Below are 113819 nucleotides of genomic sequence, written 5' to 3' on the forward strand. Positions count from 1 at the left end.
GTGCGCCTCCCGCGCTTCGCGCTCTTCTACCGAGGCGCGGTGCCGGCGCGCCCGGAGCTCGGCGACCGCCAGCGCCAGCGCGCCGCACGTCAGGACGGCCGCGCAGCTGAGCGCGACGGTCAGCGCGACCGGGTAGGCCGAGCCCGTGCCCACGACCGCGCCGAACACCGAAGCGAGCACCGCGGTGCCGATCGCGGTGCCGATCCGCTGCCCGGTCTGCAGCGCGCCACCCGCGACGCCGGCCATCCGGACCGGCACGCATTCGAGCGTCAACGTCGTGTTCGGCGAGATCACCATCCCGCCGCCCACGCCGGCGAACAGCAGCGGCAGCGCGAACGCCCAGCCGGACGACGCGGGCGGGACCAGCTCGGCGAGCAGCGCGACGAGGAGCAGGCCGAGGGCGACCATGCCCAGCCCGGTGACGGTGAGCCGCCTGCCGAAGCGGGGCACCAGCCGCCCGGCGACGGCCGCCGACACCGCCGAGCCGAGCGCGAACGGCGTCACCGAAAGCCCGGACTGCAGGGGCGAGTAGCCGAGGCCTTGCTGGAAGAACATGGCGAAGACCAGCCAGATCCCGGCGAACCCGCAGAAGTAGAGCGCGCCGACCGCCGCGCCGGTCGCGTAGCCGGGGGTGCCGGTGAACAGCCGTGTGTCCAGCAGCGGCGTCCGGCCGCGCCGGGACACCGAGTGCTCCCAGCGGATGAAGGCGACGCCGAAGACCAGGGCGATCGGGAACAGCCACCACAGGCGCGCCAGGCCGTCGTCGTCCGATTCGACGACCGGCAGCAGCACGCCGAGCACCGCGACCGCGAGCAGCACGATGCCCGCGAAATCGATCTCCGACCGGATCTTGAGCTGTTTCTTCTCACTGCGCGGCAGCAGCCGCAGGGCCAGCGCGAACGCGAGCACGCCGATCGGGACGTTGACGTAGAACACCCAGCGCCAGCCGTCCTCGGCGCCGAAGACGGCGATGATGGCGCCGCCGAGGATCGGGCCGACCGCCGTGGAGATCCCGACGACGGCGCCGAACATCCCGAACGCCCGGCCGCGCTCGGCGCCGCGGAAGAGATCCTGGATCAGGCCGGTGTTCTGCGGGGTCAGCATGCCCGCCGCGATGCCCTGGGCGAGGCGGGCGAGCACGAGCGTCGTCTCGTTCGGGGCCGCGCCGGCCAGCGCGCTCGTGACGACGAAGGCGGCGAGGGCGCCGAGGAACATGTTCCGGCGGCCGAACGCGTCCCCGAGCCGGCCGCCGGTGACCAGGACCAGCCCGAACGCCAGCGCGTACCCGGACACGACCCAGCGGATCCCGCCGCTGCTCGCGTGCAGCCCGGACTGCATCGACGGGAGGGCGACGTTGACGATGCTGACGTCGAGCAGCCCCATGAACCCGGCCGTCAGCGAGACGGCGAGCGCTTTCCAGCGGCGGGGGTCGGGTTCGTGGGTCATCCCGTCCAGCAAACACGAAGGGCGGGGTCCGCGCGCGTTGTGCCCGCGAACCCCGCCCTCCGGGGGCTCACGTCGACGCGGTGATGCCGCGGATGCCCTTCAGCTCGCCGATCAGCATGGAGCTGACCTTCACCGGGTAGTCGTGGAGCGCGAACACCGTCTGGTTCCGGCCCACCAGCTTGAGGTGGACCATCGTTTCGCCCTTGTGGGCGAGCAGCGTGGACCTCAGCTCGCTCACCACCGACTGGTCGATCTTCTCCGCCGCGGCCAGCAGGACCAGCGGCGGCTCGTCGTCGCCGTTGCCGGTGCCGACCTCGGACAGGTCGAGCGTCGCGAGGCCGCCGCCGAAGATCGACATCTTGTCCTCGCGCCAGTTGACCCGGCCCTTGACCAGCACCGCGTTGTCCTCGATCAGCTCACTCGAGAACAGCGCGTACGACTTCGGGAAGAACAGCACTTCGAGCGAGGCGTCCATGTCCTCGACCGTGCAGATCGCCCAGGGCTCGCCCTTCTTGTTGACCCGCCGCTCCAGCGACGTGATCAGCCCGGAGATGACGATCTCGCCTTCGCGCGGCGGATCGGCGAGGATCCCGGCGATCGGCTTCGGGGCGTGCTTGCGCAGGATCCGCTCGGCGCCGTCCAGCGGGTGCGCCGAGACGTACAGGCCCAGCATCTCGCGTTCGTAGGCGAGCAGCTGCTTTCGCGGGTACTCCTCCTCGCCGAACTTCAGGTGCGCGAGCGGCGAGGAGGAGGGCGCCGCTTCGCCGTCGTCCCCGCCGAAGCCGAACAGGTCGAACTGGCCCATCGCCTCCTGGCGCTTGAGCGGGACGACGGCTTCGACCGCGTCTTCGTGGACCTGGATCATCGACAGCCGCGTGTGGCCGAGCGAGTCGAACCCGCCCGCCTTGATCAGCGATTCGATGACCCGCTTGTTGCAGGCCACGAGCTCGGACTTGTCGAGGAAGTCGGTGAAGGAGGCGTACTTCCCCTTCTCCTCGCGGGTCTTGATGATCGACTCGACAACGTTCGCGCCGACGTTGCGGACGGCACCCATGCCGAAGCGGATGTCGTCCCCGACGGCCGCGAACCGCAGGGCCGACTCGTTGACGTCCGGCGGCAGCACCTTGATGCCGAGCCGGCGGCACTCGGACAGGTAGACCGCCGACTTGTCCTTGTTGTCGCCGACCGACGTCAGCAGCGCGGCCATGTACTCCGGCGTGAAGTTCGCCTTGAGGTACGCCGTCCAGTAGGAGACCAGGCCGTACGCGGCCGCGTGGCTCTTGTTGAACGCGTAGCCGGCGAACGGGAGGATCGTGTCCCAGAGCGCCTTGACGGCCTCGGCGGAGAACCCGCCCGGGACCAGCTCGCTCGCCTTCATCCCGGCTTCGAAGCCCTCGTACTCGAGGTCGAGGACTTCCTTCTTCTTCTTGCCCATCGCGCGGCGGAGCACGTCCGCGCGCCCCATCGTGTACCCGGCCACCTTCTGGCCGATGTGCATGATCTGCTCTTGGTACACGATCAGGCCGTAGGTGTCGGCCAGGATTTCCCGCAGCGGCTCGTCGAGCTCCGGGTGGATCGGCTTGACCTTCTGCCGGTTGTTCTTCCGGTCGGCGTAGTCGTTGTGCGCGTTCATGCCCATCGGGCCGGGGCGGTACAGCGCGCCGACCGCGACGATGTCGTCGAACACCGTGGGCTCCATGCGGCGGAGCAGGTCCCGCATGGGCCCGCCGTCCAGCTGGAACACGCCGAGCGTGTCGCCGCGGGCGAGCAGCTTGTAGGTCTCCGGGTCCTCGACGCCCAGGGTGTCGAGGTCGATGTCGATCCCGCGGTTGGCCTTGATGTTGTCGATCGCGTCGCCGATGACCGTCAGGTTCCGCAGGCCCAGGAAGTCCATCTTCAGCAGGCCGATGGCCTCGCACGACGGGTAGTCCCAGCCGGTGATGATCGAGCCGTCGTCGCGCTGCCAGAGCGGGATGGCGTCGGTCAGCGGGTCGCACGACATGATGACCGCGCAGGCGTGCACACCCGCGTTGCGGATCAGGCCCTCGAGGCCGCGGGCGGTCTCGAAGATCGTCTTGCACTCTTCGTCGGTCTCGACCAGCGCGCGGACCTCGGCGGCCTCGCCGTAGCGCTCGTGCTTCGAGTCGACGATGCCCGAGAGCGGGATGTCCTTCGCCATGATCGGCGGCGGCAGCGCCTTGGAGATCTTGTCCGCGATCGCGTAGCCCGGCTGCCCGAAGTGGACGCGCGCGGAGTCCTTGATCGCCGCCTTGGTCTTAATGGTGCCGAAGGTGATGACCTGGGCGACCTTGTCCGCGCCGTACTTCTCGGTGGCGTACCGGATCATCTCGCCGCGCCGGCGGTCGTCGAAGTCGATGTCGATGTCGGGCATCGAGACGCGCTCGGGGTTCAGGAACCGCTCGAACAGCAGCTTCTGCGGGATCGGGTCCAGGTTGGTGATGCCGAGGACGTACGCGACGAGCGAGCCGGCGGCCGAACCTCGGCCCGGGCCGACCCGGATGCCGACGCGGCGGGCGTAGCTGATGAGGTCGGCGACGATGAGGAAGTAGGCCGGGAAGCCCTTCCCGATGATGACGTCGAGCTCGATCTCGATCCGCTGGTTGTAGTACTCGTCCGGCACGCCGTCCGGGAAGCGCCACTTGAGGCCGCGCTGGACCTCTTCGCGCAGCCAGCCGCCCTGGTCGTAGCCCTCCGGCACCTCGAAGAACGGCAGCCGGTCCTTGTGCGCGTAGACGTCGTCGTAGGACTCGACGCGCTCGGCGATCAGCAGCGTGTTGTCGGCCGCGCCGGGCACCTCCTTGTCCCAGTACTCGCGCATCTCGGCGGCGGCCTTGAGGTAGTAGCCGTCGCCGTCGAACTTGAAGCGGGTCGGGTCGTTGAGGGTCTTGCCCGCCTGGACGCACAGCAGCGCCGAGTGCGTGTCGGCCTGGTCCTTCGTGACGTAGTGCGAGTCGTTGGTGGCGATCGGCTTGAGGTCGAGCAGGCGGCCGACCTCGAGCAGGCCCTCGCGGACCGACCGCTCGATCGGCAGGCCGTGGTCCATCAGCTCGAGGAAGAAGTTGTCCGCGCCGAAGATGTCCTTGTAGTCGGACGCGGCCTGGATCGCCGCTTCCTTCTGCCCCAGCCGCAGCCGGGTCTGCACCTCACCGGACGGGCAGCCGGTGGTGGCGATGATGCCGGCGTGGTTTTCGGCGATCAGCTCGCGGTCCATCCGCGGCTTGCGGTAGTAGCCCTGCATGCTGGCCAGCGAGGACAGCTTGAAGAGGTTCCGCAGCCCGGTGGCGTTCTGCGCGAGCATCGTCATGTGGGTGTAGGCACCGGCGCCCGAGACGTCGCCGCCCTCGCCCAGCTCGTCGGAGCCGCGCTGGTTCGACTGCCCCCAGAAGACCGGCTTCTTGTGGAAGCGGCTCTCCGGCGCGATGTAGGCCTCGATGCCGATGATCGGCTTGAGGCCGTGCTTCTTCGACTGCTGGTAGAACTCGTCGCCGCCGTACATGTTGCCGTGGTCGGTCATGCCGACCGCGGGCATGCCGAGGCGCGCCGCCTCCGCGAAGAGAGGGGCGATCTTCGCCGCACCGTCGAGCATCGAGTACTCGGTGTGGACGTGCAGGTGGACGAAAGAATCGTTCGACACCAGCGAAAACCTCCCCTGTCTGGATGGGACCGGCGCGCCCGGGTCCCCCAGCCTATCCCGCACTCGCCGGGCTCGATTGTGCGCCTCTGGGGGCCGGGAGCGGAGGCACGACTCGCCCTCATTTCGGGCGGTGATGATCACGGCACGCGGTGCGGCCGGGCGATCACGCGGAGCGGCCGGGCGGGTAGCCAGGACGACCGCCGCGGGTATGGCGGTTCGGGCGGCCGCGGCGGGGACCTTCGGCGGCCGCCGGCGCCGGGGCCGGCGACTGCCGGGAGGTCCTGGATGAGTCATTCAAGACCCGCCCGGGGTGGGCGGTGATGATCACGGCACGTGGAGCGGCCGAGGGCACGGTAGTCACGGGGCGGCGCGTGGCTGGGCTGTGGCGGCCACGGGCGGCTGGCCAGTGGTCGCGACCTCCCCGCCGGACCGAGCGCAAGCGCCGAGCCGCGCGTGGCGGGCCCGGTGGAGCTGCCGGTGAGGTGAGCCACAGCCGCGGCCGCTCGCGTTGACACCCAGGGGTGCGGGACCGAGCATTCCCCGCATGAACCTGTCTGACAGCCAGACAGCCGGACAAGGTGGTCCTCGCCGGGTGAGTGCCATGGAAGCCGTGCTGGCGCACCTTCGGCAGCTGATCGGACGCGGGGACTACCCCGTCGGCGCCAAGCTGCCTTCCGAAGCGTCCCTGAGCAGGGAGTTCGAGGTCAGCCGGTCGGTCATCCGGGAAGCGCTGCGCGGTCTGCAGGCCCTCGGGATGACCGAGTCCAAGACCGGCAAGGGCACCTTCGTCACCGCGACCGGGCCCGCCGAGAACCCCACCTTCGGGCCCTACTCCGCCCGGGACCTCATCGAGGTGCGCCGGCACGTCGAGATCCCCGTCGCCGGGTACGCCGCCCTCAGGCGCGACCAGGACCACCTCGACCTGCTCGGCCACCTCCTGGACCGGATGGACGCCGAGACCGACAACACCGCGTGGGTCGCGCTCGACTCGCTCTTCCACATCACCATCGCCCAGGCCTCGGGCAACCCCGTGTTCGGGAAGGTGATCGAGGAGATCCGGGACGCGCTGGCCCGCCAGTCCGCCTTCCTCAACCAGCTCGGCGACCGGCGCGCGCGGTCCGACGCCGAACACCGCGAGATCGTCACGGCCATCGCGAGCGGCTCCGAAGCGGACGCCGTCGCCGCCATGACCGCGCACCTCGAGCACGTCGAGGCCACCCTGACCAGCATCGTGAACGGGGACCAGTGACCGAACAGACCCTCACGCCGTCAGCCGACGCGGGCGACGCCGGCTACCGGAAGGCGCTCAAGCCCCGGCACGTGAACATGATCGCCATCGGTGGGGCCATCGGCACCGGCCTCTTCCTCGGGGCCGGCGGCCGGCTCGCCCAGGCCGGCCCGGCGCTCGCGATCGTCTACGCCGTGTGCGGGCTCTTCGCCTTCTTCGTCGTCCGCGCGCTCGGCGAGCTCATCCTGTACCGGCCCTCCAGCGGTGCCTTCGTCTCCTACGCCCGCGAATTCATGGGCGAGAAGGGCGCGTACGTCGCCGGCTGGATGCACTTCCTCAACTGGTCGACCACCGGCATCGCCGACATCACGGCGATCGCGCTCTACGCGCACTTCTGGTCGTTCTTCTCGCCGATCCCGCAGTGGGTGCTCGCGCTGATCGCGCTCGCCGTGGTCCTGACGCTCAACCTCGTCTCGGTGAAGCTGTTCGGCGAGATGGAGTTCTGGTTCGCCATCGTCAAGGTCGCCGCGCTCGTGCTGTTCATGGCGATCGGGATCTTCCTGCTGGTGACGCGGACGCCGATCGACGGCAGCGTGCCGGGCCCGCAGCTGATCACCGAGCACGGCGGGATCTTCCCCACCGGTCTCCTGCCGATGGTGCTGATCGTGCAGGGCGTGGTGTTCGCCTACGCCTCGGTCGAGCTGGTCGGCGTCGCCGCCGGCGAGACCGAGAACCCGGAGAAGATCATGCCGAAGGCGATCAACTCCATCATGTGGCGGATCGCGGTGTTCTACGTCGGTTCGGTCGTGCTGCTCGCGATGCTGCTGCCGTGGAGCTCCTACACGAAGGACCAGAGCCCGTTCGTCACCGTGCTCTCCCACCTCGGCGTGCCCGCCGCGGACAGCGTGATGAACCTGGTCGTGCTCACCGCCGCGCTGTCCAGCCTGAACTCCGGCCTCTACTCGACCGGCCGCATCCTGCGGTCGATGGCGACGGCGGGCTCGGCGCCGAAGTTCACCGGCGTGATGAACCGCAACCACGTGCCCTACGGCGGGATCCTGCTCACCGCGGCCGTCTGCGTGCTGGGGGTCGGGCTCAACTACGTCGTGCCGAAGGACGCCTTCGACATCGTCCTGAACTTCGCCGCGATCGGCATCCTCGCCACCTGGGCCATCATCGTGCTCTGCCACCTGCTGTTCGTCCGCAAGGCCGAGCGCGAAGGCTTCGAGCGGCCGTCGTTCCGGCTGCCGTTCTCGCCCTGCACCGAGATCGCGACGCTGGTGTTCCTCGCCGCCGTCGTCGTCCTGATGGGCTTCGACGAGACCGGCCGGATCACCCTCCTGGCGCTGCCCGTGATCCTCGTCGCGCTGGTCGTGGGCTGGTTCGCCGTGCGCAAGCGGATCGACATGCGCGCGTTCGACGAGGAGGGCGTGTGAGCCACGAACCCCTGGTCGAGCTGGTCCGCGGTGGCCTGGTCGAGGGCGTGCACCACGGCTCCCTGGTCGTGCTCGCCCCGGACGGCACGACGCTGTTCGCCGCGGGCGACCCGGACGTCCCGATGTACCCGCGCTCGACGGCGAAACCGTTGCAGGCCACGGCGATGGCGCGGCTCGGGCTGCGCCTGTCCCCCGCCGGCTTCGCGATCGCGGCGGCCAGCCACTCCGGCGAGCGGATGCACCTCGACGCCGTCGCGGACGTGCTCGGCGGCCGCTCCCCCGACGCGCTCGGCAACCCGGCCGACTTGCCCTACGACCCGGTCGAGCGCGACGACTGGCTCGCGGCCGGCCGCACCCCGAGCCGCGTGGCGCACAACTGCTCCGGCAAGCACGCCGCGATGCTCGCGACGTGCGACCTGAACGGCTGGGACACCGGCGGCTACCTCGATCCGGCGCACCCGCTGCAGCGCGCGATCGCCGCCACCGTCGAGGACCTGACCGGGCACGGCATCGAGCGCGTCGCCGTCGACGGCTGCGGCGCGCCGCTGTTCGCGACGACGTTGCGCGGGCTCGCCACCGCCGTTTCGAAGATCGCCACGGCCGCGCCGGGGACGCCGGAGCACCTGGTCGCCGACGGCGTCCGGCGGCACCCCGAGCTGGTCGGTGGCAGCCGCCGCGACGTCACCGCCGTCATGCGCGCGGTGCCGGGGCTGCTCGCGAAGGACGGCTTCGAGGCCGTCCAGGTCGCCGCGCTGCCGGACGGCACGGCGATCGCCGTCAAGATCGCCGACGGCGGCGACCGGGCGCGCTACCCGGTGCTGGCCGCGGCGCTGAAGCTCGTCGGCGTCGAGGTGCCGCCCGGCCCGGAAAACCTGCGTTTCGTCGGAAACCTGCCCGTGGGGAGCCTGCGATGACCACCCGCCGCGAACACGACCTGCTCGGCGACAAGGACGTCCCCGCCGACGCGTACTGGGGCGTGCACACCGCCCGCGCCCGCGAGAACTTCCCCATCACCGGCACGACGATCGCCGCGTACCCGCACCTGGTCGAAGCGCTCGCGTCGGTGAAGGAGGCCGCGGCGCGCGCCAACGCCGAACTCGGTCTCCTCCGGCCCGAGATCGCCGACGCCATCACCGCGGCCTGCCGGGAGATCCGCGAAGGCGCGCTGCACGGCGAGTTCGTCGTCGACGTCATCCAGGGCGGCGCCGGGACGTCGACCAACATGAACGCCAACGAGGTGATCGCGAACCGCGCGCTCGAGCTGCTCGGGCACGCCAAGGGCGACTACCACGTCGTGCACCCCAACGAGCACGTCAACCTCGGGCAGTCCACGAACGACGCCTACCCGACCGCGGTCAACGTCGCGACGATCATCGCCGTGCGCGAGCTGGCCGGGTCGATGGTCGTGCTCGAAAAGGCGTTCGCGGCCAAGGCCGTCGAGTTCCACGACGTGCTGAAGATGGGCCGCACGCAGCTGCAGGACGCGGTCCCGATGACGCTCGGCCAGGAGTTCGGCACCTACGCGGTGATGCTCGGCGAGGACCGGTTGCGGCTGAACGAAGCCGTCGCCCTGCTGCACGAGATCAACCTCGGCGCGACCGCCATCGGCACCGGCCTCAACGCCGCGCCGGGGTACGCCGAAGCCGCGTGCCGGCACCTGCGCGAGATCACCGGGCTGCCGGTGGAAACGGCAGCGGACCTCGTCGAAGCCACTCAGGACTGCGGCGCGTTCGTGCACCTTTCGGGGGTGCTCAAGCGGATCGCCGTCAAGCTCTCGAAGAGCTGCAACGACCTGCGCCTGCTGTCCTCGGGCCCGCGCGCCGGCCTGAACGAGATCAACCTGCCGCCGGTGCAGGCGGGGTCGTCGATCATGCCCGGCAAGATCAACCCGGTGATCCCCGAAGTGGTGAACCAGGTCGCGTTCGAGGTGATCGGCAACGACGTCACCGTGACGATGGCCGCCGAGGCCGGGCAGCTGCAGCTCAACGCGTTCGAGCCGATCATCCTGCACGCGCTGTCGGAGAGCATCACGCACCTGGGCGCGGCCTGCCGTACTTTGGCCGAGAAGTGCGTTTCGGGGATCACGGCCAACGTCGACGTCCTGCGCTCCTACGTCGAGAACTCCATCGGGCTGGTGACGGCGCTGAACCCGGCCATCGGCTACGCGGCCGCGACGGAAATCGCCAAGGAGGCGCTGGCCACCGGCCGGGGCGTGGCCGAACTCGTGGTCGAAAAGGGCCTGATCCCGGCCGAAGAGCTGGCCAGGCTGCTGCGTCCCGAGACGCTCGCCCGCGCGAACTGAGGTACGGTCGGATCCGGAAGGATCGACTCCGCTTCGGCTGACAGGGGACCCCGTGCTGGACCGACTTGTCGACAAGCTGCTCGGGCTCCCGCGTGCCGAAGGGCCGAAGCCGGTCGTGACGCGCGACCTCGAAACGAGGATGCCCGACGGCGTCACGCTGCTGGCCGACCGGTACGCCCCCGAGGGGACCACGCCGGCGCCGGTGGTGCTGATCCGCACGCCGTACGGGCGCACGGGCCTGCTGTCCAAGCTCTTCGGCGACACGTTCGCCCGGCACGGGCTGCAGACGGTCATCCAGAGCACGCGCGGCTCCTTCGGCTCCGGCGGCGAGTTCCGGCCGTTCCACCTCGAGCGCGAGGACGGCGTGGCGACCGCGGAATGGCTGCGGGAGCAGCCGTGGTGCGACGGCCGGGTCGCCATGGCCGGCGCCAGCTACCTCGGGCACACGCAGTGGGCGGTCGGCCCGTACCTCGAACCTCCCCTCGAGGCGATGTGCCTCGGCGTGACCGCGTCGGAGTTCGTCTCGACGTTCTACCCGGGCGGCGTGCTCGCGGCGGACAACATGGTGTCCTGGTCGGCGATGATCGGCCGCCAGGAAGAGCGGTTCGCCGCGCTGCCCAACCCGATCCAGAAGCGCAAGACCCGCCGCGCGATGGCGCACCTCCCGCTCAGCGGCGCCGACGTCGCCGCGATCGGGAAGCCGGTGCGGTTCCTGCAGGACATCACCGCCCACTTCGTGCCGGACGACGACTACTGGGTGATGTCCGACCACAGCGCCGAAGTCGCGAAGCTCGGCGTCCCGGTGTCCATGGTCACCGGGTGGTACGACCTGTTCATCCGCGGGCAGCTGCGCGACTTCCGGATCCTCGCCGAAGCGGGCAAGAAGCCTCGGATCACCATCGGGCCGTGGGCGCACGGCGAGCCGGCGAGCATGGGCCCGATGATCCGCGACCAGCTCGGGTTCCTCCGCGCGCACCTGCTCGGCGACCGCGCCCAGCTGCAGCGCTCGCCGGTCCGGCTGTTCCTGCAGGGCGCGAACTCCTGGCTGGACTTCGAATCGTGGCCGCCTCCGTCGACGGCGACCGCGTCGCACCTGCGACCGGTCGGCGGGCTCGGCGAGGTGGCCGAGCAGGCGCTGCCGGCGACGTTCACCTACGACCCGGCCGACCCGACCCCGGCGGTCGGCGGTCCCCTGCTCACCGGCGACACGAAGCAGCGCGACAACCAGGAGGTCGAGGCCCGCCCGGACGTGCTCGTCTTCACCGGCGAGCCGCTGCCCGCGGACCTCGACGTCATCGGCGACGTGGCCGCGACCGTGCACGTGCGCACCGAGCTCGGCCACGCCGACGTCTACGTCCGCCTCTGCGACGTCGACCCGGACGGCGTGTCCCGCAACGTGACCGACGGGATCCTGCGGTTGCGCCCGGGTTTCCCGGCCGCGGACCCCGACGGCGTGGTGACGGCGGAGATCGACCTCGACCCGACGGCGTACCGCTTCCGCCGCGGCCACCGCCTGCGCGTCCAGGTGGCGGGCGGCGGTTTCCCCCGCTTCGCGCGCAACCACGGCACCGGCGAACCGATCACGTCGGCGGTGGACGGCAAACCGAACCGCTTCGAGATCTTCCACGACGCGGCCCGGCCGTCCCGGATCACGCTGCCGGTGTTCAGCCGCTGACGACCCGGTGGTGGCTGGTCACCCGGCCGTCGTCGTGCAGGACGTGCAGCAGCAGGGACGGCGGCCGCTCGTGGTCCAGCGGGCCGCCGTCGGCCCAGCCGCGGTCCGCGCCCGGCTCGACCGGCAGCAGCGACTGCGAGACGACGCCCGGCGCGATGCGCAGCGGCACCCCGGCGAACACCGTCGAGGCGCCGGTGTGCACGTGCCCGGCCAGCAGCGCCTTCACACGGGGATGCCGGGCCAGGACAGCCGCCAGCCGCTCTTCGCCGCTCTGGCGGATCGCGTCCACCAGCGGGACGCCGACCTCGACCGGCGGGTGGTGGAAGGCGACGATCGCCGGGCCGTCCCCGCCGGAAAGCACGCCGTCGAGCCAGTCCAAGGTCGAGTCGGCGAGGAAACCCGCACCCGCGCCGGGGATCGTCGAATCGCACAGGGCGAACAGCACGCCGCCGACCTCACGGGCGAAGTCGATCGGCTCGTCCGACGGCGCCGCGCCGAGCAGCCCGGCCCGGAATTCCGCGCGGACGTCGTGGTTGCCCGGGCAGACCAGCACCGGCGCCGGGTGCTCGAGGAGCTCGGCGGCACGCGCGTACTCGGCGGCCGCGCCGTGGTCGGCGATGTCTCCGGTGACGACGACGGCGTCGACCGGCCGCGCCAGCCCGCCCAGGTAGGCCATCACGGCGGCGACGCGTTCTTCGGCCCGCGGCTCGCCGTCGAGGTGGAGATCGCTCAGGTGCGCGATGATCATCGGTCGTCCTTCCCCAGGTAGGCCAGGGCTTTCACCCAGTTCCGGACGAGCACCGCGGACGCGGCGGGCAAGTCGCCTTCGCGCAGGGCCGCGGCGATCCGGCGGTGCTCGCCGATGCTCTCCGCGGCCCGGCCCGCCCCGCCGAAGTAGCACGATTCGTACCGCTTGAGCAGCGGCTTGGTCTGCCCGAGCAGCCGCAGCAGGTGCGGGTTCGGGCAGCGGGACAACAGCAGCGCGTGCCACCGGTCGTCCACATCGGACAGATCGCCGCCGTCGGCCAGCACGGCGTCCATTTCTTCGGCGACGGCGTCGAGCGCGTCCGGCAGCCCGGCCAGCTCCAGCGGCGACGTCCAGCGCAGCGCGAGGGCTTCGAGCTCGGCGACCAGCGGGTAAAGCCGGCGGGCCTCGTCCGGGTCGAACGGCGGCACGAGGAAACCGCGGCCGGGCGCGGAGACGAGCAGGCCGCGGTCGGCGAGCCCGATCAGCGCCTCCCGCAGCGGCGTCCGGCTGACGCCCAGCTCACGGGCCAGGTGCACCTCGTTGATGCGGCTGCCGGCGGCGAGCCGTCCATCGAGCACGCGGGCGGTGATCCGCTCGATGAGGTCGCTGCGCAGCGGGGTCCGGGCCATGGCCGGAAGTATTGCATACAGTACCTATCTACTGTATTCAGTTGGTATGGCCTTCGACGTCGAGCGCGCACGCCGTGAGACCCCCGGCTGCGCCGAAGTTGTCCACCTGAACAACGCGGGCTCCGCGCTCCCGCCGGCCGTCGTGACCGACACGGTCGTCGACTACCTGCGCCACGAGGCGCTGACCGGCGGCTACGAAGCGATCGCCGAGGCGTCGGACCGCTTCGAGGCCGTGTACGCGTCCGCGGCGCGGCTGGTCGGCGCCGGACCCGACGACATCGCCCTCACCGACAACGCGACGCGCTCGTGGCAGGCGGTGTTCTACGCGCTGCCGTTCGGTCCCGGCGACCGGATCCTCACCTCCCGCGCGGAGTACGCGAGCAACGCCATCGCGTTCCTGCAGGTCGCGAAGCGCACGGGCGCGGTCGTCGAGGTGATCGGCGACGACGAGTCCGGGCAGCTGGACGTCGAGGAGCTGCGCCGGCGCGTGGGCGGCGACGTCAAGCTGATCGCCGTCAGCCACGTGCCCACCCAGGGCGGCCTGGTGAACCCGGCCGAGGAGATCGGCGCGATCGCCGAGGCCGCCGGCATCCCGTTCCTGCTCGACGCCTGCCAGTCGGCGGGCCAGCTCGACCTCGACGTCTCCCGCTTGAAGTGCGACGCGCTGTCGGTGACCGGCCGCAAGTACCTGCGCGGCCCGCGCGGCACCGGCTTCCTCTACGCGCACCCCCGGCTGCGGGAGCGGCTGGAGCCGGCGATGCTCGACCTGCACTCCGCGAGCTGGACGTCGCCGGCGGAGTACGTCGTCGACCCGACCGCCAAGCGCTTCGAGGTGTGGGAGAAGGACTTCGCCGCCGTCCTCGGCCTGGGCGCCGCCATCGACTACGCGCTCGAGTGGGGCCTGCCTGCCATCGAAACGCGCGTCACTTCGCTGGCCGCCACGCTGCGCGAACGGCTGACCGAAGCCGGCGCCCGCGTGCGCGACATCGGTGCCCGCCAGTGCGGCATCGTCACCTTCACCGTGGAGGGCACGCCGGCCAAGGAGATCAAGGCCCGGCTGGCCGAAGCGGGCATCAACACGTCGGTGTCGTCACGGCCGTCGGCCCAGTACGACTTCACCGCGCGCGGCCTGCCGGACCTGCTCCGCGCTTCGGTGCACTACTACAACACCGAGGACGAGATCGACCTGCTCGTGCGGCAGATCGAGAAGCTCTAGAAGGCGTTGACGCCGGTGAGCTCGGCCGACACCGTCCACAGGCGCTCGGCCAGGGCGGGGTCGATCGCGTAGTCCTTGACGCCCGTGCGCGTGCCGTCGGCCGGGGCGGGCTCGGCGACGTCGCAGTCTTCGAGGTAAACGCCACCGAGGCCGTCGAGCTGCGGGGACGTCGCCGCCCAGACCTGCGTCGCGGCGCCCTGCTCCGGAGTCTTGGCACCGCCGGTCACCCGGCCGTCGGCGTCCACCATCCCGGCGTCGACCAGCTCCTGCCGGTCGAGGTGGCGCACGAGGTCGGTCAGGATCCGGCCCGGGTGCAAGGAAAACGCGCTGACGCGGTCCCGGGCGAGCTTGTCGAGCCGGACCGCGAAAAGCACGTTCGCCGTCTTGGCCTGGCCGTAGGCGAGCCACTTGTCGTAGCCCCGCCGGAATTCGAGGTCGTCGAAGCGCACCGGGCCGTAGTGGTGGCCGCGCGAAGACACCGAGACGACGCGGGCGCCGTCGGTGAACGCAGGCCAGAGCCGGTTCACCAGGGCGAAGTGGCCGAGGTGGTTGGTCGCGAACTGCGCCTCCCAGCCCGGTCCGACGCGGGTCTCCGGCGACGCCATGATCCCGGCGCTGCCGATGAAGACGTCGATCCCCCGGCCCGAAGCGAGGAACCGCTCGGCGAAGGCGCGGACGCTGTCGAGGTCGGCCAGGTCCAGCTCGGCGACCTCGACGTTTCCGAGGCCCCGCAACGCTTCTTCGGCGGTGGCCCGCCGCCGGGCCGGGACGACGACGTGCGCGCCCGCCGCGGTCAGCGCCCTGGTGGTTTCCAGGCCGAGGCCGGAGTAGCCGCCGGTGACGATCGCCAGCTCGCCGGTCAGGTCGATCCCCGCGACGACCTCGGCCGCGGTGCTTTCGGCCCCGAACCCGGAGCCGATCTTGTGCTGTGGGGTGCTCATGCTCCCGACAGTAAGAGCTGGAGCGGACTCCAGCGCAAGTTCAGTCCTCGAGCAGCTGGCGCGCGATCACGAGCTTCTGGATCTCGCTGGTGCCCTCGTAGATGCGGAACAGGCGCGCGTCCCGGTAGATCCGCTCGACCGTCACCCCGCGGACGTACCCCATGCCGCCGTGCACCTGGACCGCGCGGTCGGCGACCCGGCCGAGCATCTCCGTGCAGAACAGCTTCGCCGACGACGGCCCGAGCTTGCGGTCCTCGCCCGAGTCGTACTTGGCGGCGGCTTCGTGCACCATCGCGCGACCGGCCGCCAGCTCCGCGTGCGACTCCGCGAGCAGCGCCTGGACCAGCTGGTACTCCCCGATCACGCGGCCGCCCTGTCGTGCGGTCCGCGCGTATTCGACGGCTTCGGCGAGCGCGCGTTCGGCCATGCCGACGCACAGCGCGGCGATGTGCAACCGGCCGCGGGCGAGCGAGGCCATCGCGATGCCGAAGCCCTTGCCCTCCTCGCCGACCAGCGCGTCCACCGGCAGCTCGACGTCGTCGAAGACCACCTCCGACGTCCACGCGCCGGCCTGGCCCATCTTGGCGTCGTGCGGGCCGGCGGTGACCCCTTCCGCGCCGGCGGGGACCAGGAACGCCGAGATGCCGCGGCTACCGGTGCTTTCGAGGTCGGTGCGCGCGAAGGCGACGAAGACCTCGGCCAGCGGCGCGTTCGTGATGAACCGCTTGGTGCCCGAGAGCCGGTAGCGGTCGCCGTCGCGGACCGCGCGGCTGGTCAGCCCGCCCGGGTCCGAGCCCGCCTCGGCCTCGGTGAGCGCGAAGGAGGCGATCGCCTGCCCGGCGGCCAGCCGCGGCAGCCAGCGGGTGCGCTGATCGGGCGTCCCGTAGTGCACGATCGCCTGGCCGGCGATGCCGTTGTTGGTGCCGAAGAGGGACCGGAACGCGGGCGTCGTCCAGCCGAGCTCGATCGCCAGCCGGACGTCCTCGGCCATGGCGAGGCCGAGGCCGCCGTACTCCTCCGGCAGCGCCCAGCCGAACAACCCGAGCTCGGCGGCCTTCTCCCGGATTTCCGCCGGGATCTCGTCGTGCTCGTCGATCTCCGCCTCGCGCGGCACGACCTCCTTGCGCACGAACTCCCGCACCGCGCCGAGGACCTGCCCGAAAACGTCCGCGTCCATGCGTCGCGCGGTACCCGGTAGCGTGCGGTGCGTGAGCACCTTCTTCGACGTCGCCGAGCAGCACCCGGGCAGGCTCGCGGTGCTCGCGCCCGACGGAACCGCCGCGACCTTCGGCGAGCTGGCGGCGCGGGCGAACCGGCTGACGCACGCGCTGCACCGGCTCGGGCTCGGGCCGGGCGACGGCGTCGTCGCGATCGTCCACAACGGACTCCCCTACTTCGAGCTGCTGTTCGCGACCCTGCAGGCCGGGATGTACTTCACCCCGGTCAACTACCGGTCTTCTCCTGCCGAAATCGCCTACGTGGTGGCGAACAGCGGCGCCCGGGTCGTCGTCGCGGAGGCGGCCATCGCGCGGGAGTGCAACCTCGACGTGCCGCGGTTCTCGATCGGTGCGGCCGGGGGCTGGGGCGACTACGCGACCTGGGGCGAGGACGAGCCGTCGACGCCGCCCGAGCCGCGGACCGCGGGCCAGACGATGCTCTACACGTCGGGGACCACCGGGCGGCCCAAGGGCGTCCGGCGCGCGTTGAGCGGGAACCCGCCCGCGCTGCACCCGATCCACCGCGACCTGCTGGCCGCGTTCGGCGTTCTCCCGGGGCCGGGGGTGCACCTGGTGGCGTGCCCGCTCTACCACGCGGCGCCCGGTTCGTTCGCCGTCAACGCGATGCACCTCGGGCACAGCGCGGTGCTGATGGACCGCTTCGACGCCGAAGGGACGTTGCGGCTCATCGAACGGCACCACGTCACCAGCACCCATCTCGTGCCGACCATGTTCCACCGGATGCTGCGGCTGCCCGAAGACGTCCGCGCGCGGTACGGCACGTCGAGCCTGGTGAGCGTGATCCACGGCGCGGCGCCCTGCCCGCGTGAGGTCAAGGAGCGGATGATCGCCTGGCTCGGCCCGGTGGTGCACGAGTACTACGGCGCTTCGGAAGGGCTGATCTGCGGCGTCACGGCAGCCGGGTGGCTGGCCGCGCCGGGCACCGTGGGCCGGCCCTTGACCGGCGTGCGGCTGAAGATCCTCGACGACGACGGCACCGAGGTCCCGGACGGCGAGCCCGGCACGATCTGGTTCAGCTCGGCCCACACCGCGATCGACTACCTCGGCGACCCGGAGAAGACCGCGGCGAACCGGTCCGGCGAGTTCATCACCGTCGGCGACTTCGGGCACCGCGACGCCGAAGGCCGCGTCTTCCTGCTCGACCGCCGGACCGACCTGATCCTCTCCGGCGGCGTCAACATCTACCCGGCCGAGGTCGAGGCGCGGCTGCTCTCGCACCCCGACGTCGCCGACGCGGCCGTGATCGGCGAGCCGGACGACGAATGGGGACAGCGCGTGATCGCCGTCGTCGAGCCGGTGCCCGGCGTTCTCCCGGGCGACGACCTGGCCGCGCGGCTGGCCGAGCACTGCCGGGCCGAGCTGGCGGGGTTCAAGACGCCGAAGCGGTTCGACTTCACCGATCGCCTGCCGCGCACCGAATCGGGCAAGATGATGCGGCGCACCCTGCGCCCGTCCTGAGGAGTACCGCCCGATGCGCGACCTCGTCACGATCCTCGCCACGACCGCCCTGGCCGTCACGCTGGGCTCCGGGACCGCGTCCGCGACGCCCGGCAGCGGCGTCGCCGGCACCGTCCTGGCTCAGAAGACCATCGGCAAAACCGACTACACACTGCGGGAAATCACCATCCAGCCCGGCGGTTACACCGGCTGGCACTTCCACGACGGCACGCTCTACGCGTACGTGAAGGCCGGGACGCTGACGCACAACCTGGCCGACTGCAGCCTCGACGGCGTCTTCGGCACCGGGCGCGCGTTCACCGAGAAGCCCGACCAGGTGCACATCGGCCGCAACCTCGGGTCGACGCCGCTGGTGCTGGAGGTCCTGTACGTGCTGCCGTCGGGCAGCCCGCTGTCGGAGGACGCGCCGGACCCGGGCTGCGGGTACTAGCTCGTGAACCAGCCCGCGGCGTCCAGCCGGTAGGCCGCGGGCCCGACGACCTTGCGCAGGTCGGCTTCGAGCGCGCCGACGCGCTCCGCGCCGACCGCGCGCGCCCACTCCGCGCGCAGGTCGTCGAAGATTTCCGCCGACTTCGTGAGCGCGTCGACGCCGTGCGCGCTGAGCCGCACGATCTTGCGGCGCGCGTCGGCGGGGTCGTCGGCGCGTTCGGCGTACCCGAGCGCTTCCAGCCGTTCGACGGTCTTGCCCGCGGCCTGCTTGGACACGCCGAGGCGGCGGCCGATCTCCGACGCCGTCGCGCCCTGGGCGCCGATGGCCTGCATGGCGAAGCCGTACGACGGCCGGACGTCCGGGTGGCCGCGGCGCGCGAGCTCGGCGTGCAGGCGGTCGATGAGCGTGCGGAAGCCGCCGAAGAGGAGGAAGGGCAGCTCGTAGCCCGGCGGTTCGGTCATCGCCACTTGCCCTTTTCGACAACCAGGTTTACGGTTTCGACAACCACATTGTCGATCCTACCTCTGGAGACGTCTTGTTCCCCGATCACACCCCGGAGTCTGCACCCCCGGCCGCGCGCCCGACGATGGCGGCCACCGCGAAGAAGTTCGGCCACGTCCCGGCCGCCGTCGCCCGGATGGCGACGTCCCCGGAACTGCTGAACGGCTTCCTCAAGCTGAACGCGATCTTCGAAGCCACGACGCTGCCGGCGCTCGAGCGCGAGGTCGTGATCATGACGGTGGCCGCGCGCAACGGCTGCCACGTCTGCGTCGCGATGCACACCGCTTCGCTGGAAGGGCTGTCGGCGGCGCCGGAGCTGGTGACGGCGTTGCGGGCGCAGGCTCCCCTGCCGTCCGCGCGGCTGGAAGCGCTGCGGCGGTTCGCGTCGACCGTGATGGACACGACCGGCGATGTCCCGCCCGCGTCGCTGGCCGCTTTCGTCGAGGCCGGCTTCACCCCGCGCAACGCGCTGGAGGTGGTGCTGGGGATCGGGACGTACACGGTTTCGACGTACGCGAACCGGTTGATCCAGGCGCCGCTGGACGAAGCTTTCGCTGCTCACGCTTGGGATCCCGAAACTGTCGGTGCCTCGCGGTAGCTTCTTTCCACCGGCGGCGAGGGGCCGCCCGAGAAGGGGGATCCACCATGGAGTTCCGGCGAAGAGCGGCTGTTCTGGGGGCCGTGGCCGCGGTGCTGACGGGGGTGCTGGCCGGCCCGGCCGCGGCGGCGGCGGCGGACATCGGGGAGCTGGAGGGCCTGGTCTGGTTCGACCGCAACGGCAACTTCCGCCACGACCCGGGCGACCCCGGCCGCGCGGGTGCCAAGGTGACGCTGCACCTGGTCGCGCCACCCACGGACTACGTCACGTTCACCGACGCCCAAGGCGGTTACGCGTTCACCGGCCTGCCACTGGGCGACTACCGGATCCACGCGGTCGACGACGGCTACCGGTCGATCAGCTCGAACACCCACGACCGGACGCTGACGGCGCAGTACTGGTCCGGGTACGACGAATTCGCCCAGATCGGCGCCCGCATCCACGGCCGCGCCTGGGACGACACGAACGGCGACGGCATCCGCCAGAGCACGGAGCCCCTGCGCGAAACGCAGATCTCGCTGGTGGGGCCGAGCGCGTACGAGGGTTTGCTGAACCGCACGGTGACCACGGCCGGCGGCGAGGTCTACTACTTCGAAGACGTCCCGCAAGGTACGTACAAGCTGCGGACGACGCCCCCACCGGGCCTGACGGCGACGAAGTTCCACGCGGCGACGGAGTGGTACCTCGACTCGGACTTCCACGGTGGACTGGGAAGCACGCTGTCGACCGACCCGATGCCGGTGTGGCCGGACCAGTACAAGGCCAACAACGACGTGGGCTTCGTGCCCCGCTGAGCCGGGCTACCGGGGAACGACGGTGGTGCCGGTGGCGCCCCCTTCGACGAGGCCGCGGTAGGCCTCGGCGACGGCCGCCACCGGCGTCCCGCCGGCGCCGTCTTCCCCCATCGCCTCAAGGGTTTCGCTGATCCAGCCCGGGCTCACGAGGTTGATCCGCAGGCCCCGCGGCAGTTCCGCGGCGGCCGACCGGACGAACCCTTCGAGCCCGGCGTTCACCAGCGCGCCGAGCCCGCTGCCGGGGATCGGCTCGGTGAACGTGCCGCCGGTGAGCGTGATCGAGCCGCCGTCGCTCAGGTGCCCCGCGGCGCGCCGGGCGAGGGCGACCTGGCCGAGCAGCTTGCCGCGCAGGTCGTCGAGCATCTGCTCGTCGGTCAGGTCGGCGAGTGCCCGCAGCGGCACGTTGGCGGCGCAGCACACAACGGCATCGGCACCGGCGGAAAGCACCGCGTCGAGAGAGGAGGGAGCACCCAGGTCGGCCCGGATCCCGGACGTGCGCGAGGAACGGACGACGTCGTGGCGGGGCTCCAAGGCGGCGACGACCGCTCGCCCGACGAGCCCGGTCGCGCCCAGCACGATGATCTTCACCCCGCCGACGCTACCGTCACCTGATCGGGTCGCCGGCAGGACAGCGGGGCCGCGCGCTTCGATACTGGGGCCGTGGACGGGGACGCGGAGCTGGCGCGGGTCGCCGCCGTGCGCGCGCTCGACCTGCTCGACACCCCCAGCGAAGAACGCTTCGACCGGATCACCCGGCTCGCCCAGCACGCCTTCGGCGTGCCGATCGCCTTGGTGTCGCTGGTGGAGCTGGACCGGCAGTGGTTCAAGTCCTGCGCCGGGCTCGACGAGCGGGAAACCCGGCGCAGTGTTTCGTTCTGCGCGCGGGCCATCGAACGCGACGACCTGATGGAGATCCCGGACGCCCACCTGGATCCGCGCTTCGCGGACAACCCGATGGTGACGGGGCCGCCGTACATCCGTTTCTACGCCGGGCAGCCGTTGACCACGCCGTCCGGGCACAAGGCCGGGACGCTGTGCTTGATCGACCGCGAACCGCGGCGCCTGACGGCGGCCGAGCGCGGCCGGCTGCGGGACCTCGCGCACTGGGTCGAGCTGGAGGTGGCGGTCGTCCAGGCGCGGCGGGACGCGAACCGCGCCCGCGAGGTGCGTGAGGAGCTCGTCTCGCTGGTGAGCCACGAGCTGCGGACGCCCCTGACGTCGATCCACGGTTCGCTGGAGCTGGTGGGTTCCGGCCGCTTCGGCGAGCTCGGCGAGCGCGCCGCCCGGCTGGTGGCGATCGCGGCGAAGAACACCGACCGGCTGATCCGGCTGTCCGACGACGTCCTCGACCTGACCCGCCTGCAGGGCGGCAGGCTGCGCCTCCGGCTGTCCGATGTGGACATGGCGGCGGTGCTGGAGAGCGCGGTGGACAGCGTCGAAGGCGCGGCCGAGCGGATGGGCGTCCGCATCGAGCGCGCGGGCAAAACCGGCCCGGTCCGCGGTGACGCCGACCGCCTGGTCCAGGTGTTCACGAACCTCCTGGCCAACGCGGCGGCGGTGGCCCCGGAAGGCACGGCCATCACGGTCGGCGCCCGCGACGACCGGACGTGGGCCGAGGTCTCGGTCCGCGACCACGGCCCCGGCGTACCCCCGGGTGAGGAGGAGCGCATCTTCGAGCCGTTCGCCCAAGCAGGCGCCCCCACCGGCGGTGCGGGCCTGGGCCTGGCGATCACGCGCGGAATCGTCCAGGCCCACGGCGGCACGGTCCGTGCGAGCGCGGCAGCGGGCGGCGGCAGCGCGTTCACGGTCCGCCTGCCCTCGGCGGGCCCGGACACCGAACGCGCCTGGTGGTAGCTCGGCGGCTTCAGCCGTCCCAGCGCAGCAGGCCCGCCAGCCGCGTGCCGATGCCCAGGGGGTCGAACGGCTTCGCCAGCACCGCGAGCGCGCCCAGCTCCGCCAGCCCCGTCGTGTCCGCGGCCGCCGTCAGGAACACCACCGGCAGCGCCGCGTGCGCCGCCCGCAGTTCGCGCAACGTGCGGCGGCCGTCGTAGCCCGGCATCTCCACGTCCAGCACGACCGCGTCCACCCCGCCGGAGCCGCACCGCAGCACCGCCTCCGCGCCGCCCGCCGCCGTCTCCACGCGCCAGTCCGCAAAAGCGCTCAGGGCCAGGCTCAGGACCTCCCGCACGTCCGGGTCGTCGTCGACCACCAGGACCGTGCGCGTCACCGGACGCCCCGGTCGATCCGGTAGCCGACCCCGCGCACGGTCGCGATCAGCCCCGGCGCGCCCGCCGCCGCCAGCTTGCGGCGCAGGTTGGACAGGTGGACGTCGACGGCGTGGTCGTCGGCCAGCCAGCTCTCGCCCCACGCCCGGCGGCGCAGCGCCTCGCGGCCGCACACCGCGCGGACGTTCTCGGTGAGCGCGTCCAGCAGCTCGAACTCGATCCGGGTCAGCTCGACGTGCACACCCGAGACCGTCACGTCGCGGGCTTCGACGTCGATGCGGACCGGCCCGACCACCCGGCCGGCAGCCGGGACGGCGAACGAACGCGGCCGCCGCAGCATCGCCTGGATCCGCGCCACCAGCTCGCGCGGCGAAAACGGCTTCGTCAGGTAGTCGTCGGCGCCGCTGGCCAGCCCGACCAGCTTGTCGACCTCGTCGGACTTCGCGGTGAGCATGACGACGTAGGCCTCGGAGAACCCGCGCAGCCGTCGGCACACTTCGAGGCCGTCCGGACCGGGGATGTTCAGGTCGAGCACGACCACGTCCGGGTCCCACGCCCGCAGCTCGGCCAGCGCGCGGTCGCCGTCGGCGGCGGTGCGCACGTCGAAACAGGCGTCGTCCAGCGCGAGCTCGACGACCTCCCGGATGCTGTCGGTGTCCTCCACCACCAGAACCTTGGCCATGGTCGCGATTGTGACGGCCCGGCGGCGGGCCGGCAGCTTCACCACAACGCCCGCTTCGCCGCGACCAGCAGGCAAAGCCCGGCGAACACGATCACCGCGACGCGCACCCCGCCGTACTGGCCGAGCAGCGCCACGCGCCCGATCCACGGCACGTGCCCGGCGACCACCGGCACCGTCGGCGACGTGATGCGCAGGCGCTGCGGGTCGGCGGCGGCGTTGTTGTCGCCCTTCGTCCGCACCCGCGGCTCGGCCTGCGACCGGTCGACCTCGACGACGCGGTGGGCGTACCGCTCCGCCGGCGCGTCCGGGCGGGGCAGCACGACGACGTCGCCGACATCCACCGATCGGGCGTCCACCTGACGGGTGATGAGCAGGTCTCCCGGCGCGAACCCGGGCTCCATGCTCGGCGACAGGACGGGCGCGAACCCGGCCCGGAGCACGAAGACCGCGACGGCACCGGCGACGGCGAGCACCGCGACCAGGCCGAGCAGCACGCCCGGCAGCCGGCGCGGCGGGCGGCTCGTGCGGTGCCGTCCGGGGGCGGGCGCGGTGGTGACCATCGGGTGGCTCCTACGAGTTCGTGGTGGTAGCGGCGCGGATCTGGGTGCGGGACACGGAGACGCCGACCGTCGCCGTGGTCGCGACCCCGGTGCCGGTGAGCGCGATCCGCAGGCTCAGCTGGTCGCCGGCGGCGAGCGCGCGGACGACGGCCGCCGGGCCCGCGGCCGAGTCGGTCAGCGCGACGACCGTGCCCGGGCACGTGCCGCCCGACCAGCTGCCGCCGGCGCAGGCGTCGAGGCGGACGCCCGCCGGGAGGAACCCGCCGGTGACGGTGACCGCGTAGGTCTCCCCCGTGAGCGCGACCGTGCCGTTGTTGCGGACCGACGCGTAGCGCGGCGAGGTGTCGAACAGCCCCCACGAGACGGTGAGCGGCTTGCCGGTCTGGACCGCGCCCGAGCTGTCGGCCAGCACCGCCGACCACGTCACCGTCGTCGCGCGGACCGCGTCGGCGGCGGTGGCGAGACCGGCCGCGCCGGCGGTGGCGGGCACGGCGGCCAGCGCGGCGGCCGTCGCGGTGACGGCCGCCGCCCGGACGGACCAGGACCGGCGCACGGCTCAGGAGTTCGTGGTGGTGGCCGAGCGCTGCGTCTCGGCGAAGGTGTAGGTCAGGTTCGCGGTCAGGCCCTGGATGGTCGACGCCGGCAGCGCGCCGTTGACCGTCGTCTCGGCCTGGTCCGGCAGCTGCACGGAGACCTGCAGGTGCGAGACGGAGCCCGCGGGCACCGCGCCGGCGATCAGCGACTGGGCGCTGCTGAGGCCGCTCAGCGCGGTCGCCGGGAGCAGCGTCGTCGCGGTGCCGCCGCCGCACGCGCCGGTCGAGGTGTTCCAGGTGCCCGGGCACTGCTTGACGGTGACCCGCAGCGCCTTGGTCGTGGCGCCGTCGGTGACGAGGGCGCCCGAGCCGGTGGCGGCGACCTGCACGGTCAGCGCCTGGGCGTCGAGGCTGCCGCCGCTGGTGAGGTCGACGTAGCGGTTGACGGTGTCGCCGGGGGCGAGGTTGGCGACGGCCTGGTCGAACCCGGCGCCGTTGGCCGCGAGGGTGAGCTTGAGGGTGCCGCTGCTGATCGTCTCGGGCGTCACGTTCGCGGCGGTGGCCGAGAGCGTCGCCCAGACGCCGGCGCCCATCGCGACGAGCACGGAGCCGCCGACGACGGCGAGGGCGACGGGGCGCCACGGGGAGCGGCGGCGGGCGGGGAGGGCGTGGTCGGCCATGGCGGTCCTTAACCGGCGGGCACCACCCGGTGTGGTGCGCTGGAACCAGGTTCGGGCCCGGACCTCCGGCGTCCCTCCGCCGTTCCTCAAGATCGCCTCAAGAAAGTTTCCGCGCCCGTGTCCGGTCCGCGCGGGCGGCTCCGACCCCCTGGTGTCCGCACCACCGAGAAGGAGCCGAAATGGAGAACGTCGCCGGACGTCGGGAGTGGCTGGGCCTGGCGGTGCTCGTGCTGCCCACGCTGCTCGTCGCGATGGACATGACCTCGCTGTTCCTCGCGTTGCCGCAGCTCAGCGCGGATCTCGGCGCGAGCGCCACGGAGCAGCTGTGGATCACCGACAGCTACGGGTTCGTCGTCGCCGGGTTCGTCATCACGATGGGCACCCTCGGCGACCGCATCGGGCGCCGCCGCCTGCTCCTGATCGGTGGCACGGCCTTCGGGATCCTCTCGATCGTCGCCGCGTTCTCGACGAGCCCGGAGATGCTCATCGTGGTCCGCGGCGCACTCGGCGTGGCGGGGGCGACGCTGATGCCGTCGACGCTGGCGCTGATCACGAACATGTTCCGCGACGGCCGCCGGCGCGGAAAGGCCATCTCGATCTGGGCGACGTGCCAGTTCGCGGGCGGCGCGGCCGGCCCGGTGTTCGCCGGCTTCCTGCTCCAGCACTTCACGTGGGGCTCGGTGTTCCTGGTCGCGGTCCCGGCGGTGGCGGTGCTGCTGGCGGCCGGCCCGTTCCTGCTCCCGGAGTTCCGCGCCCCGGCGTCCGGCCGCCTCGACTTCCCCGGCGTCGCGCTCTCGCTGGCCGCGGTCCTGCTGATCGTGTTCGGCCTCAAGCAGCTGACCACCGGCGACCTGCTGATCCCCCTCTGCGCCATCGCCCTCGGCGGTCTGCTCGGCGCGGTCTTCGCCCACCGCCAGCTGACGACGGCGTCCCCGCTGCTGGACCTGCGCCTGTTCCGCAACCGCCCGTTCACGGCGGTCCTGGTGGCCCTGGTCTTCGCCGGTGTCGCGATGGCGGGCGTCGGCCTGCTGGTGACGCAGTACCTGCAGAGCGTCCTGGGCTACTCCCCGCTGCTGTCGGCGGTCATGTTCGCCCCGATGGGCCTCGGCGTGGCCTTGGGCACCATGACGGCCCCGACGCTGACCCGCTGGCTCACCCCGGCGACGGCGATCGCCGGCGGCCTGGTCGTCTCGGCGGCGGGCAGCCTCCTGCTGGTCGTCGCCGACGGCGCGGCCCTGGTGATGGCAGCGATCGCGATCCTGACGCTGGGCACGGGCCCGCTGTTCGCCCTGGGCATCGGCCTGGTGATGGGCGCGGTCCCGCCGGAGCGCGCGGGTTCGGCGGCCTCGATGGCGGACACGGGCAACTACCTGGGCGGCTCCCTGGGCCTGGCCCTGATCGGCCTGACCGCGACGACGATCTACCACGGCGTCTTCCCGGCCGGTTCCACGCTCGCCGCGGACGTCACGCACCCGGAACTGGCGGCCCAGGCGAAGGCGGCGTTCACGACGGCGCTGAACGTGACGGGCGTGCTCGCGGCGGTGCTGTTCGCGGGACTGGCGGTGCTGGTCCGGGCGATGCGCCCGGCGCCCGCTCCGGAACCCGCCATGGCGGGGTGAGCGTCAGCCGAGCAGGCCGAGCGCGCCGACGAACTGCAGCGCGCCGAGCAGGCCGGCGAGGACGCCGAAGAACTGGAGGAGGCCGAAGCTGCCGCCCACCCTGCGGGCGACGGCTTCGGTGCGCGGGTCCAGCAGCACGACGACCGGCTTCCCGAGCCGCGGCGACCGGAAGCTGTACCGGCCGGCCCAGGCCGAACGGGTCCGGCCGTAGACGGTGTAGCGCACCTTCGGCTCACTCGGCGCCCGGTTCAGCCACCGCCGCTCGTCGACGACGTGACCTTCGACCTCGCGCACGTGCCGCGCGAACCGCAGGCGGCCCGCCGCAATCCCGACCGCGACCGCGCCGAACAGGGTGAACAACCAGGCCACGAACAGGTACGAAGCATTCTGACCACCGGTGACGTCCTCGTCGAGCCCGGTCCGGCCGACCGCGAGCCCGAACACGACGAGCAGGGCGCCCCGCACCAGGAAAGTGCCGGGCAAGGCGGTCCGGGGCGTCGGCAGCAACCGCGCCCGCCCGCCACCGGCGGGCCGGCACCGCACGACGTCACCGGCCAGCACGGGCACGGTGGTGCGCAGCAGTTCGCGTTCCTCACCGGTCCGCTCGTCGACGACGGTCCCGGCCACCAGGGGAACGCGGGGAATCGACGGCAGCGGGCGAACGGCCTCCACCAGGAACGGCCTCAGCCCGCGGGCGAACCACCGGCGCAACCACAGCCAGACACCGCCGGCCACGGCTTCGAGCGCACCGAGGACCACGAAGATCCAGGCGGAAGCGGGCACGAGCTCAGCCTGTCCTCTCCCGGGTGGTCGTTCGGTGGGCGCAGCAGGGTTCGAACCTGCGACCGCTCGGGTGTAAACCGAGTGCTCTTCCGCTGAGCTATGCGCCCCGCCGGCGGCGATCCCCCCACCAGGGGGACCGCCGCCGGGAAGAAATCAGACCAGTTCGGCGACGGCCTTCTTCCAGCCCTGCTGGTCGCGGGCCTCGCCCGGTGCGTTCACCTCGGCGAAGCGCACGACGCCGGACGTGTCGATCAGGAAGGTGCCGCGCACGGCCAGGCCCGCCTGCTCGTTGAACACGCCGTACGCGCGCGCCACCTCGCCGTGCGGCCAGAAGTCGGACAGCAGCGGGAACTGGTAGCCCTCCTTCTCGGCCCACGCCTTGAGCGAGAACGGCGTGTCGACCGAGACGCCCAGGACCTGGACGCCCTTGCCGTCGTAGTCGGCGAACTCGTCGCGGAGCTGGCAGAGCTCGCCGGTGCAGATGCCGCTGAACGCGAACGGGTAGAAGACCACCAGTACCGGCTTGTCGCCCCGGAAGGAGGACAGCTGGACCGGCTGCTTGTTGTAGTCGTTGAGCGTGAAGTCAGGGGCCTCGGAACCGACCTCGACTGCCATACCGCGTTTCCTCTCCCGTACGGACACGTGCCTGCGACGACAACCCTATCGTGTCCGCCGGCCCAGGCCGGGTCAGCGCTGCTTCGACTTCGACTTGGGGGACACCAGCCTGGTGCCGATCCAGTTCGCGCCGACGCTCATGTTGGCGGTCTGGGCCAGTCCGACGACGGGTACCGCTTCGGCGATCTCGCTCGGCTCGACGTGCCCGGGCTGTCCCGTCTTCGGGGTCAGCACCCAGATCACGCCGGTCTCTTCGAGGGGACCCCTCGCGTCGATGAGAGCGTCGCCGAGGTCGCCGTCGTCTTCGCGCCACCACAGCAGCACCACGTCGATGACCTCGTCGGCCTCCTCGTCGAGGATGTCCCCGCCGATCTGTTCCTCGATCGCCGCACGGAGGTCGTCGTCGACGTCCTCGTCCCAGCCGATCTCCTGGACGACCATCTCGGGCTTGATGCCGAGCCTCTCGGCGACGCTGCTCTGATCAGCGTCTCCCGCGGCGACCACTGCTTTCACTCCTCCAACTGCGACGGAGCGTGGCGTTCCCCACCCTCTATCGGAGGGTACGGCTCCGCCACACTCGGCTACCCGGTTGCCGATAGCGAACACTGGTGCGGCTCCGCGCGCAACCGTCCACACCGGATCTGTGACAACTCGTGTCGCAGGATACGGCCCGGGAGGGGCTCGCCGCGACGGCGTTTCGGGTGCCTCGCACCACCGGTCTGCCACCCCGCCGCGAGCCGTCCCCTAGGGTGGGGGAGAAGAAAACGCGCGCGCGATACACCGCGCGCAGGGAGTGGCCCGACCGGGTCGGCCCATGTTACCGCCAAGTAGCGGTGCGGAAGCCGGGACGGAAGACGACGATGGAGAGTCGTACACGCCCGCGCACGAGCACCACCGGCTACGACTTTTTCGCAAGGAGACCCCTTGGCCCCGCAGAACGACGGCGCCTCCAGCAAGGAGACCCCGGCACGCGTACGCGTCATCCGTGACGGACTGGCGGCGCACCTGCCCGACATCGACCCGGAGGAGACCGCCGAGTGGCTGGACTCGTTCGACGAGGCTCTGGCGAGGGGCGGGCAGCAGCGGGCCAGGTACCTGATGCTGCGCATCCTCGAGCGGGCCCGCGAGCGGAACGTCGGCGTCCCGGCGCTGACCTCGACGGACTACGTCAACACGATCCCCACCGAGAACGAACCCTGGTTCCCCGGTGACGAGGAGATCGAGCGCCGCTACCGCGCCTGGATCCGCTGGAACGCGGCGATCATGGTGCACCGCGCGCAGCGCCCCGGCGTCGGCGTCGGCGGCCACATCTCGACCTACGCCTCCTCGGCGGCGCTGTACGAGGTCGGGTTCAACCACTTCTTCCGCGGCAAGGACCACTCGGGCGGCGGCGACCAGATCTACATCCAGGGCCACGCCTCCCCCGGCATCTACGCCCGCGCGTTCCTCGAGGGCCGGCTGTCCGAGCAGCAGCTCGACGGGTTCCGCCAGGAGTACAGCCACGCCGGCGAGGGCGGCGGCCTGCCGTCGTACCCGCACCCGCGGCTGATGCCGGAATTCTGGGAGAACCCGACGGTGTCGATGGGCCTCGGCCCGATGAACGCGATCTACCAGGCGCGGTTCAACCGCTACCTGCGCGACCGCGGCATCAAGGACACCAACGACCAGCACGTCTGGGCGTTCCTCGGCGACGGCGAGATGGACGAGGCCGAATCGCGCGGCCTGATCCACATCGCGGCCGGTGAGGGCCTCGACAACCTGACCTTCGTGATCAACTGCAACCTGCAGCGGCTCGACGGCCCGGTGCGCGGCAACGGCAAGATCATCCAGGAGCTGGAGTCGTACTTCCGCGGCGCCGGCTGGAACGTCATCAAGGTCATCTGGGGCCGCGAGTGGGACTCGCTGCTGCACGCCGACCGCGACGGCGCCCTGGTCAACCTGATGAACGTGACGCCGGACGGCGACTACCAGACGTACAAGGCCAACGACGGCGCGTTCGTCCGCGAGCACTTCTTCGGCCGCGACCCGCGGACGAAGGACCTGGTCAAGGACCTCTCCGACGCCGACATCTGGAACCTCAAGCGCGGCGGCCACGACTACCGCAAGGTGTACGCGGCCTACAAGTCGGCGCTGGAGCACCACGGCCAGCCGACGGTGATCCTGGCCCACACGATCAAGGGCTACGGCCTGGGCCCGGCGTTCGAGGGCCGCAACGCCACGCACCAGATGAAGAAGCTCACCCTCGACGACCTGAAGCTGTTCCGCGACTCGCAGCGGATCCCGATCAGCGACGAGGAGCTCGAGCGCGACCCGAAGCTGCCGCCGTACTACCACCCGGGTGCGAACTCGCCCGAGATCGAGTACCTGATCGGGCGACGCAAGGCGCTCGGCGGCTTCCTGCCGGAACGCCGCCCGAAGGCCGCGAAGGCGCTCGTGCTGCCCGGCGACAAGATCTACGAAGGCGTCCGCAAGGGCTCCGGCAAGCAGGAGGTCGCCACGACGATGGCGTTCGTCCGGCTGGTCCGCGAGCTGGCGAAGGACTCCGAGATCGGCAAGCGCGTCGTCCCGATCATCCCGGACGAGGCCCGCACCTTCGGCCTCGACTCGATGTTCCCGACGGCCAAGATCTACAACCCGCACGGCCAGACGTACACGTCGGTCGACGCGAGCCTGATGCTGGCCTACAAGGAGTCCGAGAAGGGCCAGCTGCTGCACGAGGGCATCAACGAGGCGGGCTCGACCGCGTCGTTCACCGCCGTCGGCACGTCGTACGCGACGCACGGCGAGCCGATGATCCCGATCTACATCTTCTACTCGATGTTCGGGTTCCAGCGCACCGGTGACGGCCTCTACGCCGCCGCCGACCAGATGGCCCGCGGGTTCGTCATCGGCGCCACCGCCGGGCGCACCACGCTGACCGGTGAGGGCCTGCAGCACGCCGACGGGCACTCGCTGCTGCTGGCGGCGACCAACCCGGCCGCCGTGGCGTACGACCCGTCGTGGTCGTTCGAGATCGCGCACATCGTGAAGGACGGCCTGCGCCGGATGTACGGCGAGACCGGCCCGGACGGCAACGGCGAGAACGTCTTCTACTACATGACGATCTACAACGAGCCGTACCAGCAGCCCGCCGAGCCGGAGAACCTCGACGTCGACGGCCTGCTCAAGGGTCTCTACAAGTACGCCGAGGCCCCGGAAGGCGACGGCCCGGAGGTGCAGATCCTCGTCTCCGGCGTCACGATGCCGGACGCGCTCAAGGCTCAGCAGCTGCTGGCCGAGGAGTGGGGCGTGCGGGCCGCGGTGTGGTCGGCGACGTCGTGGACCGAGCTGCGGCGCGAAGCCGTCGCGATCGACCACGACAACCTGCTCTACCCGGGCAGCGAGCCGCGCGTGCCGTTCGTGACCGAGAAGCTGCAGGGCGCGAACGGGCCGGTCGTGGCGGTGTCGGACTGGATGCGCGCGGTGCCGGACCTGATCCGCCCGTACGTCCCGACCGACATGCTGACGCTGGGCACCGACGGGTTCGGGTTCTCCGACACCCGGCCGGCGGCGCGGCGGAAGTTCCTGGTCGACGCCGAGTCGATCACCGTCGGCGCGCTGTCGATCCTCGCCAAGCGCGGCGAGGTCGAGCAGGCGAAGGTCCTCGAAGCGGCCACGAAGTACCGGCTCGACGACATCGCGGCCGCCGGGCCGCAGACGTCGGATTCCGGGAGCGCGTGACCTGGTGCTAGAAAGGAGCCCGGCAGACATCCGATGTCTGCCGGGCTCCTCTTGCCGCGTAGTTCGTTAGGGAGTTGATGAAGGTGACCAAGCGCCGCCTGCCGAAGCCGGCCGAGCTGAAGCAGATCCTGCGACCCAAGCCGATCGTCCTGAACCCGACCGAACGGCGGCTGGCGAACGCGCACACCATCGCCGACCTGCGGACGGCCGCGCGCAAGCGCACCCCGCGAGCGGCCTTCGACTACACCGACGGCGCCGCCGAGCTCGAGGACAGCCTGCTCCGCGCCCGGCAGGCCTACCGCCGGGTCGAGTTCCACCCGAACGTGTTGCGCGGGGTGTCCGATGTGGACACGACGCGGGAGATCCTCGGCAAGACCTCGGCGCTGCCGTTCGCCTTCGCCCCCACCGGGTTCACGCGGATGATGCAGCACGAGGGCGAGAGCGCGGTCGCGCGCGTCGCCGAGCGCAACGGCATCCCGATGGGCCTCTCGACGATGGCGACGACGTCGATCGAGGACCTCGCGGCGGCCGCGCCCGGCGCCCGCAAGTGGTTCCAGCTCTACGTCTGGCGCGACCACGCCGCCGGTGAAGATCTGATGAATCGGGCGTGGGAAAACGGCTTCGACACGCTCATGCTGACCGTGGACACCCCGGTCGGCGGCGCGCGCCTGCGGGACGTCCGCAACGGCCTGACCATCCCGCCGGCGCTGACGCTCAAGACGTTCCTCGACGGCGCCACGCACCCGGCGTGGTGGTTCAACCTGCTCACCACCGAGCCGCTGAACTTCGCCTCGCTCAGCCACTTCGACGGCACCGTCGCCGAGCTGCTGAACAAGCTCTTCGACCCGACGCTCAACTTCGACGACCTCGACTGGGTCCGCCAGACCTGGCCCGGCAAGCTCGTGGTCAAGGGCGTGCAGAACGTCGACGACGCCCGCGACGTCGTCAAGCACGGCGCGGACGCCGTCCTGCTGTCCAACCACGGCGGCCGCCAGCTCGACCGCGCCCCGACACCCCTGGAGCTCCTCCCGGCGGTGCTGGACGAGCTCCAGGGCGGCGCCGAGGTCTGGATCGACACCGGCATCCTCTCCGGCGGCGACATCGTCGCGGCGATCGCGCGCGGCGCGGACGCGGTGCTGATCGGCCGCGCGTTCCTGTACGGCCTGATGGCCGGCGGCGAGCGCGGGGTCCAGCGGTGCGTCGACATCCTGCGCACGGAGATGGTCCGCACGATGCAGCTGCTGGGCGTCCGGACCCTGAAGGACCTGACCCCGGGCCACGCCACCCTGCGTTAGTCAGACCTGCGCGAGGCCGCCGTCGACGAAGAACTCGACGCCGTTGACGAAGCTCGACTCCGCGGAAGCCAGGAACAGCGCGGCGGCCGCGATTTCGGCCGGTTCGCCGACCCGGCCGAGCGGGACCTGCGCCGCGAGGTTGTCGACCAAGCCCTGCTGCTCGTCCTCGGCGACGAGGCCGAGCAGGCCGGGGGTGCGCGTGGGCCCCGGGCTCAGGACGTTGACCCGCGTCCCGGTCCCCTTCAGGTCGATCGCCCAGCCGCGGGCGAAGTTGCGCACCGCCGCCTTCGTCGCCCCGTAGACGCTGAAGGCCGGGTCGACCCGGGTCGACGCCGTCGAGCCGGTGAGGATGATCGACGCGTTCTCGTTCAGCAGCGGCAGTGCCTGCTGGACGGCGAACAGGACGCCCTTGACGTTCGTGGCGAACGTCGTGTCGAACTGTTCTTCGGTGATCTGGCCGAGCGGGGCGAAGCTGCCGCCGCCGGAGTTGGCCACCAGGACGTCCAGGCCACGGCCGCGCCCGGCCACCGCGCGGTAGAGCTCCTCCAGGTCGGCCAGGTTCGCGGAGTCCGCCCGGATCGCCGTGACGTCGCCGCCGATCTCGGCGACCGCGTCGTCGAGGGCCTCCTTGCGCCGGCCCGTGATGAACACGTGCGCGCCTTCGGCCGCGAACCGCTTCGCGATGGCGAGGCCGATGCCGGTGCTGCCACCGGTCACGACGGCGGTCTTGTTTTCCAGGTTCACGATGCCCTCCGAGTTCTTGACTATCTCGTCCAGAACGTACGCCGTTCTGGACGAGATAGTCAACAATGGGTAGGCTGATCTCATGGCGAGACCCCGGAGCTTCGACGAGGCAGCGGTCCTGCGCGCGGCCAGGGACCAGTTCTGGGAGCACGGCTACGCGGGCACGAAGGTCGACGACATCGCCGCCGTGACCGGCCTCGGCAAGGGCAGCCTCTACGGCGCCTTCGGGGACAAGCACGCGCTCTACCTGCGCGTCTACGACTACTACTGCACCGAATCGACCGATGGCGTGCGGCACCAGCTCGAAGGCCCCGACGACACGGCCCTCCGGCGGCTCGGCGACCACGTGCGGGCCATCGCCGAGTCGGTCGCCGCCGACCGGGAGCGCCGCGGCTGCCTGATGGCGAAGGGCGCCGCCGAATGCGCGGAGCACGACGAGGCGGTCGCCACACGGACCCGGCGGGCGTTCCGCGACCTGCAGGACTACCTGACGGCGTGCATCGCGGGCGCCCAGCGCGCGGGCGACCTCGACGCCGGCGCGGACCCCGCCCACCTGGCCGGGCTCGTGCTGGCCGTCCTGCGCGGCCTCGAAGCGCTGGGCAAGGGCGGCGTCGAGCCGGCGGAGCTCCGCGCCATCGCCGAGACGGCGCTCGCCGTGCTGCCCCGGGCGTGAACGGCTGACGCGTTGGGCCAACCGGTCTCAAGTTCTTGACGGACCGACCGGTTTGTGACGAAGATCTCGGGCACCCGCCGAAAGGCCGTTTTCGCATCGTGGAAAACGGAGGTCGCCCGTGTTCGTGCAGGCAGTGTTCGTGCAAGACGTGACTCCCCTCGGCTCGCTGGGCTTGTCGGCGCTCGTCGCCGTGCTGCCGCTGGCCACCGTCCTCGTGCTCCTCGGCGCCGTCCGGATGCGCGCGCACCACGCGGCCCTGATCGGGCTGCTCGTCGCGCTCGTCGTCGGGATCGCCGCGTTCGGGATGCCCGTCGTGCAGGCCGTCTCCGGCGCGCTGCAGGGCGCCGCGTTCGGGCTGTGGCCGATCATGTGGATCGTCGTCAACGCGCTGTGGATCTACCGCCTCACCGTGCGGACCGGGCACTTCGACGTCCTGCGCCGCTCGTTCGGCCGGATCTCCGACGACCCGCGGATCCAGGCGCTGATCATCGCCTTCTGCTTCGGGGCCCTGATGGAGGCACTGGCCGGCTTCGGCGCGCCCGTCGCGATCAGCGCCGTGATGCTCGTGGCCGTCGGCTTCCACCCGGTGAAGGCCGCGGTCGTCGCGCTGGTCGCGAACACCGCACCGGTCGCGTTCGGCGCGATGGGCACGCCGGTGGTCACCCTCGCCCAGGTCACCGGCCTGCCACTGCAGGAGGTGTCCTCGATCGTCGGGCGCCAGACGCCGCTGCTCGCGCTGGTGGTGCCGCTGCTGCTGGTGCTCATCGTCGACGGCAAGCGCGGCCTGAAGGACACCTGGCTGCCCGCGCTGGTCTGCGGGGTCGCGTTCGGGCTCGTGCAGTTCCTCGCGTCCAACTTCGTGTCGCCGCAGCTGGCCGACATCGGCGCCGCGCTCGCCGGCGCCGCCGCGCTCGTGGCGCTCCCCCAGACCCGCCGGCCGGTCCCGGCGGAGGTCCGGATCGGCACCGGCGGGACGGCGACCGCCGAGGAGCCGCCGCACGACTCCCGCGACGACGTCGTGAAGGCCTACCTGCCCTACGCGCTGATCATCGTGATCTTCTCGATCGCCGTCCTCCCGCCGGTGAAGAAGCTGCTGGACAAGGCGACCTGGAAGTTCCACTGGCCCGGGCTGGACGTGGCCGGGCCGAACGGGAAACCGGTTTCCGGCAACACTTTTTCGCTGCCGTTCCTCAACACCGGCGGCACGCTCGTGCTCATCGCCGGCGTGCTGACGGCGGTGATCCTGGCCGTCCCGGCGAGCGGCACCGCGCAGGAGTGGCTGGCCACCGTCAAGGAGCTGCGGTTCGCGATCCTCACCGTCACCGGGGTGCTCGCACTGGCCTACGTGATGAACCTGTCCGGCCAGACTCCCGCGATCGGCACGTTCATCGCAGCGGCCGGCGCCGGGCTGGCGTTCCTGTCGCCGGTGCTGGGCTGGTTCGGCGTCGCCGTTTCGGGTTCCGACACCTCGGCGAACGCGCTCTTCGGCGCCCTGCAGGTGACCGCGGCGACCAAGACCGGCCTGCCGGCGGACCTGCTGGCCGCGGCCAACAGCTCCGGCGGCGTCCTCGGCAAGATGGTGTCGCCGCAGAACCTCACGATCGCCTGCGTGGCCGCGAACCTGCCCGGCGAGGAGGGCAAGCTGCTGCGCAAGGTGCTGCCGTGGAGCCTGGGGCTGCTGCTGGTGATGTGCCTGATCGTGCTCGGGCAGAGCACGCCGGTGCTCAGCTGGATGCTGCCATGACCCCGGCCGAGGCCGCGACGCGCTTGGCGGAGCGGTTCCAGCTCCACCAGCCGTGCACGACGAGCCCGGCGAACACGATGTAGATCGCGGCCGAGAAGTACAGGCCGGAGGAGATCTGCAGCGGCACGCCGATCGCGTCGACGACCAGCCAGACCAGCCAGAACTCGACGAGCCCCGCGCCCTGCGCGCCGAAGGCGACGAGGGTGCCGACGAAGATCGCGGCGTCCGGCCACGGCGCCCAGGAGGCGTGCAGCGCGTCCAGGACCAGCGCCATCACCGTCGTGCCGACGACGAACGCGCCCAGCATGGCCAGCCGTTCGGCGAGCCGGCCCGAGCGGACGACGACGCCGAACACCGGGTCCTTGCGGCGCGTCCAGGCCCACCAGCCGTAGAGCGAGATGGCAAGGATGGCGACCTGCCGGGCGGCGAGCCCGCCGAGGTGCGCGGAGACGTAGACGGCGAACAGCAGCACGGTGGCCCCGACCTGCACGGGCCACGTCCACAGCGTGCGACGCTGCGCGAGGAACACGACCGCCAGCGCGAACACCTGCCCGGCGAGCTCGGCGATCGAGATCCACTGGCCCAGCACGGTGATTCCGTGGTGCAGCAGGAAGTCCACGGCACGCCCCTTTCGTCCTACCGCTCCCAACATGCTCCGCGGGAGGTGAATTCCCTAGGGAGTGTGAGGGGCGGAACATCCCACCTCGTGGACGTCCCCGACGCGCAGCGCGCCGCCGCGGACCACGCGCGCCTGCACGCCGAACGTCACGCCGTTCACCTCGGAGATCGTCTTCAGCAGCCCGGGCGCGGCGGGCAGCCCGCCGGCCGGCAGCCCGACCATCACGCAGCGGACGGCCTTGCGGAGCACCTCCAGCTCGACCTCGCCGATCCGGAGCCGCTCCCCCACCCAGGCTTCCTCGGGGAGCCCGGGCGCCGGGCCGGTGTCGAGCAGCAGGTTGGCCCGGAAGCGCCGCTCGTCGAGCGCGACACCCGGCGTGCGCTCGGCCAGCCAGGCCAGCGACGACGTCGTGACCAGGTGGACGGCGGCTTCGTCGTGGTGCGGGAGCTCGCCTTCCGCCACCAGCCTGACGCCCGGGAAGTCCAGCGCGGCGGCGAGCTCGGCGTGCACGCCGCCGTCGTCACCGCGCAGCACGCGCCCGTCCGGGAAGGTCAGCACCGGGACGTCGCCGTCGTAGCGGGCGGCGAACGCGGGCAGCCCCGGCATCCGCCGGAACCGGGTGGAGTTCTTGCCGCTGCCGAACTTGCCGCCGGGATCGTGGACCGCGTAGAGGCGGTCGCCGTCGAGGCCGCGCTCCCCGACCGCGACCTCGGTCAGCCGCTCCCCCGCCATCGACTTCACCGGATAGCGCCAGAGCGCCGCGACGACCCCCATCGCCCCAGCGTAACGCGGGAACGGGCCCGGCGGCTTCCTCGTCCGCCGGGCCCGTTCCCGTTTTCACCGCTGCCGGATCAGACCGGCGGACGCGGGGTGCCCGCCGGCGGCGTCGGGGTGTTGTCCGCCCCCACCGGCATGCGCGGGCGCGCGGCGGTGCCCATCTCGCCGGTGCGCTGCTGCGGCGTCTCCAGCTGGTGCTCCATGTTCGCCATCCAGCCGCGCCAGCGGTCCTGGGCCGGCTTGATCAGGCCGCCGCCGAAGCCGACCACGATCACACCGCCGATCGTGGCGAGGACCGCGATCAGGACCGGGCCGGTGATCGCCGTCGCGATGTTCACCTGGCCGAGGGCCGCGATGATGCCGAACGCCATGATCAGCCAGTAGGCGCCGATCGAGAGCGGCCGCGCCGCGCCCCGGCCGGACAGCGCCGACGCGACGACGTCACGCACGACCTTCGCGATGGCCGCGGCCACCACGACGAGCACGAGCGCGACCACGATCCGCGGCAGGAACGCGATGATGTCGTTGAGCAGCTGGCTCACCGGGTTCGTCGGCCCGAACACGCCGAACGCCAGCTGCAGCGCGATCAGCAGGACGAAGTAGTAGACCAGTTTCACGAGGATCCCGGCCGCGTCGATCTTCTGGCTGCCGACGCTGCCGGAAAGCCCGGTCTTCTCGACGAGTTTCCCGAACCCGACCTTTCCGAGGACGAGCCCCAGCGCTTTCGAGATCGCCTTCGCGATCAGCCAGCCGATCAGCAGGATGATCAAGAATCCCACGAGTTTCGGGACGAACGTGGCCACCAGGTTCCACGCCTGCCCGAGCCCGTCCTTCAGTTGCTGGCCCATATGACTCCCTCCACGGGTTTTGCGCCCGAATCTCCACCCGCAGATTCGGGGTGGTGCCGCTGTGTTGCACCGGATCGTTGATCAGGTACCCAGCGACGGCAACTCGTGCGCCCCACGATCGAGTGAGACGACTGGCGCGGAAAGATCACCGGTGGCCATACTGGTTCTACCGGTGGGGACCGGGGAGACGAGGCCGTCCGGCGCAGCGTAAACCGCGAGCGCCGGGCGGCCTCGAGCATTTACCGGGCACCGTCGAGCATCGTGAAGAGGCTCGAGCGTCCGGAAGGCAAAAGTGTTCCGGCCCCCGGACGCCGAAGCGTCCGAGGGCCGGATGAACAATCGGCGAACCTCAGGCGGCGCGCAGGGCGTCGCGCAGTTTCACCTTCGCGCCGCTGCGCATGACCGCGTTCCGGTAGATCCGCGCGGCGAGCCAGATCAACCCCGGGATCATCAGCACCACGAGCCCCACCGACAACACGGCTTCCCAGACCGGGACCCCGCCCATCGCCAGCCGCATCGGCATCAGCGTCGGGGCGAACACCGGAATCACGGAAAGCACCTCGACGAACGTGTTCCCCGGGTCCGACGGCAGCACGGAAATGCCGACGACGTACCCGGCGATGACGAACATCAACGCGGGCATCGTCGCGCCGCCGACGTCTTCCTGGCGCGAAACCAGCGCGCCCAGCGCGGCGAACACGATCGAGTACATGAAGAACCCGAGCAGGTACCACACGATCAGCCAGACGACCGTGCCGACGGCGGCCGAAACGGAAATGGTGAGCACGCCGGACGCCAATCCGGCGATCACCCCGCCGGCCCCGATCACCAGCATCTGGATCAGCCCGACCACGCCGATGCCGAGCACCTTCCCGGCCATCAGCTGCCACGGCTTGATCGTCGACAGCAGCAGTTCCACGACCCGCGACGTCTTTTCCTCGACCACGCCCTGCGCCACGCTCTGGCCGTTGATCATCAGCGAGAGATAGATCAGGATGCCCGCGGCGATGCCGAGCACCAGCTGCTGGCCGTTGTAGTCGTACGGCTGCTCCAGCGGTGGGTCCTCGATGAACTTCGCCGAGGCGATCGCCGCCTCGAACTGCGCGGGGTTCCCGCCCAGCGCGGTGATCTGCTGGTCGAGCGCGACCTGCCGGGACAGCAGCTGCAGGACGTTCGCGAGCTTGCCGTCGAGGTCCTTCTTCACCTGGACGTGCACGGTCTTGCCGTCGCCGGTGAGCAGCGCGTCGATCGAGCCGTCGGCCAGCTTGGCTCGCCCGGCGGCCTCGTCGGCGACCTGGGTGACGTCGATCTTCTCGTCGACGGCCTGGCCACCGGCCTTCAGCGACGCCGAGAGCGGCGCGGTCGCCGGGGTGTAGCCGACGGTCGAGTCGGCGCTGCCGCCGCCCGAGATCAGCTTGATCAGCACGATGCCGACCACGATCAGCAGCAGCATGACCACGGTGGTGACGCGGTAGGCCTTCGACTTGACGCGGGTGCCGATCTCGCGCGAGGCGACGAGGCCGACCGCGCTCATCGGGCTCATCCGCACGTCCGGGAGCGGCGTGCTCATGCGGGAACCTCCTCGGTCGTCACGACGGAACGGAACAGGTCGGCCAGCGAAGGCTGTTCGCGCGCGAACTCGCGCACCGGCCCGGAGGCCAGCGCCGCCTTGAGGACGTCCTGGTCGTCGGCGTCCTCCCCCAGCTCCAGCTCGGTGACCGTGCCCTTGCGGCCGAGCACCCGCACGCCCGGGACGCCGTCGGCCCAGCCGTCACCGGCTTCGGGGACGTCGACGCGCAGCCGCACGGCGCCGCCGGAGCGCAGCTCGCCGACCGTGCCGACCTCGACCATCTGTCCACTCCGGACGATCCCGACGCGGTCGCACAGCCGCTCGACGAGGTCGAGCTGGTGGCTGGAGAACACGACCGGGACGCCCTCGGCGGCCTTTTCCTTGAGCACCGCGCTCATCACGTCGACCGCGACCGGGTCGAGGCCGGAGAACGGCTCGTCGAGCACCAGGATCCGCGGCTCGTGCACCAGCGCCGCGGCCAGCTGGACGCGCTGCTGGTTGCCGAGGCTGAGCTTCTGCACCTCGTCTTCGCGGCGGGCGGCGACGCCCAGCCGTTCGGTCCACTTCTCCGTCGACGTCCGCGCCTCGGCCGCGGACATGCCGTGCAGCCGCGCGAGGTAGGTCAGCTGCTCGGCGACCTTCATCTTCGGGTAGAGCCCGCGTTCTTCGGGCATGTACCCGATGTGGCGCCGCGTTTCGTGCGTCACCGGCCGCCCGTCGTAGCGGACTTCGCCGGCGTCGGCCGACAGCACGCCGAGCGCGATGCGCATCGTCGTGGTCTTCCCCGCCCCGTTGCTGCCGACGAACCCGAACAATTCGCCCGGCCGGACGTCGAAGGTCATTTCCCGCAAAGCGACCACGTCGCCGTAGCGTTTGGAGATCGCGTCGATCTCTAAACCGGTCATCCCGGTCCCCCATTCTCTTGTGTTCCCCGGTGCCCGCGATCCTAGGCAGTACGTGCACGCACCGCATAGCGTCCGGCGTTGCCACCGGGGGCTACGAAAGTTGCGGAGCACGTAGGATCGCGTCCGCCATGGATGGAACCACCACGCCGCGCCGGGTGCCGAAGCACCACGGACTGTCCGCGAAGACGCTCCGGCGGCTCGAGCACGCGTCCGGCAGCCTGGCCAGCGCCAGCATCGCGGTGATGGAGCAGCGGCTGACCTGGTTCGCCCGGCTGCCCGCCGACCAGCGCGCGAGCGTGCTGCTGATCACCCAGGCCGGCGCCGCGGGGTTCGTCAGCTGGCTGCGGGACTCGGAGGAAGCGCTGAAGCTGACGACCGAGGCGTTCCGCGACGCGCCGGCCGAGCTCTCCCGGTGGATCAGCCTGCGCCAGGCCGTCGGCATGGTGCGGCTGGCGATCGAGGTTTTCGAAGAGCAGCTGCCCGATTTCGCCGCGAGCGAAGGGGAACGCGCGGCGCTGATCGAAGGAATCCTGCGGTACGGCCGGGAAATCGCGTTCGCGGCGGCCAATTCCTACGCCGCCGCCGCGGAAGCGCGCGGCGCGTGGGACGCCCGGCTGGAGGCGCTGGTCGTCGACGGCATCGTCCGCGGCGACGCCGAGGAGTCGGTGCTCTCCCGCGCCACGGCGCTGGGCTGGGACCCGACCGCGGCGGCGACCGTCCTGGTCGGCAACCCGCCGTCGGACGACCCGCCCGCCGTGGTGTTCGAGGTCCGCAGCCGCGCCGCCCGCGTCGGCCGCCCGGTGCTGCTCTCGGTCCAGGGCTCGCGGCTGGTCGTCGTGGTCGGCGGGCCGACCGACGGCGGGGTCAAGGAGCGGGAAATCCTGGCGCGCATGTCGGTCGCGTTCGCCGAGGGCCCGGTGGTGGCCGGCCCGACGGTCCCGTCGCTGGCCGAAGCCCACCACAGCGCCACGGAGGCGCTCTCCGGGCTGCGCGCGGTGGTCGGCTGGCCGAACGCGCCCCGGCCGGTCCGGTCGGAAGACCTGCTGCCCGAGCGCGCGCTGTCCGGGGACGCCGAGGCCGAGCGCCTGCTGGTGGACTCGATCGCGCGCCCGCTGGAGGAAGCGGGCCCGACGCTGCAGCGCACGGTGGAGGCGTACCTGGAGAGCGGCGGCGTGCTCGAGACGTGCGCGAAGACGCTGTTCGTGCACCCGAACACCGTCCGGTACCGGTTGCGGAAGGCGGCGGAGCTGACCGGCTGCCAGCCGACCGACCCGCGGGACGCGCTGGTGCTGCGGATCGCGTTGACGGTGGGCAGGCTGGCCCGCGCACGCGGCCTCTGGTGAGGGCCGCGTCACGTGATGGACTTAACAGCGAAAGGTGATTGAACCCGACAAGGCATCCGGGTTACGCGCGAGCTTCTCCGGCGCGTCTTTGGAGGGTTCCGACAAAGACGCCGCGTAGACACTGTGAGCGTCGGCATCCCGGGAGAGCACCCTCGCCGTGTTGTCTTAGAGGGTGACAGCAGCAGTCCTCGCTCCCGGTCAGGGGTCCCAGGCCCCCGGCATGTTCACGCCCTGGCTCGACCTCGACGGCGCGCGCGAGCGCGTCGCCCAGTGGTCCGACCGCGCCGGGCTCGACCTGCTCCACCTCGGCACCGAGGCGGACGCGGACGAGATCCAGGACACCGCGGTCGCGCAGCCGCTGATCGTCGCCCTCTCGCTGCTCACCTTCGAGCACCTGCAGGCCACCGCCCCGGTCGCCGCGGACGCGCCGGTCGCCGGCCACTCCGTCGGCGAACTCGCCGCGGCCGCGATCGCCGGCGTGCTGAAGCCTGAGGACGCCGTCGCGCTCGCCGCCGTCCGCGGCGCCGAGATGGCGAAGGCCTGCGCGCTCGAACCGACGTCGATGGCCGCGGTCATGCTCGGGGACCCCGAGCAGGTCGTCGCCTGGCTGGAAGAACGCGGCCTGACCGCCGCGAACCGCAACGGAGCCGGGCAGATCGTCGCCTCCGGCGCCGCCGACGCCGTCGCGAAGATCGTCGCCGAGCCCCTGGAAGGCACGAAGATCCGCGCCCTCAAGGTCGCCGGCGCGTTCCACACGCAGTACATGGCGCCCGCCGAAGAGGCGTTGCGCGCCCACGCCGCCGAGCTCACCCCGGCCGACCCCACCCGGCCGCTGCTGTCCAACGCGGACGGCACCGTCGTCACCAGCGGGGCCGAGTACCTGGAGCGCCTGGTCGCCCAGGTCACCCGGTCGGTCCGCTGGGACCTGACGATGGACGGCCTGGTCTCGCTCGGCGTCACCCGCACCGTCGAACTCGCGCCCGCAGGCACGCTGACCGGCCTGGTCAAGCGGCAGCTCAAGGGCGTCGTCACCACTACCACCGCGCTGAAGACGCCGGCCGAACTGGCCGCGCTGCGCCAGGAGGACGCCTCGTGACCGACCGACCGGCCCTGAGCCTCAACCCGGGCTCCCGCGGCAGCCGCGTGCTGGGCGTCGGCAGCTACCAGCCCGAGAAGGTCGTCACCAACGACGACCTCTCGAAGATCATGGACACCAACGACGAGTGGATCCGGACGCGCGTCGGCATCATCGAGCGCCGCTTCGCCGACAAGGGCGAGCTGCTCACCGACATGGCGGTCGCCGCCGGCACCGCCGCGCTGGCCGACGCCGGGGTCGATCCGTCCGAAGTGGACACCGTCATCCTGCCGAACTGCACGATGCCGACGCCGATCCCGAACGCGGCCGCGCAGGTCGCCGCGCGGATCGGCATCCCGAGCCCGGGCGCGTTCGACCTCAACGCCGCGTGCGCCGGGTTCTGCTACGGCCTGGGCGTCGCCTCCGACCTGATCCGCGGCGGCTCCGCCAAGAAGGTGCTCGTGATCGGCGCCGAGAAACTCACCGACTCGATCGACCCGACCGACCGCGCGAACGCGATCATCTTCGCCGACGGCGCCGGTGCCGCGGTCGTCGGCGCGTCCGACGAGCCGATGATCGGCCCGGTTTCCTGGGGCAGCGCGGGCGACCTGGTCGACCTGATCGGGATGACCGAAGAGAAGTTCATCTACCAGGAGGGCCAGTCGGTCTTCCGGTGGGCGACCACCCAGATCGCGCCGATCGCCCTGCGCGCGCTGGAGGTCGCCGGGCTGAAGCCGTCCGATGTGGACGTGCTGATCCCGCACCAGGCGAACCTGCGCATCGTCGAGGCGATCGCGAAGAAGCTGCGGGCGCAAGGCGCCCGTGAGGACATGGTCGTCGCGGACGACATCAAGTACTCCGGCAACACCTCGTCGGCGTCCATCCCCCTCGCGCTGGACCACATGCGCAAGGCCGGGACGGCGAAGTCCGGCGACGTGGTGCTGGCGGTCGGGTTCGGCGCGGGCTTGTCCTACGCCGGGCAGGCGTTCGTCTGCCCCTGACCACCGTTACGCTCCCCGCGGGCAATTTCGCCCGCGGACCAGAGACCCCAGAAACACCGAGAAGGGAACTACCCCATGGCTGACAACGCTGAGATCCTCGCCGGCCTCGCCGAGATCGTCGAAGAGGTGGCCGGTGTGGCTCAGGACGACGTCACCGCCGAGAAGTCGTTCGTGGACGACCTGGACATCGACTCGCTGTCGATGGTCGAGATCGCCGTGCAGGCCGAGGACAAGTTCGGCGTCAAGATCCCGGACGACGAGCTCGCCAACCTCAAGACCGTGGGCGACGCCGTGAACTACGTTTCGGCCAACTCCAAGTAAGTCCTCTTCCCCTCCTTGAGGAGACTCCCATGAGCAACATCGACGTCGTGATCACCGGTCTCGGCGCCACCACACCGCTCGGCGGGGACGTGACGTCCACCTGGGACGGTCTGCTGGCCGGGCGGAGCGGGGTCCGGGCGATCGAGGCCGACTGGGTCGAGGAACTGCAGCTGCCGGTCAAGATCGGCGGTCAGCTGGCCGTCGATCCCTCGGAGGTCCTCCCGCGGGTGCAGGCCCGCCGGCTCGACCGCTGCGAGCAGGTCGCGCTGATCGCCGCGCGTCAGGCGTGGGCCGACGCCGGGTACAGCGAGCCGACCGACGAGCACACCGACGTCGACCCCGACCGCCTCGGCGTGTCGATCGGCACCGGCGTCGGCGGCCCGGTCACCCTGCTCACCCAGAACGATCTGTTGCACCAGCAGGGTCTCCGCAAGGTGTCGCCGCTGACCGTGCCGATGCTGATGCCGAACGGCCCGGCCGCGCACGTCGGCATCGACCTGAAGGCGCGGGCCGGCGTGCATTCGCCCGCTTCGGCCTGCGCTTCGGGAGCCGAAGGCATCGCGAGCGGGGTCGAGATGATCCGCTCCGGCCGCGCCGACGTCGTGGTCGCCGGCGGTGCCGAAGCGTGCATCCACCCGATCACGCTGGCCGGGTTCGCCCAGGCCCGCACGGTGTCCACGCGCAACGACGACCCGGGCGCGGCCTCGCGGCCGTTCGACGCCAACCGGGACGGCTTCGTCCTCGGCGAAGGTTCCGGCGTGGTCATCCTGGAGCGCGCGGACCTGGCGAAGGCCCGCGGGGCGCGCATCTACGCGACGATCGCCGGGCACGGCATCACCTCGGACGCCTACCACATCACGGGCAACCACCCCGAGGGCATCGGCCAGATCGCCGCGATGCGCGCGGCGATGAAGATGGCCGGCGTCACCGCGGCGGACGTCGGGCACGTGAACGCCCACGCGACGTCCACTGTGGTCGGTGACATCGGCGAGGCGGCGGCGATCCGCAACGCGGTCGGGGAACACCCGGTCGTGACGGCGCCGAAGGGCGCGCTCGGCCACCTCGTCGGCGGCGCCGGCGCGGTCGAGGGGATCATCACGATCCTGTCGCTCTACCACGGCATCGTGCCGGCCACGATGAACCTGACCGACCTGGACCCGCGGGTGCAGCTGGACGTCGTCTCGGGTGAGCCGCGCAAGGTCGAGCTGACCGCGGCGATCAGCAACTCGTTCGGCTTCGGCGGCCACAACACCGCCCTGCTGTTCACCCCCGCGGCCTGACGGACGCGAAAGAAAAGGGGCCCGGCTTCGGCCGGGCCCCTTTTTTCGTCAGCACTTTTCGTGTTCGGGCGGCGGTCCCTTGTCGATCGAATCGATCTTCAGCGCCGCCTGCTCGACGACCATCGGCAGCACCAGCCGCCACTTGATGCACGGCTCCTGGAAGAACTGCGGGGCGTCCTCGGGGTTCTGCACGCTGGTGAACCCGACCAGGACCCGCAGCGACGAGCCGGAGCCACGCTCGATCCGGTAGACGACGGCGTCCCGGTCCTTTGTGGTCCGGATGCCGTTCTTCCAGGCGGTGAGTGACTGTTCGGCCACCCGCTGTGCGCTGACCACGCTCGTCCACTGCTGGTACTGCTTGGTGTTGATGGCCGAGAAGTACGTCTCGATGACCCGGCGGACGGCGTCGGCCTGCGGGTGCGCCCGCGCGTCGTCGGTCATCCGCACGGCGTCCGCGGCAGCCGGCTCGCCACTGCCCGACGTCGACGGCGGCGAGACCGCGGCGGAGGTGTCGTCGGCCGACTGGTCGGGACGGCGGTAGAGCTCGCGCGCGAGCAGGCCGGCCCCGACGGTCACGGACAGCACGACGACCACGACGGGCACCAGCCAGCGCTGGCGAGAGCTGGGGGCGGGGGTGGTCACGCCGTGAGCGTACCGGCCCCCGTCCCGCGGCTACCCGACCTGGTGCAGCCAGGTCACCGGGGCGCCGTCCCCGGCGTGGCGGTAGGGCTCGAGCGCCTCGTCCCAGCTCGCGGCGAGGAGTTCGTCGAGCTTGTGCGCGAGGGACTCACCTCCGCGGGTCATGGCGACGAGGGCGCGCAGCTGGTCTTCGCCCACCACGATGTCGCCGTTGGCACTGGTCCGCCCGTGCCACAGGCCGAGGCCGGGCGCGAAGCAGTACCGTTCGCCGTCGACGCCCGCGCTGGGCTCTTCGGTGACCTCGAACCGAATCATCGGCCACGCCTTGAGCGCGGCCGCCAGTTTGGCGCCGGTGCCCGCGGGCGCGCGCCAGCCGCATTCGGCGCGAAGCTGACCCGGACTGGCCGGCTGCGCCGTCCACTTCAGGTCAACGCGGGCACCCAGGGTGCCCGAAATGGCCCACTCGACGTGCGGACACACCGCAGACGGCGACGAGTGGACGTACACCACACCTCGGGTGCTGCCACGGGTGCTCACTGCTACCTCCGCTTGTTGCTCGACGAGGGACGTCTTCCCCTACGCCCTGACTCGAGCTGCGGAACGGCTTCAGTGCGGCTCCCGAATGCCGCCTCCGATGCGTTGAAGCACATTCTGCACCCCAACCGTGCTGTTTGGCCACATGAACACCACAAGTCACCCGGGGCACCACTTTCGGAGGGCACGCGGCCGCGTCGTCCCCGTGTCGCACGATGGATACGGCCACGCGCGCTAGCGTGATGACCCGGAACGACGAGCAGGGAGGGGTTTTCGGTGCGACTGGTGCGCCTGGAGCGGCAGCAGTCCCGGGTGGCGGACGACATCCGGGCGGCACTGGCATCCTTGGGCCGCGGCAGCACCGTGATCGGCGGCATCGCCCTGATCGGCGTCGGCACGGTGACGGACCGCCCGATCGAAGCGGTGGTCATCCTGCCCCACGGCGTGATCATCGTCATCGGCGTGGACCTCCCGGACCCGGCCCTGCGCCTGGAAGCCCCGCTGGGAGCGTCGTGGCGCGCGGACGGCTGGCCCCTGGTAGCCGACGACGACGCGGTCAACCCGGCCACGGAGGCCCTGGACGTCTCCCAGGCGTGCGAGCGGAAGATCGCGGCGGTGGTCCCGGGCACGGCCCCGGTGGGCACGATCATCGCGGTGGGCCCGTACGTGGAGACGGTCGACCAGCCGGCGAGCGACCTGGCCGGCCCGGTCCGCGTCCTGCACCCGACCCCGACGACGATGCTGGCGGCGACGGTCTCGCTGGCAACAGCGCACCGGCCCCGGTCGGTCGACCAGGTGCGGGCGCTGATCCGCGGCCTGGCCCCGGACGCCCCGGAGTTTTCGGACGACATCCTGGTGGGCGAGGGTTTCAGCCGCTTCACGGACGACGCGCCCCCGGAGTCCCTTTGGGACAGCGGCCCGGAGGTCCCGAAGCAAACGGCGAGCCCGGCGGCCGCTGCCGCCTCGGCCGCCGCTTCGGCCCCGTCCGGCGTGTCCGATTGGCGGACCGCGACCCCGGTCCCGCCCCAGCCCCTGCCCGAGCCCAAGCCGGTGCAGGCCGAAGCGCCTGTCGCCGAGCCCGAAACCGCACTCGCCGACGCCACTGCGGCCCCCGAGCCCGCGCTCGCCGAGTCCGCACCGGAGCCAGAACTTCTTCCGGCCGCCGAGCCCGCCGCACCGCTCGCGGAAGCCGAAGTCGCGCCAGAGCCGGAACTCCCACCGGCCGAACCCGCGCTCGCCGAACCCGCACCGGAGCCAGAACTCCCTCCGGCCGCCGAGCCCACACCCGCCGAGCCCGCCGCACCGCTCGCGGAAGCCGAGGTCGCGACGGAGCGGGAATCTCCCGCCACTGACGCCACGCCTGCCGAGGCCGGGCCGAACCCGCCCACCACCTCCGGAACCGCGGCCGCTCAGCCCGCGCCGGATCCGCCCGCCATCTCCGAAAACGCGCCCGCCGAGGCCGAACCGAGCCCTTCAGCCGATTCCGGAACCGCGCGCCCCGAGCCCGCGCCGAATCCGCCCGCCACCTCGGAAACCCCGCCCGCCGAGGCCGTGCTGAGTCCTTCCGCCGCTTACGGAGCCGTGCCCGAGCCTCCCACCGCCGAACCCGCGGCTGCCAAGCCAGCGCCGGTACCTCCCGCCGCCGATACCTCGCCCGCCAAGCCCGCGCCGCAGCCGAAACTCCCCATCGCCGCCGAGATCTCGCTCGTCGAGGTCGCGTCGGCTCCGGAACCCGCGCTCGCGGACACCGAACGCACCGAAGTCCTCCCCCTCGCACCGCCGGTGTTCCCGGGCACCGAAGCACCGAAGTCCACCCGGCCGAGTGAGCCCGCACCGTCCACCCCGGACACCGAGCGCACCGAGCGCACCGACAAGCTCCCCCTCCCCGCCGCACGAACGCCCCAGCCGCGACCCCGACCCCAGCCCCAACCGGAAGAAACCTCCCGCACCGTCCGCTGGCTCCCCCTCGGCGCCATCGGCCTGCTGGTGCTCCTTGTCGTCGCCGCGATCGCCGTCGCCACCACCGGGGACGACACCGCCGCCGCGCCGACCGGGCCGCCCACGCCCGGTACCCAGCCGCCGCCCGCCAGTCCGAGCAACGCCGCTCCCGCGCAGAGCCTGCAGTTCGCCCTGCGCGCCGCCGACGCCGATCAGCGGTGCGCGTCGCACGCCTTCGGGGACGCCCAGGCCAGCCTGCAGCGGACCAGCTGCTCCGGGGTGCGGCGCGCCAGCTACGCCGCGACCGTCGACGGGCGGCCCGGGGCCGTCACCGTCGGGATCGTCCAGTTCCCCGACGCCTCGCAGGCGGCCGCCTTCAAGGCCGTCGCGGACACGCCGGGTGGGGGCGGCATCCTCGACCTCGCCACCGAGACCGGCAAGTGGGGCGACACCGCCCCGCCGCGCTTCGAGAACGCCGCCTACGCCTCCAAGGTCGAAGGCACCTCCGTGCGGCTGGTGCAGGCCGTCTGGGCGCCGGGACCGTCCACTCCGGACGATCCCGGCCTCGGCCGCGCCGCGAAGGCGGCGCTCGACCTGCCCACGCAGTGACTCAGAGCCCGTAGGCCTCGAGCAGCCGCAGCCACACCTCGCTGATCGTCGGGAACGACGGCACCGCGTGCCACAGCCGGTCCAGCGGCACCTCGCCGACGATCGCGATCGTCGCCGAGTGCAGCAGCTCCGAGACGTCCGGACCGACGAACGTCACGCCGAGCAGCACGTTCCGCTCGGTGTCGACGACGATCCGGGCCTTGCCGGTGTAGCCGTCCGCGTGCAGCGACGAGCCCGCCACCGCGATGTCGATGTCGACGACCCGGTCGGCCGACCCCGGCCGCGCGTCCGCCAGCCCGACCGCCGCGACCTCCGGGTCGGTGAACACCACCTGCGGCACGGCGTGGTGGTCGGCCGTCGCGGTGAAGCGGCTCCACGGCGCCGGAGCCACTTCGGTCCCCGCCGCCAGCGCCGCCACCGTGTCGCCGGCCGCGCGAGCGCCGTACTTGCCCTGGTGGGTCAGCGGGGCGCGGCCGGTGACGTCGCCCGCCGCGTACAGCCAGCCACCGTCCACTGCGGACACCCGGCCGGTGTCGTCGACCTCCAGCGCGGAGCCCGCCTCGACGCCGAGCGTCTCCAGGCCGAGCCCGGCGGTCGCGGGACGGCGCCCGGTCGCCACCAGGAACTCGTCGACGACGACCGTCTCGCCGTCCTTCAAGGTCAGCTCGGTGCCGGCCGCCCCGGCGGCGACCCGCTCGACGCCCGACTCCGTGTGGACGTACACGCCGGCTTCGCGCAGCCCGTGCAGCACGAGGTCCCCGGCGAAGTGCGCGTTGCGCGGCAGCGGGCGCTCGCCGGAGATCACCAGGTGCACCTCGGAGCCGAGCGAGGCGAACGCCTGCGCCATCTCGACACCGACCACGCCGCCGCCGAGGACGCCGAGCCGCGCCGGGGCCGACTCCGCCGACGTCGCCTCGCGCGAACCCCACGGCCGGATCGTGTCGAGGCCCGGGATCTTCGGCGTGCTGGGCACGCTGCCCGTGCACACGATCACCGCGTGCCGCGCGGTCAGCACGCGGTCGCCGCCGACGGTCACCTCCCGCTCACCGGTGATCGCGCCGTGCCCGCGGACCGGTTCGATGCCGGCGCCGCGCGCCCAGTCGACCTGTCCCGAGTCGTCGCCCTTGCCGGTGAACCAGTCACGGCGCGCGAAGACCGCCGCCGGGTCGACCCGGTCGCCGACCGGCACGCCGGGCACGCGCTTGGCGGCGGCGAGGAGGTTTCCCGGCCGCAGCAACGCCTTGCTCGGGATGCAGGCCCAGTACGAACACTCGCCGCCGAAGCGTTCGTGCTCGACGAGGGCGACCTTCAGGCCGCCGCGAGCGGCCCGTTCGGCGGCCACCTCCCCCACCGGGCCCGCGCCGATCACCACTACGTCAAAAGTCTGTGCAGCCATGGGTTCAGCGCACACCACCGCGCGGGATCGCGCAAGCCAGCGGCTATCCTCGTCAGGAAGCTGCAAGTTTTCCTCGGCGGTACCGGGTGCCGTCGGCCCGGTGCGCGCGAAGACCGGAGCACGGGAGGTTGTCGTGGCCAAGAACACGGCTGTGCGGGTGCTGGATGATCTGACCGGCGAGGCCGCGGCGGAGACGGTCGGGTTCGGGCTGGACGGCATCGACTACGACATCGACCTCTCCTTCGCCAACGCCGACGCGCTGCGCGAGCTCCTGCAGCGCTACGCCGACGCCGGCCGCCGCACCGGGGGCCGCAAGCGCCGTCCGCGGATCGTGCCGGGCGCCAAGCGGCCCCGTGCGAAGGCCGCGGTGAAGAAGACCACCGCCAAGACCACTGCCAAGACCACGAAGGCGGCGCCGAAGGCCGCGGCCAAGGCGAAGACGGCCACCGCGAAGGCCGAGCCGGCGAAGACCACCCGCACCCGGAAGCCGGCGGAGCCGAAGAAGACCACGCGCGCGACGACGCGGAAGGTGCCCGGCGTCACGTTTTCGGCCGCCGAGTAAGTCCACTGTAGACAGCGGTCAGGCCGCGCGCTGGGCGCCGTCCGCGTGCCACGACGGGTAGTGGTAGCGGGTGTGCAGCAACGCCCGCTGCCGCGTCCGTTCGGCCTCGGTCGGCGGGCGCGGCACGAAGGTCCCGAGGATCTGCGACGCCGCCGCCCGCACCGCGGCCTCGACCGCCGGGAAGCCGGGCCGGACGCCGTGCTCGGCCAGCGACGCGACCGGGCTGCGGTGCGAATCGAGGGGCCGCGGATCCGCCGGCGCGCTCGTCAGGTAGCGCCCGACCAGCGCCGCCGACGTCTCGACCAGCAGCGTCGAGTGCGCCAGCAGCCCGGTCTTGGTGCGGAACACGGCGAACCCGCACAGCTTCGCGTCGCCGATGAACAGCCCGCGGTCGCCGATCCGCGGCACCAGGCCCAGCTGGTCGACGGCGGCGCTCATCACCTGGCCGAGCGCCTCCAGCGGCCGGTCGGCCGGGCCGGGCAGCACCAGGGTCACGTTGAGGTTGCCCGGGTCGTGGAACACGGTGCCGCCGCCGCTGGCCCGCCGCAGCACCGGGACGCCGTCGCGCTCGCACTCCGGAACGCGCACCTCGCGCGCGATCCGCTGGCCGCGCCCCACCACGACGCAAACCGGGTTGCGCCAGAGCCACAGGACCGGTGACTCGGGCGCAACCCGGAGGAGTGCTTCGTCGAACGCGAGGTTCTCGGCGGGGTCGGTGAACGCGGCACGCACATCCGACCCGGTCGTCATAACGCCTTGAGTTCCTCCACGATCTCGCCCACCGACGACTTGGCGTCCCCGAAGAGCATGCTGGTCTTCGGATCGTAGAACAGGTCGTTGTCGATACCCGCGAAGCCGGAGCTCATGCCGCGTTTCAACACGATCACGGACCGGCTTTCGTTGACCTTGAGGATCGGCATCCCGTAGATCGGCGAGCTCGGGTCGGTCTGCGCCGCCGGGTTCGTGACGTCGTTCGCGCCGATCACCAGCGCGACGTCGGTCTGGGCGAACTCGGAGTTGATCTCGTCCATCTCCTTGAGCTGCTCGTACGGCACGTCGGCCTCCGCGAGCAGCACGTTCATGTGCCCGGGCATCCGGCCGGCGACCGGGTGGATCGCGTACGCGACCGTGATGCCCTTCTTTTCCAGCAGCTTCGCCATCTCGCGGACGGTGTGCTGGGCCTGCGCCACGGCCATGCCGTAGCCGGGCACCACGACGACCTTGCTCGCGTACGCCATCTGGATCGCCGTGTCGGCCGCGCTGGTCGAGCGCACCGGGCGCTCTTCCTTCGCCCCGCTGCCGGCCGAGACCGCCGGGCCGCCGCCGAAGCCGCCCGCGACGATCGCCGGGATGGACCGGTTCATCGCCTTGGCCATCAGGTTGGTCAGGATCGAGCCGGACGCGCCGACGATCATGCCCGCCACGATCAGCGCCGTGTTGTCCAGCGCCAGGCCCATCGCCGCGGCCGACAGGCCGGTGAAGGCGTTGAGCAGCGAAATGACGACCGGCATGTCCGCGCCGCCGATCGGCAGCACGACGGTCAGGCCGAGGATGCCCGCCGCGACGAGCAGCCCGACGATGAGCAGCCAGGAGTCGCCGCCGGCGATGATGGCCACCGCGCAGGCGAGCGCGACCAGCAGGAGCAGCGCGTTGACCGGCTGCTGCAGCTTGCCCATGCTGATCGGGCGGCCGCTGATCAGTTCCTGGAGCTTGCCGAACGCCACGTTCGAGCCCCAGAACGAGATCGACCCGATGATCGCGGCGAACAGGGACGCGATCGCGATGTAGGCCGGTTCGTGCGCGTAGCCGTCGGTCGAGTTGAACTCCACCCACGCGATGAGCGCGACCGCGCCGCCGCCGACGCCGTTGAACAGGGCCACCATCTGCGGCATCGCCGTCATCTTGACCTTGCGCGCCGACGGGACGCCGACCACCGCGCCGATCGCGACGCCGAGGACGATGAGCAGCCAGTTGCCCATGCCCGGGGTGAGCAGGGTGGCGAGCACCGCGATGCCCATGCCGACCGCGGCGATCCAGTTGCCGCGGACGGCGGTGCGCGGTCCGGTCAGGCCCATCAGGCCGTAGATGAAGAGGGCGAACGCGACGATGTAGAGGATCGCGACGAAGTCGGTCACTTCTGCTCCTCCTCATCGGCGGGAGCGGGCTTCTTGCCCTTGAACATCGACAGCATCCGGTCGGTGACCAGGAACCCGCCGACGACGTTGATCGTGCCGAAGGCGATGGCGATCACCAGCAGGATCTTGTTGAAGACGCCGTCGACGCCGAGGCCGAGCACGACCAGGCCGCCGAGCAGCACGATGCCGTGGATGGCGTTGGTGCCGGACATCAGCGGGGTGTGGAGGGTGTTGGGCACCTTGGAGATGACGGCGAAGCCGACGAACCCGGCAAGCACGAGCACCGCGAGGTTCTGCACCAGGGGACTCATGCCGGGCTCCCTTCGCGCCCGGCCACGCAGGCACCGGCGACGATCTCGTCTTCGAAGTTCAGCTCCAGCGCGCCTTCCTTCGTCACCAGCAGCTCCAGCAGCTCGGTGACGTTGCGCGCGTACAGCTCGCTCGCGTGCGAAGGCATTTCGGCGGGCAGGTTGAGCGGGGACGAGATGGTGACGCCGTGCTCCACGACGTCCTCGCCCGGCTTGGTCAGCTCGCAGTTGCCGCCGGTCTCGCCCGCGAGGTCGACCACGACCGACCCGGCGGGCATGCCCTTGACGGCGTCCGCGGTGACCAGCGTCGGTGCCTTGCGGCCCGGCACCAGCGCGGTGGTGATCACGACGTCGAACTTCGTGATGGCCTCGGTGAGCCGCCGCTGCTGCTCCTCGCGTTCCTCGGCCGTCAGCTCGCGGGCGTACCCGCCTTCGCCGACCGCTTCGATGCCGAGGTCGAGGAACTGCGCGCCGAGCGACTTGACCTGCTCGGCGACCTCGGGCCGCACGTCGTAGCCGGTGGTCTGCGCGCCGAGCCGCTTCGCCGTGGCGAGCGCCTGCAGGCCGGCGACACCGGCGCCGAGCACCAGCACCTTGGCCGGCGGGACCGTGCCCGCCGCGGTGGTGAGCATCGGGAAGAAGCGCGGGAGCTTCTGCGCCGCGAGCAGCACGGCGCGGTAGCCACCGATGCTGGCCTGCGACGACAGCGCGTCCATCGCCTGCGCGCGGGAGATCCGCGGGATCGCCTCCATCGCGAACGCGCGCAGGCCCGCTTCTTCGAGCTTCGCGAGCCCCTCCGGGTTGCCGCGCGGGTCGAGGAAGCCGACGAGCACGGATCCCCGGCTCAGCTTCGCGACTTCCTCCGGCGCGGGCGCGTTGACCTTCACGACGATCTGCGCGCCCCACGCGTCGCCGAGTTCGGCGCCCGCTTGGGTGTACGCGTCGTCACTCAGGTGCGCCCTGGCCCCGGCGCCCGGTTCGACGACCACGCGCAGCCCTCGCTGCGCCAGCCGCCCGACCAGTTTGGGCACCATCGCCACCCGGCGCTCCCCGGGGCGTGACTCGGTCACCACACCCACGGTGAGCTGCTGACTCTGTTCGCTGTCCGTCACACGACCTCCTCATCGGCGAGGCACGGTCCGAGGGTTGTACCACGCCGGACCGACAGTCCCCAGTGACGTGAGTCGCAAGTCTCGGGGTTCTGCCGGGAAATACGAACGTCGTGCGGGAAACGTTCAGCGAGTTTTCCAGTGCGGGATGCCGAGCAGGATCAACCGCAGCCGTTTTTCCGCCGTTCCGGTGATTTTCGCGTCTTCACCTGGGCGGGCTTCCAGCAGTTCGACGGTCGTCGTGATCATCACGGAAACGATCAAGTCGGCCAGCATGTGCAGATCTTCGGTGCTCCACGACCGCAGCGGCGCGAACCGGGCCAGGTCGATCGCCAGATCACCGGAGAACATGCGCAGTTCGACGGCGATGGCGCGGGCGAGCGGGCCGCCGCCGTAGCGCTCGCGGGTCAGGAACCGGAAATGGTCCTCGTTCGCGCGCACGAATTGGTGCACGGTGGCCACCGAGGCGCTGATCATCCCCTGGTAGGTGTCCGGGTCGGTGCGGGCGGAACGCATCATGCCGCGCAGCGTCCGCGTCGCTTCTTCGACGAGCGCGACGCCGAGTTCCTCCATCGTGGCGAAGTGCCGGTAGAACGCCGTCGGCACCAGGCCCGCGCCCTTCGCGACCTCGCGCAGGGAGAGCGTGGCGAAGGGGCGGTCCGCCAGCAGGTCGAGGGCGGCGTCCAGCAGCGCTTGACGCGTGCGCTGCTTGCGCTCCTGACGGCTTACCGGCTCCTCTGACACATCGACCAGCGTACGGATGTCCACCGCGTTGCTCACGTCACATCCTCGTCTTCCCGCGTTGACAGCGGCTCCACTCCTGCAGTGCACTGTTCAGTGTACAGTCGTTCACTGTAATCGAGGAGGACGAGATGACGGCGCTCATCCCCCGGCGGGTGCGCAGCCTCGCCTCGCTGGCCGAGGCCCTGCTGACGCCGCACGGGATGGACCGGTACCTGGAGCTCGTCGACCCGATGCTGGTCCGCCGCGAGATCCGCGGGCTGGTCACGGCGGTGCGCAAGCAGACGCCGGACAGCGTCACCCTCACCGTGCGGCCGAGCCGCGCGTGGCCGGGCTTCACCGCCGGCCAGTACGTCCGCGTGCAGGTGGAGATCGACGGCGTCCGGCGCACGCGGTGCTATTCGCCGTGCGGTTCGCAGTACGACGGCGAACTGGAGTTCACGGTCAAGGAGCAGGGCCTGGTGTCCGGGCACCTCAACCGCGCGCTCGGCGTCGGCTCGGTCGTCAACCTGTCCACTCCGGACGGCGGCTTCACGTTGCCCGCCACCCGGCCGGAGCGCGTGCTGCTGATCGCGGGCGGCAGCGGCATCACGCCGGTGCTCGCCATGGCGCGCACCCTGGTCGACGAGGGCCACACCGGCGAGATCGTGTTCGTGCAGTACTCGAACGGCCCGGCCGACGCGCTCTACCGCACCGAACTGGCCGAGCTCGCCGCGCGGCACCCGGGCCTGCGGGTCGTGCACGCCCACACCCACACCGAGGGCGGCGAACTGCGCGGCTTCTTCTCCCCGGCGCACCTCGACCAGGTGGCGCCGTGGTCCCGCGACGCGGAGACGTTCGTCTGCGGCCCGAAGCCGCTGATGGACGCGGTGCGCGAAGAGCTCGGTGAACGCGTGCACACCGAAGAGTTCACGCCGCCGGCGTTGACCTTCGACACGGCGAACGCGGAAGGCCAGGTGCGCTTCAAGCGCAGCGGCCGGGAGTGCGCGAATTCGGGGAAGCCGTTGCTGGAGCAGGCCGAGGAGGCCGGGCTCTCGCCGGAGCACGGCTGCCGGATGGGCATCTGCTTCTCCTGCACCCAGCTCAAGACCGCCGGGCGCGTCCGCAACGCGCGCACCGGCGAGATCTCCGGCGACGAAGACGAAGAAATCCAGCTCTGCATCTCCGTCCCCGTCGGGGACGTCGAGATCGACGCGTGAGGAGACTGCCATGACCGGATTGCAGGACCGCCTGACCCCGGCGCAGATCGAGGAGTTCGGCCGCGAACTCGACGCGCTGCGCCAGCGGATCGTCGACGACCTCGGCCAGGAGGACGTCGACTACATCCACACCGTCATCAAGACCCAGCGCGGGCTCGAGGTCGCCGGCCGCGCGCTGCTGTTCGCCGGGTTCTTCCCGCCCGCGTGGCTCGCCGGCGTCGGCGCGCTGTCGGTGGCGAAGATCCTCGACAACATGGAGATCGGCCACAACGTCATGCACGGCCAGTACGACTGGACGCGCGACCCGGCGCTGAGCTCCCAGCGGTTCGAGTGGGACACCGTGGCGCCCGCCGAGAACTGGCGGCACTCGCACAACTACATCCACCACACGTACACGAACATCGTCGACAAGGACCGCGACGTCGGCTACGGCATCCTGCGGATGGACACGGCCCAGAAGTGGCACCCGTACTACCTGGGCAACCCGGTGTACGCGACACTGCTGGCGCTGTTCTTCCAGTGGGGCGTCATGCTGCACGACCTCGAGGTCGAGAACGTCGTCAAGGGCGAGCGGTCGTGGGCCGACAACGTGCCGGTGCTGAAGAAGATCGTGCGGAAGGCGTCGCGGCAGGTGGGCAAGGACTACGTCCTGTTCCCGCTGCTGACCGGACCGCTGGCCCCGCTGACGTTCCTCGGCAACGCGACGGCGAACCTGACCCGCAACCTGTGGGCGTTCGCGATCATCTTCTGCGGCCACTTCCCCGCCGACGTCGAAAGCTTCACCGAGGAGGAGACGGCTTCGGAGTCGCGCGGCCAGTGGTACCTGCGCCAGATCCTCGGCTCGGCGAACATCTCGGGCGGCCCGCTGTTCCACATCATGAGCGGCAACCTGTCCCACCAGATCGAGCACCACCTGTTCCCGGACATCCCGGCGCGCCGCTACCCGCAGATCGCGGGCGAGGTGCGCGCGATCTGCGAGAAGTACGGCCTGCCGTACCACACGGGGCCGCTGCGCAAGCAGCTCTGGTCGGTCGCGAAGAAGATCGTGAAGCTCGCTCTCCCGCAGACTTCGCCGTCCCCGACTACCGTGGAACCCGACCGGCAGCTCCGAGCAGCGTGAGGGTGACATGGTGGGCCAGTTCGAACGAGACAAGGACACCCTGCAGGTGATCACCGAATCGGCCGCGACGCACGTCGGCAACATAGCGTCGATCATCACCGGCGCGATCCGCGACATCGCCCGCGAAACGGGCGACTGGCTCACGGATGTCATCGAGATGCGCGAGGCCGCGCAGCGCGCCCGGGAGGACGACCCGGACACCCCGTGACCCGACGTTCGTGAAGGCCTCCTCGAGGAACCCAGCGTTCCTCAAGGTGGCCTTCACGGCTTTCGCGGTCCGGAACTGTCGGTGGTCCCCGGTAGCGTGGAAGACGGGGGGCGCCCCCGCGGGCACCGCTCGTCCGCGCCGGCTTCCGCGAACTCCTCGGCCGGCCGCCGAACCGACCCGTCTGCGGACCGCCGCTCCACGCCCCACCGCAACGGCAAGCGCGGCGCCCCGCGAGCCCGGTCATCCGCACCGGGCCACCTCCGCTCGCCGCGCAGGTCGCGAATGACTCATTCGCGACCTCCGAGGTCCCCAGCGAGTCATTCGCGACGCAAGCGAGCCGCCTCGCCGACCGCGGAGAGCCCGGCCCGGGACGTCATGAACGACCCTTTCACGTCACCAGACGCCGTGAACGACCCGTTCACAACATCCGAACCGGCCCCAACCCGGGCGCTTCCCCGACTCCGCCCCGGGGGAAAACCGGATGGGCAACGCTCCCCGCCCCGGCGAAACTGAACCGGTGACCAGCCTCGACCTACCCCGTCCCCACCCGCTCCGCCGGGTCTTCGGCCCCGTCGCCGCACGGGATTTCTGGGCCGAGTACGCCTGGCTGTGGCTCGCCGGCCCGCTCAGCCTGTTCGCCCTCTTCACCTTCCTCGTCGTCGTCATCGCCGGCCTCTGGCTGACGCCGGTCCTGCTCGGCTTCCTCGTCCTCGCCGGCGCGCTCCTCTACGCCCGCGCCCTCGGCGCCGCCCACCGCGGCCTGGCGAAAGCCCTGCTCGGCGTCAGCGTCCCCGCGCCGCGCCGTCCCGAACTGAAGCCCGGGCTCTGGAGCTGGGTGAAGGCCCGCGTCGGCGACCCCGCGGGCTGGCGCACGGCCGGCTACCTGCTGCTGCGCCTCCCGCTGACCTTCGCCGGCCTGCTCGCCGTGGGCTCCGCGACGGTCTACGGCGTGGCCGCGTCGAGCTTCGCCCTCTTCTGGTTCCCGCTCGGCGAACGGGAGCTGCCGACCTTCGGCATCCGGGCCGACCACTGGGCGGGCGCGCTCGCCTGGTCCGCGTCGGGGCTGCTGGTGCTCGTGGTGCTTCCGTGGGTGACCCACGCCTTCACCGCGCTCGACCGGCTGCTCGTCGTCGGCCTGCTCGGCGAACGCGTGCTGTCCGAACGGGTCCGCGACCTCGAGGCCAGCCGCGCGACCGCGGTCGAGGACGCCGCTCTCCGGCTGCGGCGCATCGAACGCGACCTCCACGACGGCGCCCAGGCGCAGCTCGTCGCGCTGTCGATGAAACTCGGGCTGGCCAAGGAAGAGCTGGAAGGCGCCGACCTGCCCCAGGTGAAGGAGCTGGTCACCGCCGCGCACGCCAACGCGAAGCAGGCGTTGACCGAGCTGCGCGACCTCGCCCGCGGCATCCACCCGCCCGCACTGGACGCCGGGCTCGACGTCGCGCTCGCCACGCTCGTCGCGACGTCCGGGATCGACGCGCGGGTCACCGTGCACCTGCCGCGCCGGCCGCCGCCGTCGCTGGAGACGATCGTCTACTTCAGCGCCGCCGAGCTGCTCACGAACGCCGCGAAGCACGGCGGGACGACATCCGTCGAAGTCACCGAGGAGCGCGACGTCCTCTGGCTGCGCGTGCGCGACGACGGGACCGGGGGCGCCCGGATCGTGCCCGGCGGCGGGCTGGCCGGCGTCGCCGAACGCCTGCGGACGGTCGACGGCGAGCTGGCCGTCACGAGCCCGGTGGGTGGTCCAACCGAAGTGATCGCACGGGTGCCGCTGCCCCGCTAGGGTCGCGGCATGCGGATCGTCATCGCGGAGGACTCCACCATCCTGCGCCAGGGTCTCGTCGAGCTGCTGACCTTCCGCGGCCACGAAGTGGTCGCCGCGGTGAAGGACGCCGACGCGCTGCGGACCGCCGTCGAGAGCCACACCCCCGACGTGTCCATTGTGGACATCCGGATGCCGCCGACGCACACCGACGAAGGCCTGCGGGCCGCGATCGCCCTGCGCGGCGAACTCCCCGGCTGCGCGATCCTGCTGTTCTCCCAGTACGTCGAGACGAAGTACGCCGCCCAGCTGCTGGCCGACCGCGCCGGCGGCGTCGGCTACCTGCTGAAGGACCGCGTAGCGGAGGTGTCGGACTTCCTCGACGCGCTGCGCCGGGTCGCCGACGGCGAAACGGTGCTCGACCCCGAAGTCGTCAGCCAGCTGTTCTCCGCGACGCGCCAGACCGACGCGCTCGGCGGCCTCACCCCGCGGGAACGCGAAGTGCTGGGCCTGATGGCCGAAGGCCGGTCGAACTCCGCGATCGCGGCGAAGCTGTTCCTTTCGGCCGGTTCGGTGGAGAAGTACGTGACGTCCATCTTCGGCAAGCTCGGCCTGCCACCGTCCGAAGGGGACAATCGCCGGGTGCTCGCGGTGCTGCGCTACCTGGACTCCTGAGCCTTACGCTGGGAGTCATGTACTCCACCGAGATCGAGGTCCGCACCGGCTCCGAAGCCGTCGTCCACGACCTCACCCACGAGGCCGAGACCTTCCTGCGCGACGCCGACGCGACCGACGGGCTGCTGCACGTCTGGGTCCCGCACGCCACCGCCGGGCTGGCGATCGTGGAGACCGGCGCCGGCAGCGACGAAGACCTGCTGACCGCGCTCGACGAGCTCCTCCCCCGCGACGGCCGCTGGCGGCACCGGCACGGGACCCCGGGTCACGGCCGTGACCACGTGCTCCCGGCGCTGGTGCCGCCCTACGCGACGATCCCGGTGCTCGGCGGCGTGCTCGCGCTGGGCACCTGGCAGTCGATCTGCCTAGTGGACACCAACCTCGACAACCCGGTCCGCCGGGTGCGGTTCAGCCTCCTGGCGGGCTGAGCGGCCCGGCCACAGCGTCACCAGCAGGCCCGCGGCGAGCAGGGCACCCAGCACCCAGAGCCCGGTGGTGACGTCGGGCGCGCCCGGCACGCCCTGCAGCAGGCTGCGGAGACCTTCGGCCGGGAAGCGGAACGGCGTCCACGACCACAGCAGCGCGCGGTAGGCCGGGTTCAGCAGCTCCGGCACCTGGCCGGCGACCGCGGGCGCGACCAGGTAAAGCGGCCCGAGCACGGCCATCGCGCGCAGCCCGAGCAGCCGCAGCAGCCCGGCCTGCACCGCCGCGAACGCCGTCGCCGCGAGGAAGACGAAGCCGAGCACGCCGGCGTCCAGCGGGAGCGCGGAGTCCCACAGCGCGAAGAACCCGGCCACCGCCGCCGTGAGCAGCACGCCGACGCCGACGACCTGAAGGAACCGCGCTCCGGCGCCGATCTCGCGGCCGGTCCGCTTCGCCAGCTGCGTCAGGCCGAGGCCGGCGACCAGCGCACCGATCCAGGTCAGCGCGGACGCGGCCAGCGGCGCGGTCCGCCCGGCCGGGCTCACCGGGTGCAGCACCTCCTGCTTCGGCGGCCCGGCCAGCGCGGTCGCGGCGCCGGTCAGCGCCTGCTGCGCGACCTGCGTGCCCGCCGGGTTGACCGCGCCCGACGTCACGACCGTGGCGACCGGACCCGGCGCCAGTTCGAGCACGCCGTAGACCTTCTTGTCCGCCAGCAGCTGCCGCGCTTCGGCCGGGGTCGCGACGGTCCAGGCGAGCTGGCCCCCGCCGTGCGCGGCGAGGCGCTGGGCGATTTCGGGCGGTGCGGCGACGGCGACCGGGACACCGTCGGGCGCGACGGTGGCCTGCGCGCCGAAGGTGAGGAACCCGAGCACCACCGCCACCAGCGCGCCGGCCGCGGCGGCGACCAGGGCGAGCGCCCCGGCGGGGCGCCGGACAGGACCGGTCATGACAACCTCCAGTTATTCGTCGCTTGTTGAATTCAAGCTACGACGTCCTCGCCCCAGCAGTCAACACGTGTTGAATAGCGACCCCGGTAGCCTCGATCCCGTGACGAAGAAGCGGCTGGTGCTCTGGGACATCGACCACACCCTCGTGGACTTCACCGAGCTGGGTTCGGCCTGGTACGCGACGGCGTTCACCGCCGCGACCGGGGCGACCCTGCGCGTCAACCCCGTGTTCGGGGGCCGCACGGAGCTCGCCACGACGACCGACCTGCTCACCGCGAACGGCTTCGAGGCCGCGCCGGAGACGATCGAGGCGCTGTTCAAGGCCCTGGTCGCGGAGTCCGAACGCGCGGCGCACCGCTTCCCGGTGGAGGCCCGCGTGCTGCCGGGCGCGGCCGAGGCGCTGACCGCGTTCGCCGGGCACGACGGTGTCGTCCAGACGCTGGTCACCGGCAACCTGCCGGAGATCTCCCGGCACAAGCTCGTCGCGTTCGGCCTCCAGGAGCACCTCGACCTGGAGATCGGCGGCTACGGCACGCTCTCGGTGCACCGCCCGGACCTGGTCCCGCACGCGATGGGGCTGGCGGCGGCCAAGCACGGCACCGAGTTCGACGCCGACGAGGTCGTCGTCATCGGTGACACCCCCAACGACGTCAAGGCGGCGCTGGACAACGGCGCGGTCTCCGTCGCCGTCGCGACCGGCCACTTCTCCGCCGGGGAACTGTCCGCGGCGGGCGCGCACACCGTGCTGCCGGACCTGGCCGACACCGACGCCGTCCGGGCCGCCGTCCTCCGCTGACATCCTCCTGAGGAGGGGGAAACCCCTCAGTCGAAAGGACGACTCCCCTAGGGGAAATCTCGTCCCCATGCCCGATGTCCACGGGCGCCACCGCTCGACAGACTCTTCCCATGACTCAAACAGGGGCGGCGGGGAAGCTCGCCGGAGGGGGACGCGTCCGGGGGACCGTCGCGGTGCTCAGAGAGCGGCTGCCGTTCACCAGCAGCGTCACGGCCGCCATGCTCGTGCTCGCCGTCGCGTCCGGCGCGCTCTGGAGCGCGGCCGAAGACCGCGCGGCCTACCCGTTCATCGCCTACGGCCTGCCGTCGCTGGAAGCGGGCCGGTGGTGGACCATGCTCACCGGGCCGTTCTTCGCCGTCATCCCCTGGTACTACCTCCCGATGGTCGGCAGCTTCGCGCTCTTCGCCGGCTTCGCCGAGTGGCAGCTGGGCACGCGGCGGGCAATGGCCGTGACCATCGGCGGCCAGCTCGCCTCCGTGCTCGTCGCCACCCAGTTCCTCGCACTGTGCCGCAACTCCGGCTGGCTGTGGGCCGAGCGGGTCGCGGGCAGCCTCGACGTCGGGTTCTCCGGCGGCGCGCTCGCCGCGGTCGCGGTCGCCAGCGCGACGCTGCGGCCGCCGTGGGCGCTGCGGCTGCGGGCCGGGCTGTGCGTGTACGCCGGCGTCGCGATCGTCTACGTCGGCACCCTGGCCGACCTCGTGCACTTCTTCGCGCTGCTGCTCGCGATCCCGCTCGGCAAGCGGCTCGTCGGCCGGCACCGCGCCGGGGAAACGACGGGCCCGAACCTGCGGGAATGGCGGCTGCTGGCCGTCGCGGGGCTGCTGCTGCTCACCGTCGCCGAGATCGTGATGTTCCTCGTGCCGGGCGATGGCCCGTTCGGCTCGGCCGAAGGGGTTTCGCTGTCGGCGCCGGAGCTGGCGGTCCTGGTGGTGCTCGTGGTGCCGATGCTCAACGGGCTGCGCCGGGGCGGGCGCGTCGCGTGGCGCTGGGCCGTCGCGCTGTCGGCTTTCGTGACGCTGCAAGGGCTCGCCGTCGCCACGCTCGTCGGGCTGGCCGACGTCTTCGGCGGGGACTACGACACCGAGGGCCTGCCGCTGTTCTTCGTCGACAATCTCTTGTGGACGGTCGAGCTGGGCGTCCTGATCGCCGCCCGCCACGCCTTCCGCGTGCCTTCGCGACGCCGGCTGCGGCGCCACGCGCAGGGCCCGGGGCCCGCGCTGGCGCGCACGCTCCTGGGCCACCACGGCGGCAGCACGCTGTCGTGGATGACGACCTGGCCGCGCAACACTTACTTCGTCCGTGCAGACGGCCGGTCCTACCTCGCCTACCGGCGGCACGCGGGGGTCGCGGTCGCGCTCGGCGACCCGATCGCGCCGGACGGCACCGCGGCGGCCACGGTCACCGAGTTCACCACGATGTGCGAAAACTCCGGCCTGGTGCCGTGCGTGTTCTCGGCGACGGAGGCCACCGTCGCGGCGACGCGCGAGCAGGGCTGGCAGCACGTCCAGGTCGCCGAGGACAACGTGCTGGACCTCGAGGGCCTCGAGTTCCGCGGCAAGGCGTGGCAAGACGTCCGGTCCGCGCTGAACAAGGCCGCCAAGCAGCAGATCGACTTCCGGCTGGTGCGCTTGGCCGACCAGCCGGAACCCATCCTCGCCCAGGTCCGGGCCCTCTCGGAGGAGTGGATCGCCGACAAGGGCATGCCGGAGATGGGCTTCACCCTCGGCGGGCTCGACGAGGCGATGGACCCGGCCACCCGGGTCGGCCTCGCGGTCGACGCGGAGGGCACCGTCCACGGCGTGACGTCGTGGCTCCCGGTCCACACCGGCGCGGGCAAGATCGGCGGCTGGACGCTCGACGTCATGCGCCGCAGCGCCCACGGCTTCCGCCCGGTGATGGAGTTCCTCATCGCCTCGGCCTGCCTGGCGTTCCGGGAAGAGGGCGCGCGGTTCGTCTCGCTGTCGGGCGCACCCCTGGCCCGCAGCGGCTCCGGCTCGGCGCGGCCGGTGGACCGGGCACTGGAGTCGCTGGGCCGCGTGATGGAGCCGTACTACGGTTTCCGCTCGCTGCACGCGTTCAAGGCGAAGTTCCAGCCGCGCCACGTCCCGCTGTACCTGGCGTTCCGCGACGAAGCCGACCTCCCCCGGATCGGGCTGGCGCTGAGCCGGGCGTACCTGCCGGACGTCCGCCTGCGGGAGCTGGCGAAGCTGGTCAGCAGCTCTCGGGCACGCTGATCCGCAGGGGGAAGGGGTCGAACTAGACGACGACGTGGTGGACCGCCTCGGCATCGGCGTCGGCGTCGGCGATCAGCGCGGTGCCGTCGTCCTCGCCCGCCTCGGTCCACGCGGTGACCTTCGCGGCCTGTTCCCTGCCGCTCGCGCAGTTCCCGCCGATGCCGGGGCCGGACGAGCCGTCTGTCCGCGTCACCGCCCATGCGGGCGGCCTGCCGAATTTCCGGCTAGCGGTAGGTGGTCGGCGGCGGAGTCGTCGTGCCGCGGTCGGCCGGCGGCACGAACCGGTAGCTCCGCACGATCCCGACCAGGTCGTCACGCACCGAAGGGCCGCCCCGGTCGCTGTCCGCGTACGCCACCACGATCCCGGCCGTCCCCGAGTCCCCGCCGAACGCCATCGCCGCCACGAGCGCGTGCTTCGCCGCGCACTCCCCCGTTTCCGTGGGGACGACTTCCGCGACGACGATCCGCGACGGCGCTTTCGTCCCGTCGGCCTTCGTGAGCTGTGCGTCGGTCCCGGCGCCGGCGGTCACCGCGGCAAGCGGACCGTCGACCGGGCTGAACGCGCTGACCCCGACGTCGGTGACCGCCTTCCGGGCCGCCGCGTCGAGATCGGTCAGCGGCTCCGTGGACACGCCGGCGCCACCGAGGTCGCTGGTGCCGCAGAAGTGCTCGCCCAGGAACGCGCTCGTGATCAGGCGGAGCCCCGGGATCGCGCCGGTCTGCTCCCAGCCGTGCAGCGTGCCGGGTTCGGGCTTCCAGTTCGGCGGGACGTCGTAGGCGTAGGAACCGTCGCGGCCGGCCACCGACTGCCAGCCCGTGACCACCGGCGGAACCGCTGCGCGCGGCGAGGGCGTGACCACCACCGGCGAACGCGGCGACGGCGTCGAGGACGCGTCACGCGGCTTGCCGACGCCCAGCGCGTTGAGCACCCCGGCGACCAGCGCGATGAACACCAGACCGAACCACGGCGCCCGCCGCCACTTCAGCGGCTTCGCGGCCGGGCGGATCCGCTTCGGCCGCGCGCGCTGGACCTCCGGCGCGTCCGCGGGTTCGTAACCGCCGAACCCGCGGAGCGCCGCGTTGTCCTCGTACCCGGGCTTCGGGTCGTCGGATCGCCGGTGGAACCGGGCCATCAGGACCGGACGAGCTTCACCAGGTGCTCGACGACGGCGTCGACCGCGATCTCCTCGCGCTCGCCCGTCCGCCGGTCCTTGACCTCGACGACGCCGTTGGCCAGGCCGCGCCCGACCACGAGGATGGTCGGCACACCGACCAGCTCGGCGTCGGCGAACTTGACCCCGGGCGTCGCCTTGCGGTCGTCGAGGATGATCTCCAGACCGGCGTTGTCCAGCTCGGCGGCGATCTTCTCGGCGCCGGCGCGCACCGCGTCGTCCTTGCCCGCGATGACGACGTGCACGTCGAACGGCGACACTTCGCGCGGCCAGATCAGGCCGAGGTCGTCGTGGTTCTGCTCGGCGAGCACGCCGACCAGCCGCGAGACGCCGACGCCGTACGAGCCCATCGTGATCCGGATCGGCTTGGAGTCCGGGCCCAGCGCGTCCAGCTCGAACGCGTCCGCGTACTTGCGGCCCAGCTGGAAGATGTGCCCGATCTCGATGCCGCGCGCGGCGACCAGGGTGCCCTGGCCGTCCGGCGACGCGTCGCCCTCGCGGACCTCGGCGGCCTCGATCGTGCCGTCCGGGGTGAAGTCGCGGCCGGCCAGCAGGTCCACTACGTGGTGGTCGACCTTGTCGGCGCCGGTGACCCAGGCGGTGCCGGGGACGATCCGGGGGTCGGCGAGGTAGCGCACGCCGTTGTCCTGCAGCGCCTTCGGGCCGATGTAGCCCTTGACCAGGAACGGGTTCTTCGCGAAGTCGGCCTCTTCGAGCAGCGCCACCTCGGCGGGCTCCAGCGACGCTTCGAGGCGCTTCATGTCCACTTCGCGGTCACCCGGGACCGCGACGCAGACCAGGTCCCACTCCTTCGCGCCCGGCTGGCGCGTCTTGAGCATGACGTTCTTGAGTGTGTCCGCGGCGGTGAACTCGCGGCCGAGCCCGGCCGCGTTGAGGAAGTTCACCAGCGACTCGATGGTCGGCGTGTTCGGCGTGTGGTGCACCTGCGCCTCGGGGCGGCCCTCGATCGGCTGCGCGGGCGGCGGGGGCGTCACGACGGCTTCGACGTTCGCCGCGTAACCGGAGTCCGTGCTGCGGACGTAGGTGTCCTCGCCCGTCTCGGCGACCGCGAGGAACTCCTCGGACGCCGAGCCGCCCATCGCGCCCGACGTCGCCTTCACGACGACGTACTCGAGGCCGAGGCGGTCGAACAGCTTCGTGTAGGCGTCGCGGTGGGCCTGGTAGGAGCGCTCCAGGCCCTCGTCGTCGAGGTCGAAGGAGTAGGAGTCCTTCATGACGAACTCGCGGCCGCGCAGGATGCCTGCGCGGGGGCGCGCTTCGTCGCGGTACTTGGTCTGGATCTGGTACAGCGTGACCGGGTAGTCGCGGTACGAGCTGTACTCGCCCTTCACGGTCAGCGTGAAGAGCTCTTCGTGCGTCGGGCCGAGCAGGTAGTCGGCGCCCTTGCGGTCCTTGAGGCGGAAGAGGCTGTCGCCGTACTCGGTCCAGCGGCCGGTCGCCTCGTAGGGCTCCTTCGGCAGCAGCGCGGGGAACTGGATCTCCTGCGCGCCGATGGCGTTCATCTCGTCACGCACGACGTTCTCGACGCGCCGCAGCACCCGCAGGCCCAGCGGCAGCCAGGAGTACCCGCCCGGGGCGACCCGGCGGACGTAGCCGGCGCGTACCAGGAGCCGGTGGCTCGGTACCTCGGCGTCCGCCGGATCCTCGCGCAACGTGCGAAGGAACAACGACGAAGTCCTGGTGATCACTGCGGGGCTCCCTGCGCCGGGCGGGTGTGAAAGTCCCGCTCAGGGTAGTCACTCACCCCGCCGTGACTCCAACGGGTTACTCGGCGGCCGTTTTCGTCGGAGGTCACCGCTAGCTTCGGGGCATGGCGATCCACATGGGCATGATCACGATCGACTGCGCGGACCCGCGCGGTCTGGCGCAGTTCTGGACGGCAGCGCTCGAGACGACGGTCGCGCAGGACTACGAGGGCGAGTTCCTCATCCTCGCGCCCGCCGAGGGCGGTCTCCCGCTGGCGCTGCAGCGGGTCCCGGAGCCGAGGGCGGGCAAGAACCGGGTGCACGTCGACTTCGGCGGCGACGATCGCGAGGCCGAGGTGAAACGCCTGGTGGGGCTGGGTGCGAAGGTGCTCGCGGTGCACCAGGTACCGGGCCTGACCTGGACGGTGCTGGCCGATCCCGAGGGCAACGAGTTCTGCGTTTCGGGAGGTGAGCACTGAGCGCGCGGCGGCGCCCGGCGAGCGGGTAGAAAAGGCGGCATGAGCGCTCGCGTACTGCTGCCCTGGACCGACATCGAGGTGCCGGAAGGGGTCGAAGCCGCGTACTACGACGGCGGCGAGGCGGTGCCGGACGGCCTCGACGACGTCGAGTTCTACGTGCTGCCCTACGACCGTGGGCCCGAGCCGCCGAAGCTGATCAAGGAGCTGCCCGCGCTGCGGGTGGTGCAGTCGCTGTCGGCCGGGGTCGAGGCGCTGGTGCCGCTGCTGCCCCCGGGCGTCCGGCTGGCGAACGGGCGCGGCCTCCACGACCTGAGCGTCGCCGAGCACGCCCTCGCGCTGATCCACGCCGCCCAGCGGGACCTGCCCCGCTGGTTCGCGCAGCAGGCGCGGGGCGAGTGGGTGCGCGAGCACACGCGGTCGCTGGCCGACAGCCGTGTCCTCCTGATCGGCCACGGCTCGATCGGGCAGGCGATCGAGCGCCAGCTCGTGGCGGCGGAGGCGGTGGTGACGAGGGTGGCGAGCCGCCCGCGTCCGGACGAAGACGTCCACGGCGTCGCCGAGCTCCCGGAGCTGCTGCCGCACGCCGACATCGTGGTGCTGATCCTGCCGGACACGCCGGCGACCCGCGGCCTCGTCGGCCGCGCGGAGCTGGCGGCGCTCCCGGACGACGCCCTGGTGGTGAACGTCGGCCGCGGCACGGCGATCGACACCGACGCGCTGGTGGCGGAGACCCGCGCCGGCCGGCTGCGCGCGGGCCTCGACGTGACCGACCCGGAACCCCTGCCCGCCGACCATCCACTGTGGACGGTTCCGGGCGTGGTGATCACCCCGCACATCGCGGGCGGCTCGGCGTCCTTCTACCCGCGCGCGAAGAAACTGGCGGCCGAACAGCTGCGGCGGTACGTGCAGGGTGAGGAGTTGCTCAACCTCGTGGAGCACTGAGGCTCCGGCTCACGCCAGCACGTACACGTACCACTCTTCGGCGACGCGGTACCCGCACCGCTCGTAGACACCGAGCGCCCGGTGGGCGTTGTCGACGTCGACGTTGAGCGCCGACCGGTCGAACCCCGCCGCCTTCGCGGCCTGGAGCGTGTGGCCCAACAGGCCCGAGGCGACCCCGCGCCCGCGCAGCGCTTCGCGCGTTCCGACCCAGCTGGCGTTGAGCTCGCGGATGCCCGTCGCGGCGGCGTCGGACGCGTAGAAGTGGCTCAGCACGAACGCGAGCACCTTCTCCCCGTCGAGGACGAGGAACGACAGGTCCGGCCGGAAGTCCTTCGAGCCGGTGACCAGGTGCCGCCACGCCTCCGGCTCGTAGAGCGTGCTGCCCCAGTGGTCGGCGAACGTGTCGTTGCGCGCGTCCAGGACGGCGCGGTCGTGCTCGAACCCGAACGGCACCGCCTCGAAGCCGTCCGGCAACGGCGGCTGCGGCAGCAGGTCCGCCAGCCCGACGCGCATGGTCACCATCGTCCGGCGATGCCGGTAGCCCGCTCCGGCGAGCACCCCGGCGATCCAGCGCTCGTTCTCGTGCAGACCGTGGTGCAGCTCCAGCGGCGCGCCCGGGAAGGCGCGCTCGTGGACCTCGCGGCTCGTCCGCGAGAACCACTCGGCCAGGTGCGCGCCGAGGACGTCGTCGCGGTGGTCCGGGTGCACGATCGACTGGAGCCGGATCATGTGCACGGGGTCGGCGGCGTCACGGCGGCGGATCAGGCCGTACCCGACGAGCCGGTCGCCCGCGAAGGCGCCGGTCGTGGCGCGGGCCAGGTCGATGCTGGGACCTTCCAGCTCCTCACGGAGGTCTTCCTCGCTGAAGTGCTCACCCGTCCGGTCGATTTCCTCGGCCGCCGCGTACAGGCGGGTCAGCGCCGGAACGTCGGCGAGCGTCAACGGGCGCCAGGTCAGGTCCATGCCGGGAGGCTAGGCCGGACGGCGGCGCCCGCGCACCCCGATTTACGCTCGGACCGTGCTGGTCCTCCTCCCCCCTTCAGAGACCAAAGCCGACGGCGGCCGCGGCGGCCCCCTCGACCTCGGCGCGCTGTCGTTCCCCGAGCTGAACCCGGCGCGCGCGAAGCTCGCGGACGCGCTGGTCGAGCTCGCCGCCGACGTCCCGGCCAGCCTCGCGGCCCTGGGCCTCACCGAGCGCCAGGCCGGGGAGGTCGCGCGCAACGCCGAGCTCTGGACGTCCCCGACGATGCCGGCCCTGCGCCGCTACACCGGCGTCCTCTACGACGCCCTCGACGTGAAGAGCTTCACGAAAGCGGCCCTGGAGAAGGCCCACCGCCGCCTGGCGGTGACGTCCTCGCTGTTCGGCGTGGTTTCGGCGACCGACCCGATCCCGGCGTACCGCCTGTCGGGCGGCAACTCCCTGCCTTCCCTCGGCACGGTCCGCGGCCACTGGAAGCCGGTCCTCGAGCCGGTGCTGCAAGCGGTCGAAGGCCTGGTCGTGGACTTGCGTTCCGGCACGTACTCGGCCTTCGCCAAGCTCCGCCCGGACGCAGTGACGGTCCGCGTGGTCACCGAGAACGCCCGCGGCGAACGCGTGACGGTCAGCCACTTCAACAAGGCGTACAAAGGCCGTCTGGCGCACGTACTGGCCGCCACCCGCGCCGAACCGTCCACTGTGGACCAGCTGGCGAAGGTCATCACGAAGGCGGGCCTGGTCGTCGAGCGCACGGGCGAGCACGCGCTCGAACTGGTCACCGAAGGCTGACGGCCCGCTCGAACAGGGCGCCGGAACCGCCGGCCCCGTCGGCGATCCGCACCAGCCGGAAGCCCGACCGCCGGTAGTAGGCGTGCAGGCGGGCATTGCTCTTCCACGCGTCGAGCCGCAGCCACCGCTTGCCCCGCCGCGCGGCTTCCTCCGCGGCTTCGTCGAGCAGCCACGCCCCGACCCCGTGCCCGGCAGCAGCGCGGTCGACCGCGAGATGGCTGACGTACAGCGCGGCGGCCGGCTCGTGCGCCGGACGCCAGAGCGACGCCGCTTCTTCGCCGAGAGTCATGGTCGCGACCGGCACCGGCGCCGGCCCCGCGGTTTCCGCCACCCGCAGCGCACCGGTCGCGAGGCCCGGCCGCAGTTCGTCGGCACGCCACGGCGCTCCCGCCCACTGGTCCAGTCCCTGCGAGCCGAGCCACGAGACGGCGCCGTCGAGGATCGTGAGCAGCGCGGCGAGGTCCGCCTCCTTCGCTGGGCGGAGGCGGTGGCCGTTCAGAAGCGATCCGGGCTGAACGGCGTCAGGTCGAAGCCCGGGTCCTCCCCCACCGCCAGCGCCGCGACGAGCTTGCCCGCGAACGGCGCGTTCGTCAGCCCGCCCGCGCCGAACCCCGTCGAAACGGCCAGCCCGGGACGGAGCGAGCCGAGGATCGGCAGGCCGTCCGGCGTGCCCGGGCGGAAGCCGACCCGGGTCTCCGAAAGCGTCGCGTCCGCGAGACCGGGCGCGACCGCCAGCGCGTTGTCCAGCACCTCACGCTGCCCGGCGGCCGTGACGCGGTAGTCGAAGCCCGCCTCCGCCTCGCGAGTCGCGCCCGCGACGACCCGGCCGCCGCCGAACGCGAGCAGGTAGTGGCTGGTGCGCGGCAGTACCACCGGCCACGCCGCCGTGTCCGTGCCCGGCAGGTCGAAGTGGCTGATCTGGCCGCGGTGCGGCGTCACCGGCAGATCTATGCCCAGCGGCGCCAGCAGATCGCGGCTCCACGCGCCGGCCGCGACCACGACGCTGTCCGCCGCCAGCGGTCCCGCCTCGCCCGCGACCGTGCCGTCGGCCCGGAACGCGACCTCCCCTTCGACGAATTTCGCACCGTGGCGTTCGGCGTCGCGCAGCAGCACGCGGCGCAGTTCGTGCCCGTCGACGCGGCCCGCACCGCTCAGGTGCACCGCGGCCAGCCCGGGCGCCAGCGCCGGGAAGAGTTCGCGGGCCTGCGCCGGGTCGAGCCGGCGGACCTCGCCGACTTCCGGCGCGTCCGCCGCCCGCTTCGCCAGCCGTTCCTGTGCCTCGTCGAGTTCGGCCTCGTCGGCCGACACGATCATCCCGCCGACGACCTCGAACGACGAACCCTCGAGCTCCGCGGCGAATTCGCGGTAGTACCGGCCGGCGGCCGAGGCGAGCGGGTACACCGCGTCTTCCCACCGCGACGTCCACGGGCTGACGATCCCGGCACCGGCTTCGGTCGCCGTCCCCGGCCGCGCCGCGTCCGCCACGACCACTTCCACACCGCGGCGCGCCAGGTGCCAAGCCGTCGCCGCGCCGCCGATTCCGCTTCCGATCACGAGCACTCGCATGGTTTCCACCCTGCCCGAACATGCCGCGCCCGAGCCAGCGGGATTGTCCCGCACGGCCGCCCGGTCGGTCGTATGCTGCGCGCCATGCCCAGCCGTGCCGAGCGGTATGTCGCCCATCTCGACACCCTGACCGGGACCAGCGAACCCCGCCTGCAGCCGATCGCGTCGACCCACGACGGGCTCGACGACGTCATCGCGTTCGTCTACGCCGACGAACCGGAACCGCGCTACCTCACCGGCGCGACCTACGGGCTTTCGCTGGCCGAGCACCCGGACTGGCACGGCATGAGACCGGAGCTGTGGATCAGCGTCCGGTCCGACGACCCGACGTGGGCCCTGGCCATCGGCTACCTCGCCGAGCAGCTGCGCGGCACCTGCCCGTTCGTCTACGGCGACACCATCGACTTCGGCCAGCCGATCGCCGAGGAGTCCGCCATGACGGCGTTCGCCGTTTCGGCGCCCGCGGGCCTCGACGCGCACCAGTACACGCTGATCGACGTCGGGGGCGCCCCGATCAGCATCGCCGGCTGCTACCCGGTGCACGACGCCGAACGGAAGTTCATCCGCGAGCACGGCATCGACGCGTTCTGGCAGCTGGACTGGGACCTCTACGACGTCCGCCGCCCCCCGGTGATCTAGGACGGAGCCGCAGGGGCGCTCAGGTGCGGTACGCGGCCGTCGCGAGGTGGGCGAACGAGTGGACCAGCGGGTTGGTGGTGCCCTGCTGCCACGCCATGACCACCCGGCTCGGCGCCATCGCGGGCAGCGGCACCACGACCAGGTCGCCGGCCGGCTGGTGCCCGAGCGGGGTCAGGCCGACGGTGCCGTTCCAGAGGACCGCCTGCAGGCACTCCTGGACCGCGCGCACCACCGGGCCCTCCCGGGGTTCGCCGCCGTGCCAGTACGACTGCCACCGCGGGTCGGTGCCGTCCGGGAAGCGGAACCAGCGGCGGCCGGCCAGGTCGGCCAGGTCCAAGCGGTCGCGCGTGGCCAAGGGGTCGTCGGCGCGCAGGACCGCGCCGACCGGGTCCGTCCGCAGCTCGTGCACCGCGAGGCCGGTCTCGTCGAAGGGCGCGCGGGTCAGCGCCACGTCGACCAGGCCCGTGCGCAGGCCGCAGGTCGGGTCGGTCAGGTCGGTGTCGCGCACGCGGACCTCGACGTCCGGGTGCCGCTGCCGGTAGGCGTCGGCGAGCCGGACCGCGTGCGGGTCGGTGCTGTCGCCCAGGAGGCCGACGGTGAGCACCGCTTCGCCCGCCGCCGCGGCCACGCGCACGCGGGCGCGGTCGGCCTGGTCGAGCAGGGACCGTGCTTCCGCGAGCAGCGCCGCACCGGCCGGGGTGAGCGTGACCCCTGTGACCGAGCGCAGCAGCAGCACGGCACCGACGTCGCGCTCCAGCTGCTTGATCGCCCGGCTCAGCGGCGGCTGGCTCATGTGCAGCCGCGCGGCGGCCCGGCCGAAGTGGAGTTCTTCGGCGACGGCCACGAAGTACCGCAGCGTGCGCAGCTCCATGACCGGCGACGATAGTCATCCGGTATCGGCGCCACCGAACCGGTCTTGGACGCCCGTGCACCGGCGGCGGTGGAATCGGGGTATGACCGAACTGACCGATCCCGCCGTGCACGTCGACGGCGCCGACGAGATCGCCCCGGACCTGCTGGTGATCCCCAACCGCCGGGTCGACCTGGTGCCCAACATCGGCGTCGTGGGCGGCTCGGAAGCCGTCCTCGTCGTCGACACGGGCATCGGCACCGCCAACGCCGAGCAGGTGCTCGCCTTCGCCACGGAGGTGGCGAAGGGCCGTCGCCTGTACCTGACCACGACCCACTTCCACCCCGAGCACGCTTTCGGCGCCCAGGTGTTCGCCGGCGAGGCGACCTACCTGGTCAACCGCGCCCAAGCCGACGACCTGACCACCAAGGGCCCGGGCTACCTGGAGATGTTCCGGGGCCTGGGCGAGGTGGTCACCCGCCGCCTCGACGGTGTCCGGGTGCCGGTGCCCGACCTCGTCTTCGACGACGGGTACGACCTCGACCTCGGCGGCCGGACCGTCCGACTGCGCCCCACCGGCCGCGGCCACACCAAGGGCGACCAAGTCGTCGAGGTGCCGGACGCCGGTGTCCTGTTCACCGGCGACCTGGCCGAAACCGGGCAGTTCGCGATCTTCCCGTGGTTCCCGCCGCACGACGCCGACGTCTCGGGCGTGGGCTGGCTCGCCGTCCTGGACCGGCTGGCCGCCGCCGGGCACCGCGTGGTGGTTCCCGGGCACGGAGAGGTCGGCGGCGGTGCCGTACTCACCGACGTCCGTGACTACCTGCGGGAACTGCGGGACGAGACCTGGCTTCGGCGGGACTCGGCGATGGGCGTGGACGAGGTCGTCGCCGAGGTCCGCTCGCTGCTCGTCGAACGGCACCCGGAATGGGCTGGCCGGGAGTGGATCGAGCCGGGCGTCGCATGTCTGTGCACCGAACACGACGCCTGACCCGGATCACCGGACGCCGAGAACCGCCATCGCCGCGTTGTGGCCGGGGATGCCGCTCACACCACCTCCTCTCACGGCTCCCGCGCCGCACAGCAGAACGCGTTCGTGCGGTGTTTCCACGCCCCAGCGGCCGGCCTGGACCGGATCCTCCGCGAACGGCCAGGAAAGGTCCCGGTGGAAGATGTGCCCCGCCGGCAGGCCCAGCTCGGCTTCCAGGTCCAGCGGGGTTTTGGCTTCCACACAGGGTTTCCCGTCCGGCGCGGACAGCAGGCAGTCCTCGATCGGCTCGGCCAGCACGCTGTTCAGAGAAGCGAGCGTCGCGCGCAACGCCGCTTCGCGCGCCTCTTCGTTGCGCCCCTCGAAGAGCCGCGCCGGCATGTGCAGGCCGAACAAGGTGAGGGTGTGCGCGCCGGCCGCGCGTTCGGCCGGGCCGAGGATGGACGGATCCGTCAACGAGTGGCAATAGATTTCGCACGGCGGCAGCGTGGGGATCCTTCCCGCTGCCGCCTCGCGGTACGCCGCCTCCAGTTGCGTGAAGGTTTCGTTGACGTGGAAGGTGCCACCGAACGCCTCGGCCGGGTCGACGTCCGGGTCACGCAGCCTCGGCAGCCGCGAGAGCACCATGTTCACCTTCAGCTGCGCGCCTTCCGGCCGGCTCGGCGGCTCCTCGCCCAGCAGCCTCGCCAGCGTGGACGGCGCGACGTTGGCCAGGATGTGCCCTCCGACGGCGACGTGCTCGGCGTCGTCACGCCGGTACCGCACCTCGCCGCCGGGGTCCACCGAGAGCACCTCCGCACCGGTCACCAGGCGCGCACCCGCGGCGGCCGCGGCCGCCGCGAGCGAGCCGGTGACCGCGCCCATGCCGCCGACCGGGACGTCCCAGTCGCCGGTGCCGTTGCCGATCACGTGGTAGAGCAGGCACCGGTTCTGCCGCAGGTCCTCGTCGCCGGCCGGGGCGAACGTGCCGATCAGCGCGTCGGTGAGCACCACGCCGCGCACCGTGTCGTGGCCGAACCACGACGTGAGCGTTTCGCCGATCGGCCGTTCGAACAGCGAGGACCACGCATCGGCGTCGCCGATGCGTTCGCGGAAGTCCACTTCGGACAGCAGTGGTTCGGTGAGCGTGCCGAACGCGCGCCCGGCGACGCGCCCGGTCAGCTCGTAGAACCGTTGCCAGGCCGCGAAGTCCGAGGTGGACCCGGTGAGCGCCCGGAACGACGCAGCCGTCCGGCCGTCGTCGCCCGTGTCGACAAGGAGACCGGAGCCGCCCGACGGGGTGTACGACGACATCCGGCGCCGTCGCAGCTCCACGTCGAGGTCGAGGTCGGCCACGATCTTCTTCGGCAGCAGGCTGACGAGGTACGAGTAGCGCGACAGCCGGACGTCCACGCCCTCGAACGCGCGGAACGAGACGGCGGCGCCACCGGTCTCTCCCCGCCGTTCGAGCACGAGCACCGACCGGCCCGCCCGCGCCAGGTACGCGGCCGCGACGAGGCCGTTGTGCCCACCGCCGACGATCACCACGTCGTACGCGTCCATCTGCCCTCCCTTGTTCTGCCTGCCGGTTCATCGTGGCCACGGCCGCCGGCGGAATTCAAGGAAACGTCACGAACGGACCGTTCGCGCTATTCGGTTGCGCGGCCGGGGAACGGTCCGGCAAGCTGAACGCATCCGGCAGGGAGCCGGTGTGCAAGAGCGGGGAGGTGCCTGTCGTGATGGATGTCCGGGCCCTTTCGCGCCCTTGCCCACCCGCCCCCTGGAGCTGACCACGCGCCCGGTGGGGCATCCCTGATCGAGGAGAACCCCACCAGTGCGCCAGCACGACTTCGAAGACTTCGACCACTTCGACGACCAACCTTCCCGCCGTCGCGGAGCGCGTTCGCGCCGCGGGCGGTTCGACGACCCGGAGCCCACGCGCAGCGGGCGGCTCACCGCAGGCGAGCGCATCCGGCTCGCCAAGCTCCGCGACGACGCCTACACCGAAAACCAGCTGCCCGACGGCGCCGATCGCTGGTCGACCTGGGACGACGCCGAACACGGCCCGCGACCCCGGCCGGACTGGGTGGTCACCGAGCTCGCCGCGGTCGACACCGACCTCGGCGTCCTGAAGACCGGCAAGGAGGCCGACGTCCACCTGCTGCGGCGCGGGTTGCCCGGCACCCCCGGGACGCTGCTCGCCGCGAAGCGCTACCGAAGCGACGAGCACAAGCTGTTCCACCGCGACGCGGGCTACCTCGAAGGACGGCGGATGCGCCGCTCCCGCGAGATGCGCGCGATCGAGCACCGCACGGCGTTCGGCCGCAACCTCATCGCCGAACAGTGGGCCGTCGCGGAGTTCGCCGCGCTGAGTCGCTTGTGGACGCTCGGGGCACCGGTGCCCTACCCGGTGCAGCGCAACGGGACCGAACTGCTCCTCGAATTCCTCGGGGAGGAGGACGGAACCGCGGCGCCGCGGCTCGCCCAGGCGCGCCCGGAGCCCGGGGAGCTGAAGGACCTCTGGTTCCAGGCCACCGCGGCGCTCGAACTGCTCGCCGCCGAGGGGCTCGCGCACGGCGACCTCTCGGCGTACAACGTGCTCGTGCACCGGGGCCGGTTGATGGTGATCGACCTGCCGCAGATCGTCGACGTCGTGGCCAACCCCGGCGGCGCCGAGTTCCTGGCCAGGGACGTGCGCAACCTGGCGGGCTGGTTCCACGGCCGCGGGCTCGGCGAGCACGTGACGAACACCGACGAGCTGCTGGCGGAGCTCCTGTCCGCCGCCGGGCTCGGGTGAACGCGGGGCGGCGTCGCGGCTGTGGCGCGGAACACGTCTGCGACGCCGCCCACAACCAGTGACCTCCATGCGAAGTCCCAGCTCCGACTCGGGTACAGTATGTACAGACCGCAACCGGCGGCGTGGATGAGTTGGTGTCCGTCGCCTCCAGAGCCACCGAATGGCTCGCGGTGATCCGTAAATCCCATGCGGCGCGCAGTGTCGGCAAGCGAAGACACGGTGTGCCGGGTCCGTCCCTGTGAACGCCCACCGCACACCATCTTGCCCTGCCTGCGCGCGGGCAGCCCGGGCCTCCCTTGTGACGAACCGCGTCCGAGAGGCATTTGTGACAGTCACGTTCAATTCCGGCCACACCTCGACGTCCGCGCGCGCGGACCGTCCCGACCACAAGCCGCGCACCCGCCCGGCCGGTGGGGACATGCTGCGCGACGACGCGGTCGAGACCGTGGCCACCAAGACCTTCGCCCAGCTGGGCCTGCCGGAGCCGCTGCTCCGCGCGCTGGCTGACGCGGGCATCAACAGCCCGTTCCCGATCCAGTCCGCGACCATCCCGGACGCGCTGGCCGGCCGCGACGTGCTGGGCCGCGCCCAGACCGGCTCCGGCAAGACCCTCGCCTTCGGCCTGGCCATGCTGGCCCGGCTCGACGGCGGCAAGGCCCGCCCGAAGCGTCCCCGCGCCCTGATCCTCGTCCCGACCCGCGAGCTGGCCATGCAGGTCGCCGACTCGCTGACCCCGCTGGCCCGGGCGCTCGGCCTGTGGTGCCGCACTGCTGTCGGCGGCATGGCTTTCGCCCGGCAGGCGGACGCGCTCTCCCGTGGCGTCGACCTGCTGATCGCCACCCCGGGGCGGCTGTCGGACCACGTCCGGCAGGGCACCGCGAACCTGGGCGACTGCAACTTCATCGCCCTCGACGAGGCCGACCAGATGGCGGACATGGGCTTCATGCCGCAGGTCCGCGAGATCATGGACCTCACCCCGGCGGGCGGGCAGCGGCTGCTGTTCTCCGCGACGCTCGACGGTGACGTCAACCGCCTGGTCAAGCAGTACTTGACCGACCCGGTCACCCACTCGGTCGCGCCGTCGACCGCGAGCGTGACGACCATGGACCACCACGTGCTCCAGGTCTCGCACCAGGACAAGCAGGACGTCATCACGCAGATCGGCGCCCGCGAGGGCCGCACGATCATGTTCGTCCGCACCAAGCACCACGTCGACCGCCTCGCCGAGCGCCTGCGTGAGCAGGGCGTGAACGCGGCGGCGCTGCACGGCGGGAAGACGCAGGGGCAGCGCAACCGAGTCCTCGCCGACTTCAAGGAAGGCCACACCCCGGTGCTGGTCGCCACGGACGTCGCCGCGCGCGGCATCCACGTCGACGACATCTCGCTGGTGCTGCACGTCGACCCGGCGGCGGACCACAAGGACTACCTCCACCGCGCGGGCCGCACGGCGCGCGCCGGGGCGTCCGGTGTCGTCGTCACGGTGGTCACCAACGACCAGCGCCGGATGGTCAAGCGGATGACCGACCGGGCCGGCGTGCGCGCCGAGTCCACGATGGTCCGTCCGGGTGACGACGCGCTGTCCCGCATCACCGGTGCCCGCGAGCCCAGCGGCGAGCCGGTCATCGAGCGGCGGCGCGAGAGCCCGCGTCGTGGCGGCGGTGGCTTCCGCGGCGACCGCGGCTTCGGCGGTTCGGGTCGCGGCGGCTACCGCGGCGACCGCGACCGCGGCGGCGACCGGGGCAGCTACGGCGGCGACCGTGGTGACCGCGGTGGCGACCGCGGCGGGTACCAGGGTGCGCGTGAGGGTTCCGGCCACCGCGAAGGCCGCCCCGGCGGCTTCGGCGGCCGTGCCCGTCAGCCGCGGACGGGCAACGGCGGTGGCTACGGCCGCCCGAGCCGTGGCCCGCGTCGCGGCTACGACAGCTGATCCACCCCAGGAAGCCCCGGACCTCGGTCCGGGGCTTCCGGCGTTTCCAGGGCCCGCCACACGAGGACGCGGATCGCGGATGGGAGACTGCGGGACGTGACTACGCCGCCGACGCCCCCGCCCGATGAGGTTTTCGACTGGCTCGACGTCGAGGCGGAGAAGCGGGCGAACGCGGGGCTCGTGCGGCAGCTGCGGCCGCGTCCCGCGCGGGTCGACGAGCTGGACCTGGCCGGCAACGACTACCTCGGGCTGGCCCGCGACAAGCGCGTCGCCGGGGCGGCCGCCGCCGCCGCCCTCCGCTGGGGTGCCGGGGCGACCGGGTCCCGGCTGGTCACCGGGTCGACCGAGCTGCACACCGAGCTCGAGCTGGAGCTCGCCCGGTTCTGCGGCGTGCAGTCGGCGCTCGTGTTCTCCTCCGGCTTCGCCGCGAACCTCGGGGCGGTGACGGCGCTGTCGGGCGCCGAGTCCGCGATCGTCACCGACAAGTACATCCACGCGTCGCTGATCGAGGGCTGCCGGCTGTCGCGCGCCGACGTCGCCGCGGTCGCGCACTCGACGCCGTCGGCGATCAAGCACGCGCTCTCGACCCGGCGCAAGCCGCGCGCGCTGGTGGTGACCGACTCGGTGTTCTCGGTGGACGGCGACCTCGCGCCGCTCGGCGAGCTGGCCGGCATCTGCCGCGAGCACGGTGCGGCGCTGCTGGTCGACGACGCGCACGGCTTCGGTGTCCTCGGCGAAGGCGGCCGCGGCGCGGTCCACGCGGCGGGGCTCGCGGGTGCGCCCGATGTCGTCACGACGTTGACGCTGTCGAAGTCGCTGGGTGCACAGGGTGGGGCGGTGCTGGGGCCGCGGCGCGTGATCAAGCACCTCGTGGACACGGCTCGCAGTTTCATCTTCGACACCGCGCTCGCGCCGGCGAGTGCGGCTGCCGCGCTGGCCGCGTTGCACGCGCTGAAGGAAAAGCCCGGCATGGCGGAGAAGGTCGTCGAGAACGCCGGCAACCTCGCGATGTCGTTGAAGGCGGCCGGGTTGAAGGCGAGCCTGCCGGACGCCGCCGTCATCTCGGTCCAGGCGCCTTCGGCCGAGACGGCGGTCGCGTGGGCGGCGGCCTGCGCGGAGCACGGCATCCGCGTCGGGTGCTTCCGGCCGCCGTCGGTGCCGGACGGCATCTCGCGGCTGCGGCTGACCGCGCGGGCCGACCTCACGGAGGCCGACGTGGACCGCGCGGTGAAGGTGATCACCGCGACCGCCCCGCCGGGCGCGATCGCCTGACGCCGCGAGGGTGCTCGGGCAGCGGGTGCGCTTGAGGTCCTCAGTCGGCCCGGGCCGTAGCAGTCAGCGTGGCAACGGGTCAGCGCGCTAGGCGGCGCATACGGATGTGGGGGATGCCGTCCTCGTCGGTGTACTCCGCGCCTTCCGCGATGAAGCCGTAGCGGGCGTAGAAACCTTGGACGTACGTCTGGGCGTCGAGGACGTACTCGCCCGGGATCTTCAGTGCCTCGTCCATCAGCCGGGCGGCCAGGCCCTGGCCGCGGGCGTTCGCCGCCGTCGCCACCCGGCCGATGCGGCGGACGTTGTCGGGATCTTGCAGCACCCGGAGGTAGGACGCGACGCCGGACGGGGTCTCGAACCACAGGTGGCGGGTGTCGAGCGCGAGATCACGGCCGTCGAGTTCGGGGTACGCGGCTTTCTGCTCCACCACGAAGACGTCCACGCGCAGGCGGAGGATGTCGTGGAGCTGGGCGGCCGTCAGTTCGGGACCGGTCGCTTCGTGCAGGGTCGGCATACCCCTGCTTACCACGCTCTACGGGAAGAGGGTGCGCGGCTTCGCCTGGGCTTCGATGTCGTCGGTGTACGCCGAGACGCGGGTGTAGACGCCCGGTTTGCCCGCCTTCCCGCAGCCGTCGCCGAAGGAGACGATGCCGATCAGGGTGTCGCCCACGACCAGGGGGCCGCCGGAGTCGCCCTGGCAGGCGTCCTTGCCGCCGTCGGGGTAGCCCGCGCAGACCATCGTCTTCTGGTTGTAGACGTTGTAGTCGGAGCTGCAGTCGGTGTCGGAGACCAGCGGGACTTCGACGCTGCGCAGGTAGTCCGACCGGGCGCCGCCGTCGGCGACGCGGCCCCAGCCGAGGACCGTCGCCTTCGTGCCTGCCGCGTACAGGCTCGCGTCGCCCTTGCCCGGCAGCTGCGCGGGCCGGTAGTCGAGCTGGCCGCGGACGGACAGCACCGCGACGTCGTCGCCCTGCGTCGGGTCACTGTAGCCCTTGCTGATCCAGACCTTCGAGACGCTGAGGACCTGACCGTCCTCCGTGCGCTTGTCCTCGCGGCCCGCCACCACGCGGACGTCCTGCTTAGCGACCGCCTTCGCGCAGTGGGCCGCCGTCGCGACCGCCGTGGAGCTGACGATCACCGCGCCGCAGAACTGGTTTCCGCCGCTGTCGGTCAGGTACACCGCGTACGGGTGTTCGCCGAGCGACGCCTTTTCGCCGCCGACTATGCGCGCCTGGTTGCCGGATCCGGGATCCGCCGACGCCGTGCCGACCACGACCGGGACGGCCACCGCGGCCACGGCGAGGAGCGCGCCGCTCGCGAGCAGCAGGGATCGACGGGACTTCACGGACATGGGACGTTCCCCTCATCAGACACGGCAAAGAACAAGCGCTCGGCACCCGGGCGACTCCGGTGCGTGAACGCCGTGCGCTGAATACCCTAATCCGAGTGGGCCCAAAGCGGTGTCACTGGAACGGGTGGACTCCGCGCTTTCCGGCCGCCTCTGTCAAGCTGGCCGGATGCGGCGGACGGCAGCGGTGTTCGGGGCGGTACTGGCCCTGACGCTGACCTCGTGCGCCTCCGAAGTGCCGTCGACGCCGCAACCCGTGCCCTCGACGCCGAACACCAGGACAACCCCGGCGCCGACAACCCGAGCGCCGGTGACGGCGACGAGCGCGCCCGCCGTCACCTGGCAGGTGGGTGCCCGGCCACTCCCCCGGCGCCCGGACGGGTTCGGCGAGATCGAACCGACGCCACCCGAACTGGTGAACCGGGCACTTCCGACAAAAGACCTCCTCCCGCCGCCCGCCGGCGGCAAGTACGCCTCGACGGTCAGCGCGGTGCCCGCCGACGTCCTCGCGCGCAGCACCTGGCAGCCCGGGTGCCCGGTCGAAGCGACCGACCTGCGCTACCTGACGATGTCGTTCTGGGGTTTCGACGGCCGCGCGCACACCGGCGAAATGCCGGTCAACGCGAAGGGCGCCGCCGGGATCACCCAGGTCTTCGGACAGCTCTTCGCGGCGCGCTTCCCCCTCGAAGAGATGCGCGTGACCAGCCCGGAAGAACTGACCCTGCCGCCGACCGGCGACGGCAACTCGACCAGCGCGTTCGTCTGCCGCCCGGCCCGCGGGCAGACGTCGTGGTCGGCGCACGCGTACGGCCTCGCCGTCGACGTCAACCCGTTCTGCAACCCCTACACCCAGGGTGATCTCGTGCTGCCCGAGCTGGCCTCGGCCTACGTCGACCGCTCGAACCGGCGGCCCGGCATGGTCCTGGCCGGCGACGCGACCGTGCGGGCGTTCGCCGCGATCGGCTGGAGCTGGGGCGGCGCGTGGACCAGCCCGAAGGACCGGATGCACTTCACCGGCAACGGCCACTGACCACGTAATACGACGTTAAGCACATCGGGGAACACCCGCTCCCCGCAGCCGGTTGGCTAGGGTGAATCGACCGGAGCCGACCCCGCGGAGGATGCAGTGCCCCACTACGACCTGGTGATCGTCGGGACGGGATCGGGGAATTCGATCCTCGGCCCGGATTTCGCCGGCAAGAAGACGGCGATCGTCGAGAAGGGCACGTTCGGGGGCACCTGCCTCAACGTCGGCTGCATCCCGACGAAGATGTTCGTGTACGCCGCCGACGTCGCGTACACGCCTTCGCACAGCGCGAAGTACGGCGTGGACGAAGAGCTGAAGGGCGTGCGCTGGCGGGACATCCGCGACCGGATCTTCGGCCGGATCGACCCGATCGCCGCGGGCGGCGCGGAGTACCGCCGCAGCCACGAGGACAACGCGAACGTCGACGTCTACGACGGCACCGCCCGCTTCACCGGGCACAAGGAACTGCGCGTCAGCTTCGCCGACGGGCGCCCCGACGAGGTGCTGACCGCCGACAAGTTCGTGCTCGCCGCGGGCGGGCGCCCGGTGATCCCGGAGATCCCCGGCCTGGACACCGTCGAGTACCACACCTCCGACACCGTGATGCGGCTCGACGAACTGCCCGAGCGCATCGTCGTCCTCGGCGGCGGGTACATCGCGGCCGAGTTCGCGCACGTCTTCGCGTCGTTCGGCGTCCACGTCACGCTGGTCAACCGGTCCGGGCGGCTGCTGCGCTCCGAGGACGACGACGTCAGCGCGCGGTTCACCGAGCTGGCTTCGGAACGCTTCGACGTCCGCCTCGACCGCAAGACCGTGCGGGCGCGCAAGACCGGCCACGGCGTCGCGCTGGACCTCGAAGGACCGCAGGGCGCCGAAACCGTCGAGGCCGACGTGCTGCTGGTCGCGACCGGCCGCCGGCCGAACTCGGACCTGCTCGACGTCGCCGCCACCGGCGTGACCACAATGGACAGTGGACACGTCGTGGTCGACGACTACCAGGAGACCGTGGTTGAGGGCATCTACGCGCTCGGCGACCTTTCCTCGCCGCACGAACTGAAGCACGTCGCCAACCACGAAGCCCGTGTGGTGCAGCACAACCTGGCGCACCCGGACGAGCGGATCACCGCCGACCACCGGTTCGTGCCGCACGCGGTGTTCACCCACCCGCAGGTCGCGTCCGTCGGGCTCACCGAGCGGAAGGCGCGCGAAAAGGGCGTCTCCTACGTGACTTCGAAGCAGGACTACGCCGGGATCGCCTACGGCTGGGCGATGGAAGACACCACGGGCTTCGCGAAGCTGCTGGCCGACCCGGCGACCGGCCGGTTGCTCGGCGCGCACATCATCGGGCCGCAGGCGTCGTCGGTGATCCAGCCGCTGATCCAGGCGATGAGCTTCGGGCTCGACGCGCGGAGCATGGCGCGCGGGCAGTACTGGATCCACCCGGCGATGCCGGAGCTGATCGAGAACGCCCTGCTCAACCTGCCGCTGGACTGAGTCACCGCGGGCCGGGCGGGGTTCAGCGCCCGGCCCGCGGGAGTCCTACAGCGTGAGGGACCAGGTGTCGAGGGTGCCGGTGTCGCCGGGCCCGTAGTCGGTGACGCGCAGCTGCCACTTGCCCGACGCCGGCGAGGAGGCCGCGGGAACGGTGAACGTCCGCGGGCCGGTCCAGGCCGTGCACGTGCCGCCGCCGCTGTACTTGAGCGCGTACGCCTTGCCCTTCGGGTCCAGCAGCGTGACGCCGAGGTCTTCGGCGCACGTGTGGCGGATGGTCACCGCGACCGACAGCGGGGTCGCCGCCTGGCCGGTCAGGGTGGACGTGATCGGGCTGAACACCTGCTGGTAGTCGCGGATCGCGTAGTCGGTGTCGTTGGTCAACGTCCGGCCGCTGCCACCCGCCTGGGTCCTGGCCGGAACCGGGGCGCTGGCCGGCGACACGTTGCCGGCGGCATCGCGGGCCTTGACCGTGAACGTGTACGCGGTGTCCGGCGAGAGCCCGGTGACGGTCGCCGAAGTCCCGGTGACGCTCGTGGCGAGCGCCGAGCCGTTGTAGACGTCGTACGCGGTGACGTCGCCGGTGGACGCATCCCAGGCCAGCGAGACGCTGGTGGCCGTCGTGCCGGTGACCCGCGGGGCGGCGGGTGCGCCCGGCGGCGTGGTGCCACCGCTGGTCACCAGCCTGAGCTGCCACTTGGTCAACGCCTCGGCCACCGGCTAGAACAGGGACAGGTCCCCGTCGGAGGGGTTGTCCACGCACTGCGACGGGCCGCCGTCGTGCAGGCCGGTGGCCTTGTCGCCGAGCAGCCAGCCGCCGCCGGAGTCGCCGCCGAGGGAGCACGCCGTCGTCCAGGTGAGGTCGTCGATGACCAGGCCGCCGCCGTAGTCGGCGGACTTGTGCGTGTACTTCACCTCGCCGCACTGCCAGTGCGAAGTGTTGCCGGAGTGGCAGACGCGGTCGCCGACCATCGCCTCGGCCGCGCCGGTCAGCGTGATCGCGGGCTGGCCCCAGGTGTTGACCGACGCCGACAGGTTCCACCCGGCCTCGGTCACCGCGACGACACCCATGTCGCCTTCACGCGCGTTGACGCTGTGGGTGCCGCCGACGTTCGACGTGCCGATCCGGTTCTGCTGCCCCGACGCGCCGTACGCGGCTTGGTCGCGGTCGTTCGTGCAGTGACCCGCGGTCAGGAAGTGCTTGGCACCGGCCGAATCCGTCACCGGGAAGCCGACCGAGCAGTTGCTCTCGCTGCCCGGCCACCACGGGTTCCCGGTCTGGATCGTGCCCGACTGCTGCCGCGGGGACGACGCCGTCTCGGTGATCCGGACCCCGAGTTCCCTTGCCCGGGAGAGGAAACTCCCGGTCGCCGCGGTCTTCTTCGTCCGGTCGACGTCCACGCCGACCTCGTTGCCGCGGACGTCGACGCCCCAGCCGTAGACGCCGGGCACGCCCGCGCCGATCAGGGCACGGACGGCCGCGTCGGTGCGGTCCAGGTCGGCCTGGCTCCGCGCGACCACGCGAGCCTCCGCCCCCGCGGCACGTACCTGCGAGGCGGCTTCGGCCGTCGTGACAGCGACAGTCAGCTTCCCGGCGGCGGCGTCGAACCACTGCCCGGCCGACCGCGCACGCACCGAAGCGGGCAGGGCCGCGGCCAGCCGGTGAGCGTCGTCCTGGGCGGCGAGCTGAGCCCGGGCCTGGTCCGCGGTGAGCCCGAACGCCGCGGCGACGCCCGTCACCTCGGCGTCCGGGTGCCCCGGTGCCGCTTCGGCGGGCGAGACGCCCAGCCCGAGCGCCGCCAGCGCGGCCACCCCGGCGACGGAAACGAATCTGCGCATCGATTTCTCCTCGGATCGGCGAGTGGGGTGCGCAGACGGTAAGCCGCCGGAAAGCCGGTTTTGCAGATCCGCAAGTCTTTAACAGTTAACTGACGGGCCAATCCCATTCGAAACCGTACCGGCCAGGGCCGAAGTTGAGCGCGACCCCGTGCACCGCATCGCCTTCCGGCACGACTTCGGTTTCTTCGCCGGGCTCGGCGAAGCGGCGGCAGACCACCGGGACCGCCTCGGGCGAGAACCGGATTTCGAGCACGTATTCGCGGACCGGGAGCCGGAATTTGCGTTCGTAGTTCGTCGCGACCGGATACGGCGGGCGGTTCACGAGAGTGTGCTCGGTGAGCACCGTTTCGCCGCGTTCGAGCGGCCTGGCGAAGAGCAGTTCGACGACGAGCAGGCCGTCTTCGGGCTTCAGCACGCTGCGGCCGGGGCGGCAGCCGCGCAGCGAGCGCAGTTCCGGCAGCGGCCGGTCGTGCTCGTCCAGGTGCAGGATGACCACCCACCGGTCCGGGCCGTCGGCCTCGGCGCGCAGCACCTGCCGCGACCGGATCTCCAGTTCCTCGCGGCCGGCGCCGACGAGGACGACGTCGTGCTGGCTGAGCCGGGTCAGCCGCTCGTCCCACCGGATGTCCACATCGGACACCGCGGCGTCGATGCGCCGCCCGTCAGGCCAGAACCGGCCGATCTCCGCGGTCACCGCCCGGCGCGCCCGGGGCGGGCCGAGCAGCGCGACGAGCGAACCCGACGGCACCTCCAGGACGGCTTCGAGCTGCCGCAACCCGCGCACCGACTCGTGCCGCTCGGGACGGCTGCGGCCGGACTGCCAGTAGCTCAACGTCGCCGTCGTGACGGACACGCCGCGAGCGCGCAGGTGCTCGCGGAGCCGGTCCAGGCTCAGCCCGCGGGCGCGGATGGCCGCGCGCAGGGCGGCGTCGAACGGGCCCTCGCGCAGCAATGCCCCGAGGTCAGGGGACGGCACGGCCACCGGACGAGCTTAAGCCGCGCCGGCCCCGGCGAACGGCGTTAACAGTTAAGAATCAGACGAACCGGCCGCGACCGGCGAGCGCGCCGAACACCACCTGCACGACGAGCAGGCCGAGCAGCATCGCCAGCGGCACGGTCCAGCCGCCCGCGACGTCGTGCAGCAGGCCGAAGAGGAACGGCCCGAGCGCGGCGAACAGGTAGCCGAAGCCCTGCGCCATCCCGGACAGCCGGGCGGTGTCCGCGCCGGTCCGCGCCCGCAGCGCGATCACGGTCAGCGCCAGCGAGAACACGCTCATGCCGAGCCCGATCAGCAGGCTCCAGAGCAGCGGCGACCACGCCGGGGCGAGCATCAGCCCGGCGGTGCCGGCGAAGCCGAACACGCCGAGGGCCGCGATCCACGGACCTTGCCCGCGCTGCCGGGCGGCCATCGGCGCGACGACGAGACTGATCGGCACGGCGATCAGCGAGACCAGGCCGAACAGCAGGCCGGCGTCGTCGCGGGACACCCCCGCGTCCATCAGCACCTGCGGGAACCAGCCCATCGCCGCGTAGGCGTAGAACGCCTGCAGCCCGAAGAACACCGTGACGATCCAGGCCAGGCGGTTGCGCAGCAGCGACCGGCCGGCCTGGGCGGCATCGGTGTGCCTCGGTGCCCGGCCGGTGCCGCGGGCTGCGAGAATCCACGCCAGCAACGCGACGACGGCCACCACGGCCCAGCTGCCCAGCGCCGGGCGCCAGCCGCCGAACGCGTCGCCGAGCTGCGGGGTCACCGCCGACCCGAGCGCGCCGCCGCCCTGCAGGGCGGCGGTGTAGACACCGGTCATGACGCCGATGCGGGCCGGGAAGGAGTCCTTGATGACCACCGGGATCAGCACGTTGATCAGGGCGATGCCGGCGGTGGCCACAAGCGTCCCGCCGAGCACCACGGCCGGGCCGTCGAGCACGCGCAGCACGAGCCCGGTCGCGAGCGTCCCGAGCGCGATCCCGATGGCGGCGCCGATGCCGGCCCGGCGGGCGAGCAGCGGCGCGGCCAGCCCGGCGCCGGCGAAGCAGAGCGTCGGCAACGTCGTGAGCACGCCGGCCCAGACGCCGGACGTGCCCAGGTCCTGGCGCATTTCCGCGAGCATGGGGCCGACGCCGGTGATGGCCGGGCGCAGGTTGAGGGCGGTGAGCACCACCGCGACCGCGAGCAGCACGCCGGCGGCGACCACGCCCGGCGCGCGGAACTCCACGGCGCCGTCCAGTTCGGGTTCGAGGCCGGATTCACGGTGTTCGACGTGCATGACCGCTACTATCGCATACGTAGGATGATTGGATGAAGGGATAATCCTGTGCCTCTGGCCACCACCCGGCGAGCAGGCCTCGTCGACCAGGTCATCGACCAGCTGCGGACCGCGGTCACGCAGGGCGAATGGCCCATCGGCGAACGCATCCCCACCGAGGCCGAGCTCGTCGACCAGCTCGGCGTCGGACGCAACACCGTCCGCGAAGCCGTGCGCGCGCTCGCCCACACCGGCCTGCTGGAGGTCCGGCAGGGCGACGGAACGTACGTGCGCGCCACGAGCGAGGTGTCCGGCGCGATCCGGCGGCTCTGCGGGTCGGAGCTGCGCGAGGTCCTGCAGGTCCGGCGCACCTTGGAGGTCGAAGGCGCGCGCCTGGCCGCCGCCGAGCGGACCGAGGAAGAGGTCGCCGAGCTGTGGGCCGTGCTCTCCCGCCGGGAGACCGAGCTGCGAGAAGGGCGGTGGGAGGACTTCGCGCGCACGGACGCGGAGTTCCACTGCGCCGTCGTGCGCGCCGGCCACAACCGGCTGCTCACCGAGCTCTACCGCGGGCTTACCGAGGTCATCACGGCCAGCGTCGCGGCGACGTCCAGCATCACGCCGGGCGCGGAGCACGCGCCCGAGATCGGCCACGAAGGGCTCGCCCGGGCCATCGCCGACCGCGACGCGGATCGGGCCGCCGCCGAGGCGTGCGGGTTCCTGGACGAGTTGCTGGAGCGCATCGAAAGCGCCTGACCTGCACATTCGCCACGCTGGCACCACGATCGACCCCTAAGGGTGCCAGTTCAGGGTTGTCATGGCACCACCGTGGCGCCATAGTTGTGCCATGGACCTGACGCCCTTCGTAGACGAACTCCGCCGGGAGCTCGCGGTCGCCGCCGAAGCGGCGGGCGAGGAAGCCGTCGCACTCGCCGAGCGGCTCACCGCGCCGCTCGAATCGGCGATCCGGCTCACCCTGCTCGACGCCCTTTCCGCGGCGGCCGACGAGATCACCCGCGACCTCGCGCCCGGTTCCGTCGAAGTCCGCCTGCGCCGCCGCGAAGCCGAATTCGCCGTCGCGCTGCCGACCGCTCCCGAGCCGTCGCCCCAGGAAACGCCGCCGGCGCCCCCGGAAACCGACGACGGCGCCGTGGCCCGGATCAACCTCCGGCTGCCCGAAGCGCTCAAGCAGCGCGTCGAAGAGGCGGCGAACCGCGAAATGCTCTCGACCAACGCGTGGCTCGTCCGGGCCGCGAACGCCGCACTCCGGCCCGGCAAGAGCCAGACCCAGCGCCGTTCGGCCTTCGGCGAGAAGTACACCGGCTGGGTCCAGTAACCCACCCCTCTTCCCTGCACGTCTCCGACCTGCGGAGACGCCACCCGAGCACCCCAGGAGGGCGCAGCCATGCCCGTTTTCGCCACCCCCGAGCCGATCTCGGCCACGCTCGACGTCAGCATCGCCGACATCCGGATCGTCGCCGGCGAGCGCGCGGAAACCACCGTCGAGGTCGAACCCGCCGACCCGGCCGAACCCGAAGACGTGAAGGCGGTCGCCAAGACCCGCGTCGAGTTCGCGAGCGGCGAGCTGCTGGTCAAGGGCCCGAAGTACGCCACCAAGCTGTGGGGCCGGGGCGGCTCCCTGCACATCACGGTCGAGCTGCCCGCCGGCTCGCGCCTGCGGTCCACGGCCGCCATGGGCGACATCCGGGTCAGCGGTCACGTCGGCGACAGCCGCATCAAGACCTCGGTCGGCGACATCCACGTCGACGAAGCCGCCCGGCTCGAGGCGAGCACCGCCACCGGCGACGTCACCGTCGAGCGGGCCACCGGGCACGTCGAGGCCCACACCGGCTCCGGCGAGCTGCGGATCCGCGAGATCGACGGCACCGCCGTGCTGAAGAACTCCAACGGCGAGACCCGCATCGGCGAGGTCACCGGCGACCTGCGGGTCAGCACCGCCAACGGCGACATCTTCGTCTCCCTCGCCCACGCGGCCGTGCACGCCAAGACCGCGTCCGGCGACATCCGGATCAACGAGGTCATCCGCGACGCCGTCGTCCTGGAGACCGCGGTCGGCGAGATCGAGGTCGGCGTCCGCGAAGGCACCGCCGCCTGGCTCGAGCTCAACTCCCTGACCGGCTCCGTGCGCAACACCCTCACCCCGTCCGAGGGGCCGGGCGGGACCACGGAAACGGTCGAGGTCAAAGCCCACACCTACACCGGCGACATCGTCATCCGCCGGGCCTGAAACTCCACGCAGACAAGGGGAAGACCATGCCAGACGCCATCGTGGCCGAAGGGCTCGTCAAGAAGTACGGCTCCGTCACCGCGCTCGACGGGATGGACCTGCGGGTCCCGGAAGGCACCGTGCTCGGCGTGCTCGGGCCGAACGGTGCCGGGAAGACCACCACCGTCCAGATCCTCACGACGCTGCAGAAGCCGGACGCCGGCCGCGCGACCGTCGCCGGGTTCGACGTCGTGAAGGACGCGCACGAGCTGCGTTCGCACATCGGCGCGTCGGGGCAGTACGCCGCCGTCGACCAGGAGCTGACCGGGGCCGAGAACCTCGAGATGGTCGGGCGGCTCTACCACCTGGGCACCAAGCGGGCCAAGGCCCGCGGCCGGGAACTGCTGGCCCGGTTCAGCCTCGAAGACGCCGCCGACCGGCCGGTGAAGGGCTACTCCGGCGGCATGCGGCGCCGGCTCGACCTGGCCGGCGCGCTGGTGGCCAACCCGCCGGTGCTGTTCCTCGACGAGCCCACGACCGGGCTCGACCCGCGCGCCCGCACCGAGCTGTGGGACGTCATCACCGAACTGGTCGCCGGCGGCACCACGCTGCTGCTGACCACTCAGTACCTCGAAGAGGCCGACCGGCTGGCCGACAGCATCGCCGTCGTCGACCACGGGCGCGTGATCGCCCGCGGCACCGCCGACGAGCTCAAGGACCTGGTCGGCGGCGAGCGGATCGAGCTGACCGTCGGCACGCACGCCGACGTCGGAGTCGCGCAGCGGGCGCTGGCGCGGCTGGCCAGCGGGGAGCCGCAGGCCGAGGCGTTCCGGCTCACCGTGCCCGTGACCCACGGCGCGAAAGCGCTTACCGAAGCCCTCGCCCTGCTCGCCGCCGACGGCGTCGACGTCCGCGACGTCGGTGTCCGCCGCCCCACCCTCGACGACGTTTTCCTCACTCTGACGGGCCACGACGTGGCCGAGACCGCGAAGGAGGCCGTGTGATGAACGCGGTGCAGATGGCCGTCACCGACGGCGTGACCGTCGCCAAGCGCAACTCGATCAAGATCGTCCGGTCGCTGGACCTGCTCGGGTCCATCGTGTTCATGCCGGTGATGTTCGTGCTGCTCTTCGGCTACGTGTTCGGCAGCGTGATCGACATCCCCGGCATGTCGTACCGCGAGTTCATGCTCCCGGGGATCTTCACCCTCGCGGTGGCGATGGGCAGCATCGTCACCGGCTACGGGCTGACCGACGACCTGCAGAAGGGCATCATCGACCGATTCAGATCGCTGCCGATGTCCCCGGCCGCGGTGCTGATCGGACGGACCACGGCGGATCTGATCCTCAACGTGACGAGCCTGCTCATCATGGGGATCGTGGGCTTGCTCGTCGGCTGGCGCATCCACACCGGTCCGCTCGAAGCGCTCGGCGGCGTCGTCCTGCTGCTCGCCTTCGCCTACGCGCTTTCGTGGGTGATGGGGACGCTCGGCCTGGCCGTGCGCAAGCCCGAGGTGTTCAACAACGTCTCGAGCGTGGCGATCTTCCCGCTCACGTTCCTGGCCAACACGTTCGTCGACAGCGGCCGCCTGCCCACCCCCCTGCGGGTGATCGCGGACTGGAACCCGGTCTCGGCGATCACGCAGGCGGCGCGGGAGCTGTTCGGCAACACGAGCGCGTCGATGCCGGTGCACGACGTCTGGCCGATGCAGCACGCGGTGCTGGCTTCGGTGCTGTGGATCGCGGTGCTGCTGGCGATCTTCGTGCCGCTTTCGGTGCGCTGCTACAAGAAGGCCACGAGCCACTGACTCACGGCAGCGTGAGGATCTCGCTGCCGTCGGCCGTCACCACGAGGGTGTGCTCGAACTGGGCCGTCCACTTCTTGTCCTTCGTGGTGACGGTCCAGTCGTCGGGCCAGATGTCGTAGTCGATGGTGCCCAGCGTGATCATCGGCTCGATCGTGAAGGTCATGCCCTCCTCGATGATCGTGTCGACGGAGGGCTCTTCGTAGTGCAGGACCGTCGGCGGCGTGTGGAACGCGGGGCCGACGCCGTGGCCGGTGAAGTCGCGGACCACGCCGTAGCCGAAGCGCTTGGCGTAGGACTCGATGACCCGGCCGATGACGTTCAGCTGGCGGCCCGGCCGGACCGCCTTGATCGCCCGCATCGTCGCCTCGCGGGTGCGCTCCACCAGCAGGCGGGCCTCCTCGGAGACGTCGCCGGCCAGGAACGTCCCGTTCGTGTCGCCGTGGACGCCGCCGATGTAGGCGGTGACGTCGATGTTGCAGATGTCGCCGTCCTCGATCACCGTCGAGTCCGGGATGCCGTGGCAGATGACCTCGTTGAGCGAGGTGCAGCACGACTTCGGGAAGTGGCGGTAGCCCAGCGTCGAGGGGTAGGCGTGGTGGTCGAGGACGAACTCGTGCACCACCTTGTCGATGTCGTCGGTGGTGGCGCCCGGCTTGACCGCCTTGCCACCCTCTTCCAGCGCCTGCGCCGCGATCCGGCTCGCGATCCGCATCGCCTCGATCACCTCGGGCGTGCGCACGCCGTTGCCGGTGTCCCGCTTCGGCGCCGGCTTGTCCACGTACTCGGGACGGGCGATGGAACTGGGGACGTCACGGCGCGGCGTCTGGACGCCGGGAACCAGCGGGGCACGAACGGACATGCCCCCACTTTACGACGGCCCGCTCAGCCGATCCCCGCCAGGAACCGGTGGGCCGCCTGCACCGCGGGTTTCGACGAGCCCGCCTCGGTCAGCAGCACGGCGAACGCCAGGTCGCCGCGGTAGCCGACGAACCAGCCGTGCGAGCGGGAGCCGTCGCCGAACTGGGCGGTGCCGGTCTTGCCCGCGACGTCGGGGATGTCCCGCAGGCCGGTCGCCGTCCCCGCGGTGACGACCTCGCGCATCATCCCGCGCAGCGCGTCGAGGACGTCCTGCGAAGGCGCGTCGCCGACGTTCTTCGTGCTCGCCGGCATCCCCTTCACCAGCGACGGCGTCGGCACCTTCCCGGCCTGCACGGTCGCCGCGGCCAGCGCCATGCCGAACGGGCTGGTCACCACCGTGCCCTGGCCGAAGCCGTTTTCGGCGCGCTGGACGGCCGAGTCGCTGGCCGGGACGGCGCCGGTGACCGTGGTCAGGCCGGGCACGACGAAGTCCGCGCCGAGCCCGAACGAGCGGGCGGTGTCGGTGAGCGCCGAGGCAGGCAGGCCCGCGGCGAGCCGGGCGAAGGTCGTGTTGCAGGACCGCGCGAACGCCGTCTTCAGCGGGACCCGGCCCAGGTCGAAGCGGCCTTCGTTCGGCACGACCCGGTTTTCGATCGTCGTGGTGCCGGGGCAGTCGACCGGGCTTTCGGCGTCGACGTCGCCGGTCGACAGCGCGGCCGCCGCCGTCACGATCTTGAACGTCGACCCCGGCGGGTAGCGCCCGGCCAGCGCCAGCGAGCCTTCGCCGTCGGCGGCGGCGTTCTGCGCCACGGCGAGGATGTCGCCGCTCGACGGCTGGATCGCCACCAGCGCGGCCGGGTACTCCTCGGTCTCGAGGGCCTTCTCGGCGGCGACCTGGATCCGCGCGCTGAGCGTGCTGGTCACGGCGGGCGCGGGCCGCGGCGGCTCGGCCTTGAGCTCGGCCGACTCGCCGCCGGTGACGTCCCGGGTGACGATCCGCCAGCCCGCCGCCCCGGCCAGCTCCTGCTCGACCAGCGCGCGGATGCCCGGCAGGACCTGCTGCCCGGACCCGCGGGTCACCGGCAGCAGCCGCTCCTGGCTGGCGAAGCGGACGCCGGGCAGGTCGTAGATCACCGGCCTGACCCGCTGGTAGTCGCCGGCACGCAGGCTGATCACCGGGTAGGCGTCGCCGGGCTTGGTCTTGCTCATCCCGTCCAGCACCGAGCGGCCGGTGACCGACGGCTCGTACCGGTGCAGGGCCTTGGCGAGCGTCCCGGCGACGGCGCTCGGGTCGCCGGCCTTCTGCGGGTCGACGACCACGCCGATCACGGTCTGCGGGCGCATCAGCGGCACGCCGTCGCGGTCGAGGACCGGCGCGGTCTCCGGCAGCTGGGGCAGCAAGCCGAGGGTCTGGCCGACGGCCAGCTGCGGGTGCACGACGGTCGGCTGCCAGTGCACCTGCCAGCCGTTCTCGGCCGCGCGCAGCTGCGCGTCGGCGCGGTAGGACCAGCTGCGGCCGTGCGGCAGGTGCCAGGTCAGCCGGTAGCCGGCCGTGACGACGTCGCCGTCCGGCTGTTTCACCTCTTCGTCGTCGACGTCGAGCGACTCGGGATCGAGCACGCCGCGGACCTGGCTGAGCACGGTCTTCGCGGCGTCGGGTGAGTCGGTGTTCGCCGCGGCGGCGGCGATGTCCCCGGACGCGACGGCGTCCAGGAAGGCGGAGAGGGCGTCCTCGGGACCGTCGCCCGAGCACCCGGCCGTGGTCGCGGCGGCGAGCAGCAGCACCGCGAGCACACCGCGGCGTCGACGTGCACTCATGGCGGGATAATGCCTGGTCAGCGGGTGTCCGCCGGGCTGAAACGCCGCCACGGAAGAGTGGCTAGAACAGCACCGTCGCGTACTGGCCGACCTGCTGGAACCCGATCTTGCGGTAGGCCGCGAGGGCGGGGGTGTTGAACGCGTTGACGTACAGGCTCGCGGTGCGGCCCAGTCCGCGGACGAGCCGGTTGACGACCGCGGCCGTGCCGGCGGTGCCGAGCCCGCTGCCGCGGCGTTCCGGGTGCACCCAGACACCCTGGATCTGCCCGACCGTCGCCGACATGGCGCCGATCTCGGCCTTGAAGACGACTTCGCCGTTTTCGAACCGGGCGAACGCGCGCCCGGCGCCGATCAGCTCCGTGACACGGGCGCGGTAGCTGGCGCCGCCGTCGCCGCTGCGCGGGTCGACGCCGACCTCCTCGATGAACATCGAAACGGCCGCGGGCAGGTACCGCTCGAGCTCGTCCGGCCGGACCGGCCGCACGAGGGGGTCGGCGGCCACGAGCGGCATGGCGTCGAGCGCCATCAGCGGCTGGTCGTCCCGGACCTCGCGGGCCGGGCCCCACTCGTCTTCCAGCTCGTCCCAGAGCCCGAGCACCTGCTCGGCCGGGCCGACGAGGGACGAGCACGTGCGTTGTCTTCGCAGCGCGCGATCGGCGAAGGACCGCAACGCGGGCGCGTTGCCGCGCAGCGGGATGAGGTTCGGCCCGGAGAAGCACAGCCCTTGGAGCCGCCCGGCGCGAACCGGGCGGCTGTCGGCGGCCCAAAGCTCACCACCGAGCCGCCACGGATCGAGACCGGCAGCCTCGACCCGGGCGCTGACCATGCAGCTGCCCACCGGGTCGGCGGCGAGCGCGGCACGGACCGCCGGATAGTCCCGATCATCGAGCAGCCGTGCACCTGCAAGCCGCAACACGATGTCCAGGGTGCCAGATTCGGCCGGTAAACGGAACGCGAGGTCGTCGACACGCTGAGATGAACAGCCCGGTTCGCGTTCCGCGGGCAGAATCGGACGTATGCAGCGGTACACGTACAAGGTCGTCGAGGTCCGCGAGAAGCTGCTCGGCGGCAAGATGTCGGGCGGCAAGCTCGAGAAGCTGCTCAACGACCACGCGGCCGACGGGTGGCAGCTCAAGGCGATCACCTCGGCGGAGGTGAAGGGCCGGGTCGGGCCCGGCGGGGTCGAGGGCCTGCTGGTCACCTTCGAGAGGCCGGTGGACTGATGGCGTGAACGACTCGTTCATGTCGCCTGAAGCTCGTGAACGAGTCGTTCACGAGCTTCAGGCCGCGCCGCGGTAGGTGCCGATCGTCCAGGAGTTGCCCTCCGGGTCGCGGAGGCTGAACGTGTGCGAGCCGTACTCGGTGTCGGTCAGGGCGGCCGTGATCTCCGCGCCGGCGGCCCGCACCCGCGCGTGGATCTCGTCCACCTCGTCCGAGACGACGTAGACCGCGCCCGTACCCGGCTTCATCGCGTCGTGGACGCCGTCCGGGCCGCGGACGCTGCCCAGCATCACCGCGCCACCCTCGGGCCAGCGCAGTTCGGCGTGCGCGATCAGGTCGCCTTCGGGCACCACCAGTGCCTCGGTGAAGCCCAGGACGTCGACGAGGAACCGGACCGCGGCCGGGGCGTCGTCGTACCGGAGAGCGGGCCAGACGTTCGGTTCAGGAGTCATGCTCGCGAGTCTTGCCCGGCGGCCCCCTCCTGGTCTTGGAGGAACGGGAGCTCCTCGGCGATCCACGTGCCCGGCGTGCACCCGGCCAGCGCGCGCCACTCGTTGCTCAGGTGCGCCTGGTCGTAGTAGCCGCACTCCACCGCCAGCGCGGCCAGGTCCGTGCGGCCCCGGCGCAGCAGCCGCCCGGCCCGCTCGAACCGCAGGACCCGCGCCGCCTGCTTCGGTGCCAGGCCCAGCTCCGCGCGGAACCGCTCCCCCAGGTGGCGGCGGCTCCAGCCGACCTCACCGGCGAGGTCGCCGACGCGCACCCGCCCGTCGGAACCCCGCAGCCGTCGCCACGCCTCCCCCAGCTCGGGCGGCGGCGCCACCGGCTCGACGGCCCGGGCGGCCAGGACGTCGTCGAGCAGCGCGAACCGCTGCGGCCAGGTCGGCAGCTCCCGCAGCCGGTCCGGCAGCGAGCCGAGGCCGAAGCCGGCGAGGTCGGCCACCTCGCCGCTCAGCTCCGCCGCCGTGACGCCGAAGAGGGTGCGCACGCCCAGCGGGTCGAGCTCCAGCTGCAGGCCCTCCTGCACGCGGTCCTGCCGGATCAGGACCGCGTTCGTGTGCAGCCCGCCGATCAGCGCCCGCAGGCTGTGCCCGGCCATCCGGACCGGCCCGGCGAGGCTGATGACCAACGTCACGTGCCGGGACGGCAGGCCGCGGTGGACCGGCAGCGTCACCTCGTCCTGCCGGTACCCGACGTAGCGCGTGACCAGGGACCGCACCACGGGGTGCGGCTCGTGAACAGCCCAGGTCACGGTCACGAATGCCAGCGTAAACGTCACCACCGACAGTTCCGGTTCTGCTAACACGGAGGGTGCGTCCCCCACCGCGGAAGGAACCACCGATGACGATCCAGGAGCAGGCGCAGCAGCTGGAGCTGCTCGCCGACCAGGTGCCGACCGGCATCGCGCTCGCAACCAAGAGCGACCTCGAAGACCTGCAGGCCCAGGTGCTCGGCCTGCTCGGGGAGACGTCCACCGCGACCGCGATCCAGGGCGCCATCCAGCTGGCTTCGCAGCAGATCGACGAAGTGGCGGCCGCGCTCGAGAACGTCCGCCTGCAGATCCGGGACGCCGCTCAGCACCACCTGCAGGGCTGACGCTCCCCCAGGCCAGACTCAGCCGGCGGTGACCACGGGCTCGCCCTGGCCGAGGGACTCCCCGGCCTCCTCGGCGATGCGCATAGCTTCTTCGATCAGCGTCTCGACGATGGCGTGCTCGGGCACGGTCTTGATGACCTCGCCCTTGACGAAGATCTGGCCCTTGCCGTTGCCGGACGCGACGCCCAGGTCGGCCTCGCGGGCCTCGCCCGGGCCGTTGACGACGCAGCCCATGACGGCCACGCGCAGCGGGATCTCCATGCCCTCGAGCCCGGCCGTGACCTGCTCGGCGAGCGTGTAGACGTCCACCTGCGCGCGCCCGCACGACGGGCAGGACACGATCTCCAGCTTGCGCTGCTTGAGGTTCAGCGACTGCAGGATCTGGATGCCGACCTTGACCTCTTCGACCGGCGGCGCGGACAGCGAAACCCGGATGGTGTCGCCGATGCCCTGGCGCAGCAGCGCGCCGAACGCGACGGCCGACTTGATGGTGCCCTGGAACGCCGGGCCGGCCTCGGTGACGCCGAGGTGCAGCGGGTAGTCGCACTGCTCGGCCAGCAGCTCGTAGGCGCGCACCATGACCACCGGGTCGTTGTGCTTCACCGAGATCTTGATGTCGTGGAAGTCGTGCTCGGCGAACAGCGACGCCTCCCAGAGCGCCGACTCGGCCAGCGCTTCCGGCGTCGCCTTGCCGTACTTGTCCATGATCCGCTTGTCGAGCGAGCCGGCGTTGACGCCGATCCGGATCGGCGTGCCGTGGTCCTTCGCGGCTTGCGCGATCTCCTTGACCTGGTCGTCGAACTTCCGGATGTTGCCCGGGTTCACGCGCACGGCCGCGCAGCCGGCCTCGATCGCCGCGAAGACGTACTTCGGCTGGAAGTGGATGTCGGCGATCACCGGGATCTGCGACTTCTTCGCGATCGCGGGCAGCGCCTCGGCGTCGTCGGCCGACGGGCACGCGACGCGGACGATGTCGCAGCCTGCGGCGGTCAGCTCGGCGATCTGCTGCAGGGTGGCGTTGACGTCGGAGGTGAGCGTCGTCGTCATCGACTGGACGGAGATCGGGAAGTCGCTGCCGACGCCGACCGCGCCCACCTGGAGCTGGCGGGTCTTGCGGCGCTCGGAGAGGACGGGCGGGGGCAGGGCGGGCATACCGAGTGCGACGGTCACGCTTTCCAGCGTACCTACCCCGACCGGGCCACCTTCACCATGTCAACCGTCACGGTGAGCAGCATTACGGCCTGTGCGACCCGCCAGGGAGGGGCCGGAACCCCTCCGTGGCGGCTACTGCCCGATTCGAATCGGGTTGACGATGTCCGCCGTCACCGTGAGTAGTGTCACGGCACCGCCGATGAGCACGAGGACCATGGTGATCCCGGACAACCGCGTGTAGTCGACCGGGCCGCCCGCCGTCTTGCCGCGCCGGGCGCGGATCCAGTCGCGGACGCGCTCGTACCAGACCACCGCGATGTGCCCGCCGTCGAGCGGCAGCAGCGGCAGCAGGTTGAACACGCCGATGAAGAAGTTCAGGCTGGCCAGCAGGAAGAAGAACAACACCCAGATGCCCCGCTCGACGGCCTCGCCGCCGATCCGGCTCGCGCCGACGACGCTGACCGGGGTGTTCGGGTCGCGCTCGCCGCCGAAGATCGCGGTGACCACGGCGGGGATGCGCTCCGGGAACTCGACGAGCCGCTGCGCCGTCTCGGCGAACATCGTGCCGGTGAAGCTGAACGTGGCGCCGACCGCGGCGACCGGGCCGTACTGCGTGGTCGCCGAGGACTTCTGCGGCGAAGCACCGATCATGCCGACCTCTTTGACGCCTTCGGCGGTCCAGCGCTGCACCTTCGGCACGTCGACGGTGAGCGAAAGCCGCTGCTCACCGCGCTGCACCTCGAACGCGGTCGGGCCGCTGGTGGCCTGGACCGCGGTGAGCATCTCGTCCCAGCTCGCGATCGGCTTCCCGCCGACGGACAGGATCTTGTCACCCGCCAGGAGACCGGCCGTCCTGGCCGGGGTGAGCGCGCCCGCGGCGCAGGTGGGGTTCTGCGCCTGCGCCTTGGCCTGCTCTTCCGTCGTGATCGACTGGGCGCACGACGTGGCCGACAGCACCGCCGGGGGCGGTGTGAGGTTCGGCAGGCCCATCGTCACGGCCATCAGGTAGAGCACCACGAAGCCCAGGATGAAGTGGGTGATCGACCCCGCCGACATCACGACGGTGCGCTTCCAGGTCTTGAACCGCCACATCGCGCGCGGCGCCTCGTCCGGCGTCACCTCGTCGAGCGCGGTCATGCCGGCGATGTCGCAGAACCCGCCCAGCGGGATCCACTTGAGGCCGTACTCGGTCTCGCCGCGACGCCAGGAGAACACCGTGGGCCCGAAGCCCACGAAGTACCGGCGGACCTTCATGCCGAAGGCCTTCGCGGTGACCATGTGCCCGGCCTCGTGCAGCGCGACCGAGATGCAGATCCCCAGCGCGAACAGCACCACGCCGATGATGTAGGACACCGCTACTTCCCCTCGATGATCGAACCGGCCCGCGCGCGAGCCCAGCGCTCGGCGGCGAGAACGTCGTCGACGTCGCGCGGTTCGCGACGCCACTCGTCGGCGGCTCCCACCACCTCGGAAACAGTGTCCACTATCGACGTGAAGCTGGTGTTCTGCGCCAGGAAAGCGGACACGAGCTCCTCGTTCGCGGCGTTGTAGACGGCGGGCAGGCAGCCGCCCACGGTGCCGCAGTGCCGGGCCAGCTCGACGGCTGGGAAGGCCTCGTCGTCGAGCGGTTCGAACGTCCAGGTCGCGGCCTTGTCCCAGGTACAGGCCGGTGCGGCGGCGGGAACGCGGTCGGGCCAGTGCAGGGCGAGCGCGATCGGCAGCCGCATGTCGGGCGGGCTGGCCTGGGCGATCGTCGAGCCGTCGGCGAAGGTCACCATCGAGTGCACGATCGACTGCGGGTGCACGGTGACGTCGATCCGCGCCGGCTCGATGTCGAACAGCAGGGCCGCCTCGATCAGCTCCAGGCCCTTGTTGACCAGGGTGGCGGAGTTGATCGTGATGAGCGGGCCCATGGACCAGGTCGGGTGCGCCATCGCCTGCTCGACGGTGACCCCGGCCAGCTCGGCGCGCTTGCGGCCGCGGAAGGGACCGCCGGACGCGGTGAGCACGAGCCGCGCGACCTCTTCCTTGCGCCCGGCGCGCAGGGCCTGGGCGATGGCGGAGTGCTCGGAGTCGACGGGCACCAGCTGCCCCGGCTTGGCCGCGGCGAGCACCAGCGGCCCGCCGGCGATCAGCGACTCCTTGTTCGCGAGCGCGAGGGTGGCGCCGGTGGCGAGCGCTCTGAGCGTGGGCTCGAGGCCGCGAGAGCCGGGCAGGGCGTTGAGGACGGTGTCGACCTCGACGGCGTCGATCAGCTCGGTGACGGCGTCGGAGCCCGCGAAGAGCCGCGGCAGCTTGAACTCGCCCCGGGAGTAGCCGCGCTGCTGCGCTTCGGCGTACAGCGCGAGCTGCACGTCTTCGGCGGCGGTGGCCTTGGTCACGGCGACGGCCTCGACCCCGTGGGCGAGCGCTTGCGCGGCGAGCGCGGCCGGATCCGCCCCACCCGCGGCGATCCCGGCCACCCGGAACAGGTGCGGGTTGCGGGCCGCGACGTCGAGGGCCTGCACACCGATGGACCCGGTCGAGCCGAGCACGAGAACGCTTCGCGAGGTAGTCATCGCGGGCCATTGTCGCGCGGCCCGTGTCCGCGGCGCACCCGGAGGTTCGGTGGCGCGGACCTGGGCGGGCGCCGCGACGTTCTGCGGCGCGAGCGCGGCGGCGAAGCGGTCCTCGCCGAGCGCACCTCTCGCGGCGGCGCGACGCACCCGGAGGTGCTCCGATCGCGGCGGCGCCGGGTGTGCGGCGCCACGCGGGCCGTGTCCGCGGCGCACCCGGAGGTGTGGGATCATCGGCGCGTACGAGGTTCACGGGTCTTGAGGAGTTCATCGTGGCAGGCAAGGCGGTCGAGAAGAGGCGGCCCGAGGTCGACCCCCGCGACGAGCCGTCCGCGGCCTGGGGCTGGCACGGCACGTTCCCGAAGGCCACCCGCATCGCCGGCTGGGTCAGCGCGATCATCCTGCTGGTGATGATCAAGGGCAACCACGAGAACAACACCGAGAACGTGTGGCTCGTGGGCCTGTCGCTGTTCCTGATCCTGCTGCTCGTGCTGGACATCCGCAAGCGCCGCACGGCCTGGCGCAAGTAGTCCGTTTTTCGCTAACGTCTCCGGCCATGAAGCTGCGCTGGGGTTTGGCCGTCGTCGCTGTCCTGGGTGCCCTCGTGGTGCCCGCCGCTCCGGCTTCGGCTGCTTCGGCGCCGGTGGTCCGGTGCACGTTCACACCGACCCCGGACAACCCGGCGGCTCGTCCGGTGGTGCGTCCGCTGCCCTTTGCGTTGACGCGCGGGACTGTCGATGTGACGTTCCGGTTCAACTACGGGCCGGTGACGGTCCGGCTGAACCGCGCCGGGGCAGCGCCGTGTGCGGTGCACAACATGGTTTCGCTGATCGCCCAGCGGTTCTACGACCGGTCTCAGTGCTGGCGGCTTTCGAACTCTTCGCGGTTGGGTGTGCTCCAGTGCGGGGACATCTACGAGGTCGAGAAGGGCGGGCCGGGGTACAAGTTCCCGGATGAGGTTTCGGGTGCCGAGACTTACCCGCGCGGGACTGTCGCCATGGGGAACCAGGGGCCGGGGACGAACGGGTCGGAGTTCTTCATCGTGCATTCGTTCGCGAACATCCCGGCGAATTACTCGGTGCTGGGGACTGTGGTGCGGGGGATGTCGGCCATTGATCACATGGTGGCGGACGGGATCATCCCGACCGACCCGAACGGGCCGCTGGACGGGGCACCGGCGAAACCGGTGAAGATCCAGCGGGCCACGCTCGGCCGGTAGGTCACTCGCTTTCCGCGGGTGCTTCCTTTCGCGGTACCGGCTTGACACCGAAACACGTGATCACCCCGGACACATCCGGGGTCAGGAACAACTGGAAGAAGTAGCCGCCTCGAGGTTGATCGTTGATGTAGGCGATGACGCAGTGGGGCCCGTCATAAGCCTCCAGCGCGCGGACACCTTCCGCGAACCCGATCGAGGGCTGGCCAGCGTTGCGGGAATTGCGCTCCCGCCGCGCGAACAACGACTTCATGCGCGCCAGCCCTACCGGGCCCTCGATCTCGCAATCGGCTCCAGCCGCCAGCGCATCGAGGGCCAGCGCCGGGATCTCCGCCGCTTTCAGCGCGGAGAGAAGACCGGTCAGCCGCTCCCTGTCCGAACCGGCGGTCATTCGGCACCCGGCCCGCGTTCCCATCGAGGCGTCCTGAGGTGCTCAGGCCTCGGATCCTCGATCTCACCTTCGACGGGCTCGGGCCGGTACCACGGCCCCCGGTCCATGCTGATCTCCGCGCCGTCGATGACCCCCTTCAAGGTGTGCTCCATTTCGCCCGGGTACTTCTCGACCTCCGGATGCAGGTGGGTCGGGAAGTTCCGATCGGCGGGCACATCCTCTTCGCGGATCCTCAGCACGATCCCCCCTTCCGGACTTTCGTCCTCGGCCGCCTCCCGCGCCATGTCCTCATAATCGTGCGTCCAGGACGTGTAGTCGCTGTTCGTGTGCTTGTCGGAGGCCACGTGCTCTTCCAACGTCTTGTTTCCGCCACGCGGCACGGCACGGCCCTGCAACGCGTCGAGATACCTGTAGTGATACACCGGGACGCCCCGGTACAGGTAGCCGTCACCGTCCGGGCAGGTCGTCCCGCACGGCTGGTCTTCGGCCGCCGCCTCCGCCCCGGCCACGACACCGAGTTCCGACGCGACCGGATCGGCCGCGTCCTGGACCACCGGCTTGCTCGGGTCGAGGACCGACTTCTTGGCCTGCTCGTAGACGTCGTTCCCGTCCTGGACGTCGTCCGTCGACGACGCCACCACCATCGCCGGCACGCTGGCCGAGGAGGACACGACCCCGCCCGCGATCGACGGGGCCAGTGCCGCGCCCGGGATCGGGTCGGCGACCGTCCTCGCCTTGAGCTGCGCCTGGGCGCGGGCGCGGATGCCGGGCGGCGGAGGCGGCGGCATCGGCGGCCGGTGGACGATCGGGCCGCGGTGGCCGGCGTGGCCGCCTCGGCCGCCGGAGGTACCGGACTTGATCGAACCGAGCGGGTACGCGCGGTACGAGTGGTTCCACGAGCGGTCACTCGTCATGTCGGCGTAGTAGCCGTACCTCGGCGGTGCCGCCTCGTAACCGCCGCCGCTCGGGCGGTCGTCGAACGCCTCCTCCATGTCGTCGGAGTTGATCCAGATGTAGAGGAAGACGCCGGCGGTCGCGACCGCGCCGACCACCCAGCCCGGGGGCCCGAACGGGGCGCCCGCGCAGATGGCGGCCGCCAGGCCGCAATGGCCGTCCGGGTCGACGCCGCCCAGGGGATCCCCGCCGTTGTAGCCGTACCGGTTCGCCCCGGCCGAGGGCATCGACGGCAGCCGGACGTCGTCGCGCCGGGAGAACGCGGCGTTCGACGGCGAGTACCAGCGGGCCCCCATGTCGACCGAGCCGGAGGCCGGGTCCGCGTAGTCCGACTGGAAGCCCAGCGCGGACGTGGCACCGCTCGACCCGGTCTTCGTGCCGAACGGGTCGTACGACGCCGACCCGGACAGGGCGCCGGTCGCCGGGTCGAGACCGCCGATCACGTCGGAGTGCCGGTCGGTCAGCGCCAGCTGGGCCGCACCGCCGCCCGGACGCTGCGCGAGCAGACCGCCTGACACGCCCCGCGCGAACGTCGACGCGCCGTCCGAGGTCAGGTCGAGGCTGGTGCCGTCGTACCCGAACGTCTGGCCGTCGCGGGTCGACGTGCGGTCCAAGCCGTCGTAGCCGTAGCTGACGCCGCCTTGGCCGACCAGACGGTCGAAGGCGTCGAAGCTCGACTGCACGGTGCCGGCCGGCCCGGTCCGTGACTCGAGCGTTCCGCGCGGGCTCCAGGCGAACGTGTCGGCCCCGTCGGTCAGCTGCCGGTTCCGCTCGTCGAACGTCGCGGTCCGGCCGCCGGCGCTCGTCCGGTTGCCGGCCGCGTCCCACTCGTAAGCGACGGTGCCGGCACCGCTCGTCCACGACGTCAGCCGCCCGGCCTGGTCGTAGCCGTACGTGTTGTCGCCCGCCCCGGCGACGCCGGTCGTCTTCTTGCCGGTCAGCCGGTCGTCGAGGTCGTAGCTGTAGGCGAGCGAAGCGAGGGACGCACCATCCGATCCCTTGACGGCGTCCGTGGCGAGCCGGCCGAAGTCGTCGTAGGTGTAGGTGCGCCCGCGGCCCTGGCCGTAGCCGACGCTCGCGACCTTGCCGGCGTCGTCGTACCCGATCGTCTGGGTGACGCCGGTCAACCCGTCGCGCTGGCTCGTCAACCTGCCCTGGGTGTAGCCGAAGGTCGCCGTCCCGGAGCCGTCGGTGCGCTGGGTCAGCCGCCCGTCCGCGTCGTAGGCGTAGGCCGACGTCCCGGACACCGGCCCCGTGCTGGTGAGCAGATCACCGCGGTCGTCGTAGGTGAACGTCTTGTCACCGTTCGGCGAGTTCACCGCGAGCAAGCGGCCCGCCAGGTCGAACCGCTGGGTGCGGTCGGCCGTCGGCACAGCCGCCCCGGCCCCGGTCTCGTGCGTCGCGCGGCCCAGCGCGTCGAACGTCCGCTGGCGGGTGACACCACCCGGGGCGCTCAGCGCGGTCGGCCGGCCCGCGAGGTCGTACGCCGTCGTCCGCGTGCGGTCGGCGGCGGCCGGCTGCGCCTGGGTCGCCGGCTCGATCACCGATTCGGGCAGCCCCAGCGTGTTGTACGTCGTGGTGGTGACGTTGCCCCGGCCATCGGTCACCCGGGTGCGGTTGCCGATCGCGTCGTAGCCGAAGGAAGTCGTGATCGTCGCCGTGGCGGACACGGGTTCCTGCTGCTGGGTGAGCAACCCGCGGTTGTCGTAGCCGAACCGCGTGGTGCGGCCCATGGCGTCGGTCACGGACACTTGGTGCCCGTCGGCGTCGTAGGCGACCGAACTCTTGCGAAGGATGCGTTCGTCCGGCGAAAGGCTGTAGAAGCCGGTGGGCCGGCCGGCGGGGTCGTAGGCTAGGTAGCCGGTGCGGCCGTGGCCGTCGGACTGCCGGACCCGGCGCCCCGCGTTGTCGTACCCGGCCTGGCTGATGATCCCGGCGGGATCGGTGGTGGTGATCCGCCGGCCGAGCACGTCGTAGCTGTACTTCGTCACGTCACCGGCCGCCGACGTGCGACTGAGAACGTTGCCCGCGTCGTCGTACCGCAGCTTGGTGGTGTTCGCGGCCGGCGTCGGCCGCCGTTCCAGCTGCGTCGCGGTCACCAGGCGGCCCAGATCGTCGTAGGTGCCCTGGATCCGCGAGCCCGTCGGGTCGGTCACCGAACTGAGCTCGCCCGCGGTGGTGTAGCCGTACTGCCACACCCCACCCGGCCGGTCCCCCGCGTCCGGATCGGGGTCGACGCGCTCGGCCAGCCGGTTGAGCTGGTCGTAGCGGTAGCGGGTGACCCCGCCGAGCGGGTCCGTCTCGGCGATGACGTTGCCCAGTGCGTCGTACTGGCGCTGCGTGACCGGACGTGCCGAGGTGGCGGCGCCCGGTGCTCGGTAGTCGGCGGTGGCCACCCGGGTCGCCCGGCCGTCGCGGTCGTAGGCCGTGGTGCGGACGTTGCCGTTTTGGTCGCGCTCGTCCGTCGGCTCACCGAACGCGTCGTAGCCGGTGGCCGCCTGCGGCCGGACCGTCTTCGCCGGCGCGCCGCCGCTCTCCACCGGTGCGGCGGGCAGGGTGACGGTGGTCGCGCGCCCCAGCTTGTCGTAGCCCAGTTCGGTGGTGAAGTCGGCCGGGTTCGCCCCTGGCGCGTTGCCACGCGGCGCGGTCACCGCCTTGACGAGGCCGCTTTCGGTGTAGGCGTAGGTGGTGGTGAGCTTCTCCGACGTGCTCTTGGTGATCGACTGGCTGGTCTGCCGCCCCGCGACGTCGTAGCCGTACTCGATGGTCTGGCGCGTCCCCAGGTCGAGCCGGGTGCTGTTCGAGCTCTGTCCACTTCGGACCAACTTGACGACGTCGCCGCCGGGGCCGTACGTCCACTCCTGCCGGTTCGCCAGGCCGGCGGGGTCGGCCGTCTCCGCCGTGCCGCGACCCGCCGCGTCGTACTCGTACGCCGTCACCCGGCCACCCGGCTCGACGGTCTTGACCACCTCGCCCGCCGCGTCGTAGGTGAACTCCTGGAGGACCACGTCGCGTTTCGGCGCGGCCGGGTTGAACGGGTCGCGCACGTCGTGGGCGACGACCTTCCGGACCTTGCCGTCGCCGAAGTACTGGTACCGGGTGGTCCGGCCCATCGAGTCGGTCTCCCGGACCCGCCGGCCCGCGAGGTCGTAGGCGTAGGAGGCGAGGACCAGCGTCGGGTAGGCCGAACTGTCGCCGCCGTCGCTGTCGCCGCCACCGGAGCCGGGGTCGACCGGCTGACCGTGCCACGCCCGCAGGCGGACCTCGGCGACCATGTTGCGCGCGGTGTAGCCGAACTCGTACTTGGTACCGGCGGCGTCGACCCGCCAGATCTCGTTGCCGAACACGTCGAAGCCGTGCGACGTCGTGGCGCCTTCGGGATCGGTCTCCCGGCTCGGGCGGCCGAGGTCGTCGTAATCGGTGGTGGTCACCCGGCTCGGGTCACCGCCGGTCAGGTCCTTCTCCTCGGTGCGGACGACGTTCCCGTCCGCGTCGTACCCGGTCAGCACCTGCGCGGTGTGGGTCACGCCGGTGATCGCGTTCGCCACGCCCGCGGACGTCACCGCCGTGCGGCGGGAAAGGTTGTCGTAGGCGTACGTCGTCGTCACCCCGGCCGGATCCGAAGCGCTGCTTCGCGTTTCCGCCTTCTTCCGGCCGAAGACGTCGTACGTGTACGCCGTTACCAAACCGGCCGGATCCACGACCTTCGCCAGGTCGCCGTTCCTGTAGTACGAGTACGCCGTGACGCCGTTGCGCGGGTCGGTCGTCTGCAGCAGCAGGCCCGCCGGGACGTTGCCGCCGCCCACCGCCGCTTCCGTGCCGTTCGCGTACTGGTGGCGGGTCACGCCGCCGTCCGGGGTGGTCTCGGTGGCCAGGAGGCCCCGGACGCCCAGGTCCGTGTACGTGTACGTCGTCGCGTACGCCGGGTCGTCCGCGTTCGCCGAACGGGGGTCGCGGGTGGACAGGAGCTTGTCGTTGCGCGGGTCCGTCACGTCGGCCGCGTTGAGGTAGTACGTCGAGTACGACGTCTGGCAGTCGCCCGGGGCCACGCGGCACGTCTTGCGCGCGATCACGTTGCCGCGCTCGTCGTTGGTCAGGACGACGGTGTTGCCGAGCTCGTCGCCGATCGTGGTCTGGAAGCCCTTGTCGTCGTAGTCGTAGGTGCGGACGCCCTGGCCGTTGACCGGGCCGCCGACCCACGTGCCGTCGCCGCCGACCGGGCCGCCGCAGTACGACGGGTCGGTCGGGTCCTGGGGTGCCGACGGATCACAGGTCGGGTTCTCCGGTGGCAGCGGGTTGCCGTCTCCGTCGCGGCGGTCCTCCGGGCGGATGCCCTGGCCCAGCGGGGCGATGTAGCGCAGGATGCGGCCGCGCACCGGGTCGTAGTCGTAGAAGTGCGGGCGGTTCCCGGGGTCGGTGACCTGCGTCGTGCGCACGAGGTTGCTCTCGGTGCCGGTGACGACAGGACGGCCGAGGCGCCAGTGGCCGCCGTTGCGGTCGACGACCTCGGCGAGGCGGTCGGCCGTGGTGTCGTAGCTCAGCTGCGCGGCGACGCGGCCGCTCGGCAGCGTGATCTTCGTGAGCGAGCTGGCCGCCGCACGCGCCTGGTAGTGCGCGGCCGCGGTCGTCGGGCCGACGGCGTACTCGTAGAACGCCGCTTCGGCGATCTGGCCGGAGAAGAACCGGCGCGCGTCCGTGCCCCAGGCCGGCCACGCCGACGGCGGGACCGTGTACGCGGCGCCGATCTGGTTGTAGACGACGTCGTCGTGCGCGATCTCGCCCTGCGCGGTGCCGACCGCCTTGCCGTCGAGGTAGAGCGTCTGGGTCGCGAGCGCGCCGGAGAGCACCACGTGGTGCCAGGCGTTGTCGTTGACCGCCGCCGCCGACGTGATCGGGGCCGCGCCGCCGTTCCAGAACTGGCCGCGCAGCTTGCCGTCCGTGCCGACGTACAGCACCGGCACCGCGCCGGTGGGCGTGCCGCTGATCGGTGCCTTCTGGTAGCCGAAGAGCGGGCCGCCGGTCGCGGTCTTGAACCACATTTCGATCGCCAGGTCACGGTTCTTGCGCACCGTGCCGTCCGGCAGCGTCACCACCGACGAGGTGCCGTTGAACGTCGCCGCGGTCCCGGTGCCGGTCAGCGGCCCCGGCTGACCGAGGGTGACGTCCTTGTAGGTCCCGGCGTCCTTGCCGAGCTTGAGCCCGTTCTCGCTGGCCGCCGTGGTCCCGGACGTCTCGCCGAAGCGCCAGAACGACGACGGGCGGGCGTCGACGACGGAGCTGCGGTAGTGCGAACCCGCGGTGTAGTCGTAGCCGGTGCACCCGTTGTCGGGGTCGCACACCTTCGTCAGCCGGTCGCCGTCGTAGGTGTAGGTCCAGGTGAGCTGCTTGCCGTCGATCGGGTCGGTGCTCACCGACGTGACGTGGTTGCCGGTCCACTTGAAGTACAGGATCCGGTCGCTGGTCAGGCTGATCGCCCGGCTGAGGTGCTCCGGCGTGCCGTAGTCCAGCTGGACGTGGTGCCCGGCCTGGTCGTAGCTCTCGATGAGCCGGCCGTCGGGGCGGAAGCGGTAGAGCGTGGCCGCCTTGTCGGTCAGCACCCAGCCGCCACCCGCGGCTTCCGGTTCGATCCGGAAGTTCGCCTGCCGGCCGGGCGGCGGCGCGAACGTGCCGTCGCTGTTGCGGCCGAACCGGACCTGCTGGCCGTCCGGGTAGGTCACGACGACGTTGCCCGAACCGTCGTTGTCGGGCAGGACGCGCATGTCGTAGCGCGTCGCCCAGCCGGCGCCGAAGGCGAGGTCGGTGCGCGGGTCGAGGCTGTTGTAGGTGCGGGCGACGGTCAGTTCCGGCCCGGTCACCTGCAGCGCCGCGTCCACCGCGCTCGAGAAGTAGTTCCCGGTCTGCGGGTCGAAGTCGCGCTGCGCGCCGCTGTAGGGCGCGTTCGCCAGGTGCGACGTGATCTCCGGCTGCGGGACCGCCGTCAGGAGGTGGCTCGGCGTGAGCTTTTCGCTCTCCGAATTCCCGTCGTAGGCGAACACGCGCCACTGGTAGTCCTTGCTCCAGCGCAGCGCGCCGACCGGCACGGTCCAGGTCCGCTTGGTCACGTAGCCGGAGTCCACACAGGACACCCCGGTCAGCGTGCCGTCCGGCTTGGCGACGTACTTTTCGCAGACTTCGAAGCGGTACTTGAGGGTCGAGGACACCGGGGCGTCGACGTCGACCGCGTCGGCCCAGAGCTGCGGGGTGAGCGTGGGCGCCGAGAAGCCGTTCGGCGGGTACTGCGCCTTGACGATCGGCGGGACGTCGAACACGGTCATCGACAGGCGCGTCGGCGGGATCTGCTCGTCGGTGAACCAGGCCCCGCCGCGGCGCAGCATGCTGAAGTCGAACAGGTACTGGCCGGGCTCGATGGCCTTGATCGTCGCGTCGAGCGTCACCGAAGCACCGCGCGGCACGTCGTTCGGCAGGGACGCGGCTTCGACCGCACCGACCGGGGCGCCGGCGGCGGTGAAAGCGCGGTAGCCGAGCGCGAAGTCCGCGGCGGTCCAGGTGTCGGCGCCGCGGTTGGTGACGGTGATCTTGACCTTGCCGGCCTGCGTGCGGGTCACCGGCGGCTGGGGAACGCCGCGGTCGACGCGGTATTCGGCGTCGTAGGCGGTGTGCGTGACGAACAGGCGCGGCGGGTTCGCCGTCCGGTTGCCGGTGAACTTCTTCCAGCCGTAGGGATCGGTTTCCGAAGCGCGGACCGCGAGGCCGTAGTTGGCCTGCGCACCGGTCACCCAGCGCTGCACGAGGTCGCGGCCGCCGGTGCCGAGCGGGATCAGCTCGGTCGCCGACGGGCAGCTCGAAGCGTGCTGCTGGAGGCCGATGTACCCGTGGGCGAAGGATTCCTGGGCGAGCGCGGGACCGAAGGCGGGCCCGGGGAACCCGGACGCGGTGGTCCACGGCGCGGTGACGCCGTGCACGGTGACCGGACGCGGCTGGCAGGACCATGACCAGGTGCTCTTCAGCGTGAGCTGGGCACCGAGGATCTTGTGGTTGCGCAGCCGGCTTTCCACGCCGCTGAAGGACAGGTAGCTCGCGGCCTTGACGGACCCGGTCGTGCCGATCCGGAGCTCCGTCGAGCCGTCGAGCCGGGAACCGCCCTGGAACACGGCGCCGCCGTCGGACGCGGTGGTTTCGACGCTGGGGTCGACCTCCACCGGATAGACGCGCGCGGAGTCCTTGAGCCAGTTCGGGTCCAGCTTGACACGGAGCACGAACGCGCCGGCGTTTTCCAGCAGTTCGTAGGTCACGCCTTCGGACCGGGCGGGGTCGCCGGTCGCGGGATCACGCCGGGAGTCGGTCATGAACCCGGCGGGGATCCGGGCGCGCTCGCGCCCGGCCGGGTCGGTGAGCGAGATCCGACCGTCCACAAGGGACGGCCGGAGCCCCTTCAGCCGCAACGGGAAGTCCCACGTCGCCGCGGCCTCCGGCGAGTTCAGGACGAGCGTTTCCTTGACACCACCGGGCACCACGTCGAGCCGGAGGTCGGCACCGGCCCGCACGCCCGGGTAGACGATGCGGCTGCCGGAGACGGCACCGGCCGACGGCACGGCACCGCCCACGCCGTAACCGAATTCGTGGTCGCCGTCCAGGGACACCCGGACGAGGTCGTTCCCGGCGGCCTTGGCGGCGAAGGTGATCCGCTCGGCGTCGGCCGCGTTGGACCAGCCGGTGCCCGCGGGCACGATCGCCGTGTCGATCGGCTGGAAGCTGCCGTCCGGCGCGCGGAAGTTGATCGGCTCCTCGCCGAACTCCGTGGTGAGGGTGCCGTCGGTGTTGGCGTAGGTCCTGTCCGTGGCGGTGCGCCGGTCCGGCAGCTCCCGGCTGGTCTTCTCGTCGAACCCGGTCACGTGCGCGGGCGCGCTCCCGACCTGCACGGCGTTCGCGGTGACCTTCGCTTCACCGGCGGCCACCGCGGGGTACTTCGACTGCAGCGACTTCGGCCCGGCGGTGTTGGCCGCCCCGGCCGGGTCGTCCCCCTGCTCCCCCGCCGTCCCCGGCAGTTGCTTCGGGGCGAGCGCCATGGCCTGCTGCAGCAGGTTGGCGCCGGCGTCCGGCCCGGGCGGGATCGACGGCCCGACGATTCCCGCCGTCAGCGCGACGACGAGGACCAGCAACCCGGCCCGGCTGGCGTGCCCGGTCTTGCGTCGTGGAGAAAACATGGGGAATCCCGCCCTCATCGGTCGAACGGCTGCACGGCAAGGGGACGGCCGGGCGGGCCTCGAACCACGTCGAGGCCCGCCCGCCCGTCAGGCGAACTGCGTCAGAGAGACGGCTTCGGCAGCGGACCGCCGGTGAACACCGTCGCCGCGCTCGCGCTGCGCGCGACCGCGGCCGTGACACCCGAACCGAAGGCGTAGGTGACGCCGTCGCTGTCCCGGTAGGTCACCACCACGCCGCCGGCCGAAAGCCCGGTGAGCGTCGGGTCCGTGGCGGACTGGTAGGCCGCCCCGGTCCGGGAGTCGACCAGCTTCTGCCAGGCCTGGTAGCCGGTGCTGCCGGGCGCGTTCTGCTGGGTCACGTAGACGTAGCCGTCGGTGGCGCGGACGGCCACGTGGACCACGCCGCCCGTGTCGACGGCGGCGGCCGGGGAGCCCTGCGCGGTGACGCCGGCCAGCGGCTGCCACGTGCCGGTGAAGCCGGCCGCCTGCTCACGCTGGTTGACGACCACGCCGTCCGGCTGGACGGCGAAGGCTTCGAGGTTCTTGTCCGG

Annotated in this window: 106 protein-coding genes and 1 tRNA gene (2 of these 107 only partly in view); 50 read left to right on the forward strand and 57 right to left on the reverse strand. The window is 71.8% G+C overall.

Annotation, left to right across the window (positions count from 1 at the left end):
* A protein-coding gene (locus MUY14_RS25705; protein ID WP_247012640.1) for an MFS transporter crosses the window boundary here: on the reverse strand, positions 1–1446 show its 5' portion. The gene continues 30 nt to the left of window position 1, outside the view; only the first 1446 of its 1476 coding nucleotides appear in the window; the start codon lies at positions 1444–1446; its stop codon lies beyond the left edge, outside the window.
* Positions 1447–1513: 67 nt separating this feature from the next.
* The gene (gene dnaE, locus MUY14_RS25710; protein ID WP_247012642.1) at positions 1514–5101 is read right to left on the reverse strand and encodes a DNA polymerase III subunit alpha; all 3588 of its coding nucleotides are present in this window, start codon (positions 5099–5101) and stop codon (positions 1514–1516) included.
* A gap of 601 nt (positions 5102–5702) precedes the next feature.
* Here dnaE and MUY14_RS25715 point away from each other — a divergent pair.
* From MUY14_RS25715 to MUY14_RS25735, 5 genes are read left to right on the forward strand one after another with little or no spacing between them, the layout of a single operon-like run.
* A complete protein-coding gene (locus MUY14_RS25715) occupies positions 5703–6350 on the forward strand; it encodes a FadR/GntR family transcriptional regulator (RefSeq protein ID WP_247025240.1) in 648 nt (215 codons plus the stop codon).
* On the forward strand, positions 6347–7765 hold the full coding sequence (locus MUY14_RS25720) for an amino acid permease (RefSeq protein ID WP_247012645.1): 1419 nt from the start codon (positions 6347–6349) through the stop codon (positions 7763–7765). Before MUY14_RS25715 ends, MUY14_RS25720 begins: the two co-directional genes overlap by 4 nt.
* The gene (locus MUY14_RS25725) at positions 7762–8679 is read left to right on the forward strand and encodes an asparaginase (protein WP_247012647.1); all 918 of its coding nucleotides are present in this window, start codon (positions 7762–7764) and stop codon (positions 8677–8679) included. The genes MUY14_RS25720 and MUY14_RS25725 overlap by 4 nt, the downstream gene beginning before the upstream one ends.
* Positions 8676–10067, forward strand: a complete 1392-nt coding sequence (gene aspA / locus MUY14_RS25730; RefSeq protein ID WP_247012649.1) for an aspartate ammonia-lyase — start codon at positions 8676–8678, stop codon at positions 10065–10067. The genes MUY14_RS25725 and aspA overlap by 4 nt, the downstream gene beginning before the upstream one ends.
* Before the next feature lie 52 nt (positions 10068–10119).
* The gene (locus MUY14_RS25735) at positions 10120–11742 is read left to right on the forward strand and encodes a CocE/NonD family hydrolase (protein ID WP_247012651.1); all 1623 of its coding nucleotides are present in this window, start codon (positions 10120–10122) and stop codon (positions 11740–11742) included.
* On the opposite strand, the gene MUY14_RS25740 is transcribed toward MUY14_RS25735, so the two are convergent.
* Positions 11732–12490: a metallophosphoesterase gene (locus tag MUY14_RS25740; protein ID WP_247012653.1), complete on the reverse strand. Its 759-nt coding sequence runs from the start codon at positions 12488–12490 to the stop codon at positions 11732–11734. The genes MUY14_RS25735 and MUY14_RS25740 overlap by 11 nt on opposite strands.
* Positions 12487–13119 (reverse strand): GntR family transcriptional regulator, encoded by a 633-nt coding sequence (locus tag MUY14_RS25745; RefSeq protein WP_247012655.1) that lies wholly within the window; start codon positions 13117–13119, stop codon positions 12487–12489. The genes MUY14_RS25740 and MUY14_RS25745 overlap by 4 nt, the downstream gene beginning before the upstream one ends.
* Positions 13120–13165: 46 nt before the next feature.
* Between MUY14_RS25745 and MUY14_RS25750 the strand changes: the two genes are divergently transcribed.
* The gene (locus MUY14_RS25750; protein ID WP_247012657.1) at positions 13166–14335 is read left to right on the forward strand and encodes an aminotransferase class V-fold PLP-dependent enzyme; all 1170 of its coding nucleotides are present in this window, start codon (positions 13166–13168) and stop codon (positions 14333–14335) included.
* On the opposite strand, the gene MUY14_RS25755 is transcribed toward MUY14_RS25750, so the two are convergent.
* Together MUY14_RS25755 and MUY14_RS25760 are read right to left on the reverse strand one after the other, a co-directional pair.
* Complete coding sequence (locus tag MUY14_RS25755; protein ID WP_247012659.1) at positions 14332–15276, reverse strand: SDR family NAD(P)-dependent oxidoreductase; 945 nt, start codon at positions 15274–15276, stop codon at positions 14332–14334. The genes MUY14_RS25750 and MUY14_RS25755 overlap by 4 nt on opposite strands.
* 40 nt (positions 15277–15316) lie before the next feature.
* Positions 15317–16453, reverse strand: a complete 1137-nt coding sequence (locus MUY14_RS25760; protein WP_247012661.1) for an acyl-CoA dehydrogenase family protein — start codon at positions 16451–16453, stop codon at positions 15317–15319.
* Between the two features lie 31 nt (positions 16454–16484).
* Here MUY14_RS25760 and MUY14_RS25765 point away from each other — a divergent pair, with 31 nt between their 5' ends.
* A complete protein-coding gene (locus tag MUY14_RS25765; RefSeq protein WP_247012663.1) occupies positions 16485–17972 on the forward strand; it encodes an AMP-binding protein in 1488 nt (495 codons plus the stop codon).
* 13 nt (positions 17973–17985) lie between these two features.
* Positions 17986–18402, forward strand: a complete 417-nt coding sequence (locus MUY14_RS25770; protein WP_247012665.1) for a cupin domain-containing protein — start codon at positions 17986–17988, stop codon at positions 18400–18402.
* Here the strand turns inward: MUY14_RS25770 and MUY14_RS25775 are convergent.
* Positions 18399–18863: a MarR family winged helix-turn-helix transcriptional regulator gene (locus MUY14_RS25775; protein ID WP_247012667.1), complete on the reverse strand. Its 465-nt coding sequence runs from the start codon at positions 18861–18863 to the stop codon at positions 18399–18401. The genes MUY14_RS25770 and MUY14_RS25775 overlap by 4 nt on opposite strands.
* Positions 18864–18937: 74 nt before the next feature.
* Between MUY14_RS25775 and MUY14_RS25780 the strand changes: the two genes are divergently transcribed.
* Positions 18938–19501 carry a carboxymuconolactone decarboxylase family protein gene (locus MUY14_RS25780; RefSeq protein WP_247012669.1) on the forward strand — a complete coding sequence of 188 codons (564 nt, stop codon included), beginning with the start codon at positions 18938–18940 and terminating at the stop codon, positions 19499–19501.
* 83 nt (positions 19502–19584) lie between these two features.
* The gene (locus tag MUY14_RS25785) at positions 19585–20295 is read left to right on the forward strand and encodes an SdrD B-like domain-containing protein (RefSeq protein WP_247012671.1); all 711 of its coding nucleotides are present in this window, start codon (positions 19585–19587) and stop codon (positions 20293–20295) included.
* Positions 20296–20301: 6 nt separating this feature from the next.
* Here MUY14_RS25785 and MUY14_RS25790 read toward each other — a convergent pair whose 3' ends face one another.
* A complete protein-coding gene (locus MUY14_RS25790) occupies positions 20302–20883 on the reverse strand; it encodes a short chain dehydrogenase (RefSeq protein ID WP_247012673.1) in 582 nt (193 codons plus the stop codon).
* Positions 20884–20955: 72 nt separating this feature from the next.
* On the opposite strand from MUY14_RS25790, the gene MUY14_RS25795 reads away from it, so the two are divergent.
* Entirely contained in the window at positions 20956–22149 is a 1194-nt protein-coding gene (locus tag MUY14_RS25795; protein ID WP_247012675.1) for a GAF domain-containing sensor histidine kinase, read from the forward strand.
* 10 nt (positions 22150–22159) lie between these two features.
* Here MUY14_RS25795 and MUY14_RS25800 read toward each other — a convergent pair whose 3' ends face one another.
* From MUY14_RS25800 to MUY14_RS25820, 5 genes are read right to left on the reverse strand one after another with little or no spacing between them, the layout of a single operon-like run.
* Positions 22160–22522 (reverse strand): response regulator, encoded by a 363-nt coding sequence (locus MUY14_RS25800; protein WP_247012677.1) that lies wholly within the window; start codon positions 22520–22522, stop codon positions 22160–22162.
* Positions 22519–23202 carry a response regulator transcription factor gene (locus MUY14_RS25805; RefSeq protein ID WP_247012679.1) on the reverse strand — a complete coding sequence of 228 codons (684 nt, stop codon included), beginning with the start codon at positions 23200–23202 and terminating at the stop codon, positions 22519–22521. The genes MUY14_RS25800 and MUY14_RS25805 overlap by 4 nt, the downstream gene beginning before the upstream one ends.
* Before the next feature lie 38 nt (positions 23203–23240).
* Complete coding sequence (locus tag MUY14_RS25810) at positions 23241–23762, reverse strand: signal peptidase I (protein WP_247012681.1); 522 nt, start codon at positions 23760–23762, stop codon at positions 23241–23243.
* A 10-nt stretch (positions 23763–23772) separates the two neighbouring features.
* Positions 23773–24315: a hypothetical protein gene (locus MUY14_RS25815; protein WP_247012683.1), complete on the reverse strand. Its 543-nt coding sequence runs from the start codon at positions 24313–24315 to the stop codon at positions 23773–23775.
* Positions 24316–24318: 3 nt separating this feature from the next.
* The gene (locus MUY14_RS25820) at positions 24319–24975 is read right to left on the reverse strand and encodes a CalY family protein (protein WP_247012685.1); all 657 of its coding nucleotides are present in this window, start codon (positions 24973–24975) and stop codon (positions 24319–24321) included.
* Between the two features lie 179 nt (positions 24976–25154).
* Between MUY14_RS25820 and MUY14_RS25825 the strand changes: the two genes are divergently transcribed.
* Positions 25155–26594: an MFS transporter gene (locus tag MUY14_RS25825; RefSeq protein WP_247012687.1), complete on the forward strand. Its 1440-nt coding sequence runs from the start codon at positions 25155–25157 to the stop codon at positions 26592–26594.
* A 3-nt stretch (positions 26595–26597) separates the two neighbouring features.
* On the opposite strand, the gene MUY14_RS25830 is transcribed toward MUY14_RS25825, so the two are convergent.
* The 4 genes from MUY14_RS25830 to MUY14_RS25845 form a co-directional block, all read right to left on the reverse strand.
* Positions 26598–27377: a hypothetical protein gene (locus MUY14_RS25830; RefSeq protein WP_247012689.1), complete on the reverse strand. Its 780-nt coding sequence runs from the start codon at positions 27375–27377 to the stop codon at positions 26598–26600.
* Between the two features lie 35 nt (positions 27378–27412).
* Positions 27413–27484, reverse strand: a tRNA-Val gene (locus tag MUY14_RS25835).
* Between the two features lie 46 nt (positions 27485–27530).
* Positions 27531–27992, reverse strand: coding sequence for a peroxiredoxin (locus MUY14_RS25840; protein ID WP_247012691.1), 462 nt, complete (start codon positions 27990–27992; stop codon positions 27531–27533).
* A 72-nt stretch (positions 27993–28064) separates the two neighbouring features.
* Positions 28065–28496: a DUF3052 domain-containing protein gene (locus tag MUY14_RS25845; RefSeq protein WP_247012693.1), complete on the reverse strand. Its 432-nt coding sequence runs from the start codon at positions 28494–28496 to the stop codon at positions 28065–28067.
* A 420-nt stretch (positions 28497–28916) separates the two neighbouring features.
* On the opposite strand from MUY14_RS25845, the gene aceE reads away from it, so the two are divergent.
* Both aceE and MUY14_RS25855 read left to right on the forward strand, forming a co-directional pair.
* A complete protein-coding gene (gene aceE, locus MUY14_RS25850; protein WP_247012695.1) occupies positions 28917–31712 on the forward strand; it encodes a pyruvate dehydrogenase (acetyl-transferring), homodimeric type in 2796 nt (931 codons plus the stop codon).
* 83 nt (positions 31713–31795) lie between these two features.
* Positions 31796–33007 carry an alpha-hydroxy acid oxidase gene (locus tag MUY14_RS25855; protein ID WP_247012697.1) on the forward strand — a complete coding sequence of 404 codons (1212 nt, stop codon included), beginning with the start codon at positions 31796–31798 and terminating at the stop codon, positions 33005–33007.
* On the opposite strand, the gene MUY14_RS25860 is transcribed toward MUY14_RS25855, so the two are convergent.
* Positions 33008–33754: an SDR family oxidoreductase gene (locus MUY14_RS25860; RefSeq protein WP_396126867.1), complete on the reverse strand. Its 747-nt coding sequence runs from the start codon at positions 33752–33754 to the stop codon at positions 33008–33010.
* Between the two features lie 79 nt (positions 33755–33833).
* Here MUY14_RS25860 and MUY14_RS25865 point away from each other — a divergent pair, with 79 nt between their 5' ends.
* Positions 33834–34424 (forward strand): TetR/AcrR family transcriptional regulator, encoded by a 591-nt coding sequence (locus tag MUY14_RS25865; RefSeq protein WP_247012701.1) that lies wholly within the window; start codon positions 33834–33836, stop codon positions 34422–34424.
* Positions 34425–34557: 133 nt separating this feature from the next.
* Positions 34558–36168, forward strand: coding sequence for an L-lactate permease (locus MUY14_RS25870; protein WP_247025241.1), 1611 nt, complete (start codon positions 34558–34560; stop codon positions 36166–36168).
* On the opposite strand, the gene MUY14_RS25875 is transcribed toward MUY14_RS25870, so the two are convergent.
* From MUY14_RS25875 to MUY14_RS25895, 5 genes are all read right to left on the reverse strand, one after another.
* Positions 36149–36787 (reverse strand): nicotinamide mononucleotide transporter family protein, encoded by a 639-nt coding sequence (locus MUY14_RS25875; protein WP_247012703.1) that lies wholly within the window; start codon positions 36785–36787, stop codon positions 36149–36151. The genes MUY14_RS25870 and MUY14_RS25875 overlap by 20 nt on opposite strands.
* Positions 36788–36841: 54 nt before the next feature.
* Entirely contained in the window at positions 36842–37561 is a 720-nt protein-coding gene (locus MUY14_RS25880) for an MOSC domain-containing protein (protein ID WP_247012705.1), read from the reverse strand.
* Between the two features lie 77 nt (positions 37562–37638).
* Positions 37639–38412, reverse strand: a complete 774-nt coding sequence (locus MUY14_RS25885) for a mechanosensitive ion channel family protein (RefSeq protein ID WP_247012707.1) — start codon at positions 38410–38412, stop codon at positions 37639–37641.
* 349 nt (positions 38413–38761) lie between these two features.
* Positions 38762–39982 (reverse strand): ABC transporter permease, encoded by a 1221-nt coding sequence (locus tag MUY14_RS25890; protein ID WP_247012708.1) that lies wholly within the window; start codon positions 39980–39982, stop codon positions 38762–38764.
* Positions 39979–40887: an ABC transporter ATP-binding protein gene (locus tag MUY14_RS25895; protein WP_247012710.1), complete on the reverse strand. Its 909-nt coding sequence runs from the start codon at positions 40885–40887 to the stop codon at positions 39979–39981. Before MUY14_RS25895 ends, MUY14_RS25890 begins: the two co-directional genes overlap by 4 nt.
* A gap of 128 nt (positions 40888–41015) precedes the next feature.
* On the opposite strand from MUY14_RS25895, the gene MUY14_RS25900 reads away from it, so the two are divergent.
* The 5 genes from MUY14_RS25900 to MUY14_RS25920 all read left to right on the forward strand — a co-directional run bounded on the left by MUY14_RS25900 (position 41016) and on the right by MUY14_RS25920 (position 45907).
* Positions 41016–42230, forward strand: coding sequence for a CdaR family transcriptional regulator (locus MUY14_RS25900; protein WP_247012712.1), 1215 nt, complete (start codon positions 41016–41018; stop codon positions 42228–42230).
* Between the two features lie 172 nt (positions 42231–42402).
* On the forward strand, positions 42403–43326 hold the full coding sequence (locus MUY14_RS25905; RefSeq protein ID WP_281506180.1) for an ACP S-malonyltransferase: 924 nt from the start codon (positions 42403–42405) through the stop codon (positions 43324–43326).
* A complete protein-coding gene (locus MUY14_RS25910; protein WP_247012716.1) occupies positions 43323–44306 on the forward strand; it encodes a beta-ketoacyl-ACP synthase III in 984 nt (327 codons plus the stop codon). Before MUY14_RS25905 ends, MUY14_RS25910 begins: the two co-directional genes overlap by 4 nt.
* Positions 44307–44381: 75 nt before the next feature.
* Positions 44382–44627 carry an acyl carrier protein gene (locus MUY14_RS25915; protein ID WP_004559006.1) on the forward strand — a complete coding sequence of 82 codons (246 nt, stop codon included), beginning with the start codon at positions 44382–44384 and terminating at the stop codon, positions 44625–44627.
* Positions 44628–44656: 29 nt separating this feature from the next.
* Positions 44657–45907: a beta-ketoacyl synthase gene (locus MUY14_RS25920; RefSeq protein WP_247012718.1), complete on the forward strand. Its 1251-nt coding sequence runs from the start codon at positions 44657–44659 to the stop codon at positions 45905–45907.
* Between the two features lie 48 nt (positions 45908–45955).
* Here MUY14_RS25920 and MUY14_RS25925 read toward each other — a convergent pair whose 3' ends face one another.
* Together MUY14_RS25925 and MUY14_RS25930 are read right to left on the reverse strand one after the other, a co-directional pair.
* Complete coding sequence (locus MUY14_RS25925) at positions 45956–46549, reverse strand: hypothetical protein (protein ID WP_247012720.1); 594 nt, start codon at positions 46547–46549, stop codon at positions 45956–45958.
* Between the two features lie 30 nt (positions 46550–46579).
* Positions 46580–47083, reverse strand: a complete 504-nt coding sequence (locus MUY14_RS25930) for a DUF3145 domain-containing protein (protein WP_247012722.1) — start codon at positions 47081–47083, stop codon at positions 46580–46582.
* Between the two features lie 273 nt (positions 47084–47356).
* On the opposite strand from MUY14_RS25930, the gene MUY14_RS46970 reads away from it, so the two are divergent.
* Entirely contained in the window at positions 47357–49627 is a 2271-nt protein-coding gene (locus tag MUY14_RS46970; RefSeq protein WP_281506181.1) for a hypothetical protein, read from the forward strand.
* A gap of 1 nt (position 49628) precedes the next feature.
* Here the strand turns inward: MUY14_RS46970 and MUY14_RS25940 are convergent, their stop codons facing one another.
* Entirely contained in the window at positions 49629–51023 is a 1395-nt protein-coding gene (locus MUY14_RS25940) for an NAD(P)/FAD-dependent oxidoreductase (RefSeq protein WP_247012724.1), read from the reverse strand.
* 133 nt (positions 51024–51156) lie between these two features.
* On the opposite strand from MUY14_RS25940, the gene MUY14_RS25945 reads away from it, so the two are divergent.
* Positions 51157–51585, forward strand: a complete 429-nt coding sequence (locus tag MUY14_RS25945; protein ID WP_247012727.1) for a histone-like nucleoid-structuring protein Lsr2 — start codon at positions 51157–51159, stop codon at positions 51583–51585.
* A gap of 18 nt (positions 51586–51603) precedes the next feature.
* Here the strand turns inward: MUY14_RS25945 and MUY14_RS25950 are convergent, their stop codons facing one another.
* The 5 genes from MUY14_RS25950 to MUY14_RS25970 all read right to left on the reverse strand — a co-directional run bounded on the left by MUY14_RS25950 (position 51604) and on the right by MUY14_RS25970 (position 55917).
* Entirely contained in the window at positions 51604–52335 is a 732-nt protein-coding gene (locus MUY14_RS25950) for a lipoate--protein ligase family protein (RefSeq protein ID WP_247012728.1), read from the reverse strand.
* The gene (locus MUY14_RS25955) at positions 52332–53720 is read right to left on the reverse strand and encodes an NAD(P)(+) transhydrogenase (Re/Si-specific) subunit beta (protein ID WP_247012730.1); all 1389 of its coding nucleotides are present in this window, start codon (positions 53718–53720) and stop codon (positions 52332–52334) included. The genes MUY14_RS25950 and MUY14_RS25955 overlap by 4 nt, the downstream gene beginning before the upstream one ends.
* Complete coding sequence (locus MUY14_RS25960) at positions 53717–54031, reverse strand: NAD(P) transhydrogenase subunit alpha (RefSeq protein WP_086679991.1); 315 nt, start codon at positions 54029–54031, stop codon at positions 53717–53719. The genes MUY14_RS25955 and MUY14_RS25960 overlap by 4 nt, the downstream gene beginning before the upstream one ends.
* A complete protein-coding gene (locus tag MUY14_RS25965; protein ID WP_247012732.1) occupies positions 54028–55140 on the reverse strand; it encodes a Re/Si-specific NAD(P)(+) transhydrogenase subunit alpha in 1113 nt (370 codons plus the stop codon). Before MUY14_RS25965 ends, MUY14_RS25960 begins: the two co-directional genes overlap by 4 nt.
* 123 nt (positions 55141–55263) lie before the next feature.
* Entirely contained in the window at positions 55264–55917 is a 654-nt protein-coding gene (locus MUY14_RS25970; RefSeq protein ID WP_247012734.1) for a TetR family transcriptional regulator, read from the reverse strand.
* Positions 55918–56009: 92 nt separating this feature from the next.
* On the opposite strand from MUY14_RS25970, the gene MUY14_RS25975 reads away from it, so the two are divergent.
* The 6 genes from MUY14_RS25975 (at position 56010) to MUY14_RS26000 (ending at position 61273) form a co-directional block, all read left to right on the forward strand.
* On the forward strand, positions 56010–57077 hold the full coding sequence (locus tag MUY14_RS25975; protein WP_247012737.1) for a ferredoxin reductase: 1068 nt from the start codon (positions 56010–56012) through the stop codon (positions 57075–57077).
* A gap of 10 nt (positions 57078–57087) precedes the next feature.
* On the forward strand, positions 57088–58197 hold the full coding sequence (locus tag MUY14_RS25980; protein WP_247012739.1) for an acyl-CoA desaturase: 1110 nt from the start codon (positions 57088–57090) through the stop codon (positions 58195–58197).
* A 7-nt stretch (positions 58198–58204) separates the two neighbouring features.
* Positions 58205–58405, forward strand: a complete 201-nt coding sequence (locus MUY14_RS25985; protein WP_086859936.1) for a hypothetical protein — start codon at positions 58205–58207, stop codon at positions 58403–58405.
* 481 nt (positions 58406–58886) lie between these two features.
* On the forward strand, positions 58887–60191 hold the full coding sequence (locus tag MUY14_RS25990) for a sensor domain-containing protein (protein WP_247012741.1): 1305 nt from the start codon (positions 58887–58889) through the stop codon (positions 60189–60191).
* A 9-nt stretch (positions 60192–60200) separates the two neighbouring features.
* Positions 60201–60845, forward strand: a complete 645-nt coding sequence (locus MUY14_RS25995) for a response regulator transcription factor (RefSeq protein ID WP_125306195.1) — start codon at positions 60201–60203, stop codon at positions 60843–60845.
* A gap of 17 nt (positions 60846–60862) precedes the next feature.
* Positions 60863–61273, forward strand: coding sequence for a secondary thiamine-phosphate synthase enzyme YjbQ (locus MUY14_RS26000; RefSeq protein WP_247012743.1), 411 nt, complete (start codon positions 60863–60865; stop codon positions 61271–61273).
* Here the strand turns inward: MUY14_RS26000 and MUY14_RS26005 are convergent.
* Entirely contained in the window at positions 61211–62215 is a 1005-nt protein-coding gene (locus MUY14_RS26005; protein ID WP_247012744.1) for an ABC transporter permease, read from the reverse strand. The two genes, MUY14_RS26000 and MUY14_RS26005, sit on opposite strands and share 63 nt — an antisense overlap.
* Positions 62216–62315: 100 nt before the next feature.
* Here MUY14_RS26005 and MUY14_RS26010 point away from each other — a divergent pair, with 100 nt between their 5' ends.
* Entirely contained in the window at positions 62316–63011 is a 696-nt protein-coding gene (locus tag MUY14_RS26010; protein ID WP_247012746.1) for an HAD family hydrolase, read from the forward strand.
* Positions 63012–63121: 110 nt separating this feature from the next.
* Positions 63122–65245, forward strand: a complete 2124-nt coding sequence (locus MUY14_RS26015; RefSeq protein WP_247012748.1) for a bifunctional lysylphosphatidylglycerol flippase/synthetase MprF — start codon at positions 63122–63124, stop codon at positions 65243–65245.
* 22 nt (positions 65246–65267) lie between these two features.
* Here MUY14_RS26015 and MUY14_RS26020 read toward each other — a convergent pair whose 3' ends face one another.
* Genes MUY14_RS26020 through MUY14_RS26030 form a run of 3 tightly spaced genes read right to left on the reverse strand, consistent with a single transcriptional unit; the run spans position 65268 to position 68126 of the window.
* Positions 65268–65438, reverse strand: coding sequence for a hypothetical protein (locus MUY14_RS26020; protein WP_247012750.1), 171 nt, complete (start codon positions 65436–65438; stop codon positions 65268–65270).
* Between the two features lie 31 nt (positions 65439–65469).
* On the reverse strand, positions 65470–66378 hold the full coding sequence (locus MUY14_RS26025; RefSeq protein WP_247012752.1) for a hypothetical protein: 909 nt from the start codon (positions 66376–66378) through the stop codon (positions 65470–65472).
* The gene (locus MUY14_RS26030; protein ID WP_247012754.1) at positions 66378–68126 is read right to left on the reverse strand and encodes a proline--tRNA ligase; all 1749 of its coding nucleotides are present in this window, start codon (positions 68124–68126) and stop codon (positions 66378–66380) included. The genes MUY14_RS26025 and MUY14_RS26030 overlap by 1 nt, the downstream gene beginning before the upstream one ends.
* 122 nt (positions 68127–68248) lie before the next feature.
* On the opposite strand from MUY14_RS26030, the gene MUY14_RS26035 reads away from it, so the two are divergent.
* Together MUY14_RS26035 and MUY14_RS26040 are read left to right on the forward strand one after the other, a co-directional pair.
* Complete coding sequence (locus MUY14_RS26035; RefSeq protein WP_247012756.1) at positions 68249–68602, forward strand: VOC family protein; 354 nt, start codon at positions 68249–68251, stop codon at positions 68600–68602.
* A gap of 39 nt (positions 68603–68641) precedes the next feature.
* Positions 68642–69544 (forward strand): 2-hydroxyacid dehydrogenase, encoded by a 903-nt coding sequence (locus MUY14_RS26040; protein WP_247012758.1) that lies wholly within the window; start codon positions 68642–68644, stop codon positions 69542–69544.
* A gap of 9 nt (positions 69545–69553) precedes the next feature.
* On the opposite strand, the gene MUY14_RS26045 is transcribed toward MUY14_RS26040, so the two are convergent.
* Positions 69554–70507 carry a GNAT family N-acetyltransferase gene (locus tag MUY14_RS26045; protein ID WP_247012759.1) on the reverse strand — a complete coding sequence of 318 codons (954 nt, stop codon included), beginning with the start codon at positions 70505–70507 and terminating at the stop codon, positions 69554–69556.
* A gap of 55 nt (positions 70508–70562) precedes the next feature.
* Between MUY14_RS26045 and yaaA the strand changes: the two genes are divergently transcribed.
* Positions 70563–71309, forward strand: coding sequence for a peroxide stress protein YaaA (gene yaaA, locus MUY14_RS26050; RefSeq protein WP_247012761.1), 747 nt, complete (start codon positions 70563–70565; stop codon positions 71307–71309).
* Here yaaA and MUY14_RS26055 read toward each other — a convergent pair.
* Positions 71296–71598, reverse strand: a complete 303-nt coding sequence (locus MUY14_RS26055; protein WP_247012763.1) for an N-acetyltransferase — start codon at positions 71596–71598, stop codon at positions 71296–71298. The genes yaaA and MUY14_RS26055 overlap by 14 nt on opposite strands.
* A gap of 206 nt (positions 71599–71804) precedes the next feature.
* Positions 71805–72875 carry an FAD-binding oxidoreductase gene (locus tag MUY14_RS26060; RefSeq protein WP_247012765.1) on the reverse strand — a complete coding sequence of 357 codons (1071 nt, stop codon included), beginning with the start codon at positions 72873–72875 and terminating at the stop codon, positions 71805–71807.
* Positions 72876–72959: 84 nt separating this feature from the next.
* On the opposite strand from MUY14_RS26060, the gene MUY14_RS26065 reads away from it, so the two are divergent.
* Positions 72960–73514 (forward strand): suppressor of fused domain protein, encoded by a 555-nt coding sequence (locus tag MUY14_RS26065; protein WP_247012767.1) that lies wholly within the window; start codon positions 72960–72962, stop codon positions 73512–73514.
* A gap of 19 nt (positions 73515–73533) precedes the next feature.
* On the opposite strand, the gene MUY14_RS26070 is transcribed toward MUY14_RS26065, so the two are convergent.
* The gene (locus tag MUY14_RS26070) at positions 73534–74385 is read right to left on the reverse strand and encodes a LysR family transcriptional regulator (RefSeq protein ID WP_247012769.1); all 852 of its coding nucleotides are present in this window, start codon (positions 74383–74385) and stop codon (positions 73534–73536) included.
* Between the two features lie 82 nt (positions 74386–74467).
* Here MUY14_RS26070 and MUY14_RS26075 point away from each other — a divergent pair, with 82 nt between their 5' ends.
* Positions 74468–75355: an MBL fold metallo-hydrolase gene (locus MUY14_RS26075; RefSeq protein ID WP_247012771.1), complete on the forward strand. Its 888-nt coding sequence runs from the start codon at positions 74468–74470 to the stop codon at positions 75353–75355.
* A gap of 6 nt (positions 75356–75361) precedes the next feature.
* Here the strand turns inward: MUY14_RS26075 and MUY14_RS26080 are convergent, their stop codons facing one another.
* Positions 75362–76894 carry an NAD(P)/FAD-dependent oxidoreductase gene (locus tag MUY14_RS26080; protein ID WP_247012773.1) on the reverse strand — a complete coding sequence of 511 codons (1533 nt, stop codon included), beginning with the start codon at positions 76892–76894 and terminating at the stop codon, positions 75362–75364.
* Positions 76895–77165: 271 nt separating this feature from the next.
* Between MUY14_RS26080 and MUY14_RS26085 the strand changes: the two genes are divergently transcribed.
* The 3 genes from MUY14_RS26085 to MUY14_RS26095 all read left to right on the forward strand — a co-directional run bounded on the left by MUY14_RS26085 (position 77166) and on the right by MUY14_RS26095 (position 81327).
* Positions 77166–78128, forward strand: coding sequence for an RIO1 family regulatory kinase/ATPase (locus MUY14_RS26085; RefSeq protein WP_247012775.1), 963 nt, complete (start codon positions 77166–77168; stop codon positions 78126–78128).
* Between the two features lie 325 nt (positions 78129–78453).
* On the forward strand, positions 78454–80055 hold the full coding sequence (locus MUY14_RS26090) for a DEAD/DEAH box helicase (protein WP_247012777.1): 1602 nt from the start codon (positions 78454–78456) through the stop codon (positions 80053–80055).
* Between the two features lie 96 nt (positions 80056–80151).
* Positions 80152–81327 carry an 8-amino-7-oxononanoate synthase gene (locus tag MUY14_RS26095; protein ID WP_247012779.1) on the forward strand — a complete coding sequence of 392 codons (1176 nt, stop codon included), beginning with the start codon at positions 80152–80154 and terminating at the stop codon, positions 81325–81327.
* A 79-nt stretch (positions 81328–81406) separates the two neighbouring features.
* Here MUY14_RS26095 and MUY14_RS26100 read toward each other — a convergent pair whose 3' ends face one another.
* Both MUY14_RS26100 and MUY14_RS26105 read right to left on the reverse strand, forming a co-directional pair.
* Positions 81407–81841, reverse strand: a complete 435-nt coding sequence (locus MUY14_RS26100) for a GNAT family N-acetyltransferase (protein ID WP_247012781.1) — start codon at positions 81839–81841, stop codon at positions 81407–81409.
* Positions 81842–81859: 18 nt separating this feature from the next.
* Positions 81860–82678 carry a serine protease gene (locus MUY14_RS26105; RefSeq protein ID WP_247012783.1) on the reverse strand — a complete coding sequence of 273 codons (819 nt, stop codon included), beginning with the start codon at positions 82676–82678 and terminating at the stop codon, positions 81860–81862.
* Positions 82679–82844: 166 nt separating this feature from the next.
* Between MUY14_RS26105 and MUY14_RS26110 the strand changes: the two genes are divergently transcribed.
* Positions 82845–83705: a M15 family metallopeptidase gene (locus MUY14_RS26110; protein ID WP_247012785.1), complete on the forward strand. Its 861-nt coding sequence runs from the start codon at positions 82845–82847 to the stop codon at positions 83703–83705.
* A 96-nt stretch (positions 83706–83801) separates the two neighbouring features.
* The gene (locus MUY14_RS26115; RefSeq protein WP_247012787.1) at positions 83802–85196 is read left to right on the forward strand and encodes a mycothione reductase; all 1395 of its coding nucleotides are present in this window, start codon (positions 83802–83804) and stop codon (positions 85194–85196) included.
* A 45-nt stretch (positions 85197–85241) separates the two neighbouring features.
* Here the strand turns inward: MUY14_RS26115 and MUY14_RS46975 are convergent, their stop codons facing one another.
* The 4 genes from MUY14_RS46975 to MUY14_RS26130 all read right to left on the reverse strand — a co-directional run bounded on the left by MUY14_RS46975 (position 85242) and on the right by MUY14_RS26130 (position 89296).
* Complete coding sequence (locus MUY14_RS46975) at positions 85242–85910, reverse strand: proprotein convertase P-domain-containing protein (RefSeq protein WP_281506182.1); 669 nt, start codon at positions 85908–85910, stop codon at positions 85242–85244.
* Positions 85911–85913: 3 nt separating this feature from the next.
* Positions 85914–87032, reverse strand: coding sequence for an alpha-lytic protease prodomain-containing protein (locus tag MUY14_RS46980; protein ID WP_281506183.1), 1119 nt, complete (start codon positions 87030–87032; stop codon positions 85914–85916).
* 85 nt (positions 87033–87117) lie between these two features.
* Complete coding sequence (locus MUY14_RS26125; RefSeq protein WP_247012789.1) at positions 87118–88014, reverse strand: XRE family transcriptional regulator; 897 nt, start codon at positions 88012–88014, stop codon at positions 87118–87120.
* 52 nt (positions 88015–88066) lie between these two features.
* Positions 88067–89296 carry an MFS transporter gene (locus tag MUY14_RS26130; protein ID WP_247012791.1) on the reverse strand — a complete coding sequence of 410 codons (1230 nt, stop codon included), beginning with the start codon at positions 89294–89296 and terminating at the stop codon, positions 88067–88069.
* A 48-nt stretch (positions 89297–89344) separates the two neighbouring features.
* On the opposite strand from MUY14_RS26130, the gene MUY14_RS26135 reads away from it, so the two are divergent.
* From MUY14_RS26135 to MUY14_RS26155, 5 genes are all read left to right on the forward strand, one after another.
* Positions 89345–90028, forward strand: a complete 684-nt coding sequence (locus MUY14_RS26135) for a FadR/GntR family transcriptional regulator (protein ID WP_247012793.1) — start codon at positions 89345–89347, stop codon at positions 90026–90028.
* Between the two features lie 91 nt (positions 90029–90119).
* The gene (locus MUY14_RS26140; protein WP_247012795.1) at positions 90120–90608 is read left to right on the forward strand and encodes a hypothetical protein; all 489 of its coding nucleotides are present in this window, start codon (positions 90120–90122) and stop codon (positions 90606–90608) included.
* 69 nt (positions 90609–90677) lie between these two features.
* On the forward strand, positions 90678–91520 hold the full coding sequence (locus tag MUY14_RS26145; protein ID WP_247012797.1) for a DUF4097 family beta strand repeat-containing protein: 843 nt from the start codon (positions 90678–90680) through the stop codon (positions 91518–91520).
* Positions 91521–91546: 26 nt separating this feature from the next.
* A complete protein-coding gene (locus tag MUY14_RS26150; protein ID WP_247012799.1) occupies positions 91547–92503 on the forward strand; it encodes an ATP-binding cassette domain-containing protein in 957 nt (318 codons plus the stop codon).
* Positions 92503–93306: an ABC transporter permease gene (locus MUY14_RS26155; protein WP_247012801.1), complete on the forward strand. Its 804-nt coding sequence runs from the start codon at positions 92503–92505 to the stop codon at positions 93304–93306. Before MUY14_RS26150 ends, MUY14_RS26155 begins: the two co-directional genes overlap by 1 nt.
* Position 93307: 1 nt before the next feature.
* Here the strand turns inward: MUY14_RS26155 and map are convergent, their stop codons facing one another.
* The 3 genes from map to MUY14_RS26170 all read right to left on the reverse strand — a co-directional run bounded on the left by map (position 93308) and on the right by MUY14_RS26170 (position 96898).
* Entirely contained in the window at positions 93308–94165 is an 858-nt protein-coding gene (map, locus tag MUY14_RS26160; RefSeq protein WP_247012803.1) for a type I methionyl aminopeptidase, read from the reverse strand.
* 23 nt (positions 94166–94188) lie between these two features.
* Positions 94189–95982: a penicillin-binding transpeptidase domain-containing protein gene (locus tag MUY14_RS26165; protein ID WP_247012805.1), complete on the reverse strand. Its 1794-nt coding sequence runs from the start codon at positions 95980–95982 to the stop codon at positions 94189–94191.
* A gap of 61 nt (positions 95983–96043) precedes the next feature.
* The gene (locus tag MUY14_RS26170) at positions 96044–96898 is read right to left on the reverse strand and encodes a GNAT family N-acetyltransferase (RefSeq protein WP_247012807.1); all 855 of its coding nucleotides are present in this window, start codon (positions 96896–96898) and stop codon (positions 96044–96046) included.
* A 100-nt stretch (positions 96899–96998) separates the two neighbouring features.
* On the opposite strand from MUY14_RS26170, the gene MUY14_RS26175 reads away from it, so the two are divergent.
* Positions 96999–97205 (forward strand): DUF4177 domain-containing protein, encoded by a 207-nt coding sequence (locus MUY14_RS26175; protein WP_247012809.1) that lies wholly within the window; start codon positions 96999–97001, stop codon positions 97203–97205.
* A 57-nt stretch (positions 97206–97262) separates the two neighbouring features.
* Here MUY14_RS26175 and MUY14_RS26180 read toward each other — a convergent pair whose 3' ends face one another.
* Both MUY14_RS26180 and MUY14_RS26185 read right to left on the reverse strand, forming a co-directional pair.
* Complete coding sequence (locus MUY14_RS26180) at positions 97263–97655, reverse strand: VOC family protein (RefSeq protein ID WP_247012812.1); 393 nt, start codon at positions 97653–97655, stop codon at positions 97263–97265.
* On the reverse strand, positions 97652–98458 hold the full coding sequence (locus tag MUY14_RS26185; protein ID WP_247012813.1) for an AraC family transcriptional regulator: 807 nt from the start codon (positions 98456–98458) through the stop codon (positions 97652–97654). The genes MUY14_RS26180 and MUY14_RS26185 overlap by 4 nt, the downstream gene beginning before the upstream one ends.
* A gap of 83 nt (positions 98459–98541) precedes the next feature.
* Here MUY14_RS26185 and MUY14_RS26190 point away from each other — a divergent pair, with 83 nt between their 5' ends.
* Positions 98542–98796, forward strand: a complete 255-nt coding sequence (locus MUY14_RS26190) for a hypothetical protein (protein WP_003057586.1) — start codon at positions 98542–98544, stop codon at positions 98794–98796.
* A gap of 18 nt (positions 98797–98814) precedes the next feature.
* Here MUY14_RS26190 and ispG read toward each other — a convergent pair whose 3' ends face one another.
* The 3 genes from ispG to dxr all read right to left on the reverse strand — a co-directional run bounded on the left by ispG (position 98815) and on the right by dxr (position 102506).
* Positions 98815–99948, reverse strand: a complete 1134-nt coding sequence (gene ispG / locus MUY14_RS26195) for a flavodoxin-dependent (E)-4-hydroxy-3-methylbut-2-enyl-diphosphate synthase (RefSeq protein ID WP_247025242.1) — start codon at positions 99946–99948, stop codon at positions 98815–98817.
* Positions 99949–100080: 132 nt separating this feature from the next.
* Positions 100081–101301: an RIP metalloprotease gene (locus MUY14_RS26200; protein WP_247012815.1), complete on the reverse strand. Its 1221-nt coding sequence runs from the start codon at positions 101299–101301 to the stop codon at positions 100081–100083.
* A 2-nt stretch (positions 101302–101303) separates the two neighbouring features.
* Positions 101304–102506, reverse strand: a complete 1203-nt coding sequence (gene dxr / locus MUY14_RS26205) for a 1-deoxy-D-xylulose-5-phosphate reductoisomerase (RefSeq protein ID WP_247012817.1) — start codon at positions 102504–102506, stop codon at positions 101304–101306.
* Positions 102507–102775: 269 nt separating this feature from the next.
* On the opposite strand from dxr, the gene MUY14_RS26210 reads away from it, so the two are divergent.
* Positions 102776–103033, forward strand: a complete 258-nt coding sequence (locus MUY14_RS26210) for a DUF2631 domain-containing protein (RefSeq protein WP_247012819.1) — start codon at positions 102776–102778, stop codon at positions 103031–103033.
* A 26-nt stretch (positions 103034–103059) separates the two neighbouring features.
* Entirely contained in the window at positions 103060–103722 is a 663-nt protein-coding gene (locus tag MUY14_RS26215; protein WP_247012821.1) for a peptidylprolyl isomerase, read from the forward strand.
* A 1-nt stretch (position 103723) separates the two neighbouring features.
* Here MUY14_RS26215 and MUY14_RS26220 read toward each other — a convergent pair whose 3' ends face one another.
* From MUY14_RS26220 to MUY14_RS26230, 3 genes are all read right to left on the reverse strand, one after another.
* Entirely contained in the window at positions 103724–104110 is a 387-nt protein-coding gene (locus MUY14_RS26220; RefSeq protein ID WP_247012823.1) for a hypothetical protein, read from the reverse strand.
* Positions 104107–113268 carry a LamG-like jellyroll fold domain-containing protein gene (locus tag MUY14_RS26225; protein WP_247012825.1) on the reverse strand — a complete coding sequence of 3054 codons (9162 nt, stop codon included), beginning with the start codon at positions 113266–113268 and terminating at the stop codon, positions 104107–104109. Before MUY14_RS26225 ends, MUY14_RS26220 begins: the two co-directional genes overlap by 4 nt.
* Before the next feature lie 101 nt (positions 113269–113369).
* Positions 113370–113819 carry the 3' portion of a tachylectin-related carbohydrate-binding protein gene (locus tag MUY14_RS26230; protein ID WP_247012827.1) on the reverse strand. The gene runs 1482 nt beyond the window's last position, so the window shows 450 of its 1932 coding nt (coding positions 1483–1932); the start codon falls outside the window, past its right edge — the gene reads right to left on this strand; it ends in the stop codon at positions 113370–113372.

The organism is Amycolatopsis sp. FBCC-B4732, from assembly GCF_023008405.1.
GTDB lineage: Bacteria > Actinomycetota > Actinomycetes > Mycobacteriales > Pseudonocardiaceae > Amycolatopsis > Amycolatopsis pretoriensis_A.

Bases quoted from the DNA above. Each gene is read 5' to 3' on its own strand.
- MUY14_RS25940 (WP_247012724.1), bottom strand. From the start codon at position 51,023: ATGGCTGCACAGACTTTTGACGTAGTGGTGATCGGCGCGGGCCCGGTG.
- MUY14_RS26015 (WP_247012748.1), top strand. From the start codon at position 63,122: ATGACTCAAACAGGGGCGGCGGGGAAGCTCGCCGGAGGGGGACGCGTC.
- MUY14_RS25745 (WP_247012655.1), bottom strand. From the start codon at position 13,119: ATGGCCCGGACCCCGCTGCGCAGCGACCTCATCGAGCGGATCACCGCC.
- dxr (WP_247012817.1), bottom strand. From the start codon at position 102,506: ATGACTACCTCGCGAAGCGTTCTCGTGCTCGGCTCGACCGGGTCCATC.
- MUY14_RS25825 (WP_247012687.1), top strand. From the start codon at position 25,155: ATGGAGAACGTCGCCGGACGTCGGGAGTGGCTGGGCCTGGCGGTGCTC.
- MUY14_RS25760 (WP_247012661.1), bottom strand. From the start codon at position 16,453: ATGGACGCGGACGTTTTCGGGCAGGTCCTCGGCGCGGTGCGGGAGTTC.
- MUY14_RS26220 (WP_247012823.1), bottom strand. From the start codon at position 104,110: ATGACCGCCGGTTCGGACAGGGAGCGGCTGACCGGTCTTCTCTCCGCG.
- MUY14_RS26005 (WP_247012744.1), bottom strand. From the start codon at position 62,215: ATGACCGGTCCTGTCCGGCGCCCCGCCGGGGCGCTCGCCCTGGTCGCC.
- MUY14_RS25960 (WP_086679991.1), bottom strand. From the start codon at position 54,031: ATGAGTCCCCTGGTGCAGAACCTCGCGGTGCTCGTGCTTGCCGGGTTC.
- MUY14_RS26040 (WP_247012758.1), top strand. From the start codon at position 68,642: ATGAGCGCTCGCGTACTGCTGCCCTGGACCGACATCGAGGTGCCGGAA.
- MUY14_RS26100 (WP_247012781.1), bottom strand. From the start codon at position 81,841: ATGCCGACCCTGCACGAAGCGACCGGTCCCGAACTGACGGCCGCCCAG.
- MUY14_RS25865 (WP_247012701.1), top strand. From the start codon at position 33,834: ATGGCGAGACCCCGGAGCTTCGACGAGGCAGCGGTCCTGCGCGCGGCC.
- MUY14_RS26175 (WP_247012809.1), top strand. From the start codon at position 96,999: ATGCAGCGGTACACGTACAAGGTCGTCGAGGTCCGCGAGAAGCTGCTC.
- aspA (WP_247012649.1), top strand. From the start codon at position 8,676: ATGACCACCCGCCGCGAACACGACCTGCTCGGCGACAAGGACGTCCCC.
- MUY14_RS26075 (WP_247012771.1), top strand. From the start codon at position 74,468: ATGACCGAACTGACCGATCCCGCCGTGCACGTCGACGGCGCCGACGAG.
- map (WP_247012803.1), bottom strand. From the start codon at position 94,165: ATGTCCGTTCGTGCCCCGCTGGTTCCCGGCGTCCAGACGCCGCGCCGT.
- MUY14_RS26025 (WP_247012752.1), bottom strand. From the start codon at position 66,378: ATGGCCCGGTTCCACCGGCGATCCGACGACCCGAAGCCCGGGTACGAG.
- MUY14_RS25990 (WP_247012741.1), top strand. From the start codon at position 58,887: ATGGGCAACGCTCCCCGCCCCGGCGAAACTGAACCGGTGACCAGCCTC.
- MUY14_RS26070 (WP_247012769.1), bottom strand. From the start codon at position 74,385: ATGGAGCTGCGCACGCTGCGGTACTTCGTGGCCGTCGCCGAAGAACTC.
- MUY14_RS25975 (WP_247012737.1), top strand. From the start codon at position 56,010: ATGACGGCGCTCATCCCCCGGCGGGTGCGCAGCCTCGCCTCGCTGGCC.
- MUY14_RS25995 (WP_125306195.1), top strand. From the start codon at position 60,201: ATGCGGATCGTCATCGCGGAGGACTCCACCATCCTGCGCCAGGGTCTC.
- MUY14_RS26225 (WP_247012825.1), bottom strand. From the start codon at position 113,268: ATGTTTTCTCCACGACGCAAGACCGGGCACGCCAGCCGGGCCGGGTTG.
- MUY14_RS25715 (WP_247025240.1), top strand. From the start codon at position 5,703: ATGGAAGCCGTGCTGGCGCACCTTCGGCAGCTGATCGGACGCGGGGAC.
- MUY14_RS26145 (WP_247012797.1), top strand. From the start codon at position 90,678: ATGCCCGTTTTCGCCACCCCCGAGCCGATCTCGGCCACGCTCGACGTC.
- ispG (WP_247025242.1), bottom strand. From the start codon at position 99,948: ATGCCCGCCCTGCCCCCGCCCGTCCTCTCCGAGCGCCGCAAGACCCGC.
- MUY14_RS25805 (WP_247012679.1), bottom strand. From the start codon at position 23,202: ATGGCCAAGGTTCTGGTGGTGGAGGACACCGACAGCATCCGGGAGGTC.
- MUY14_RS25915 (WP_004559006.1), top strand. From the start codon at position 44,382: ATGGCTGACAACGCTGAGATCCTCGCCGGCCTCGCCGAGATCGTCGAA.
- MUY14_RS26165 (WP_247012805.1), bottom strand. From the start codon at position 95,982: ATGAGTGCACGTCGACGCCGCGGTGTGCTCGCGGTGCTGCTGCTCGCC.
- MUY14_RS26035 (WP_247012756.1), top strand. From the start codon at position 68,249: ATGGCGATCCACATGGGCATGATCACGATCGACTGCGCGGACCCGCGC.
- MUY14_RS25895 (WP_247012710.1), bottom strand. From the start codon at position 40,887: ATGACCGGTTTAGAGATCGACGCGATCTCCAAACGCTACGGCGACGTG.
- MUY14_RS26155 (WP_247012801.1), top strand. From the start codon at position 92,503: ATGAACGCGGTGCAGATGGCCGTCACCGACGGCGTGACCGTCGCCAAG.
- MUY14_RS25985 (WP_086859936.1), top strand. From the start codon at position 58,205: ATGGTGGGCCAGTTCGAACGAGACAAGGACACCCTGCAGGTGATCACC.
- MUY14_RS26140 (WP_247012795.1), top strand. From the start codon at position 90,120: ATGGACCTGACGCCCTTCGTAGACGAACTCCGCCGGGAGCTCGCGGTC.
- MUY14_RS25810 (WP_247012681.1), bottom strand. From the start codon at position 23,762: ATGGTCACCACCGCGCCCGCCCCCGGACGGCACCGCACGAGCCGCCCG.
- MUY14_RS25740 (WP_247012653.1), bottom strand. From the start codon at position 12,490: ATGATCATCGCGCACCTGAGCGATCTCCACCTCGACGGCGAGCCGCGG.
- MUY14_RS26055 (WP_247012763.1), bottom strand. From the start codon at position 71,598: ATGACTCTCGGCGAAGAAGCGGCGTCGCTCTGGCGTCCGGCGCACGAG.
- MUY14_RS25750 (WP_247012657.1), top strand. From the start codon at position 13,166: ATGGCCTTCGACGTCGAGCGCGCACGCCGTGAGACCCCCGGCTGCGCC.
- MUY14_RS25900 (WP_247012712.1), top strand. From the start codon at position 41,016: ATGGATGGAACCACCACGCCGCGCCGGGTGCCGAAGCACCACGGACTG.
- MUY14_RS26180 (WP_247012812.1), bottom strand. From the start codon at position 97,655: ATGACTCCTGAACCGAACGTCTGGCCCGCTCTCCGGTACGACGACGCC.
- MUY14_RS25880 (WP_247012705.1), bottom strand. From the start codon at position 37,561: ATGGGGGTCGTCGCGGCGCTCTGGCGCTATCCGGTGAAGTCGATGGCG.
- MUY14_RS25755 (WP_247012659.1), bottom strand. From the start codon at position 15,276: ATGAGCACCCCACAGCACAAGATCGGCTCCGGGTTCGGGGCCGAAAGC.
- MUY14_RS26060 (WP_247012765.1), bottom strand. From the start codon at position 72,875: ATGCGAGTGCTCGTGATCGGAAGCGGAATCGGCGGCGCGGCGACGGCT.
- MUY14_RS25770 (WP_247012665.1), top strand. From the start codon at position 17,986: ATGCGCGACCTCGTCACGATCCTCGCCACGACCGCCCTGGCCGTCACG.
- MUY14_RS26150 (WP_247012799.1), top strand. From the start codon at position 91,547: ATGCCAGACGCCATCGTGGCCGAAGGGCTCGTCAAGAAGTACGGCTCC.
- MUY14_RS26105 (WP_247012783.1), bottom strand. From the start codon at position 82,678: ATGTCCGTGAAGTCCCGTCGATCCCTGCTGCTCGCGAGCGGCGCGCTC.
- MUY14_RS25885 (WP_247012707.1), bottom strand. From the start codon at position 38,412: ATGGGCCAGCAACTGAAGGACGGGCTCGGGCAGGCGTGGAACCTGGTG.
- MUY14_RS25950 (WP_247012728.1), bottom strand. From the start codon at position 52,335: ATGACGACCGGGTCGGATGTGCGTGCCGCGTTCACCGACCCCGCCGAG.
- MUY14_RS25840 (WP_247012691.1), bottom strand. From the start codon at position 27,992: ATGGCAGTCGAGGTCGGTTCCGAGGCCCCTGACTTCACGCTCAACGAC.
- MUY14_RS26045 (WP_247012759.1), bottom strand. From the start codon at position 70,507: ATGGACCTGACCTGGCGCCCGTTGACGCTCGCCGACGTTCCGGCGCTG.
- MUY14_RS26000 (WP_247012743.1), top strand. From the start codon at position 60,863: ATGTACTCCACCGAGATCGAGGTCCGCACCGGCTCCGAAGCCGTCGTC.
- MUY14_RS25920 (WP_247012718.1), top strand. From the start codon at position 44,657: ATGAGCAACATCGACGTCGTGATCACCGGTCTCGGCGCCACCACACCG.
- MUY14_RS26190 (WP_003057586.1), top strand. From the start codon at position 98,542: ATGACGATCCAGGAGCAGGCGCAGCAGCTGGAGCTGCTCGCCGACCAG.
- MUY14_RS25820 (WP_247012685.1), bottom strand. From the start codon at position 24,975: ATGGCCGACCACGCCCTCCCCGCCCGCCGCCGCTCCCCGTGGCGCCCC.
- MUY14_RS25890 (WP_247012708.1), bottom strand. From the start codon at position 39,982: ATGAGCACGCCGCTCCCGGACGTGCGGATGAGCCCGATGAGCGCGGTC.
- MUY14_RS46980 (WP_281506183.1), bottom strand. From the start codon at position 87,032: ATGCGCAGATTCGTTTCCGTCGCCGGGGTGGCCGCGCTGGCGGCGCTC.
- MUY14_RS25775 (WP_247012667.1), bottom strand. From the start codon at position 18,863: ATGACCGAACCGCCGGGCTACGAGCTGCCCTTCCTCCTCTTCGGCGGC.
- MUY14_RS26065 (WP_247012767.1), top strand. From the start codon at position 72,960: ATGCCCAGCCGTGCCGAGCGGTATGTCGCCCATCTCGACACCCTGACC.
- MUY14_RS26080 (WP_247012773.1), bottom strand. From the start codon at position 76,894: ATGGACGCGTACGACGTGGTGATCGTCGGCGGTGGGCACAACGGCCTC.
- MUY14_RS26215 (WP_247012821.1), top strand. From the start codon at position 103,060: ATGAAGCTGCGCTGGGGTTTGGCCGTCGTCGCTGTCCTGGGTGCCCTC.
- MUY14_RS25980 (WP_247012739.1), top strand. From the start codon at position 57,088: ATGACCGGATTGCAGGACCGCCTGACCCCGGCGCAGATCGAGGAGTTC.
- MUY14_RS26130 (WP_247012791.1), bottom strand. From the start codon at position 89,296: ATGCACGTCGAACACCGTGAATCCGGCCTCGAACCCGAACTGGACGGC.
- MUY14_RS26110 (WP_247012785.1), top strand. From the start codon at position 82,845: ATGCGGCGGACGGCAGCGGTGTTCGGGGCGGTACTGGCCCTGACGCTG.